This window comes from Kitasatospora sp. NPDC006697, assembly GCF_042869935.1.
Lineage (GTDB): Bacteria > Actinomycetota > Actinomycetes > Streptomycetales > Streptomycetaceae > Kitasatospora.
In genome coordinates this window covers 1-110,529 of the sequence record NZ_JBIAGU010000011.1, presented here as the reverse complement: position 1 = coordinate 110,529, position 110,529 = coordinate 1, and the positions used below count along the sequence as shown (strand labels likewise).

At 73.4% G+C, this 110,529-nt stretch carries 110 protein-coding genes, 1 pseudogene and 1 riboswitch; of the genes and pseudogenes, 56 read left to right on the top strand and 55 right to left on the bottom strand.

The genetic code is table 11. The features are described from left to right. Positions 1 to 154: 154 nt before the first annotated feature. The 4 genes from ACFYNO_RS17430 (at position 155) to ACFYNO_RS17415 (ending at position 3,126) form a co-directional block, all read left to right on the top strand. A complete protein-coding gene (locus ACFYNO_RS17430; protein WP_388012166.1) occupies positions 155 to 559 on the top strand; it encodes a BlaI/MecI/CopY family transcriptional regulator in 405 nt (134 codons plus the stop codon). 4 nt (positions 560 to 563) lie between these two features. After that, positions 564 to 1,553, top strand: a complete 990-nt coding sequence (locus tag ACFYNO_RS17425; protein WP_388012163.1) for a M56 family metallopeptidase — start codon at positions 564 to 566, stop codon at positions 1,551 to 1,553. 127 nt (positions 1,554 to 1,680) lie between these two features. Next, entirely contained in the window at positions 1,681 to 2,493 is an 813-nt protein-coding gene (locus ACFYNO_RS17420; protein ID WP_388012160.1) for a phosphatase PAP2 family protein, read from the top strand. A gap of 135 nt (positions 2,494 to 2,628) precedes the next feature. Beyond that, positions 2,629 to 3,126: a peptidylprolyl isomerase gene (locus tag ACFYNO_RS17415; protein WP_388012157.1), complete on the top strand. Its 498-nt coding sequence runs from the start codon at positions 2,629 to 2,631 to the stop codon at positions 3,124 to 3,126. Between the two features lie 69 nt (positions 3,127 to 3,195). On the opposite strand, the gene ACFYNO_RS17410 is transcribed toward ACFYNO_RS17415, so the two are convergent. The 6 genes from ACFYNO_RS17410 to ACFYNO_RS17385 form a co-directional block, all read right to left on the bottom strand. Next, entirely contained in the window at positions 3,196 to 3,570 is a 375-nt protein-coding gene (locus ACFYNO_RS17410; RefSeq protein ID WP_388012154.1) for a hypothetical protein, read from the bottom strand. Positions 3,571 to 3,604: 34 nt separating this feature from the next. After that, entirely contained in the window at positions 3,605 to 4,018 is a 414-nt protein-coding gene (locus tag ACFYNO_RS17405) for a roadblock/LC7 domain-containing protein (protein ID WP_388012151.1), read from the bottom strand. A 79-nt stretch (positions 4,019 to 4,097) separates the two neighbouring features. Then, a complete protein-coding gene (locus tag ACFYNO_RS17400) occupies positions 4,098 to 4,790 on the bottom strand; it encodes a transcriptional regulator (RefSeq protein WP_388012148.1) in 693 nt (230 codons plus the stop codon). Further along, a complete protein-coding gene (locus ACFYNO_RS17395) occupies positions 4,787 to 5,137 on the bottom strand; it encodes a hypothetical protein (protein ID WP_388012145.1) in 351 nt (116 codons plus the stop codon). The genes ACFYNO_RS17400 and ACFYNO_RS17395 overlap by 4 nt, the downstream gene beginning before the upstream one ends. A gap of 348 nt (positions 5,138 to 5,485) precedes the next feature. Continuing rightward, entirely contained in the window at positions 5,486 to 7,636 is a 2,151-nt protein-coding gene (locus tag ACFYNO_RS17390; protein WP_388012142.1) for an MMPL family transporter, read from the bottom strand. Positions 7,637 to 7,734: 98 nt separating this feature from the next. After that, complete coding sequence (locus ACFYNO_RS17385) at positions 7,735 to 7,884, bottom strand: hypothetical protein (protein ID WP_388012139.1); 150 nt, start codon at positions 7,882 to 7,884, stop codon at positions 7,735 to 7,737. A 30-nt stretch (positions 7,885 to 7,914) separates the two neighbouring features. On the opposite strand from ACFYNO_RS17385, the gene ACFYNO_RS17380 reads away from it, so the two are divergent. Together ACFYNO_RS17380 and ACFYNO_RS17375 are read left to right on the top strand one after the other, a co-directional pair. Beyond that, a complete protein-coding gene (locus tag ACFYNO_RS17380) occupies positions 7,915 to 8,112 on the top strand; it encodes a hypothetical protein (protein ID WP_388012136.1) in 198 nt (65 codons plus the stop codon). Between the two features lie 43 nt (positions 8,113 to 8,155). Beyond that, positions 8,156 to 8,412, top strand: a riboswitch (cobalamin riboswitch). Positions 8,413 to 8,443: 31 nt separating this feature from the next. After that, positions 8,444 to 9,541 (top strand): HoxN/HupN/NixA family nickel/cobalt transporter, encoded by a 1,098-nt coding sequence (locus tag ACFYNO_RS17375; RefSeq protein ID WP_388012133.1) that lies wholly within the window; start codon positions 8,444 to 8,446, stop codon positions 9,539 to 9,541. A gap of 7 nt (positions 9,542 to 9,548) precedes the next feature. On the opposite strand, the gene ACFYNO_RS17370 is transcribed toward ACFYNO_RS17375, so the two are convergent. Further along, entirely contained in the window at positions 9,549 to 9,698 is a 150-nt protein-coding gene (locus tag ACFYNO_RS17370; protein WP_388012131.1) for a hypothetical protein, read from the bottom strand. Positions 9,699 to 9,952: 254 nt separating this feature from the next. On the opposite strand from ACFYNO_RS17370, the gene ACFYNO_RS17365 reads away from it, so the two are divergent. Next, positions 9,953 to 10,360, top strand: coding sequence for a PPOX class F420-dependent oxidoreductase (locus ACFYNO_RS17365; protein ID WP_388012129.1), 408 nt, complete (start codon positions 9,953 to 9,955; stop codon positions 10,358 to 10,360). A gap of 7 nt (positions 10,361 to 10,367) precedes the next feature. Here the strand turns inward: ACFYNO_RS17365 and ACFYNO_RS17360 are convergent, their stop codons facing one another. Both ACFYNO_RS17360 and ACFYNO_RS17355 read right to left on the bottom strand, forming a co-directional pair. After that, positions 10,368 to 11,129 carry a PIG-L deacetylase family protein gene (locus tag ACFYNO_RS17360; RefSeq protein WP_388012127.1) on the bottom strand — a complete coding sequence of 254 codons (762 nt, stop codon included), beginning with the start codon at positions 11,127 to 11,129 and terminating at the stop codon, positions 10,368 to 10,370. An 87-nt stretch (positions 11,130 to 11,216) separates the two neighbouring features. After that, on the bottom strand, positions 11,217 to 11,681 hold the full coding sequence (locus tag ACFYNO_RS17355) for a hypothetical protein (protein WP_388012125.1): 465 nt from the start codon (positions 11,679 to 11,681) through the stop codon (positions 11,217 to 11,219). Positions 11,682 to 11,786: 105 nt separating this feature from the next. Between ACFYNO_RS17355 and ACFYNO_RS17350 the strand changes: the two genes are divergently transcribed. Beyond that, a complete protein-coding gene (locus tag ACFYNO_RS17350; RefSeq protein ID WP_388012123.1) occupies positions 11,787 to 12,761 on the top strand; it encodes a TIGR01777 family oxidoreductase in 975 nt (324 codons plus the stop codon). A 6-nt stretch (positions 12,762 to 12,767) separates the two neighbouring features. On the opposite strand, the gene ACFYNO_RS17345 is transcribed toward ACFYNO_RS17350, so the two are convergent. Together ACFYNO_RS17345 and ACFYNO_RS17340 are read right to left on the bottom strand one after the other, a co-directional pair. After that, positions 12,768 to 12,968, bottom strand: a complete 201-nt coding sequence (locus ACFYNO_RS17345) for a hypothetical protein (protein ID WP_388012121.1) — start codon at positions 12,966 to 12,968, stop codon at positions 12,768 to 12,770. After that, positions 12,965 to 13,486 (bottom strand): carboxymuconolactone decarboxylase family protein, encoded by a 522-nt coding sequence (locus ACFYNO_RS17340; protein ID WP_388012119.1) that lies wholly within the window; start codon positions 13,484 to 13,486, stop codon positions 12,965 to 12,967. Before ACFYNO_RS17340 ends, ACFYNO_RS17345 begins: the two co-directional genes overlap by 4 nt. 96 nt (positions 13,487 to 13,582) lie before the next feature. On the opposite strand from ACFYNO_RS17340, the gene ACFYNO_RS17335 reads away from it, so the two are divergent. From ACFYNO_RS17335 to ACFYNO_RS17325, 3 genes are all read left to right on the top strand, one after another. Further along, positions 13,583 to 14,131, top strand: a complete 549-nt coding sequence (locus ACFYNO_RS17335; protein ID WP_388012117.1) for a TetR/AcrR family transcriptional regulator — start codon at positions 13,583 to 13,585, stop codon at positions 14,129 to 14,131. Between the two features lie 159 nt (positions 14,132 to 14,290). Further along, entirely contained in the window at positions 14,291 to 15,679 is a 1,389-nt protein-coding gene (locus ACFYNO_RS17330) for a S1C family serine protease (RefSeq protein ID WP_388012115.1), read from the top strand. Between the two features lie 60 nt (positions 15,680 to 15,739). Then, positions 15,740 to 16,738, top strand: coding sequence for a Gfo/Idh/MocA family protein (locus ACFYNO_RS17325; protein WP_388012113.1), 999 nt, complete (start codon positions 15,740 to 15,742; stop codon positions 16,736 to 16,738). 271 nt (positions 16,739 to 17,009) lie between these two features. Here the strand turns inward: ACFYNO_RS17325 and ACFYNO_RS17320 are convergent, their stop codons facing one another. After that, the gene (locus ACFYNO_RS17320; RefSeq protein WP_388012111.1) at positions 17,010 to 19,316 is read right to left on the bottom strand and encodes an LPXTG cell wall anchor domain-containing protein; all 2,307 of its coding nucleotides are present in this window, start codon (positions 19,314 to 19,316) and stop codon (positions 17,010 to 17,012) included. Positions 19,317 to 19,550: 234 nt separating this feature from the next. Here ACFYNO_RS17320 and ACFYNO_RS17315 point away from each other — a divergent pair, with 234 nt between their 5' ends. Beyond that, on the top strand, positions 19,551 to 20,258 hold the full coding sequence (locus tag ACFYNO_RS17315; protein WP_388012109.1) for a sigma 54 modulation/S30EA ribosomal C-terminal domain-containing protein: 708 nt from the start codon (positions 19,551 to 19,553) through the stop codon (positions 20,256 to 20,258). 55 nt (positions 20,259 to 20,313) lie between these two features. Continuing rightward, the gene (locus ACFYNO_RS17310; protein WP_388012107.1) at positions 20,314 to 21,093 is read left to right on the top strand and encodes a phosphotransferase; all 780 of its coding nucleotides are present in this window, start codon (positions 20,314 to 20,316) and stop codon (positions 21,091 to 21,093) included. 25 nt (positions 21,094 to 21,118) lie between these two features. Here ACFYNO_RS17310 and ACFYNO_RS17305 read toward each other — a convergent pair whose 3' ends face one another. The 4 genes from ACFYNO_RS17305 to ACFYNO_RS17290 form a co-directional block, all read right to left on the bottom strand. Then, positions 21,119 to 21,667: a hypothetical protein gene (locus tag ACFYNO_RS17305; RefSeq protein WP_388012105.1), complete on the bottom strand. Its 549-nt coding sequence runs from the start codon at positions 21,665 to 21,667 to the stop codon at positions 21,119 to 21,121. 152 nt (positions 21,668 to 21,819) lie between these two features. Continuing rightward, positions 21,820 to 22,617 (bottom strand): MOSC domain-containing protein, encoded by a 798-nt coding sequence (locus ACFYNO_RS17300; RefSeq protein ID WP_388012103.1) that lies wholly within the window; start codon positions 22,615 to 22,617, stop codon positions 21,820 to 21,822. An 84-nt stretch (positions 22,618 to 22,701) separates the two neighbouring features. Then, positions 22,702 to 27,042 carry a discoidin domain-containing protein gene (locus ACFYNO_RS17295; RefSeq protein ID WP_388012101.1) on the bottom strand — a complete coding sequence of 1,447 codons (4,341 nt, stop codon included), beginning with the start codon at positions 27,040 to 27,042 and terminating at the stop codon, positions 22,702 to 22,704. Positions 27,043 to 27,279: 237 nt separating this feature from the next. Then, positions 27,280 to 28,293, bottom strand: a complete 1,014-nt coding sequence (locus ACFYNO_RS17290) for a LacI family DNA-binding transcriptional regulator (RefSeq protein ID WP_388012099.1) — start codon at positions 28,291 to 28,293, stop codon at positions 27,280 to 27,282. Between the two features lie 249 nt (positions 28,294 to 28,542). Between ACFYNO_RS17290 and ACFYNO_RS17285 the strand changes: the two genes are divergently transcribed. The 5 genes from ACFYNO_RS17285 to ACFYNO_RS17265 all read left to right on the top strand — a co-directional run bounded on the left by ACFYNO_RS17285 (position 28,543) and on the right by ACFYNO_RS17265 (position 36,114). Then, on the top strand, positions 28,543 to 29,976 hold the full coding sequence (locus tag ACFYNO_RS17285) for an ABC transporter substrate-binding protein (RefSeq protein WP_388012097.1): 1,434 nt from the start codon (positions 28,543 to 28,545) through the stop codon (positions 29,974 to 29,976). A gap of 73 nt (positions 29,977 to 30,049) precedes the next feature. Next, positions 30,050 to 30,988 (top strand): carbohydrate ABC transporter permease, encoded by a 939-nt coding sequence (locus ACFYNO_RS17280; protein WP_388012095.1) that lies wholly within the window; start codon positions 30,050 to 30,052, stop codon positions 30,986 to 30,988. A gap of 35 nt (positions 30,989 to 31,023) precedes the next feature. Continuing rightward, positions 31,024 to 31,899 carry a carbohydrate ABC transporter permease gene (locus ACFYNO_RS17275; protein WP_388012093.1) on the top strand — a complete coding sequence of 292 codons (876 nt, stop codon included), beginning with the start codon at positions 31,024 to 31,026 and terminating at the stop codon, positions 31,897 to 31,899. A 139-nt stretch (positions 31,900 to 32,038) separates the two neighbouring features. Beyond that, a complete protein-coding gene (locus ACFYNO_RS17270) occupies positions 32,039 to 33,679 on the top strand; it encodes an alpha-amylase family glycosyl hydrolase (RefSeq protein WP_388012091.1) in 1,641 nt (546 codons plus the stop codon). 317 nt (positions 33,680 to 33,996) lie between these two features. Beyond that, entirely contained in the window at positions 33,997 to 36,114 is a 2,118-nt protein-coding gene (locus ACFYNO_RS17265; protein ID WP_388012089.1) for an alpha-galactosidase, read from the top strand. Between the two features lie 69 nt (positions 36,115 to 36,183). Here the strand turns inward: ACFYNO_RS17265 and ACFYNO_RS17260 are convergent, their stop codons facing one another. Then, a complete protein-coding gene (locus tag ACFYNO_RS17260) occupies positions 36,184 to 38,382 on the bottom strand; it encodes an alpha-galactosidase (protein ID WP_388012087.1) in 2,199 nt (732 codons plus the stop codon). A 220-nt stretch (positions 38,383 to 38,602) separates the two neighbouring features. On the opposite strand from ACFYNO_RS17260, the gene ACFYNO_RS17255 reads away from it, so the two are divergent. Next, entirely contained in the window at positions 38,603 to 40,090 is a 1,488-nt protein-coding gene (locus ACFYNO_RS17255; protein ID WP_388012085.1) for a hypothetical protein, read from the top strand. Positions 40,091 to 40,139: 49 nt separating this feature from the next. On the opposite strand, the gene infA is transcribed toward ACFYNO_RS17255, so the two are convergent. After that, positions 40,140 to 40,361 carry a translation initiation factor IF-1 gene (gene infA, locus ACFYNO_RS17250; protein WP_388012083.1) on the bottom strand — a complete coding sequence of 74 codons (222 nt, stop codon included), beginning with the start codon at positions 40,359 to 40,361 and terminating at the stop codon, positions 40,140 to 40,142. A 49-nt stretch (positions 40,362 to 40,410) separates the two neighbouring features. Further along, on the bottom strand, positions 40,411 to 41,199 hold the full coding sequence (locus ACFYNO_RS17245; protein ID WP_388012081.1) for a GNAT family N-acetyltransferase: 789 nt from the start codon (positions 41,197 to 41,199) through the stop codon (positions 40,411 to 40,413). A gap of 360 nt (positions 41,200 to 41,559) precedes the next feature. Between ACFYNO_RS17245 and ACFYNO_RS17240 the strand changes: the two genes are divergently transcribed. From ACFYNO_RS17240 to ACFYNO_RS17215, 6 genes are all read left to right on the top strand, one after another. Then, positions 41,560 to 43,296, top strand: coding sequence for an LCP family protein (locus ACFYNO_RS17240; protein WP_388012079.1), 1,737 nt, complete (start codon positions 41,560 to 41,562; stop codon positions 43,294 to 43,296). 186 nt (positions 43,297 to 43,482) lie between these two features. Next, a complete protein-coding gene (locus tag ACFYNO_RS17235) occupies positions 43,483 to 43,776 on the top strand; it encodes a hypothetical protein (protein ID WP_388012077.1) in 294 nt (97 codons plus the stop codon). A 126-nt stretch (positions 43,777 to 43,902) separates the two neighbouring features. Beyond that, complete coding sequence (locus ACFYNO_RS17230) at positions 43,903 to 44,925, top strand: alcohol dehydrogenase catalytic domain-containing protein (RefSeq protein WP_388012075.1); 1,023 nt, start codon at positions 43,903 to 43,905, stop codon at positions 44,923 to 44,925. A gap of 63 nt (positions 44,926 to 44,988) precedes the next feature. Continuing rightward, positions 44,989 to 45,966, top strand: a complete 978-nt coding sequence (locus ACFYNO_RS17225; protein ID WP_388012073.1) for a S16 family serine protease — start codon at positions 44,989 to 44,991, stop codon at positions 45,964 to 45,966. Between the two features lie 161 nt (positions 45,967 to 46,127). Then, a complete protein-coding gene (locus tag ACFYNO_RS17220; protein WP_388012071.1) occupies positions 46,128 to 47,009 on the top strand; it encodes a patatin-like phospholipase family protein in 882 nt (293 codons plus the stop codon). Positions 47,010 to 47,021: 12 nt separating this feature from the next. After that, positions 47,022 to 48,026, top strand: a complete 1,005-nt coding sequence (locus tag ACFYNO_RS17215) for a hypothetical protein (protein ID WP_388012069.1) — start codon at positions 47,022 to 47,024, stop codon at positions 48,024 to 48,026. 14 nt (positions 48,027 to 48,040) lie between these two features. Here the strand turns inward: ACFYNO_RS17215 and ACFYNO_RS17210 are convergent, their stop codons facing one another. The 8 genes from ACFYNO_RS17210 to ACFYNO_RS17175 all read right to left on the bottom strand — a co-directional run bounded on the left by ACFYNO_RS17210 (position 48,041) and on the right by ACFYNO_RS17175 (position 51,774). Beyond that, positions 48,041 to 48,415 carry a gas vesicle protein K gene (locus ACFYNO_RS17210; RefSeq protein ID WP_388012067.1) on the bottom strand — a complete coding sequence of 125 codons (375 nt, stop codon included), beginning with the start codon at positions 48,413 to 48,415 and terminating at the stop codon, positions 48,041 to 48,043. Further along, positions 48,412 to 48,657, bottom strand: a complete 246-nt coding sequence (locus ACFYNO_RS17205; RefSeq protein WP_388012065.1) for a gas vesicle protein — start codon at positions 48,655 to 48,657, stop codon at positions 48,412 to 48,414. The genes ACFYNO_RS17210 and ACFYNO_RS17205 overlap by 4 nt, the downstream gene beginning before the upstream one ends. Further along, positions 48,654 to 49,469: a GvpL/GvpF family gas vesicle protein gene (locus ACFYNO_RS17200; RefSeq protein WP_388012063.1), complete on the bottom strand. Its 816-nt coding sequence runs from the start codon at positions 49,467 to 49,469 to the stop codon at positions 48,654 to 48,656. Before ACFYNO_RS17200 ends, ACFYNO_RS17205 begins: the two co-directional genes overlap by 4 nt. Further along, a complete protein-coding gene (locus tag ACFYNO_RS17195; protein ID WP_388012061.1) occupies positions 49,466 to 49,828 on the bottom strand; it encodes a gas vesicle protein in 363 nt (120 codons plus the stop codon). Before ACFYNO_RS17195 ends, ACFYNO_RS17200 begins: the two co-directional genes overlap by 4 nt. A 58-nt stretch (positions 49,829 to 49,886) precedes the next feature. Then, positions 49,887 to 50,138: a gas vesicle protein GvpG gene (locus tag ACFYNO_RS17190; RefSeq protein WP_388012059.1), complete on the bottom strand. Its 252-nt coding sequence runs from the start codon at positions 50,136 to 50,138 to the stop codon at positions 49,887 to 49,889. A gap of 17 nt (positions 50,139 to 50,155) precedes the next feature. Further along, positions 50,156 to 50,869 (bottom strand): GvpL/GvpF family gas vesicle protein, encoded by a 714-nt coding sequence (locus ACFYNO_RS17185; protein ID WP_388012057.1) that lies wholly within the window; start codon positions 50,867 to 50,869, stop codon positions 50,156 to 50,158. A gap of 1 nt (position 50,870) precedes the next feature. Further along, the gene (locus tag ACFYNO_RS17180; RefSeq protein ID WP_388012055.1) at positions 50,871 to 51,350 is read right to left on the bottom strand and encodes a gas vesicle structural protein GvpA; all 480 of its coding nucleotides are present in this window, start codon (positions 51,348 to 51,350) and stop codon (positions 50,871 to 50,873) included. A gap of 67 nt (positions 51,351 to 51,417) precedes the next feature. Beyond that, a complete protein-coding gene (locus ACFYNO_RS17175) occupies positions 51,418 to 51,774 on the bottom strand; it encodes a gas vesicle protein (protein WP_388012053.1) in 357 nt (118 codons plus the stop codon). 210 nt (positions 51,775 to 51,984) lie between these two features. On the opposite strand from ACFYNO_RS17175, the gene ACFYNO_RS17170 reads away from it, so the two are divergent. Together ACFYNO_RS17170 and ACFYNO_RS17165 are read left to right on the top strand one after the other, a co-directional pair. Next, entirely contained in the window at positions 51,985 to 52,668 is a 684-nt protein-coding gene (locus ACFYNO_RS17170; RefSeq protein WP_388012051.1) for a histone protein, read from the top strand. A 3-nt stretch (positions 52,669 to 52,671) separates the two neighbouring features. Then, positions 52,672 to 53,664 carry an SRPBCC family protein gene (locus ACFYNO_RS17165; protein WP_388012049.1) on the top strand — a complete coding sequence of 331 codons (993 nt, stop codon included), beginning with the start codon at positions 52,672 to 52,674 and terminating at the stop codon, positions 53,662 to 53,664. A 43-nt stretch (positions 53,665 to 53,707) separates the two neighbouring features. Here the strand turns inward: ACFYNO_RS17165 and ACFYNO_RS17160 are convergent, their stop codons facing one another. Then, positions 53,708 to 55,594: a S9 family peptidase gene (locus tag ACFYNO_RS17160; RefSeq protein WP_388012047.1), complete on the bottom strand. Its 1,887-nt coding sequence runs from the start codon at positions 55,592 to 55,594 to the stop codon at positions 53,708 to 53,710. Positions 55,595 to 55,815: 221 nt separating this feature from the next. On the opposite strand from ACFYNO_RS17160, the gene ACFYNO_RS17155 reads away from it, so the two are divergent. The 7 genes from ACFYNO_RS17155 to ACFYNO_RS17125 all read left to right on the top strand — a co-directional run bounded on the left by ACFYNO_RS17155 (position 55,816) and on the right by ACFYNO_RS17125 (position 65,756). After that, positions 55,816 to 57,999, top strand: coding sequence for a putative Ig domain-containing protein (locus ACFYNO_RS17155; RefSeq protein ID WP_388012045.1), 2,184 nt, complete (start codon positions 55,816 to 55,818; stop codon positions 57,997 to 57,999). A gap of 214 nt (positions 58,000 to 58,213) precedes the next feature. Continuing rightward, positions 58,214 to 58,600, top strand: coding sequence for a hypothetical protein (locus tag ACFYNO_RS17150; RefSeq protein ID WP_388012043.1), 387 nt, complete (start codon positions 58,214 to 58,216; stop codon positions 58,598 to 58,600). 253 nt (positions 58,601 to 58,853) lie between these two features. Next, entirely contained in the window at positions 58,854 to 59,825 is a 972-nt protein-coding gene (locus ACFYNO_RS17145; protein WP_388012041.1) for a hypothetical protein, read from the top strand. A 95-nt stretch (positions 59,826 to 59,920) separates the two neighbouring features. Next, the gene (locus ACFYNO_RS17140; protein WP_388012039.1) at positions 59,921 to 60,748 is read left to right on the top strand and encodes a 3-hydroxybutyrate dehydrogenase; all 828 of its coding nucleotides are present in this window, start codon (positions 59,921 to 59,923) and stop codon (positions 60,746 to 60,748) included. A gap of 46 nt (positions 60,749 to 60,794) precedes the next feature. Continuing rightward, complete coding sequence (locus tag ACFYNO_RS17135; RefSeq protein ID WP_388012037.1) at positions 60,795 to 62,165, top strand: MFS transporter; 1,371 nt, start codon at positions 60,795 to 60,797, stop codon at positions 62,163 to 62,165. A 71-nt stretch (positions 62,166 to 62,236) separates the two neighbouring features. After that, on the top strand, positions 62,237 to 64,174 hold the full coding sequence (locus ACFYNO_RS17130; RefSeq protein ID WP_388012035.1) for a helix-turn-helix domain-containing protein: 1,938 nt from the start codon (positions 62,237 to 62,239) through the stop codon (positions 64,172 to 64,174). A 124-nt stretch (positions 64,175 to 64,298) separates the two neighbouring features. Beyond that, positions 64,299 to 65,756 carry an alpha/beta hydrolase family esterase gene (locus ACFYNO_RS17125; protein ID WP_388012033.1) on the top strand — a complete coding sequence of 486 codons (1,458 nt, stop codon included), beginning with the start codon at positions 64,299 to 64,301 and terminating at the stop codon, positions 65,754 to 65,756. Here ACFYNO_RS17125 and ACFYNO_RS17120 read toward each other — a convergent pair. From ACFYNO_RS17120 to ACFYNO_RS17080, 9 genes are all read right to left on the bottom strand, one after another. Continuing rightward, positions 65,723 to 67,018: a tannase/feruloyl esterase family alpha/beta hydrolase gene (locus ACFYNO_RS17120; RefSeq protein WP_388012031.1), complete on the bottom strand. Its 1,296-nt coding sequence runs from the start codon at positions 67,016 to 67,018 to the stop codon at positions 65,723 to 65,725. The genes ACFYNO_RS17125 and ACFYNO_RS17120 overlap by 34 nt on opposite strands. Then, entirely contained in the window at positions 67,015 to 67,656 is a 642-nt protein-coding gene (locus tag ACFYNO_RS17115; RefSeq protein WP_388012029.1) for a 3-oxoacid CoA-transferase subunit B, read from the bottom strand. Before ACFYNO_RS17115 ends, ACFYNO_RS17120 begins: the two co-directional genes overlap by 4 nt. A gap of 2 nt (positions 67,657 to 67,658) precedes the next feature. Then, a complete protein-coding gene (locus ACFYNO_RS17110; protein WP_388012027.1) occupies positions 67,659 to 68,420 on the bottom strand; it encodes a CoA transferase subunit A in 762 nt (253 codons plus the stop codon). Positions 68,421 to 68,443: 23 nt separating this feature from the next. After that, positions 68,444 to 69,472: a branched-chain amino acid ABC transporter permease gene (locus ACFYNO_RS17105; RefSeq protein ID WP_388012025.1), complete on the bottom strand. Its 1,029-nt coding sequence runs from the start codon at positions 69,470 to 69,472 to the stop codon at positions 68,444 to 68,446. Next, entirely contained in the window at positions 69,469 to 70,335 is an 867-nt protein-coding gene (locus ACFYNO_RS17100) for a branched-chain amino acid ABC transporter permease (protein WP_388012023.1), read from the bottom strand. Before ACFYNO_RS17100 ends, ACFYNO_RS17105 begins: the two co-directional genes overlap by 4 nt. Further along, positions 70,335 to 71,051 carry an ABC transporter ATP-binding protein gene (locus ACFYNO_RS17095; protein WP_388012021.1) on the bottom strand — a complete coding sequence of 239 codons (717 nt, stop codon included), beginning with the start codon at positions 71,049 to 71,051 and terminating at the stop codon, positions 70,335 to 70,337. Before ACFYNO_RS17095 ends, ACFYNO_RS17100 begins: the two co-directional genes overlap by 1 nt. Next, positions 71,048 to 71,812 carry an ABC transporter ATP-binding protein gene (locus ACFYNO_RS17090; protein ID WP_388012019.1) on the bottom strand — a complete coding sequence of 255 codons (765 nt, stop codon included), beginning with the start codon at positions 71,810 to 71,812 and terminating at the stop codon, positions 71,048 to 71,050. Before ACFYNO_RS17090 ends, ACFYNO_RS17095 begins: the two co-directional genes overlap by 4 nt. Before the next feature lie 5 nt (positions 71,813 to 71,817). Continuing rightward, positions 71,818 to 73,068 (bottom strand): substrate-binding domain-containing protein, encoded by a 1,251-nt coding sequence (locus tag ACFYNO_RS17085; protein WP_388012017.1) that lies wholly within the window; start codon positions 73,066 to 73,068, stop codon positions 71,818 to 71,820. Between the two features lie 131 nt (positions 73,069 to 73,199). Next, positions 73,200 to 73,595, bottom strand: a complete 396-nt coding sequence (locus ACFYNO_RS17080) for a GNAT family N-acetyltransferase (RefSeq protein ID WP_388012015.1) — start codon at positions 73,593 to 73,595, stop codon at positions 73,200 to 73,202. A 140-nt stretch (positions 73,596 to 73,735) separates the two neighbouring features. Between ACFYNO_RS17080 and ACFYNO_RS17075 the strand changes: the two genes are divergently transcribed. Next, a complete protein-coding gene (locus ACFYNO_RS17075) occupies positions 73,736 to 74,368 on the top strand; it encodes a TetR/AcrR family transcriptional regulator (protein WP_388012013.1) in 633 nt (210 codons plus the stop codon). A gap of 29 nt (positions 74,369 to 74,397) precedes the next feature. Further along, the gene (locus ACFYNO_RS17070; protein ID WP_388012011.1) at positions 74,398 to 75,933 is read left to right on the top strand and encodes an MFS transporter; all 1,536 of its coding nucleotides are present in this window, start codon (positions 74,398 to 74,400) and stop codon (positions 75,931 to 75,933) included. Between the two features lies 1 nt (position 75,934). Here the strand turns inward: ACFYNO_RS17070 and ACFYNO_RS17065 are convergent, their stop codons facing one another. Together ACFYNO_RS17065 and ACFYNO_RS17060 are read right to left on the bottom strand one after the other, a co-directional pair. Further along, on the bottom strand, positions 75,935 to 76,666 hold the full coding sequence (locus tag ACFYNO_RS17065) for a hypothetical protein (RefSeq protein WP_388012009.1): 732 nt from the start codon (positions 76,664 to 76,666) through the stop codon (positions 75,935 to 75,937). A gap of 379 nt (positions 76,667 to 77,045) precedes the next feature. Further along, entirely contained in the window at positions 77,046 to 77,879 is an 834-nt protein-coding gene (locus ACFYNO_RS17060) for an SAM-dependent methyltransferase (protein WP_388012007.1), read from the bottom strand. A gap of 373 nt (positions 77,880 to 78,252) precedes the next feature. Between ACFYNO_RS17060 and ACFYNO_RS17055 the strand changes: the two genes are divergently transcribed. Genes ACFYNO_RS17055 through ACFYNO_RS17040 form a run of 4 tightly spaced genes read left to right on the top strand, consistent with a single transcriptional unit; the run spans position 78,253 to position 81,290 of the window. After that, positions 78,253 to 78,828, top strand: coding sequence for a sigma factor-like helix-turn-helix DNA-binding protein (locus ACFYNO_RS17055; protein ID WP_388012005.1), 576 nt, complete (start codon positions 78,253 to 78,255; stop codon positions 78,826 to 78,828). Beyond that, positions 78,825 to 79,547: a hypothetical protein gene (locus tag ACFYNO_RS17050; RefSeq protein WP_388012003.1), complete on the top strand. Its 723-nt coding sequence runs from the start codon at positions 78,825 to 78,827 to the stop codon at positions 79,545 to 79,547. Before ACFYNO_RS17055 ends, ACFYNO_RS17050 begins: the two co-directional genes overlap by 4 nt. Positions 79,548 to 79,603: 56 nt before the next feature. Beyond that, positions 79,604 to 80,377: a maleylpyruvate isomerase family mycothiol-dependent enzyme gene (locus ACFYNO_RS17045; RefSeq protein WP_388012001.1), complete on the top strand. Its 774-nt coding sequence runs from the start codon at positions 79,604 to 79,606 to the stop codon at positions 80,375 to 80,377. A gap of 13 nt (positions 80,378 to 80,390) precedes the next feature. After that, positions 80,391 to 81,290 (top strand): aminoglycoside phosphotransferase family protein, encoded by a 900-nt coding sequence (locus tag ACFYNO_RS17040; RefSeq protein WP_388011999.1) that lies wholly within the window; start codon positions 80,391 to 80,393, stop codon positions 81,288 to 81,290. 7 nt (positions 81,291 to 81,297) lie between these two features. Here the strand turns inward: ACFYNO_RS17040 and ACFYNO_RS17035 are convergent, their stop codons facing one another. The 3 genes from ACFYNO_RS17035 to ACFYNO_RS17025 all read right to left on the bottom strand — a co-directional run bounded on the left by ACFYNO_RS17035 (position 81,298) and on the right by ACFYNO_RS17025 (position 83,808). After that, complete coding sequence (locus ACFYNO_RS17035; protein ID WP_388011997.1) at positions 81,298 to 82,509, bottom strand: MFS transporter; 1,212 nt, start codon at positions 82,507 to 82,509, stop codon at positions 81,298 to 81,300. After that, positions 82,506 to 83,030, bottom strand: coding sequence for a hypothetical protein (locus ACFYNO_RS17030; RefSeq protein WP_388011995.1), 525 nt, complete (start codon positions 83,028 to 83,030; stop codon positions 82,506 to 82,508). The genes ACFYNO_RS17035 and ACFYNO_RS17030 overlap by 4 nt, the downstream gene beginning before the upstream one ends. Positions 83,031 to 83,190: 160 nt before the next feature. Beyond that, a complete protein-coding gene (locus ACFYNO_RS17025; RefSeq protein ID WP_388011993.1) occupies positions 83,191 to 83,808 on the bottom strand; it encodes a TetR/AcrR family transcriptional regulator in 618 nt (205 codons plus the stop codon). 125 nt (positions 83,809 to 83,933) lie between these two features. Here ACFYNO_RS17025 and ACFYNO_RS17020 point away from each other — a divergent pair, with 125 nt between their 5' ends. Then, complete coding sequence (locus ACFYNO_RS17020) at positions 83,934 to 84,914, top strand: alpha/beta hydrolase family protein (protein WP_388012578.1); 981 nt, start codon at positions 83,934 to 83,936, stop codon at positions 84,912 to 84,914. A gap of 70 nt (positions 84,915 to 84,984) precedes the next feature. Here ACFYNO_RS17020 and ACFYNO_RS17015 read toward each other — a convergent pair whose 3' ends face one another. The 6 genes from ACFYNO_RS17015 to ACFYNO_RS16990 form a co-directional block, all read right to left on the bottom strand. Then, the gene (locus ACFYNO_RS17015) at positions 84,985 to 85,644 is read right to left on the bottom strand and encodes a nucleotidyltransferase domain-containing protein (protein ID WP_388011991.1); all 660 of its coding nucleotides are present in this window, start codon (positions 85,642 to 85,644) and stop codon (positions 84,985 to 84,987) included. A gap of 85 nt (positions 85,645 to 85,729) precedes the next feature. Further along, a complete protein-coding gene (locus tag ACFYNO_RS17010) occupies positions 85,730 to 86,623 on the bottom strand; it encodes a DUF2797 domain-containing protein (protein ID WP_388011989.1) in 894 nt (297 codons plus the stop codon). 9 nt (positions 86,624 to 86,632) lie between these two features. Continuing rightward, complete coding sequence (locus tag ACFYNO_RS17005; protein WP_388011987.1) at positions 86,633 to 87,316, bottom strand: response regulator; 684 nt, start codon at positions 87,314 to 87,316, stop codon at positions 86,633 to 86,635. 44 nt (positions 87,317 to 87,360) lie between these two features. Then, positions 87,361 to 88,614 carry a sensor histidine kinase gene (locus tag ACFYNO_RS17000; protein WP_388011985.1) on the bottom strand — a complete coding sequence of 418 codons (1,254 nt, stop codon included), beginning with the start codon at positions 88,612 to 88,614 and terminating at the stop codon, positions 87,361 to 87,363. A 249-nt stretch (positions 88,615 to 88,863) separates the two neighbouring features. Continuing rightward, on the bottom strand, positions 88,864 to 89,778 hold the full coding sequence (gene bla / locus ACFYNO_RS16995) for a class A beta-lactamase (RefSeq protein ID WP_388011983.1): 915 nt from the start codon (positions 89,776 to 89,778) through the stop codon (positions 88,864 to 88,866). Between the two features lie 14 nt (positions 89,779 to 89,792). Beyond that, the gene (locus ACFYNO_RS16990) at positions 89,793 to 90,185 is read right to left on the bottom strand and encodes a hypothetical protein (RefSeq protein WP_388011981.1); all 393 of its coding nucleotides are present in this window, start codon (positions 90,183 to 90,185) and stop codon (positions 89,793 to 89,795) included. Between the two features lie 97 nt (positions 90,186 to 90,282). Here ACFYNO_RS16990 and ACFYNO_RS16985 point away from each other — a divergent pair, with 97 nt between their 5' ends. From ACFYNO_RS16985 to ACFYNO_RS16960, 6 genes are all read left to right on the top strand, one after another. Beyond that, the gene (locus ACFYNO_RS16985; protein WP_388011979.1) at positions 90,283 to 91,233 is read left to right on the top strand and encodes a hypothetical protein; all 951 of its coding nucleotides are present in this window, start codon (positions 90,283 to 90,285) and stop codon (positions 91,231 to 91,233) included. Positions 91,234 to 91,423: 190 nt separating this feature from the next. Next, the gene (locus ACFYNO_RS16980; RefSeq protein ID WP_388011977.1) at positions 91,424 to 92,356 is read left to right on the top strand and encodes an ABC transporter ATP-binding protein; all 933 of its coding nucleotides are present in this window, start codon (positions 91,424 to 91,426) and stop codon (positions 92,354 to 92,356) included. Then, entirely contained in the window at positions 92,353 to 93,714 is a 1,362-nt protein-coding gene (locus ACFYNO_RS16975; RefSeq protein ID WP_388011975.1) for an ABC transporter permease, read from the top strand. Before ACFYNO_RS16980 ends, ACFYNO_RS16975 begins: the two co-directional genes overlap by 4 nt. A 53-nt stretch (positions 93,715 to 93,767) precedes the next feature. Continuing rightward, a complete protein-coding gene (locus tag ACFYNO_RS16970) occupies positions 93,768 to 96,524 on the top strand; it encodes a bifunctional YncE family protein/alkaline phosphatase family protein (RefSeq protein ID WP_388011973.1) in 2,757 nt (918 codons plus the stop codon). A gap of 275 nt (positions 96,525 to 96,799) precedes the next feature. Beyond that, on the top strand, positions 96,800 to 97,195 hold the full coding sequence (locus tag ACFYNO_RS16965) for an SHOCT domain-containing protein (protein WP_388011971.1): 396 nt from the start codon (positions 96,800 to 96,802) through the stop codon (positions 97,193 to 97,195). Positions 97,196 to 97,265: 70 nt separating this feature from the next. Further along, on the top strand, positions 97,266 to 98,048 hold the full coding sequence (locus ACFYNO_RS16960; protein ID WP_388011969.1) for an isoprenyl transferase: 783 nt from the start codon (positions 97,266 to 97,268) through the stop codon (positions 98,046 to 98,048). 321 nt (positions 98,049 to 98,369) lie between these two features. On the opposite strand, the gene ACFYNO_RS16955 is transcribed toward ACFYNO_RS16960, so the two are convergent. Further along, the gene (locus ACFYNO_RS16955; protein ID WP_388011967.1) at positions 98,370 to 99,422 is read right to left on the bottom strand and encodes a HEAT repeat domain-containing protein; all 1,053 of its coding nucleotides are present in this window, start codon (positions 99,420 to 99,422) and stop codon (positions 98,370 to 98,372) included. Positions 99,423 to 99,532: 110 nt separating this feature from the next. On the opposite strand from ACFYNO_RS16955, the gene ACFYNO_RS16950 reads away from it, so the two are divergent. Then, complete coding sequence (locus ACFYNO_RS16950) at positions 99,533 to 100,015, top strand: GNAT family N-acetyltransferase (RefSeq protein ID WP_388011965.1); 483 nt, start codon at positions 99,533 to 99,535, stop codon at positions 100,013 to 100,015. A gap of 24 nt (positions 100,016 to 100,039) precedes the next feature. Here ACFYNO_RS16950 and ACFYNO_RS16945 read toward each other — a convergent pair whose 3' ends face one another. Both ACFYNO_RS16945 and ACFYNO_RS16940 read right to left on the bottom strand, forming a co-directional pair. Then, the gene (locus tag ACFYNO_RS16945; RefSeq protein WP_388011963.1) at positions 100,040 to 100,618 is read right to left on the bottom strand and encodes a dihydrofolate reductase family protein; all 579 of its coding nucleotides are present in this window, start codon (positions 100,616 to 100,618) and stop codon (positions 100,040 to 100,042) included. Between the two features lie 51 nt (positions 100,619 to 100,669). Further along, positions 100,670 to 101,263 (bottom strand): dihydrofolate reductase family protein, encoded by a 594-nt coding sequence (locus tag ACFYNO_RS16940; protein WP_388011961.1) that lies wholly within the window; start codon positions 101,261 to 101,263, stop codon positions 100,670 to 100,672. A 154-nt stretch (positions 101,264 to 101,417) separates the two neighbouring features. On the opposite strand from ACFYNO_RS16940, the gene ACFYNO_RS16935 reads away from it, so the two are divergent. After that, a complete protein-coding gene (locus ACFYNO_RS16935; RefSeq protein ID WP_388011959.1) occupies positions 101,418 to 102,434 on the top strand; it encodes a sigma-70 family RNA polymerase sigma factor in 1,017 nt (338 codons plus the stop codon). Between the two features lie 33 nt (positions 102,435 to 102,467). Here the strand turns inward: ACFYNO_RS16935 and ACFYNO_RS16930 are convergent, their stop codons facing one another. Continuing rightward, complete coding sequence (locus ACFYNO_RS16930) at positions 102,468 to 102,884, bottom strand: ASCH domain-containing protein (protein ID WP_388011957.1); 417 nt, start codon at positions 102,882 to 102,884, stop codon at positions 102,468 to 102,470. 108 nt (positions 102,885 to 102,992) lie between these two features. On the opposite strand from ACFYNO_RS16930, the gene ACFYNO_RS16925 reads away from it, so the two are divergent. The 4 genes from ACFYNO_RS16925 (at position 102,993) to ACFYNO_RS16910 (ending at position 105,738) form a co-directional block, all read left to right on the top strand. Then, the gene (locus ACFYNO_RS16925) at positions 102,993 to 103,352 is read left to right on the top strand and encodes a hypothetical protein (protein WP_388011955.1); all 360 of its coding nucleotides are present in this window, start codon (positions 102,993 to 102,995) and stop codon (positions 103,350 to 103,352) included. 95 nt (positions 103,353 to 103,447) lie between these two features. Beyond that, positions 103,448 to 104,620 carry a sensor histidine kinase gene (locus tag ACFYNO_RS16920; protein ID WP_388011953.1) on the top strand — a complete coding sequence of 391 codons (1,173 nt, stop codon included), beginning with the start codon at positions 103,448 to 103,450 and terminating at the stop codon, positions 104,618 to 104,620. Beyond that, the gene (locus tag ACFYNO_RS16915) at positions 104,617 to 105,276 is read left to right on the top strand and encodes a response regulator (protein ID WP_388011951.1); all 660 of its coding nucleotides are present in this window, start codon (positions 104,617 to 104,619) and stop codon (positions 105,274 to 105,276) included. The genes ACFYNO_RS16920 and ACFYNO_RS16915 overlap by 4 nt, the downstream gene beginning before the upstream one ends. A gap of 225 nt (positions 105,277 to 105,501) precedes the next feature. After that, positions 105,502 to 105,738 (top strand): hypothetical protein, encoded by a 237-nt coding sequence (locus ACFYNO_RS16910; RefSeq protein ID WP_388011949.1) that lies wholly within the window; start codon positions 105,502 to 105,504, stop codon positions 105,736 to 105,738. Between the two features lie 23 nt (positions 105,739 to 105,761). On the opposite strand, the gene ACFYNO_RS16905 is transcribed toward ACFYNO_RS16910, so the two are convergent. Then, positions 105,762 to 106,895 carry an FAD-dependent oxidoreductase gene (locus ACFYNO_RS16905; protein WP_388011947.1) on the bottom strand — a complete coding sequence of 378 codons (1,134 nt, stop codon included), beginning with the start codon at positions 106,893 to 106,895 and terminating at the stop codon, positions 105,762 to 105,764. 125 nt (positions 106,896 to 107,020) lie between these two features. Here ACFYNO_RS16905 and ACFYNO_RS16900 point away from each other — a divergent pair, with 125 nt between their 5' ends. Beyond that, positions 107,021 to 107,614 (top strand): TetR/AcrR family transcriptional regulator, encoded by a 594-nt coding sequence (locus ACFYNO_RS16900; protein ID WP_388011945.1) that lies wholly within the window; start codon positions 107,021 to 107,023, stop codon positions 107,612 to 107,614. A gap of 114 nt (positions 107,615 to 107,728) precedes the next feature. Beyond that, positions 107,729 to 108,561, top strand: a pseudogene (locus ACFYNO_RS16895) (transcriptional regulator); the annotation flags it as partial. A gap of 55 nt (positions 108,562 to 108,616) precedes the next feature. On the opposite strand, the gene ACFYNO_RS16890 reads toward ACFYNO_RS16895, so the two are convergent. Together ACFYNO_RS16890 and ACFYNO_RS16885 are read right to left on the bottom strand one after the other, a co-directional pair. Then, a complete protein-coding gene (locus ACFYNO_RS16890; protein ID WP_388011943.1) occupies positions 108,617 to 108,817 on the bottom strand; it encodes a DUF397 domain-containing protein in 201 nt (66 codons plus the stop codon). Beyond that, positions 108,810 to 109,691: a helix-turn-helix domain-containing protein gene (locus ACFYNO_RS16885; RefSeq protein ID WP_388011941.1), complete on the bottom strand. Its 882-nt coding sequence runs from the start codon at positions 109,689 to 109,691 to the stop codon at positions 108,810 to 108,812. Before ACFYNO_RS16885 ends, ACFYNO_RS16890 begins: the two co-directional genes overlap by 8 nt. 546 nt (positions 109,692 to 110,237) lie before the next feature. On the opposite strand from ACFYNO_RS16885, the gene ACFYNO_RS16880 reads away from it, so the two are divergent. Beyond that, positions 110,238 to 110,432 (top strand): hypothetical protein, encoded by a 195-nt coding sequence (locus ACFYNO_RS16880; protein WP_388011939.1) that lies wholly within the window; start codon positions 110,238 to 110,240, stop codon positions 110,430 to 110,432. Positions 110,433 to 110,529: the final 97 nt, after the last annotated feature.

Genomic DNA, 110,529 nt, shown 5'->3' with positions numbered 1-110,529 from the left:
TACGGGTGCTCGAACGGAGTCCGGCTTCCCGACCAGGATCGCTCGCGGGGTGCCGGACCCGCCCGCCCCGACCGGCCGGGCGCGGGTCATACTGTCGGCTGTGCCCGCCGGTGTACGGCCGGTCTCGGCGGGCGAACGGGAAGAAGGCGGGGAGATGGCGGAGCGGCAGCGCCCGAGCGGGCGCCGGGCGGCCGGGGAGCTGGAGGGCAGCGTCCTGGCAGTGCTCTGGTCCGCCCCGGGGCCGCTGACGGCCGCTCAGGTCAACGAGCGCCTGCCCGGGCGGCTCGCCCACACCACCGTCGTCACCATCATGTCCCGGCTGCACGAGAAGGGCATGCTGCGCCGCGAGCGGATCGGCCGCTCCTACGCGTACGCCCCGGTGCGGGACGAGGCCGAGCACACGGCACGCCAGATGCACTCGCTGCTGGGCCGGGGCTCGGACCGCGAGGCGGTGCTGGCCCGGTTCGTCTCGGACCTGACCGACGAGGACGAGGAACTGGTGCAGCGCCTGCTGGCCGGCCACCCCGCGCCGACACCTCCCGAGCGAGAGGGCCGCTGACTCCGTGGGCCCTAGCTTCCTGGCACCCCTGGTGGTGAGCGGCGCGCTGGCGCTGGCCGCGCCGCGGACGGCCCGGTCGATGCCGCCGGCCGCGGCCGCCCGGCTGCTGGCTGCGAGCGCCCTGGTGGCGGCCACCTCCTGGCTGGGCGGGCTCTGTCTGCTCGCCTTCACCGGCCTCGGGCAGCTGCGCGCGGTGGCGAAGGCCGGGCCGTGGTCGGTCTGGTACCTGCACTCCCAGGAGCCGTTCGGCCTGCTGCTCTCGGCGCTCTGCGGGCTGGCGCTGGCCGGCGGGCTGGGGCCGGCGGTGCTGCTCGGCTGGCGGCGCGGCCGGGTGCTGCTGCGGGCCTGGCGCCGCTGCCGGGCGCTGCCGCGCTCCGGCGGGGACCTGACGGTGGTGGCGGACCGGGTGCCGGAGGCGTTCGCGCTGCCGGGACTGCCCGGGACGCCGGGGCGGGTGGTGGTCTCCACCGGGATGCTGCGGACCGTCTCCGGCACCGAGCTGGCCGCGCTGCTCGCCCACGAGCGCGCCCACCTGCGCCACCGGCACCACCTCTACCTGCTGCTGATGCAGTTCTCGGCCGCCGTCTGCCCGTTGCTGCGCCCGCTCGCCCACGAGGGCGGGTACGCGGTGGAGCGGTGGGCGGACGAGGAGGGCGCGCGCGAGGTCGGGGACCGGACCGCGATGGCCCGGGCGCTCGGCCGGGCCGCGCTGGCCCGCAAGGCCGCCGGGCCGGGAGCCGAGCCGCCGGCCGCCGGGCCGCCGCGCGGGCGCCCGCAGCCGCTGCTGCCGGCCACCGGGGGGCCGGTGCCGCGCCGGATCCGGGCGCTGCTCGGTCCGGCGCCGGCCGTCCGGCGGGCGCCGCTGGCCGCCGTCCTGCTGCTGGCGGCGGCCTGCTGGGCGAGCCTCGGCATCGCGGCCGGCTCCACCCACGACCTGTTCCACACCGCGGGCCAGGTCTACGTCCAGCGCCACCCCACCGCCCGGCACGGCTGACCGGACCGGGGCACCGCCGCTCCCCACCGACCCGGGGCCGAACTTCTACACGCTGTAGATTGTTCCTCTGCTCCGGCCAGCGCACCATGCGATCCCGCCACCGACCGCCCGACCCCAGGACCTGCCCATGACGCTGACACCCACCCAACGACCAGCCGCCGGCGCGGCCGACCAGGCCGGCCGGTCCGGCCGGCGCGGGCTGATCCCGGCGGCCTGGCAGCGGGTCGGCCGGCCCGCCTGGTGGGCCGAGCTGCTGCTGATCGGCGCGGGCTGGATGCTCTACAACGCGACCCGCAACGCGGTGCCGACCCACCGGGACGCAGCGCTGCGCCGGGCCGCCGACGTGCTGCGCCTGGAGCGGGAGCTGCACCTGAGCTTCGAGCTGACGGCCAATCACGCGGTCAACAAGATCACCTGGCTGATCGTCGGGATGAACTACTACTACGCCACGCTCTACATGGTCGGGCTGGTCGGCGTACTGCTCTGGCTCTACGTGCGCCGCCCGGAGGAGTACCGGGCCGCCCGCACCGCGCTCTGCGTGGCCTCGGCCTCGGCGCTGGTCGGCTTCTACTGCTTCGCGCTGGCGCCGCCGCGCTTCCTCGCCTCCGAGGGCTTCATCGACACCGTGGTGCAGCACCACACCTGGGGCTCCTGGGCGTCCAGCTCGGTCTCCAGCGTCTCCAACCAGTACGCCGCGATGCCCTCGATCCACATCGCCTGGTCCACCTGGTGCGGCGTGGTGATGTTCCGGCTGGCCAAGAGCCGGATCATGCGCGCGCTCGGGGTGCTCTTCCCGTTCGCCACCTTCACGGTGATCATCTGCACCGGGAACCACTACGAGGCCGACGCGGTGGCCGGCGCGCTGATCGTCTGCGTCGGCTTCCTGACCCAGCGCCTGCTCACCGGCCGTCCCGCCTTCCCGCCGCGCGACCGGCTCTGAGCGGTCCCGCGACCGGCTCCGAGCGGCCTTCACCGGCCCGGACGACACGGCCCACCCGCCCCGGCGGGTGGGCCGTCCGCGTCTCCCGATCCGTGGCAAGCTGGGCCTGTTCCATCGACCCACCAAGGAGCACCAGTGACCTCGGTCCTGCTGAACACCAACTTCGGCGACATCACCCTCGACCTGGACGACCTGAAGGCGCCGCAGACCGTCGAGAACTTCCTGGCCTACGTGCGCGACGGCCACTACGACGGCACGGTCTTCCACCGGGTGATCAACGGCTTCATGATCCAGGGCGGCGGCTTCACCCCCGAGATGCGGCAGAAGCCCACCGGAGCCCCGGTGCAGAACGAGGCGAACAACGGCCTGCGCAACACCGCCTACACGGTGGCGATGGCCCGCACCAGCGACCCGCACTCGGCCACCGCCCAGTTCTTCATCAACGTCGCGGACAACGGGTTCCTGGACCACACCGCCCCCAACCCCTCCGGCTGGGGCTACACCGTCTTCGGCAGGGTCAGCGCCGGCCAGGAGGTGGTGGACCGGATCAAGGCCGTGCCCACCTCCTCGGCCGGCGGCCACCAGGACGTCCCGAAGGACGCGGTGGTGATCGAGAAGGCCACCGTCGTCTGACCGCGCGCCGGAGCCGGCCGCCTCGGTGAGACGGCCGGCTCCGGCGTGCCCGGTTCCGCGCGGTGCGGGTCAGACCTCCAGGTCGGCCTCGATCCGGCGCAGCTGGTGGCGGGCCATCGCCAGGTTGGCGCGGTTGCGGTCGAGGGCCAGGTAGAGGAAGAGGCCCTTGCCGCCGCGGGAGGTGAGCGGGCGGATCAGGTGGTACTGGTCGGTGAGGGTGATCAGGATGTCGTCGATCGCCGACTTGAGGTTCAGCAGCTCGATCGCGCGCACCTTGGCCCGGACCACGTCGGTGTTGGCGGCCGCCGCGACGTTGAGGTCGAGGTCGGCGCCGCCGCCGAGGGTGCCGAGCGCCATACCGCTGTTGTAGTCGACCAGGGCGACGCCGATCACCCCCTCGATGCTGCTCGTGATGTCCTTCAGCGCGAGTTCGGTGGAGCTCATGGAACGTCCTTCCGGGTGTGGGTGATGGGGCGGGTCAGGCGCCGGCGCTGCGGCGCAGCGCGGCGTCGGTGAACTGGGCGATCCGCGGGCCGGAGCGGCGGGCCTCGAACTGCAGCAGGCCGACGTTGACCTCCGGTCCGGCGAACAGGGTGAGCACGGTGGAGGCGCCGGCCGCGTAGGTGGCGATGTAGCCGTGCTCGCCACGGGTCAGCAGCTCCAGGAAGGTGCCCTGGCCGGTGGCCTCGGCGAGCCGGGCACCGACGCCGAGGGCGGCGGCGGTGAGCGCCGCCACCCCGTCGGGTTCGACGCCGTCGGTGTCGTGCGCCACCACCAGCCCGTCCACGGTGGCCACCAGGCCGCCGGTCAACTGCGGGATTCTGGAGCGCAGTTCCATGAGCTCGCCGAGGATGTCGGGCACGGCGGCCAACTCGCTGCTGGGGGGCGGCACGGGGGGTTTCCTTCCGGAGAGTGAGCGCAGGACTCGTTTCATGACGGACCACCGCTGGGGTCGGCGGCGGGCGTGGGCCTCACAGGCGGGCCTCCAGTGCGGATCGGATCCGGAGCAGCAGGGCCACCTCCGGATCTGCCGGGTCGAGGGCACTGCGCACAGCGGCCTCCCCGGCGCCGGGCGGCAGGTGGAGCAGGCCGGCCGCTGCGAGCAGCCGGACGTCTAGCAGCACGCCGAAGGTGGAGCGGCGCAGGCGGCAAGCGAGTTGATGGGGCGTCAGGGCGCCGTCCACGGCCGCCAGCAGCTCGGCGAGGCGGCGGGCCGGGGCGGGCAGTGCGGACCCGGTCGGGGCGGTGGCCACCGCCGCGGTGTCCAGTTCGGGGTGCGGGCAGACCTGGTCGAGCAGCGCGCGGCGGCAGCGGATCGCCTGGCCGAGCCGTTCGAAGGGCAGGGCGCGCAGCCCGCCGTCCTCGGGCGGCGGTCCGGGGTGGAAGCCGAGCGAGCCGCAGTCCTGGCCGAAGGCGAAGTAGGCGGCGTCCAGCAGCATTCCGTGCCAGGCCAGTTCCCGCTCGGCGCAGGGCGGCGGGGCGTCGGCGGTGTAGGGGCTGTGGACGCCGACCACGGCGCCGTCGGCGAGCCAGGCGGTGCCGGCCGTGCCGTGCAGGGCGCCGGTGGCGCGCTGGGCGGCGAGTTCGCCGAGTGCGCTCTCGAAGGCGCTGCCGCGGCGGGATTTGGCGTGCCGGCGCGGCAGGGCTTCGGTGCGGGTGCTCATGCGGCGCCCAGCTTCCCGGTGAGCGCGGCGAGTTGGTGTCGGGCCAGGGCGAGGTTGGCGGTGCGGCGGTCGAGCCGCAGGTGGAGCAGCAGGCTGGCGTCGAGTGGGGCGGGCAGGAAGGCGATCAGGTGGTAGCAGCCGGGGGTGGTGACGATCACGTCCTGGGTGGCGGTGTCCGTGCCGACCGGATCGGTGAATGACCTTCGCAGCATCACCACCCGTGCCAGCTCGGCGACTTCGAAGGCCGCGGTGTCGTGGTCGCCGGACGGCCCGAGGCCGGCGGTGCCGACCGCGAGCCCGCTGGTCCAGTCCACCAGGGCCGCCCCCAGGGCCCCCGGAGCTGACATGACCTCGACAAGTAGGTCGTCAATGCCCGACACCGCACATCCTTCCGGTGGACGGCGCGCGACAGCGCCACGGGTCACCGCCTCGCCCGGTAACCTCTTCGAGCGGACAAGGTACCCCTCTCCCGGCCTGCCGTGGTGACGATTCGACATATTGTTCTGGCATATGCCATAACGGGTCGTCGGCAGTCCTGCACGAGTGCCGACGAGCCCGCCCCGCACGCTTGGCCAGCCGTGCGGGGCGGGTGGGCCGGGCCTCTTGACGTCACGTCAGTTCTGCCTCGGCCGTGCTCGGCGATGCTCGACCCTGCTCACCGATGCTCGGCCGTGCTCACCGATGCTCGGCCGTGCTCAGCCGTGGGAGAAGGTGATCGTCGGCAGGACCTTCCGCAGCCAGGCCGGGGTGTGCCAGGCGGCGTGCCCGGTCAGTCGCAGCATCACCGGCAGCAGCACCAGCCGGATCAGCGCGGCGTCCAGCAGCACCGCGACGCCCAGCACGATGCCCATCTCCTTGGGCGGCAGCGGGCCGGAGATCGCGAAGGTGAGGAAGACCGCCACCATCACCGCGGCCGCCGCGAAGACCACCCGGCCGGAGTTGGCCAGCGCGCCGACCATCGCCTTGCGCGGGTCGCCGGTGCGCTCGTAGTGCTCCTTGGCCGAGGCGAGCAGGAAGACGGTGTAGTCCATCGCGATCGCGAAGATCATCGCGAAGAAGAAGACCGGTGCCCAGCCGTCCAGGAAGCCCTGGGGGTGGAAGCCGAGCAGCCTGGCGCCGTGGCCGTCCTGGAAGACCAGCCGGGCGGTGCCGAAGGCGGCGCCGGTGGAGAGCAGGCTGGCGACCGTGCCGAGCGCGGAGATCAGCGGGGCCTGCAGCGCGACCAGCAGCAGGAGGAACCCGAGGGCCATCACCACGCCGATCACCAGCGGGGTCTTCTCGGTCAGCACGTGCTGCAGGTCCAGGTTCTCCACCGCGGCGCCGCCGACCAGCGAGCCGCGCGGCAGCTCCGCGCGCAGGGTGTGCACGGTGTGGCCGAGCTGCGGGTCGGAGGGGTCGACGGTCGGCACGGCCTGGATCATCGCCCAGCCGGTGCCGTCGGCGGCCGGCTGGGCGGGCAGCACACCGGCGATGCCGGGGGTGGCCGCCACCTCGGCGGCGGCCTCGGCGGCCTGCCCGGCCGGGGCGAGGATCTGCAGGGTACCGGGAGCGCCGGCGCCGAAGGACTGCTGGACGGCGGTGTAGCCGGCCCGGGCGCTGGCCTCGCCGGGCAGCACGGCGATCGAGGGCATCGCGGTGCGCAGCCCGATCACCGGCGCGGCCAGCGCGAGCAGCGCGACCAGGGCCAGCGCCCCGTACCGCACCGGCCTGCGCCAGAGCCGCTCACCCCAGGCGGCGAACCGCGGCGAGTGGTGCTCGCTCTTCTTCGCCCAGGGCAGCGAGAGCTTGTCGATCCGGCGGCCCAGCCTGCCGAGCACGGCGGGCAGCAGGGTCAGGGTGGCGCCGAGCACGAAGAGCACGGCGAGCATGATCCCGCCGGCCATGGAGCGGAAGGCGGGGGACGGCACCAGCAGCACGGCGGAGAGGCTGACCAGCACGGTCCCGCCGGAGAGCAGCACCGCCTTGCCCGCGGTGTCCATGGTCTCGGCGACGGCCTGCGCGGTCGACTTCCCGTGCCCCATCCGGGCGCTGCGGAACCTGACCACCAGGAAGAGCGCGTAGTCGATGCCGAGCGCCAGGGCGAACATCATGGCGAAGTTCATCGCCCAGACCGAGACCGGGAAGAGGTGGCTGATCAGCACCAGCGAGCCGGCCGAGGCGGCCAGCCCGGCCATGGTGAGCAGCAGCGGCAGGCCGGCGGCGACCAGCGAGCCGAAGGCCAGCACCAGGATGCCGAGGGTGACCGGCCAGGACATGAACTCGGACTTCATCATGGCGTCGTGGTTGGCGGTGTTGAAGTCGCTCCAGAGCACCGAGGCCCCCGTGGCGTGCACCTCGATGCCGTGGCCGGAGAGCGCCTGCAGCGGCCCCTTGAGGTCGTCGGCGGCGCGCACCATCTCGTCCGGGCTGGCCTTGGCTCCGGCCAGCAGCACGGCGGTGCGGCCGTCCTGGCTGATGGTGGCGCCGGGCTGCGGCGCGAGGACGCCCGAGATCCGGGAGTCGGCGGCGGCCAGCCGGCCGGCTTCGCCGATCACCTGCTGCACGGGCTGGTCGGTGATCGGCCGGTCGGCGGCGATCACGATCTGCAGCGCCGAGGAGGCGTTCCCGGCGAAGTGCTGCTCCGCGAGCTGGCGGACCTTGACCGAGTCGGAGCCGTTGGCCTGCCAGCCGGCGCCGGAGAGCGCGGTGGTGACCTCGGGCGCGAAGGCGCCGAGGCCGACCACGATCAGCAGCCAGCCGATCAGCACGGTCTTGGTGTGGTGCACGGCCCACAGGCCCAGGCGGCCGAGCGGCCCGGGGCGGGCCTGGCCCTGCGCGGACGCGGGGTGGGGGGCGAGGGTGGTCACGGTGGAACTCCTGATTCGATACCGAGGGGGGTATGTTCTCGGGCAGGCGAAAGTCCAACGCCCGGCCGCCCGGCAGGAGGAGCCGGGGCCCTCCTCCTTCAGCACCTCGCCCCGTCGGCCCGCTCGCCGCCGGTGCGCGCGTCGGGCACCAGCGGCGCGTCCGCCCGCCCGAGCAGCGAGGCGAGCGCGTCCACGGTGAACCGGGCGGGCACGGCAGAGGCAGTCCAGGTAGTACCGGGCGAGTACATGCGGTGATCTCCTGATACCGGTGGGGGTATATGCCGGATGTCACCCACGATACCCCCACCGGTATCCAAAGGCGTCATCCGCCGCCCGCGCCCGCCGCCGCGATCCTCGGCGCCGGGGACGGCAGGCGGCCGGCCGACCGGTTCGGCGGACGCACCCTGCAGCGCGTCTTCGCCGTGGCCCCGCTCACCGTCGCCGCCCTGATGGGCGTGCACGCCCTGCTCCCCTGACCCGGGCGTGGCGGACCGCCCCCAGGTGGCGGGCTTGTCGGTGACCGCATGTCACCTTTACGGTGGCTCTTGCCGTGGTGTTCGGGAAGACCGGTGCACTGTGCTCGCGCACAGGAGTCCGGAGCGGCCCTCGCCACTGTGATCGGGTAGTCCCCGCACCGTTCCCGCCGGTCCGCCGACGGGTGGTCACTGGACGCGCAGCGTCCGGGAAGGCCGGGTGCGGGAGCGTCCGCACGCCTCGAGCCGGGGCGGGCGGGCACCCCGTCAGCCAGGAGACCGGCCACGGCACCGCGAGTGAACTGTCCACGAGGTGTTGGAGAGGCTGCCTGGTATGGCCGTGCCCGAAACCGTTGTCCGCCCGTCCCCGTCCGACTCCCTGCGCTGGGAGCGCCGGGACTGGATCCGCACCGGCGGCCTGATGGCGGTGATCGCCGGAATGCACGTGGCGGCCTTCGGCATCCTGCTCGCCCTGGTCGTCCCGCACCACTACTCGGCCGGCACCCAGGTCTTCGGCCTGGGTCTGGGCATCACCGCCTACACCCTCGGCATGCGGCACGCCTTCGACGCGGACCACATCGCGGCGATCGACAACACCACCCGCAAGCTGATGGCCGACGGCAAGCGGCCGGTCTCGGTCGGCTTCTGGTTCGCGCTGGGCCACTCCAGCATCGTGGTGGTGCTGGCCACCCTGGTCGCCGCGGGCGCCAAGGTGGTCGGCACCCTGACCGACGACAACTCGGGCACCCACCGAGTGCTCGGGGTGGTCAGCACCAGCGTCTCCGGCGGCTTCCTCTACCTGATCGCCGCGCTCAACCTGGTCGCGCTGACCGGCATCTACCGGGTCTTCCGGGCGATGCGGGCCGGGCAGTTCGACGAGCACGAGCTGGAGAAGCACCTGGACGGCCGGGGCTTCATGAACCGGATCCTGGGCCGGCTGACCAAGTCGATCACCCGCCCCGGCCAGATGTACCTGGTCGGCCTGCTCTTCGGCATCGGCTTCGACACCGCCACCGAGGTCTCGCTGATGGTGATGGCCGGCTCCGGCGCGGCGGCCGGCCTGCCCTGGTACGCGATCCTCTGCCTGCCGCTGCTCTTCGCCTCCGGCATGAGCCTCTTCGACACCCTCGACGGCACCTTCATGAACTTCGCCTACCACTGGGCCTTCGCCAACCCGGTCCGCAAGGTCTACTACAACCTCACCATCACCGGGCTGTCGATAGCCGTCGCCTTCCTGATCGGCACCATCGAGCTGGTCGGGGTGCTGCACGAGCAGCTGGACCTGGCGGATCCGGTCACCGGCTGGATCTCCGGGATCGACCTGAACAACGTGGGCTTCGTGATCGTCGGCCTCTTCGTGGTGGTCTGGGCGGGCGCGCTGGCCTACTGGCGGCTCGGCAAGGTGGAGAGCCGCTGGCCGGCCAAGGGCTGACGGCCGCTCAGCCCGCGCCGAGCACGCTCGCCCGGTGCGCGGCGTCGCCCGGGCGGGCGGGGGCCTCCACGCTGGGCAGCGGACGGCCGGTCACCGCCTCGAAGGCGCCGACCAGTTCGCGCACCGGGGTACCGGTGCCGCTGCCGAGGTCGATCACCCGGTGGCCCTGCGGCCGTCGGCGAACCCGCGGCGCCCGGTGACCAGGCTGTCCAGGATGACGGGCTGGTCGCCGTGGTCGGCGAGGCGGGAAGCGACGGTGCTGCCAAACAAAAACAAACCACCCTCGCCCGGCCCCCGAAGTCCCCGCCCCTCCGCGCCCGGTGCGGCAGACTGGGCCCGTGGCAGTCCGTCCCCCCGGCTCCGCCCCGGCGCCCGCGGGCTGCTGACGCCGTGACCGAAGGGACCCCACCCGTGTCCGCCCAGCTCTCCGACGCCCTGAAGCAGCTCATCGACACCACCCCGGTCTTCGCCACCGTGGCCACCATCCAGCCCGACGGCAGCCCGCAGCTCTCCGTCGTCTGGATCACCCGGGACGGCGACGACCTGCTGATCTCCACCACCATCGGCCGCCGCAAGGAGCTCAACCTGCGCCGCGACCCGCGGATCACCGTGATGGTCAACCCGGCCAACGCGCCGTACACCTACGCCGAGGTCCGCGGCACCGCCACCCTCACCACCGAGGGCGGCCAGGAGCTGATCGACGCGCTCTCCGTCAAGTACACCGGCAAGCACTACGCCGACTTCAACCCCGGCTCCGCCGACGACGCCCCGCGCGTGGTGGTCCGGGTGACGCCGCGCAAGGTGGTGGGGCGGATCTGACCCGGTCTCAGGCCAGGTCGGCGGCCGGGATCTCCACGTACCACTCCCGGCCGAGCAGCGCCGCGAAGACCGGGGCCGGCAGCCGGGTGAGCAGCTGGAAGAGGCCGGCCGAGCGGCCGCTGCCCGACAGCTGCGAGCGGTGCGCGGCGAGCGCCGCCTGCTTCTGGCGGGCGTAGGCGCGCACGTCGATCCGGTGGGTGATCGCGGCGCGCGGGCTGTAGGCGCGGGCAAGCTCCTCGCGGTCGTAGCGCACCGGGACCCGCAGTGCCCGGGCCGTCCGCACCAGCAGCCTGACCCGCTCCCGCGGCAGGGTCGCCTCCAGCAGCCGCACCCCCGGCACCTGGGCGGCCGCCCGCCGGGCCACCTGGTGCGCCTTGCGGTGGTCCCGGTGCCCGTAGCCGCCGTTGGCGTCGTAGCCGAGCAGCAGGTCGGCCCGCTCCTCGGTGATCAGCGCGGCCAGCCGCCCGGCCGCCTCCGCGGTGTCCGCCCGGACGAACCGGGTGGCGCCCGGCGGGTCCGGGTAGAGCTCGGCCCCGTGCCCGCTGTCCGCGTACCCCAGGTGCACCACCCGGCCGACGCCGAGCACCGCCGCGCTGGCCCGCAGTTCGGCCAGCCGGGGCGGCTCCTCGCCCTCCGCCACGGTGTCCATCCCGGCGGTGGCCACCACGATCACCACCCGGTGCCCCTCGGCGGCGGCACGGGCCAGCGTGCCGCCGGTCAGCAGCGCCTCGTCGTCGGGGTGGGCGTGGAACGCCAGCAGGGTCGCCATGCGGTCATGGTAGGCGATCGGACCGGGCGGCCGACGTCAGCTCAGGACCCGGGCGCGGCATCGCCGGACCTGCCGCCGGACGCGCCCTCAGACGTGTCGGCGGGCGGTGGCGACGAAGGCGTCGACCAGGTCCCGGGTGGCGTCCCGCCGGGCGACGATGTCCCGGCGGTCGGGGGCCCGGTCCATCTTCCCGATCACCGTGAAGGCCTCCGTCGCGGTGGTGACCAGCTCGGGCTCGCCGACCACCAGGTGGAGGCGGAAGAGCGCGTGCTGGGTGGCGGAACGCAGCTCGAAGGTGCGCCGGCGGATGGCGATCTCGTCCTCCTCGTCCTCGCCCTCGTGCAGGCAGAACCAGTGGTGCAGCATCGCCTGCCGGAACTCGACCAGCAGCCCGGCGTACCTGCCGCAGGCGTCCAGCCGCTCCTGCCGCAGCCGCTCCTCGCGGCTGCTGCGCTCCGAGCGCTGGGCGGAGCGCTGCTGGAAGACGTGCGTCACCGTCGAGCCCAGCAGAGTGCCGAGGACCGCGATCAGGCTCGTGACTATGGCGTTCATGGCGCACCATGCAACCAGAGCGGCCTGCCGCGCCGGGAGAATTGAACACGTTCAAGAATGTGGGTTACGCTCGTCCCGCAGTTCTCGGCGATTAAGGGGGGCCTGATGAAGATCGTGATACCCGGGGGCACCGGGCAGCTCGGCGCGGTGCTGAACCGGGCGTTCAGCGCGGCGGGGCACGAGGTGGTGGTCCTCACCAGGACGCCGCGGCGGCCGGGCGAAGTCCGCTGGGACGGCGCGCGACTGGGCGCCTGGGCAGCGGAGGTCGACGGGGCCGACGTTGTCATCAACCTGGCCGGACGCAGCGTCAGCTGCCGCTACACCCCTGCCAACCTGCGCGCGATGATGGACTCCCGGGTCGACTCGGCCCGGGTGGTGGGCCGGGCGATCGCGGCCGCCGACCGGCCGCCGGCGCTCTGGCTGCAGATGAGCACCGCCACCTACTACGCCCACCGGTACGACGCCCCCAACGACGAGGCGACCGGCGAGCGCGGGGGCGGCGAGCCCGGCGTGCCCGCCTACTGGGGCTACAGCATCGCCATCGCCGAGGCCTGGGAGGCCGAGCTCGACCGGGCCGACACCCCGGCCACCCGGAAGGTGGCACTGCGAACGGCGATGGTGATGTCCCCGGACCGCCACGGCACCTTCGACGTGCTCTCCGGCCTGGCCCGCTTCGGGCTCGGCGGCCCGGTCGCGGGCGGGGCGCAGTACGTCTCCTGGATCCACGACCGGGACTTCGTCCGCGCCCTGCGGTTCCTGATCGACCGCCCGGACCTGTCGGGCCCGGTCAACCTCGCCGCGCCCGAGCCGCTGCCGCACGCCGCCTTCATGCGGCAGCTGCGCGCGGCCTGGCACGTGCCGGTCGGCCTGCCGGCCACCCGGTGGATGGCCGAGCTGGGCGCGTTCGCGCTGCGGACCGACACCGAACTGCTGCTGAAGAGCCGGCGGGTGGTCCCCGGCCGGCTCCTCGGCGCCGGGTTCTCCTTCGACTACCCGCGCTGGGCGCCGGCCGCCGCCGACCTGGCCCGGCGGGCCCGGGCCGGGCACGCCGGCCGGCTCCCCCTCACCGCCGGCCGGTGACCGGCCTCACTCCGGGCAGGTGATCAGCCGCACGGCCGGGGCCGAGACCAGCTGGGTGTGCGGCACGCCCGGGATCCGGACGTTGACGTAACCGCCCTCGATCGCGAACTCCACCTCCTCGGCCCGCTCGACCTCCTGCCCGTCGGCACCGACCAGGGCGTAGCCGGCCAGCAGCTCGACCGTGCCCTTGCGCCACTCGCGGTTCATGCGGTCACCTCCGGGAAGTCCAGCTCGGGCCGGGCCAGGTGGTTGAAGTAGTTGGAGAGGGTGTTGAGCGCGATGTGCGCGACGATCTCGGCCAGTTCGGCATCGGTCACACCGGCCGCGCGGGCCTCGGCCAGCGCCTCGTCGGAGACCCGGCCCTTGTGCCGGATGATCTCGCGGGCGATCCGCAGCACCGCGTCGGCGTGCGGGTCGGTGTCGTCGGCCGCCTCACGGGTGCGCAGCAGCTGCTCCTCCGTCAGGCCGACCTTCTGCCCGCGGAAGGTGTGGGCGCTGACGCAGTAGGTGCACTCGTTCTCCTGCGCCACCAGCAGCGCCAGCTGCTCGCGCAGCCGGACCCGCAGCACGCCGTGCGCGAGCTTGTCGTGCATGGCCAGGTAGCCGGCCAGCGCCGACGGGCCGTTGGCCATGGCCGCGTAGAGGTTGGGCACCCGGCCGAGCTGGCGCCGGGTCTGCTCGAGCAGTCCGGACGGGTCTTCGGTGAGCTGTGGCAGGCGTGACATCGTTCCCCCAGTTGGTACCGATCGGTTCCGTTTCCCGATGGGCAAGACGGTACCGATCGGTTCCATCTCCGTCAAGACCGGGCTACTGTTGCGCCCATGGCCACCAACGCACGCATCCGCCTCCTCGACGCGGCCGAGGAGCTCTTCTACGCCGAGGGCATCCGGGCCGTCGGCGTGGAGCGCATCCTCGCCGAGTCGGGCGTCGGGCGGGCCTCCTTCTACCGGCACTTCGCCACCAAGGACGACCTGGTGGTGGCGGTCCTGGAACGCCGCGACGAAGCCTGGCGCAGCTGGCTCGCGGACCGCGTCACGGCCCTGGGCGGCAAGCCGCTGGCGGTCTTCGACGCCCTGGCGGAGCGCTTCGCCCGCGCCGACTTCCGCGGCTGCGCCTTCATCAACACCATGGCGGAGACGGCCGACACGGGCAGCTCCGCCTACCGGGTCGCCGCCGCCCACAAGGAGCGCGTCACGGCGTACGTCGCCGATCTGCTCGCCGCCCACGGCCAGGACCCGGCCCTGGCCCGGCGCTTCGTCCTGCTGATGGACGGCGCCATCGTCACCGCGCTGCGCGAGCGCACCACCGCGCCGGCGGGCGAGGCGCGCGCGGTCGCGGCGGCCGTGCTGGGCGGTGGCGCAGGGGGGTGATCCGGCGCCCTCAGGCCGTTGAGGAAGAACTCATCAAGGACTTACGCGGACGGTACCGCCCGCTGCGCATCATGGAGTTGAAGGCCGCCGGAGCTGGGCGAACCCGGGTCGCGGCGGTGTGGGGTCAGCTTCTCGACACGCACCGGAAGCGGGACTGCGATGAACGCACACGAGGAACCCGGGGCACCGTTCCCGGCCGACAGGCCGACCGGCGGCGAGCCGTTCGGCGGGCAGCCCGGCGAGCGGCCCGATCCGTACGGGCCGCCGCCGTCGCCGCCCCATCCGCACCACGTCCACCAGGCATACCAGACCTACCAGCCGTACCAGGGCCCGGTGCCGCCGTACCCGGGCTACCCGCCGCACGTGGGCTTCGCACCCGCGCCACGCCGCCGCCGGGGGCGCAGCCTGCTGGTCACGGTGGCGGTCGCGGCCGTGGCCCTGGCGACGGGCATCGGCATCAGCCGGGCGTACTGGCAGCCGCAGGCCTCCCCGCTTCCGGCCGCCACCGGCTCGGGGAGCACCGGCTACTCGAACGGCTCCGGTGGTTCCGGCAGCTCCGGTAGCGGCTCCGGCGGCGTCACCGACGTCTCCAGCGCGGTCGACCCGAGCCTGGTGGTGATCAACACCGTCCTCGGCTACCAGGGCGGCCGCGCGGCCGGCACCGGCATCGTGCTCAGCTCGAACGGCGAGATCATCACCAACAACCACGTGATCGACGGCGCCACCGCGATCACCGCGACCGACCTCGGCAACGGGCGCACCTACACCGCGAGCGTGGTCGGCTACGACAGCGGCGCCGACCTGGCCGTGCTCAAGCTGACCGGCGCCTCCGGCCTGACCACGGCCAGGACCGCCGACTCCTCGAAGGTGCGGATCGGCGACCAGGTGACGGCGATCGGCAACGCCGGCGGCACCGGCCGCGCGACCCCCGCCAGCGGCACGGTGACCGCCCTCGACCAGTCGATCACCGCGAGCGACCCCGGCGCGGGCACCTCCGAGCAGCTCAGCGGCATGATCCAGGTGAACGCGGACGTGCAGTCCGGCGACTCCGGCGGCTCCCTGGTGGACGCCGGCGGCGCGGTGATCGGCATCGACACCGCCGGCTCCGACTCCGGCTCGGGCGCCGGGTCCGGCGGCATCGGTTCCCAGGGCGCGCAGGGCTCACCGGGCGCACAGGCTTCGCAGGGCTACGCGATACCGATCAACACCGCCCTGTCGGTGGCCAAGCAGATCATGGCGGGCCAGTCCGGCCAGGGCATCCACCTCGGCCAGACCGCCTTCCTGGGCGTCCAGGTCGCCACCGGCTCGGGCGCGGGCGGCGGCGCGGCGCTCGCGGGCGTCGTCAGCGGCTCCCCCGCCGCCCGGTCCGGCCTCACCGCGGGCGACGTGATCACCGCCGTCGACGGCCGGCCCGTCACCGACCCGGCCTCGCTGACCGCCGTCATGGGCACCAGCACCGTCGGCCACCCCCTCTCCGTCCAGTGGACCGACACCGCCGGCACCAGCCACACCACCACCATCACCCCGGTCAGCGGCCCGGCGGGCTGACCCGCCCACGGTAGGTTCGGAGCAGTCCGCTTCCCTCCCGAACCGACCACAGGAGCCACCGTGCCGCCGATCACCGACCGCCCGGTCCGCTGGGGCATCCTCGCCACCGGCTGGATAGCGTCCGCCTTCACCGAGGACCTCGCCGCCGTGGACGGTGCGGAGGTGGTGGCGGTGGCCTCGCGCTCCGAGGCCTCCGCCACCGCCTTCCCCGCCCGCCACGGCATCTCCCGCGCCTACGGCAGCCGCGAGGAGCTGGCCGCCGACCCCGAGGTCGACGTGGTCTACGTCGCCAGCCCGCACAGCGACCACCACTCCTCCACCGCCCTGCTGCTGGCAGCCGGAAAGGCGGTGCTCTGCGAGAAGCCGTTCACCCTGAACTCCGCGCAGGCCGCCGAGCTGGTGTCGGACGCCCGCAAGCGCGGGGTCTTCCTGATGGAGGCGATGTGGACCTTCCTCGACCCGGCCGTCCGCCGGATCACCGAACTGGTCGCGGACGGCGCGATCGGTCGAATCCGCAACGTCCAGGCCGAGTTCGGCTTCGTCGCCCCGCCCGACCCGCAACACCGCCTCTGGAACCCGGCGGTGGGCGGCGGCGCCCTGCTCGACCTCGGGGTCTACCCGGTCTCCTTCGCCCACCTCCTGCTCGGCGAGCCGGACTCCGTCCAGGCGCTGTCCCGCCTCACCGACGACGGCGTGGACGCCAACACCGCCATCCTCCTCGGCCACCCGGACGGTGCCAGTGCCCTGCTCAACTGCTCCCTGGACGCCCACTGCGGCCAGCGCGCCGCCATCCAGGGCACGACGGGCCGGATCGAGCTCGACCGCGACTTCTTCCACCCCACCGGCTTCACCCTCCACCGCGACGGCCGGGACCCCGAGCCCTTCACCGCCCCCGCCCGGGTCGGCAACGGCTACGGCCTGGAGGCCGCCGAGGTCATCCGCTGCCTGCGCGCCGGCCTGACGGAATCGCCCCTGGTCCCGCTCGACGGCACGCTCGCGGTCATGCGGACCCTGGACGCCGTGCGGGAGCGGATCGGCGTGCGGTACCCCGGCGAGTGACGGACCGTGAGCCTCCTCCCCGGCGGTCGAGGACTGCGCGGCCCACGCGGAGCAGCTTCGGCTGGTGGTCGCTGCGGGAGGTCGCCGCTCACCGTGGTGCCGCGGTGTTCTCGCCCCGCGACCTCGCGACGCCGCCGGCGGCCCTGCTCGCCCGCGGGGTGCCCGACCGGCCGGTGCGGCTCGGCCTCCGACCCGGCGGGGAGCCGCCCGGAGCACCGCCGGCCCGCGCGATTCCCCGCGCGGGCCGGCGGTCTGCGTGCCCGTCAGCCGGTCAGCGGCGGCGGTTCAGGAGCAGGATCGTCCCACCCGCTGCGCCGGCCAGGGCGGCCAGGGCGAGCAGCGGCAGGGCCGCGGAGCTGCCGGTGTTCGGCAGGTGGCCGCCGTTGCCCCCGCTCGCGCTGGCGGTGGGTGACGGGGTCGGGCCCGCGGTGGGCGTGGGCGTGGGAGCAGGCGTCGGCGAGCCGGTCGGGGTGGGCGTGGGCGTGGGTGTTGGAGTCGGGGTCGGGGTCGGCACCGTCACCGTCACCTCCGCCCGGCACCGCGCGTCCGGCGAGCCCGGCTCGCAGGTGTTCTCGTAGGTCGACGACTGCACCCCGTTCCGCAGCTCCACGTCCGCCGTCAGCCCCGCGTCCACCGTCACCGAGTACGTGATGGTCGCCACCGCGCCCACCGCCAGATCGCCGCTCCAGTGCAGCGCGTCGCCCGTCACGGTCGCGGCGCCCTCGTCGGCCGCCACGTCGTGGTTGTACGCCGCGTGCGCCAGCACGCCCGTCAGGTCGTCGGTCAGCGTCACCCCGTCAGCCGGGACCCGTCCGGTGTTCGCCACCTGCACGCGGTAGTGCACGGTCCCGCCGGGCGCCGTCGCCGTCGGGTCGGCGGTCTTGGTGATGGTGTACGCGGGCGTGTCGTAGACCGTGTTGCGCACCGTGTTGCTGGTGCGGCTCTGCGAGCGCTGCGTCTGCACGCCCTTGAAGTCGAGCGTCGCGGTGTCGTCCAGCTTGCCGCCGATCGCCGTGCCCGCGTCCACCGTGGCCTCGAACGAGACGGTACTGCTCGCGCCCGGTGCCAGGTCGGCCACCCGGCAGGTGACGGTCTGTCCGCTCGCCGAGCAGTCCGGGTTGGAGCCGGCCTTGAAGGTGGTGCCGGCCGGCAGCTGGTCGGTCACCGTGATGCCGGTGGCCGTGTCCAGCTCGGTGGTCCCGCCGTTCGGGTGCCGGTTGCCGACGGTGAAGTCGTAGCGGATCGTGCCGCCCGGCTTGACCAGCCCCGGCGGGTTGTCGTCGGTGCTGCCCGGCGGCGTGTTGGCCTTGGTGATCTGCAGGTCGGGCTCGAGCGCGTCCAGCGCCAGCCAGACGGCCTGCGGCTCCAGCGCGTCGCCGGCGCCGTTGATCTGCAGCACCGCCTGGGTGGCGCTCTTCGGGATCTTGCCGGTGACGTCGATGATCCGCGCGTCGTAGCCGTAGTTGTTGACCGGGTCCGGGTCGCGGGTGGTGATGTTGCTGCCGGTGCCGTCGGTGGCGACGTGGTCGATCCGGCTGGTGAAGGCGTTGTCGGTGCCGACGCCGGTCGGGCCGGGCATCGGCAGCAGGGTGAGGTCGGCGGTGCTGGAGCCGACCGACAGCCGGTCGCCGGAGATCGGCGCGTCGCCGTCGCCGACCGTCACGCCCATGGTCGCGTGCGGGGCGCTGGCAGCGGGGGTGCGCACGCCGCCCAGGGTGATGGTGGCGAGGTTGTTCGGATCGCGCAGCAGCTGGAAGCCGTCCCAGACCTGGAGGTAGCGCAGCGGCTCGGCGTCGTCCTGGTAGGCCACCACCAGCGACCATCCGCCCCAGCAGCCGACGTTGTTGCCGCCGAAGTTCTGCGCGGAGGAGCGGCCGTCGCAGGCCTGGAGGTCCGCGACGGTGTAGCTGCCCGCGCCGGCCGCCTTCACCTCGGCCGTGACGTCCTTGACGCCCGCACCGGCCAGCAGCGGCGCGGGCGGGGTGCCGCCGACCATCTGGTCGAACCAGTCGTAGGTGTCGGCGGTGAGCTGCTGGTAGCCGGTGCCGCCGGGGACCTTCCAGGAGACCTGGTCGCCCCGGTCGATGTCGCCGGAGTGCCCGCCGCTGTTGCTGGTTCCGGTCGGGTTGAACTGCCAGTACAGCCGGGCCGACAGCACCTGGGCGCCGGCCGGGATGACCAGCTCGGCGGCGGAGGCGTTCAGTCCGGGCGCCGCCGGGTCGGTCTTGACGTACTTGGTGCGGCCGTTGTTGGAGCCCTCGGTGTCCGAGCAGACGGTGCCGTCGCTGGGGTCGCAGGTGAGCACCGAGTTGGAGGCCATCGTCATGTTGCCGTGCGCCAGCAGCTCGACCACCGGGTCGGGGCCGATCGGCCGCTGGGTGCCGAGGCCGCGCGGTGCCGGGCGGGCGGGCGCCACGGCCGCGGCGGACACGGCTGGTCGCGGGTGCGCCGAGGTCGCCGGGCGCTGCTCGGCGGCGGCGGAGCCGGTCAGGGCTGCCGCCCCGAGGCCGGTCGCCAGTGCGAGCGAGGCGCAGAGCGTCCGGAGCGGCCGCGGACGTGGGCGGCGGTGAGTGGCCACGGGAGGTACCTCGAAACGGGAGGGCGTGTTCGAACATCCGTCAGACTCACTCGCCGTCAATCGGACGGATCGTCAGCCACGCGGACGCTTCATCCGTCCGGCGCAACCCGCTCCGGACTCCGTCACCTACCGTGTCCAGGTCAATCGGCCCTTGTCACCCGCCGCCGTTCGGGTAAGGGTGGGATCCGGCGGTGGTGAATCCGCCTGATGGGACGACCGGGGAGGGGCGTGGACGTGGGAGAGGCAATCAGCGTGCGGGCGGGCGGCGGCGTTCCGGGCGAGGCGGTGGCCGAGCTGCGGGGGCGGATCGCGGCCGCGGCACAGGGCACCAACGCGCTGGTCGAAGCGGTGCGGGTGCGGCTGGTCGCCACCGCGGGGACGGCGCTGGCGCAGGTGAACGCCGAGGTGGACGGCCGCCGGATCCGGGTGCAGGAGGCGGCCCGCAGCCTCGGCGAGGCCGCGGAACGGATCGCCGAGGGGCTGCGCCAGCGGATCGGCACGGTCTCCGCCGGCTGGTCCCCGCGCCCCTGGCCACAGTCCGCACCCCCCGTGCCGGCGGGCGCGGTGCGGCGGATCGCCCGGACCAAGACCCCGTCGCTGGTCTGGTGCTCCCCGGAGGCGGCGGTGCGGACCATGGACGCGATGGACTACGACATCCACCTCTTCACCGACCCGGCGACGGAGACGGATGCCGTGGTCTACCGCGTCGGCCCCACCGGCTACCGCCTGGCCCGCACGGCTGTCGCCGCTCCCCCGCCCGCCTCGGCCGTTCCGCTGACGCTCAGCCCGTACGCGGCACCGGTGCTGACGCAGGAGCAGGCGGTGGAGCGGCTGGCGAGCGCGGAACTGCCGTTCCTCTTCTTCACCGAGCCGGGGAACGGGCGGGGGCGGGTGCTGTACCGGCGGTTCGACGGGGAGCTGGGGTTGATCGCGGGGGTGTGAGGAGGCTGCGGCGGCCCGGGCAGGAGGCCCGTGGAGCCGACCGTATGCTGACCGGATGATCGAGGACGGGGCGACGGACCAGGGCAGCGTGACGACGGTACGACGGGTCGGCGAGACCATCCGCCGGCCCGTCGGTCCCTGGACGCCCGCCGTGCACGCGCTGCTGGAGCACCTGGCGGCAGCCGGCTTCGGCCGGGCGCCGCGGGTGGTGGGTGTCGACGGCGGCGAGGAGGTGCTGTCGCTGCTGCGCGGCGAGCCCGCGTTCTCGCCCTGGCCGGCGGTACTGCGGTCGGTCGACGGGATCGCCGGGTTGGGTTGCTGGCTGCGCGACTACCACCGCGCCGTGCTGGACTTCCGCCCGCCTGGCGGGGCGTGCTGGCAGGGGCAGGAGGACGGGTGGCAGCCGGGGATGGTGATCCGGCACGGCGACCTCGGGCCGTGGAACTCCATCTGGGACGGCGAGCGGCTGGTCGGGTTCATCGACTGGGACTTCGCCGCACCCGGGCATCCGCTCGACGATCTGGCGCAACTCGCCTGGTATGCGGTGCCGTTGCGGCCGGCTGACCAGCAGGCGCGGGCCGGGATCGAGGGCCCCGATGCGCTGCGGGCGCGGCTCGATGCGCTCTGTGCCGCCTACGGGGCAGAGCCCCCGGCGGTGTTGGACGCGCTCGACGCGCTGCAGGAGCGGGAGGCCGCGCGGATCGAGGAGTGGGGCGGCCGGGGCGAGCAGCCCTGGGCGGCGTTCCTGGCGCGCGGCGACGCGGCGGAGATGCGGGCCGAGCAGGCTTGGCTGCGGGCGCAGCGGGCGGACCTGTTGGCGCCGCACCAGGCATGACCGCCACGGCCGAACTCCCTGCTGATCACAGGCCGGCCGGGTGGCTGGAGAGCCACCCGGCGTGCCGGTCGCGCATCCGGTCCCGTTCCTCGGGCGTGGTGAGGAAGACGTCGGCACCGCCGTCGTAAGGGTGGTGGATGCGCTGCAGCTGGGTGTCGGTGATGAGGACGTCCGCCACCTTGTCGTCGGCGACGTCACGCAGCAGGCCGTCGACGCACCCGCGCCGCCAGGGTCGGCGGTCGGCGAAGAGGTGGTAGTAGGTGCGATACTCCGGGTCGGGGTCGTCGTTCACCAGCAGGCTCTGCCAGTAGCCGGCATCCCGCTGGTGCGGCGGGAGATCGGGCTCGGCCGACCAGGCGGCCGTGATCACGTACACCTCCCCGCCTGCGAACAGTTCGTCGAGGACGGCGTTGTAGCGCTCCAGGATGACGGCGTACTCGCCCTCGTCCTCCGCGTACCGCTTCGACTCCGGGAGGCTGTGGAAGCGTACCCAGACGTCCCGGTAGGGGCCCCGGAGCCGGTGGCCGACGGGAGGACAGCCGGCCCACCGCTCGTTCCACAGCTCACTCAGCATCGCATTCCCATGTCCGGGCACCTGCGGCACCGGTCCTCTCACGTACGGCCACGACCAGCGACTATCATCCCCAACCGGTCTTGACGGAGACGAACTGCGGCCGGGAGAACGCGGTGCGGCCCGTGGCGGAGGCCCGCTCCGCCACGGGTGGGTCAGACCGCGGCCGGCTGCACCACCACCCGGTCCCCGGGGCTGATCCGGCCCGGGTGCAGGACCTTGGCGTAGACGCCGGCGCAGGGCATGGCGGGGTAGTCGGCGATCGGGATGACGCGGTTCTCCCGGTTGACCACCCGCAGCGCCTCGGGCTCGGGCGGGAGCTGGCCGTGGGCCTGGCCGGGGATGGCGCAGCGCGGGGTGCGGGCGATGATCCGCAGGTGCAGGTCGGGCCCGATCCGCAGGTCCTGGCCCAGCCAGTCGTTCTCCGGGTAGCGCTCGCCGCTGTCGGTGCGGATCACCAGGTTGGGGCGGTAGCGCTGCCGGGCCATGCCGGTGCTGTGCAGGGTGGCGGTGGTGATCAGGTGCAGCGGGGCGAAGTCGAAGAAGGTGCCGGGCGCGGCGGCGGCGAGCCGGTTGCCGACCCGGGGGACCTCGACCTCGCCCTCCGTGGTGATCCGGTCGAGCTGGGCGTCCTCGGGCGGCTCGGTGGTCAACTCGACTTCGCGGCCGAGCAGTCGGGAGAGCACCGCGGAGCTGTCGGCGGCCTTGGCGGCGGCCAGGTGGAGGCCGTCCGGGCCGGTGATCTCGATGCCGTCGGAGGTGGTGGCCGCCTGCATCCGCAGCAGCCGCCCCCAGCGGGTGGGGTGCTTGGCGCTGACGACCTTTCCGGTCTCCACGTCCACCAGGGCCAGCTCACGGTCGCCGGGCAGCCCGCGCTCGGTCACCTCGGCGGCCGTCATCTCCTCGCCCTGCATGGATTTGACGGGGTATCGGCATATCGATTCGATCTCCATGCCGCCATTGTGCATGCTCCGGTCACGGCCGGTCGGCCCGACGGGGAAATCGCCGGGCCGACGCGGTTGTGAGCGGGCGTCAGCCTACGGGTTGACGGTGATCGCGAGGGTGGAGGTGGTGTTCTGGATGTTCACGTCGTTGTTGCTCTCCACCAGGTGGTTGAAGGTGACGGAGCCGATGGCCGGCCCCTGGCCGGGCTCCGGCAGCGGGTTGGCCCAGATGCCGTAGCCGGACTTGCCGGTGCCGTAGGCGTCGTTGAGGGCGTGGGCGCCGGAGATGGTGGTGTTGGTGAAGACCGTGTCGGTGATCGGGTTGAGCGCGGTGCCGCCCGAGTAGTCGGTCTGGAACATGATGCCGCTGTAGGTCGGGTCGGTGATGCTGGCGCCGTTCACCCGGATGCCCTGGAAGGGCTGGGTGGCGGAGAAGACCCAGATCGCGCCGAAGACCTGGCTGCCCCAGAAGTGGCCGCCGTCCCTGGCCAGGCTGAAGTTGCTGATGGTGGTCTGCGGGGTGGACTCGAATCCCTCGAAGGCGTAGCCGAAGTTGAGCGAGGAGAGGGTCAGGCCCGAGTAGCAGAGGGTGTCGGAGACGGTGAAGTTCTGCACGGTGTTGCCGCCGCCGCCGTAGACCGCGACGCCGGCCGCCCGCCAGGGGGTCATCGCCGTGACGTTCTGGATGGTGTTGTTGGTCAGCTTGGCGCCGGCGTTCTGGTCCTGGGCGGCGAACAGCGCGAAGCTGTCGTCACCGGTGGACCGGGCCTCGTCGTTGGAGATCAGGTTGCCCTGGCTGCCGTTGGTGAGGTTGATGCCGTCGGCGAAGGTGTCGCGGATGCGCAGGTTGGTGAAGGTGGAGTTCTGCACGTTGGAGGCGCCCCAGATGCCGACCACGTTGTGCTCGATCCACACGTTGTCGATGGTGATGTTGGACTGGTTGCGCAGGTCCCAGGTGTGGCCGGGGCCGTCCTGGCGGGTGTTGTAGTTGCCGAACCAGGCGAAGCCGGTGAAGGTCGAGCCGCTGGCGCCGGACTGCAGGTCCCAGCCGGTGTCGGTGTTGCTCTGGTTCTGCGGGGCGGTGAACTGGCTGTACCAGACGCCGGCGCCGACCACCTTGACCGGCTTGCCGTAGACGGTCAGCCGGCCGGTGACGGCGTACTGGCCGGCGGGCAGGTAGATGCCGGTCCAGGTGCCGGTGGTGTCCATCCGCACCTTGTCGAGGGCGTTCTGGACGTCCTGCTGGGTGAAGCCGCCGGGCACCACCAGGTGGGCGGGGTCCGGGTTGGCGGTCTGGGCGGCCTGCTCCAGGTTCATGAAGTCGATGGCGTACTGGGAGGTGTTGGCGGCGTCCTTCTTCAACGTGAAGACGGTGCCGGTCGGGTAGGACTGGGTGAGCAGGAAGCTCGACTCGTCGTAGATGTGCCGGGGCGAGCCGGCGCCGGGGGTCTTGCCGGGGCTGGTCTCGGCGCCGTAGAGCCAGGCGTAGTGCGAGCTGAGGCTGAGCGGCTGCACCAACTGGCCGTTGGCGTAGAGGTCGAGGGTGGCACTGATGCCGCCGCCCCCGGGCGCGTCCGGGATCGAGTACCGCAGCACGAAGGTGTTGGTGGACTCGCGGGAGGTCCAGCTGACCGAGTCGCCGGTGTTGTTCAGGGTGACGGCGGTGCGCTGGGTGGCCTCCCCGGCGATGTCGCCGATGGTGCGGTTGGGGCCGACCTTGGCGGCCGAGCCGCCGAGCACGCCGTCGGTGGACTTGTAGGCGTCGTAGGGCATGTTGGCGCCCTGGCCGACGAAGAGCGCGGTGTCGCTGGTGAGGTGCGGCTGCTTGACGGGCAGTTCGTTGGCGTCGGCGGCGAGCACCAGGTGCGCGGTGTACTTGCCGTTGGCGGCGGTCCAGCTGCCCAGGGTGACCGGGGCGGCGGTGGCGCCGGCGGCGATGGTGCCGTTGACCGCGCCGGTGAGGGTGGTGACGGTGCTGCCGTTGCCGTCCAGCAGGGTCAGGGTGATCGCGTGGCTGCCGGCGGTGGTGGCGATGGTGCCCTGGTTCTTCACCGTGGCGGTGAAGGTGACGGTGTTGCCGGCGGCCGGGGTGCTGGGCGTCCAGTTGACGGTGCCGACCAGGTCGGCGGACTGCACCGGGGCGACCACCAGGGCGGTCGGGTTGGTGACGCTCTGGTCGGCGGTCAGGTTGAAGTTCTTCTTGGACTCGTCGACCTTGGTGGTGAGTTGGTAGCTGCCGGCGGTCTGGGTCCCGATCGGGGCGGTCACCGTCTGGGTGGCGCCGGGGGCCAGCGCGCCGACGGTGGTGGAGCCGACCTTGGTGCTGCCGAGGTAGAAGTTGACGTCGGTGGCGACCGAGGGGGCGGTGCCACCGTTCTTCACCACGGCGGAGGCGGTGATCGCGTCGGTCTCCACCGGCGCGGTCGGGGTCCAGGAGCTGCCGGCCACGGTGAGGTCGGGGTTGGGCGCGGGGGTGCCGTAGACCTCGAACTCGGCGACCTGCCCGCCGGGGGCGCCGCTGTTGGCGGTGATCGAGAGCTGCACGTCGGCGACCCGGCCGCTGACCGGGATGGTGACGGTGTTCTGGTTGGCGCTCGGGTCGAAGCTGTAGCTCCTGGCGGCGGCCAGGGTGGTGAAGCCGGTGGCGCTCTGCTCGCGGCCGAGCACCGTGATGGTCTGGGTGCGGGCGCCCCAGGCGGCGGCCGGGTTGAGCTTGACGACGATCGAGCTGAGGTCGGCGTCGGCGCCCAGGTGCTCGGTCAGCTGCGAGGGGTAGGAGGCGCCTTCGAAGTAGGTGGTGGTGTCGCCGTCGTTGGCGTTGGCGGGGGCGTAGACGTAGGTGTTGGCGGTGCCGTCGATCGGCTTGTGCAGCCCCAGGTTGGTGGTGCTGCCGCCGGAGCCGGTGCGGGTGACGGTGTTGGAGGCGGGGGACTCCAGGCCGGCGGCGTCGGTCGCCGTGACGTAGTAGGAGACGGTGAGCGCGTCGGCCACCGAGTCGGTGTACGTCAGGGTGCTGCCGCTGACCGAGGCGGTCCTGCTGCCGCCGCGGTAGACGTTGTAGCCGGTGACGCCGACCGCGTCGGAGGCGGCGGACCAGGTCAGCTTGACCTGGCCGGAGGCCGGCTGGGTGTAGGCGAGGTTGCTGGGCGCGGTGGGCGCGGTGGCGGTGGCGCCGGTGCGGGTGACGCTGTTGCTGTTCGCCGACTGGTTGCCGGCCGCGTCCCGGGCCCGGACGAAGTAGGTGACGGTGGCGGTGGTGGCCGGGTTGTCGGTGTAGCCGGTCGCGGTGGCCGGGACGGAGCTGAGCAGCGCGTTGTTGGCGTAGACGTCGTAGCCTGCGACGCCGGTGCTGCTGGAGGCGGTCCAGCTGAGGTTGACCGCGCCGCTGCTGCTCTGGGTGTAGGCCAGGTTGGTCGGCGGATTCGGCGGCTGGGCGGCGCCGGCCGGGCCGTAGACCTCGAACTCGCCGATCTGGGCGGCCGGCCAGGCGGTGTTGGCGGTGACGTTCAGCCGCAGGTAGCGGACGGTGGCCTGGCCGAAGGAGATGGTGACGGTGTTTCCGGTGGCCGGGTCGAAGGTGTAGCCGGCCGAGGGCACCAGGTTGGTGAAGGAGCTGCCGTCGGTGCTGCTCTGCACGGCCAGGGTCTGGGTGCGGGCGCTCCAGGAGGTGGCCGGCGGGAGCTTCAGCACCACCTGGTTGACCGCGACGGAGGCGCCGAGGTCGACCTGCAGCCACTGCGGGAGGGCGTTGTCGGTGCTCTCCCAGTAGGTGGTGGCGTTGCCGTCGTTCGCGTTGGCGGGCAGGTAGCTCTGGGTGGAGCCGCTGGCGCTCATGGTCTTGCCGAGCGCCAGGTCGGTGGTGGCGACGGCGGCGCCGTAGATCTCGAACGCGGAGAGCTGGGCGGCGCCCCAGCCGGTGTTGGCGGTGATGCTGACCCGGACGTAGCGGGTGCTGGTGGCGCCGAAGTTGATCGACACCGTGTTGCCGGAGGCCGGGTCGAAGCTGTAGGCGCTGGAGGCGGTGATCGTGGCGAAGGTGCTGCCGTCGGTGCTGCCCTGCAGGGCCAGGGTCTGCGAGCGGGCGCCCCAGCCGCTCGGCAGCTTCAGCACCACCTGGCTGATCGAGGCGGCGGCGCCCAGGTCGATCTGCGCCCACTGCGGGAAGCTGCCGTTGGCGCTCTCCCAGTAGCTGTTCTGGTCACCGTCGTTCAGGTTCCCGGCGGTGTACTGGCCGTTCGCGCTGGAGGCGGTGGCGGTCCTGCCGAGCGCCAGATCGGTCGCGGCCGCGCCGGCCGGCGCGGCCACCGTGCCCAGCAGTGAGACGCAGAGCGCCAGCACGGCGACGACCGCGGCGAGCAGTCGGTGGGCGGGGTGCGCGCCGAGTGACGCGCGTCCCGGCGTCCTCGGTGATCGCGCTGACAGCAGTGATCTCATCGTTCCTCGGTTCTCGTGATGTCACGGATGCCGAGGCGAGCCGCCCCTGACCCGGGCTCCCTCGCTGACGGCTGTCGGCCTTCCAGCGCCAGTACGGCTCTTCTCTGACGGGAATTTCCACAGCTTTGCGAGGAAGTTACAGAGCGACTGACAGCGCGTCAATGGGTTGCGCGGACATGACGGTGCCCCGCCACCACCCCTCGGATTCGAGCGGTGGTGGCGGGGCCGGGGACGGCGTCAGGCGACGGGTTGCGCGGGCCCGGTGGAGCCGCGCACCACCAGCTCGGGCTCGAACAGCAGCTCCTCGGCGGTGACGTCCGCGCCCTCGATCTGACGGACCAGCAGCGCCACGGCGGCCCGGCCGAGCGCCTCGATCGGCTGGCGGACCGTGGTCAGCGGCGGCTCGGTGCAGTTCATGAAGGCGGAGTCGTCGAAGCCGACCACCGAGACGTCGCCCGGCACCGAGAGGTCGGCCCGCCGGGCGGCCCGGATCGCGCCGAGCGCCAGCGGGTCGCTGCCGCAGATGATGCCGGTGACGCCGGCCCGCAGCATCCGGGCCGCGGCGGCCCGGCCGCCCTCCAGCGCGAACAGCGCGTGGGCGATCCAGCCGGGCTCCGGCTGCCGGCCCAGCCGCCGGTACTGCTGGGCGAAGGCGGCCAGCTTGCGGCGCGAGGGGATGTGGTCGGCGGGGCCGACGATCATGCCGATCTTCTCGTGGCCGAGCGCGGCCAGGTGGCCGAAGGCCTGCTCCACCGCCACCGCGTCGTCGGTCGCCACCTGCGGGAAGCCGAGGTCGCCGACGGCCGCGTTGAGCACCACCGCCGGCACCCCGCGCTCGCGCAGCTGCTCGTAGTGCTCGTGCGGGGCGTCCGCCTCGGCGAAGTGGCCGCCCGCGAAGACCACGCCGGAGACCTGCTGCTCCAGGAGCATGGTGACGTAGTCCTCCTCGGAGAGGCCGCCGGCCGTGCGGGTGCAGAGCACCGGGGTGAAGCCGCGCTGCACCAGCGCCCCGCCGACCACCTCGGCCAGCGCCGGGAAGATCGGGTTCTGCAGCTCCGGCAGCACCAGGCCGATCAGCCGGGCGCGCTCGCCGCGCAGCTGGGTCGGCCGTTCGTACCCGAGCACGTCGAGTGCGGTGAGCACGGCGTTGCGGGTGCTCTCGGAGACCCCGGGGCGCCCGTTGAGCACCCGGCTCACGGTGGCCTCGCTGACCCCGACCTTCTGCGCGACCTCGGCGAGTCTGCTCTTCATGGCGCAAGAGTAGAGCAGATCTCCGCAAGCCGTTGAAAGCGTAACCAGCTGCCGGACCGGGCTCGCTCCCCGCCCACCCGGAGATCACCGTGACAAAGTTGTGTCTTTTCATAGATCTGTCATTCTCTTGCAATCAGTCATCCGGACGCCTACGTTCTCAACACGCCGGGAACCGGCCCCCCGCACGGCAGCGGCAGCGGCTGACTCCCGTGCCACCCACCTCGCGACACCGACCTTGGGGTTACTCGCATGACAAAGAACAGATCGCGGAGAATCGCAGCCCTCGCCCTGGCCGCGGGGGTGCTGCTCGGGACCGCCGCCTGCGGCAGCAGCTCCTCGCCCGCCAAGGGCTCGGGCAACCCGGCCGACGGCGTCGCGGACGGCAAGCCGCTCGACCCCAACGCGGTGGTCACCATCTCCATCGACTGCGCGCCCGGCGCGGACCAGGCCGCCGGCAAGGCCAACTACGCCGACGACCTCGCGATGTTCAAGGTGAAGTACCCCAACGTCACGGTCAACGCCAAGCCCTACGTGGGCCAGTGCGAGGTCCCCGCCCAGCAGACCGCGCAGTACAAGGCGCACGACGAGACCGGCGCCTTCCACGCCTACTTCACCGACCGCGACTCCACCCTCAACTCGGGTGACGCGACGGACATCAGCGCCTACGTCAACGACCAGACGGTGCCCGGCTACTCGTCGATGCTGCAGAGCGTCACGCAGAACATGGCCGCCGACGGCAAGACCTACGCGCTGCCGATCAACTACTACAGCACCGGCCTGATCTACAACCGCGACCTGTTCAAGCAGGCCGGCCTCGACCCCGACAAGCCGCCGACCAGCTGGGACGAGCTGCAGGCGGACGCCAAGAAGATCGCCGCCCTGGGCAACGGCATCACCGGCTACGAGGACTACAGCGGCGGCAACACCGGCGGCTGGCACTTCACCTCCGAGCTCTACAGCCTCGGCGGCAAGATGGTGAACGACAAGGGCGACAAGGCCGCCTTCAACTCCCCGCAGGGCAAGCAGGTGCTGCAGCGCCTGCACGACATGCGGTTCGCCGACCAGAGCATCGCGGCCGCCCCGATCACCCAGTGGGCGGACGCCTTCCCGCCGCTGGCCACCGGCAAGGTCGGCATGTTCATCGGCGCCCCCGACGTGGTCAAGCACCTGATCGAGGTGCTCGGCGCCAACAAGGCCTCGTTCGGCCTCGGCCCGATGCCCGGCGCCTCCGGCCCCGGCTCCAGCCTCGGCGGCGGCGACCTCTACTACTTCAAGAAGGGCCAGACCCCGAACCAGCTCAAGGCCGAGATCGCCTGGATCGACTTCGAGTACCTGACCCCGGACGCCGGCCAGTTCAACTTCACCCGGTCGGCCGCGCTGGCCGGCCAGAGCAAGGACCCGGTCGCCATCTCGGTGCCGCAGCCCTACTTCTGGTCCGCCACCTCCCCGCAGATCACCGCCATCACCACCTCGCTGAAGGCCAACGGCAACCTGCCCCTGGCCAACTACGACCCCTACGTGAAGAACCCGACCAGCTCGGTCAACGAGCCGCCGGCCGCCCAGCAGCTCTACAAGGTGCTCGACTCCGCGATGTCGGGGGCCATGACCGACCCCAACGCCAACATCGACAGCCTGCTCTCCACCGCCGAGACCCAGGCGAACCAGATCCTGGCCAACCAGTGATCACCGCCCGGCCGGGCCGGTCCAGGAGTCGGCCCGGCCGGACGGCCCGCACCAACCCCCGAGGAGTCACCCCATGGCAGCCACGCTGACGCGCGAGCGGATCCGCTCCGGCTCGGCCCGCCGCGCGCGCTCCGGCTCGGCCTGGCGCCGCGCCCTGACCCGGAACCTGCGCGCGCACGGCTTCCTGGCCGGAGCGCTGCTCTGCTTCGTGCTGTTCACCTGGTACCCGATGGTCCGCGAGATCGTCATGTCGTTCCAGCGCGTCCACCACGGCGCCACCACCTGGGTGGGACTGGCCAACTACCGCCAGATCACCGCCGATCCGGGGTTCTGGTCGGCCTGGCGCAACACCCTGCTGTTCACCGCGGTGGCGCTGGTCTTCGGTTTCGTGATGCCGTTCGGCTCGGCCATCGTGATCAACGAACTGCGGCACGCCCAGGGCTATCTGCGCATCCTGGTCTACCTGCCGGTGATGCTGCCGCCGGTGGCCGGCATCCTGCTCTTCAAGTACTTCATGGACCCGGGCTACGGCCTCTTCAACCAGATCCTGCACGCGGTCCATCTGCCCACCTCCAGCTGGCTGGCGTCCAAGGACACCGCGATGCCCTCGCTGGTGCTGGTCTCCACCTGGGGCAACATGGGCAGCGCCACCCTGGTCTACCTGGCCGCGCTGCAGGGCATCCCCGGCGAGCTCTACGAGGCCGCCGAGCTGGACGGCGCCAACCTCTGGCAGCGGATCCGGCACGTCACCGTGCCGCAGACCCGGCTGATCCTCTCGCTGATGCTGATGCTGCAGGTGGTCGCCACCATGCAGATGTTCACCGAGTCCTTCGTGCTCACCGGCGGCGGTCCGGAGGGCTCCACCACCACCGTGGTCTACCTGCTGTACGACTACGCCTTCAACTACGACAAGTTCAACACCGCGGCGGCCCTCGGCGTGATCATGCTGCTCGTGCTGGGCTTCTTCTCCGCGCTCTACCTCTGGCTCGAGCGCCGCGGCCGGGAGGACTGAGATGCCGGGAGGACTGAGATGCCAGGAGGTCTGAGATGACTGCCACCACCCGTACCCTGATCTCCCCGGTGGCCCTCAACCGGCCGCGCGGCCGGCTGGTCTACCGGATCGTCCTCGGCCTGGTGCTGCTGGTCTCCACCGTGCTCTTCATCGGGCCGCTCTACTGGATGGCCACCGGCGGGTTCAAGTCCTCGCAGGAGCTGGTCAAGACGCCGCCCACGCTCTTCCCGAGCCACCCGGGCACGCACGCCTTCAGCGAGGCCTGGTCCCGGCTCGGCATGGGGCAGCTGCTGCTCAACACCGTGGTCTACGCGGGCGGGGCGCTCCTCTTCCAGCTGGTCTTCTGCGTGGCGGCGGCCTACTCGCTCTCCAAGCTGCGGCCGATCCTGGGCAACCTCATCCTCGGCATGATGCTGGCCTCGATGATGATCCCGGCCGCCGCGCTGGTGATCCCGCAGTACCTGACCATCCTGGACCTGCCGCTGGTGCACCTGAACCTGCAGAACACCCCGTGGGTGATCTGGCTGCCCACCGTGGCCAACGCGTTCAACATCTTCCTGCTGAAGCGGTTCTTCGACTCCATCCCGGACGAACTGCTGGACGCCGCCGCGATCGACGGGGCCGGGCCGCTGCGGATCCTCTGGTCCATCGTGCTGCCGATCTCCCGGCCGATCCTCGGCGTGGTCTCGATCTTCGGCCTGGTCGCGGTCTGGAAGGACTTCCTCTGGCCGCTGATCACCGTGCCGGCCCACGAGACGCTGAACGTGGGGGTGAACACCGCGGCCACCTCGATGCCGCAGAACACCCTGATCGGCGGGCTCTTCCTGGCCTCGATCCCGACCATCGCACTCTTCCTGCTCTTCCAGCGGAACATCATGTCCGGCCTCACCGCGGGCAGCCTCAAGGGCTGAGCCTCCGTCAGAATCCCTTTGCCGGAAGATCCCCGCCGGAAGGCCCCCTGTCCCCGCCGTCCCGACCCTGCCGCCCTGACCGGTGCGGGCCGGGACGGCGGTTCCACCCCCCATGCCCCGACCAGAAAGCAGGTCCCCCGTGTCCGTCCCCGGAGCGCACGAGCCCGAGTGGTGGCGTTGCGCCGCCATCTACCAGATCTACCCCCGCAGCTTCGCCGACGGCGACGGCGACGGCGTGGGCGACCTGGCCGGGGTCCTCGCGCGCCTGCCCTACCTTGCCGAACTCGGCATCGACGCCATCTGGTTCAACCCCTGGTACGCCTCCCCGCAGGCCGACGCCGGCTACGACGTGGCGGACTACCGCCGGATCGACCCGCTGTTCGGCACCCTGGAGCAGGCCGAGGAGCTGATCCGGCGGGCGCACGAGCTGGGCATCCGGATCATCGTGGACATCGTGCCCAACCACACCTCGGACCAGAACCCCTGGTTCCAGGCCGCGTTGGCCGCCGGCCCCGGCTCCGCCGAGCGCGAGCGGTTCTGGTTCCGGCCCGGTCGCGGCCCGGCCGGCGAGCTGCCGCCGACCGCCTGGGAGGGCTTCTTCGGCGGCCCGGCCTGGACCCGGGTGACCGAGCCGGACGGCACCCCGGGCGACTGGTACCTGCACCTGTTCGCGCCCGAGCAGCCCGACTTCAACTGGGAACACCCGGACGTCCGGGCCGACTTCGAGGAGGTGCTGCGGTTCTGGTTCGACCGCGGCGCCGACGGCTTCCGGGTCGACTCGGCCGCGCTGCTGGTCAAGGACGCCGCGCTGCCGGTCGAGGACCCCACCCAGCAGGCCTTCACCGACCGCGAGGAGGTGCACGCGATCTACCGCCGCTGGCGCGAGGTCGCCGACTCCTACCCCGGCAGCCGGGTCCTCATCGGCGAGGTCTGGCTCCCCGATGCCCAGCGGCTGGCCCGCTACCTGCGCCCGGGCGAGATGCAGACCGTCTTCAACTTCCCCTACCTGGAGTGCGCCTGGGAGGCCCCGGCGCTGCGCACGGTGATCGACGACACGCTGCGGTTCCACCGCGACGCGCAGGCGCCGGCCACCTGGGTGCTCTCCAACCACGACGTGGACCGGGTGGTCACCCGCTACGGCCGCGAGGACACCTCCTTCGCCATCTACGCCCGCCACCACGGCCGCCCGGTGGACCTGGCGCTCGGCACCCGCCGGGCCCGGGCCGCCGCGCTGCTCACCCAGGCGCTGCCGGGCTCGGTCTACCTCTACCAGGGCGAGGAGCTCGGGCTCTGGGAGGTCGAGTCGATCCCGGACGAGCTGCGCCAGGACCCGATGTGGGAGCGCAAGGGCCGCAACCCCGCCGACCCGGGCCGGGACGGCTGCCGGGTGCCGCTGCCCTGGTCCGGCGCCACCGCGCCGTTCGGCTTCAGCCCGCCGGACTCGGCCGCCGAGCCCTGGCTGCCGCAGCCGGACTCCTGGAAGGAGTACACCGTCGAGGCGCAGGAGGCCGACTCCGCCTCGATGCTCTCGCTCTACCGCGCCGCCCTGCACCTGCGCCGCGGCCTGCCGGCGCTGCGCACCGACACCGCCGGGCTGAGCTGGCTGGACGCCCAGGAGCAGGTGCTGGCCTTCCGCCGCGGCGACTCCTTCGCCTGCGTGGTCAACCTCTCCCCCGCCGCCGTCCCGCTCCCGCTGCCCGGCACCCCGCTGCTGGCCAGCGGGCCGCTCGGCGCGGACGGCGAGCTGCCCGCGGACACGGCCGTGTGGCTGGCACTCTGAATCCTGGCAGTACTGAATCCTGGCAGTACTGACTACTCATCGTGGCAGGCCGGAAGGGCCGGAGGCGAGCGCGCCTCCGGCCCTTCCGGCCGTTGCGTTGCGCACACGAGCGAACAGCCTGCGTAGCCGTAGACGTTTGATTGCGTTGACTCTTGTCGGCTTCCAGACAGTGCAATATCGTATGGCACCGCCACCGCATCCCGGCGGCGCACCCCCACCTCCCGCGCCCCGCCACGCCCCGGTCCTCGGGCCCCCTCCTGACGACCAGGCAGCTGACCCGGCGCCATCCCCCACTGCCTCCACCCTGGAGCCCCCACATGCCTTCCCCCCTCCGCCGGCTCGCCGGCGGCCTGGCAGCCGCCACGCTGGCCGCCTCCGGCCTCGGTGCCGTCTCGCTCGGCGCCGCCACCCCGGCCCTCGCCCTGGGCAACGGCAACGCCCTCACTCCGCCGATGGGCTGGAACTCCTGGAACAGCCTGGGCACCCAGGTCAACGAGACCCAGGTCAAGCAGACCATCGACTTCATGGCCGCCAACGGCCTGGTGCAGGCCGGCTACAACACCGTCACCATCGATGACGGCTGGTCGCTGCGCCACCGCGACGGCCAGAGCACGGACTTCGCGAAGACCGCCGACAACGCGATGCAGCTGTACGACAACAACGGCAATCCGGTATCCGGCACCGACGGCACCGGCAACGACACCACCAGCGGCCACCTGGTGCCGGACCCGGCCGACTTCCCGTCCCAGACCGTCAACGGCCAGACCGTGAACGGCATCCAGTACCTGGCCTGGTACGCGCACAGCAAGGGCATGAAGTTCGGCCTCTACGCCACCGACACCTACACCACCTGCCAGGGCCACCCCGGCAGCCTGGGCCACGAGACCACCGACGCCAACGACTTCGTCGGCTGGGGCGTCGACTTCGTCAAGTACGACGACTGCCCGTACGGCCCGACCATCTACGGCCCGGACGGCTACGCGTACTACCCGCAGGGCGAGGGCAGGGAGCTCACCCAGTCCATCTACGCCCGCACCCAGGCCTTCCAGCGCGCGCTGGACGCCGCCACCGCCGCCCAGGGCAAGCCGAAGGCGACCCTCAGCCTGTCCGCCCAGCCCGCCCACACCGGCATCCCGTACCTGCTGGCCGCCAACGACCCGGCCCGCACCGACCCGCTGATCGCCGCCGCCGGCACCCCGGCGCACCAGGCCCCCGGCTACTCGCCGACCGGCGTCTGGTGCGGCCAGGTCGCCAACATGTGCCGGATCGGCGGCGACCGCGACAGCGAGCTCAGCGGCGTGCTCTACAACGGCCAGCTGGGCACCGCGCTGCAGTACCCGGGCAACGTGCACCCGGGCAGCTGGAACGACCTGGACATGCTGTTCACCGGCTGGCAGGACGTGAACGGCGTCTGGGGCGTCACCGACACCTACCAGGGCAACAAGCCGTTCACCGACGACGAGTCGCGCACCGAGATGTCCGTGCTCTCGATGATGGCCGCGCCGCTGATCTCCGGCGCCGACCTGCGCAACGCCGCCGACGCGCAGCACACCGCCAACGGCTACACCTGGTCCACCGGCATCAACTCCTCGGCGCTGGCGATCCTGAAGAACCCCGACATGATCGCCATCGACCAGGACAGCGCGGCCAAGCCCGCCACCCTGGTCGGCACCATGCCGAACTACCCGGCCTCGGCCACCGCGCCGGTGATCCTCAAGCGCACCCTGGCCAACGGCGACCTCGCCGTCGCGCTGGTCAACCAGGACCCGAACAACTGGGCGATGCCCAGCGTGACGCTGAGCCAGCTCGGGCTGACCGGCTCCAGCTACTCCTACAAGGACGTCTGGACCGGCGCCACCGGCACCACCACCGGCACGATCGGCGGCAACTGGATCCCGGCCCACGGCACCACCCTGCTGCGGATCAGCGCCGGCTCCACCGGCAACAGCGGCTCCACGGGCGGTGGCACCGGCGGCGGTTCGAAGCCGGGCATCGTCGGCGACGGCAGGTATCACAGCCTCGCGGCGGGCGGCACCACCGGTCAGGTCCTGGAGGTGCAGGGCACCTGCGGCGCGGCCGTGGGCGCCAACGCGGACATCAACGCCTACGACAGCTCCCACACCTCGGAGCAGTGGCTCTTCACCCCGAACGCCGACGGCACCGTGCAGATCAGCGACAACTGCAGCACCGCCGGCCAGAGCCACACCGTGCTGGCGGCCGGCGGCGGGGTGGGCAGCGCCTACCTGCTCAACCCCTCGGCGAACAACCCGTGGCAGGAGTGGAAGGTCAGCCAGAACGCCAACGGCACCCTGACCATCACCAACGTCGGCAACGGCCTCACCTTGGACGCCAACGGCACCGCCGCGGGCACCACGGTGATGACCAAACCGGCCAACTCCTCGGCGGCCGGACAGAGCTGGACCGTCAACTCTTGACCGGGAGCTGATCCGCCGGCAGCGGCCGGGCCCTCGGGAGGGGTCCGGCCGCTGCCGGCCTGCGGCGGGTCAGGGGGTGGCGACCAGGCTCCAGACCTGGTTGTCGCCGCCGTCGGCCGGCCACTGCAGCACGGTCGCGCCGTTGCTGACCGAGCTGTTGGCGAGGTCGACCAGCTGACTGTCCGAGACGCTGCGCAGCTGTACCCGGTTCGGGCCGGCGTCCACCAGGGTCCAGCGGGAGTTGGCGGCGCCGTCGTCGTGGTACTGGATCAGGCCGGTGCCGGAACTGCCGCTCCCGCCGGGGATGTTGAGCAGCAGGCCGCTGTTGGCGTTAGCGATGGTGTAGGCGCCGCCGGCCGCCGGGCCGAAGGTCCACTGCTGGTCGGCCGCGCCGTTGTCCTGCCACTGCACGATCGCCGCGCCGTCGGCGGTGGAGTCGTTGCGCACGTCCATCCGGCCGCCGCTGGCTCCATTGACCAGCTTGTAGCGGGTGCCGGCGACCGGGACGGGGACCAGCCGCCACTGCTGGCCGGTGCTGCCGGCCGCCGCCGGGTTCTGCACCACGCTGCTGCCGGAGACGTCGAGCAGCTGGCCGTCCGAGCGGGCGGCCACCGTGTAGCCGCCGGTGCCGGCGGGGGTGAGCGTCCACTGCGAGTTGGCGGCGTGGTCGTCGTGGTACTGGATCAGCTGGGTGCCGGCAGCGGTGCTGCTGCCGGGGACGTTGACCAGGTCGCCGCTGGCGGCGTTGACGATCTTGTAGGAGCCGTCGCCGGTGGGCACCAGCTGCCACTGCTGGCTGGTGGCGCCGCTCGCGGCCTGCTGCACCAGGCCGGCGCCGTCGGTGCCGGCCGAGCCGGCCACGTCCAGGTACTGGCCGGTGGCCGCGTTGACCAGGTTGTAGCGGAGCAGGTCGGAGCGGGCGCCGGCGGCCGGGGTGATCCGCAGCAGGCGGCTGGCATGCGGGTTGAGGGTGGCGGTGAAGCTGCCGGTGCTGCTGCCGAGGTCGCTGTGGGTCCAGAGGTCGCGGACCGCCGCCGAGCCGGTGAAGCCGAGGTCGGCGAAGGAGGCGGTGACGGTCTGCGCCGTGCCGGCCAGGTTGAACAGGGCCACCGTGTAGGAGCCGTCGGGTCCGGCCGCCGACCAGACCTGACTGTTCGTCAGCTGGTCGACGGGGTGGGCGGCCCGGCCGGCCTGGTCGACGCCGATGACCTCGCTGTTGGTGAGCAGCGCCTTGTCGGCGGCGTCCAGGTTGGTCAGGTCGGTGCCGAGCAGCAGCGGTGCGGCGTTGACGGCCCAGAGGGTCTCGGCGGTCTGCCGCTCGTCGGGGGTGAGCCCGTCGGCGCTGCCGTTGCCGACCTCCAGCGAGTCGAGGTCGTTCCAGCCGCCCGGTCCGGCGTAGCTGGTCCAGGCCGGAGCATCGGTGAAGCGGCGTGCGACGTTGGTCCAACTGGTCAGCGGGGTGGGGCCGGTGGAGCAGTAGCATTCGACGTCGCCATCGATCCGCCAGCCGTTGGCGTACTGCCGCCAGAACGCGGCGTCCCCGTGGCTGAGCGAGTTGGAGAGCTCCAGGTGGATCGGTCGGCCGGCGGCGGCCAGCGCCTTGGACCAGCCGGACACGTCGCCGCTGTCCCAGCTCCCGACCCCGTCGATCTTCAGGTAGTCGACGCCCCAGCTCGCCAACTCCCGGGCCCAGGAGTCCAAGTAGGCCTGGGCGGCGGCCGGGTTCTTGGTCCAGTCGAGGTAGTACATCGCGCCGTTGCCGAAGTTGTAGTTGGCCTCGTACTTGCTCGTGTCGGAGACGATGTCCCGGGCGTGGTACGAGGTGCCCTCGATCGGGGTGTTCTGGTTGTAGGCGGCGACCGGGATCCCCGGGGTGAGGTACATGCCGAACTTCTCGTGCAGGCCGTGGAGGTAGCCGCCAAGGCCGGCCATGCCGGACGGGAACTTGGCCGTGTCGGTCACCCAGCGGCCGTAGGAGTCCACGGTGGTACCGGGGTTGAGGTACCAGAAGTCGTCCAGGTTGACGTACTGGTAGCCGGCGGCGACCAGTCCGCTGTCGGACATGGCCTTGGCCTGGGCCTCCACCGAGCTCTCGGTGGGGCCCTTGCGCAGGAAGCTCCAGGTGCTCCACCCCATCGGCGGGGTGAGCGCGAGACCGTTGGCCTCGGCCGCCGCGGGGGTGGCGGGGCCGAGAACGAGGGGGGCGGCCGCGGCGAGCAGGGCGAGGGCGGTGGGGAGGCTGAGCGGGAGGAGGCGCTTGCGAACCATGGGTCGTCTCCATGATCGGGGTGGGGGATGCACCGGGGGATGCACCGGCCCGAGTGAATATGGAGCAGAACTGCTCGCCAGTCAACACAATGAATCAAAATCAATCAAACAGCCCCATCGCGCCCGAGCGCGAGGGCGCCGCGCCGGCCTGAGAACGGGCGTGGGAGGACACTGCGCACGCCTACTGGTTGAGTCAGCCGGTTCATGCCACCATCCTGGGATGGCTGCACTCGACCCGTCCGTGCCCTGGCGCCAGAGCCGGGGACGGCGTCCGTCAGCGCTGGCCGTGTTCGCCGCCCTGGCGGACCGGTCGGTCGCCCGGATCTCCGAAGGCTGCGCCGACGCGCGCACGTTCGACCGCGCGGCGATCGAGGCGACGGCGGATGCCTGGGACGGCGCCACCGTCGCCTTCGTCCGCGCCGCCACCGCCCGCACCGGGTGGCAGCGCGAGCGGCTGGCCCTGCGGGCGCTGGAGTGGATGGCCGACTCCGGTGCCGCGCGGCGCCGTTGGATGAGCGAGCTGGCGGCGGCGGGCGGGCAGCCGCTGGACGGGCTGTTCCGCGCGGTGCCGCCGGAGCCGGTGGAGCGGGACGCCCGAGGCCGGGTGAAGCCGCCGGCCGGCCGGACCGTCACCCGCGAGACGGCGGCCGAACTGGCCCAGGACTACCGGCCGGAGAGCGCAGAGCTGACCGGCCTGCGGTTCGAGCGGCAGCGCGGACGGCTGGACTGCGTCCTGGAGTTGGGCCTGGCCCGGCGCTACCGGCAGTCCGACCAGGCGGTCCGGGCGCAGGTCGCGCTGCACGATGTCACGGCGGCCCGGTTCGACTCCGCCGACACCACCGGGATCGCCTTCCACCCTGCGGCGCAGGGCATTTCGGCGGTGCTCGGCACGCGCGGGGAGATCCGGGCGGCCTCCGCCACCCTCTCCCTGCTGGACTTCGACTGGCACCTCTCGGCGGCCGGCCTGCGCGCCACCGCACTCGCCCCGCAGGCCGGCAGCGGCCCCCGCCCGGTCCGCGAGCCACGGCCCGGAAAGCTGATGGGCCATCACACCGAGCTGGCCGCCAAGCTGTTCCGCCGGGCGATGCTGGACGCCCGCCGGGTCGGCCACCCGGGCAGCGCGCACCGGGTGCCGCTGGCCGACCTGTGCCGCACCTTCGCGGGGGCGGGCAGCGGCATCGTCGCCGCCGGGGCGCACTCCGGCGGGCGGGAGCGGGAGGCGGCGTTCCTGCGGCTGATCGAGGGCTGGATGCGGTGCGGCGGACCGGCCATGGCGGACTGGTTCACGACCAACATCCGCCGTGACCCGGCACTCACCCGGATCCTGGCCTCGCTGCCCGACGGCCCGCCGCCCTCGCCGCCCGCCACCCCGCCCGCTCGTGCCCAGGTGCAACTGGCCCGCTTCACACCCGCCGGGGACTACCGCGCCGACTCCGCCGAGGAGCCCGACCCGTACCCCGCCACGGCCGTCCTGCTGCTCGCCGTGCCGCCCGGCTCAACCGCCGAACTCCCGTGGCGCCTGCACCGGGTGGAGTGCGCGGCCGTCACCGGCTTCCGCCTGGACACCGGCGCCTTCACCGGCACCGCCCGCCCCGCCGTGGCCGACACCCCGGACGGCGCCCGCCGGTTCACCCTGGACGACGGCGCCCTGACGCTGGTCGGCCCGGCGGACTGGGACCCGCACGACCAGTCGGCGACCCGCTGGTGAGGAACGCCGAAGGGCGGGACCTCGCGGCCCCGCCCTTCGTGCTTAGCTGCTATGACCGGTATCGGTAGCGGATCCGCCCCCGGGTCAGGTCATAGGGGCTGAGCTCCACCAGGACCCGGTCCTCGGGGAGGATCTTGATGTGGTTCTTGCGGACCTTCCCGCTGATGTGAGCGAGCACTTCGTGCCCGTTCTGGAGCTTCACCGTGAAGGTGGCGTCGCGCATGCACTCCACGACGGTGCCTTCGACTTCGATGCTTCCGGCTTTCGACAAGTTGTCCCTTTCCAAGGGTGGATGACGGTCCGTCGGAGCGGGCTGCTCCTCAGGTGCGGACCAGTTCGAGGTTGCCGCCCGCGCGGCGGGCGCCGGCGGACTCGAGCAGGGTGATGGCGGGCTGGTTGGACTCGTCCAGCTCGGTCCAGGCCGCGGGCGTGCCGGCCCGGTGCAGCTCGCCAAGGGTGTGGGCGAGCAGGGCGCGGGCGATGCCGCGGCGCTGGTGGTCGGCGCGGACGGCGAGCAGGCCGATCCGCGGCTGGCGGGTGAGCGGGCCGAGGCGGAGCAGGCCGACGTACTCGCCGCCGGCCACCGCCACGGCGAACCGGTCCGGGTGCGGGACCGGGGCACCGACCGGCCGGTGCAGCACCTGCACCGGGACGGCCTGCCAGCCCACGGTGGCCTCGACCTGGGCGCGGATGACGGTGTCGAGCGCGCTGAGCGGGCCGGCGTCGACCTGCCCGGCGGGCAGGATGGTGACGTCCTCGGGCGGGCGGACGGCCCCGAGGCCGGTGACCGCCGGGTCGGTGGGCAGCCGATAGCCGCGCTCGCGGCGGTGCGGCGTGAAGCCGGCCCGCTGCCAGCGGGCAACCTGCTGCTCGTCGGCCTCGTCGACCACCGTGTAGAGCGGGCCGGGGAGCCCGGCCGCGACCGCGGCGGCGAGCCGGTCGACGACCGCGCTGTCCCAGGCGTCGACACTGACGAAGAGGCGGCCGTCGGGCCGTCGGCAGGCGTCGGCCCGGCCGACTTCCTGCTCGGCCGCATGTGCCTGCCACTGGTGCTCACCGAGGCGGGACACCTGGACAGGGGCGGACGCCGGTGAAGATGGGGATTCCATGAGTTCTGCCTTTCGCGGGATGCCGTGTGATCCAGGCGCTCCCGGCGGCGGCTCTCTCAGTCGCCCGTCGTGACGGTACGGGGGAACACCCTGGTGGGTACAGCGTTCACGGGTGTCTCACCCCCTCTCGAGCGGTCACGATTCGACTGAACGCTACCAACTCGGGGCGCCCGAGCCAACCGGTTTTCCGCTTGAGGATGATTTGCGCGTTCATGAACGATCGGGAATGAACGCCGAATGTCCGAGAACGGACGACTATGCTGCGCCACGGGGGGAACCGGCACACGTCATGTCGGCGTCGCTCTGCGCAGGGACCCGGACCGGACCGGGTACGGACGAGCAGCAACGGAGACGGCCAAGGTGAGCGAATCGCACGCGGACAGCAGCGGCACGGCACGGCGTGCCCGCTCGGCGCAGCCGGCGGCGGCTGCCGGGGGCCGCGCGGCGGCGCGCAAGGGCCGGAAGAAGCCGAAGCGCAAGGGCCTGCGGATCCTGGCCTTCAGCACGGCGGGCGTGGTGCTGCTCGGCGCCGGCGGTGTGGCGTTCGTCTACGAGTGGCTGAACGGCAACATCAAGCACTCCCCGCTCTACTCCGGTGTCGGCGGCGACGCGGGCAAGGAGAAGCCGGACGCCTTCGGCCGCACTCCGATCAACATCCTGGTGATCGGCTCGGACACCCGCGACGACCCGACCGACTGCAGCATCGGCGGCGACTGCGGCTCGGGCGCCAACGCGGACGTGGAGATGGTGCTGCACGTCTCGGCCGACCGCAGCAACGCGACGGTGATGAGCATCCCGCGCGACACCGTGACCCAGCTGCCCGGCTGTGTGGACACCCAGAACCACACCACCATGAAGCCGCACCGGGACATGATCAACAGCACCCTGGACTACGGCCCCGGCTGCACGGTGGCCGCCGTGCACCAGCTGACCGGCATACCCATCGACCACTTCATGATGGTCGACTTCAAAGGCGTGGTGCAGATGTCGGACGCGATCGGCGGCGTGCCGGTCTGCGTCGACAACAACGTCTACGACCCGGATTCGCATCTGAAGCTGAAGAAGGGCACGCACACCCTCCAGGGCATGGCGGCGCTGCAGTTCGTTCGAACGCGGCATGGCTTCGGCGACGGCTCGGACCTGGGCCGCACGGTCTCCCAGCACATGTTCCTCAGCTCGATGGTCCGCCAGCTGAAGAGCGCGGGCACCCTGACCGACCCGACCGCCGTGCTCTCGCTGGCGAACGCCGCGACCAAGGCGCTGACGGTGGACGACGGGCTCGGCGGCATCACCAACCTGGTGAACCTGGCCGACGACCTGAACAAGGTGCCGACCAACCGGATCACCATGACCACCATGCAGAACGATCCCGACCCCAGCAACGACGCGCGCGTGGTCGTCGCGCCGGGCGCCCACAACCTCTTCAGCGCGATCATCAACGACGTCTCGCTGACCCAGGGCGACGGCTCCAAGTCCTCCGCGGCCGCCTCGGCGAATTCCACCACCGACCCGAACGCGAGCTCCGCCCCGGCCGCGCCCTCCTCCGCGCCGGCGCCCGCTCCCGCCAGCAGCAGCGCGGCCGCGGGTGCGCCGAAGGCCGACATCACCGTGCACGTGAAGAACGCCAGCGGGGTCGGCAACCGCGCCACCGAACTGTCCGACGCGCTCAAGTCCGCCGGCTTCGGCCCCGGCACCGGTCCGGCCAACGCGGCCGAGCCCCAGGAGACCAGTGAGGTGACCTACACGGCCGGCCGCGAGGCCGACGCCCAGGAGGTCGCCGCCTCGGTCGGCCTGCCGGCCTCGGCGGTCAAGCCGGGCGAGGGCCCGGGCATCTCGCTGGTGATCGGCAAGGACTGGCCGAGCGGCACCACCTTCGGCGCCGCGGCCTCCGGCTCGGCGGGCGGTGCTGGCGGCTCGGCCACCCCCGCGCCGGTCAACACCCAGCAGGCGCTCTCCGAGTCCAACGCCCAGACCGCCGACGACGGCAGCAAGTGCGCCCCGGTCTCCACCGACGCGACGGTGAAGCTCAACGGCGTGGGAATGAACCCGACCAAGGCCTACGCCCTCAGCCCCAAGGTGCCGGACTCCGCCAACTGACGCCGCGTCGGCTGACACGGCATCATGCCGCCTACGCGAGGGGAGAAGAACGCGCAGACAATGAGGGCATCCCTTGTTCGCACCGCAGCGCCACGACAAGAATCTCGATCTGCACCGAGGTTTCACAGATCCTCGAAGTCGTGGCTTCTCGGAACGAGGGGCCACCCTCCCCAGAAGGGCCTCATCATGACCGTCCTCAAGCGCGCGCTGGGAACCACTCTGGCCGCCGGCGCCCTCCTGCTGACCGTCGGCGCACTGCCGGCCGGCGCCCAGACCGCCGTCACCGGCCAGGCCTCCTTCGTCGGCGTCGCGTTCGCCAGCACCCCGTTCGTCGCGGACCTCGGCGCCTACAACAGCGCCTTCGCCAAGGCCAAGGCGGCGGGCTACACCACCGCCCAGTGCACGCTGGCCCACCCTGTGGTCGCCACCCCGCTCGGGACCCTCTGGCACGCCAGCGCGCTGGTCACCTGCAACGCCTGACGGACGGCTGAGGGCCGCTTCCCCTGCTGGAAACGGGGGGAAGCGGCCCCACCTACGTGAAAACCGCCCTCCGACGCACCAAGCTGGGAGGGTCAGCGTGCCGGCCCCGACCCGAAGGGCTCCCCCATGACCACCACCGTCCGCGCCGTCCACGTCACCGCTCCCAGCGGCCCGCCCGAGCTCGTCGAGGTGCCGCTGCGCGCGCCCGCTCCCGGCACCGTCCGGATCACCGTCGAGGCCTGCGGCGTCTGCCACTCCGACCTGCTGGTCAGCGCCGGCCTGATGCCCGGCACCACCTTCCCGGTCACCCCCGGCCATGAGATCGCCGGCCGGATCGACGCCCTCGGTGACGGGGTGTCGGGCTGGCAGGTCGGCGACCGGGTCGCCGTCGGCTGGTTCGGCGGCAGCTGCGGACGCTGCGATGCCTGCCGCTCCGGCGACGCCATCCACTGCCCCGAGATGCAGATCCCGGGCGCCGCCTACCCGGGCGGCTACGCGGACTCGGTGATCGTTCCCGTCGAGGCCCTGGCCGCCGTCCCCGACGGACTCACCGCGGCCGAGGCCGCGCCCCTCGCCTGCGCCGGCGTGACCGTCTTCAACGCCCTGCGCCACACCTCCGCCCGCCCCGGGGACACCGTCGCCATCCTCGGCCTCGGCGGCCTGGGCCACCTCGGCGTGCAGTTCGCCCATGCGATGGGCTTCCGTACCGTCGCCATCGCCCGCGGTGCCGAGAAGGAGCCGCTCGCCCACCAGCTCGGCGCCGACCACTACATCGACAGCACCGCCACCGACGTCGCCAAAGCCCTGCAGGCACTCGGCGGCGCCAAGGTCGTGCTCGCCACCATCACCCAGGCCGACGCCATGTCGGCCACCATCGACGGCCTCGGCCGCCGCGGTGAACTCGTCATCGTCGGCGTCTCCCCCGACCCCCTCACCGTCAACCCGCTGCAGCTCCTCAACGGCGACCGCACCGTTCGCGCGCACTCCTCCGGCACCGCCGTCGACACCCAGGACACCCTCCGCTTCGCCGCCCAGTCCGGCGTCCGCGCCTGGATCGAGGAGGTCCCGCTGGAGCAGACCCCGGCCGCCGTCGAGAAGATGGCCTCCGGCAAGGCCCGCTTCCGGATGGTGGTCACCACCGGGCGCTGAGCCCGGAGTGCTCCCCTATGCTGGGCCGACCGTCCGCCGGGGGCGGTCCACAAAGGGGCGTCGATGCTCTTCAAACACCAGCACCTGTTGAACGAGCTGCGCAGGACGGGCGTCCAGGCGACCGCCGAGATCCTCTCGGTCACCACCCTCGGCGGCGGCAGCGGCATCCGCGCCCTCTTGGCACCGGACGAGGACCTGGGCTCCCGCTGGCTGGACCTGCGGCTGAAGCTGCGGGTGGTGCCGCCGAACGCGATGGACCTGCCGTTCGAGGCCACCGTGCTGACCCGGATGCACACCCTCAAGGTCCAGGGCGGCAAGGTCCCGGTCTGGTTCGACCCGGCCGACCACTCCCGGCTGGTCGTCGACTACGAGGCCGACCTGGCGAACCATCAGCACTACCAGGCCGAGGCCGCCTACTACCGGGCCGAGTCCGACCTGCTCTCCCACCGCTACGACCAGCAGCCCGGCCTGGCCTGGACCCCGGTGGGCGGCCGGCTGCTGCCGGTCCAGGCCGCCCTCGGCCCGGGCCACGGCCGCCTCCTCACCACCGGCCCGCTCGGCGACCTCCTGCACGCCCCGGCCGAGGCCGCCGTCACCGCCGTCCGCACCCAGGCCGCCGCCCTGCTGCCCCACCTGGCCGCCGACTGGTTCACCCGCCACGACCTGCGCTTCGACCAGCCCTACGGCAACCTGCCGGAGGGCGCGGGCCCCGCGGAGGCGGCCGGCACCGCGCTGGCCGTCGCCGTCGCGCTGGTCTCACTGATCAGCGGCCGGATCGTCCGCCCGGAGTCCGCGGTGACCGGAGCACTGGCCCCGACCGGCGACCTGCTGGCGATCGCCGACCTGAAGAGCGCGGCCGCCGGCGCCAAGCACGGCCACGCCACTCGCCTGATCACCCCGGCCGCCAACGAGCCCGAGCGGCAGCACCTCACGGCCAAGCAGTCACAGGGCCTGGAGTTCGTCCTCGCCGCCACCCTCCCCGAGGCTGTCCGGGCCGCCCTCGCCAGGCACCCGGTGAAGGGGCACGCCGTACCGGCCTGAGGCCGGGGCATCGGCCGGTGTGCGGAGCGGGCCGGGGTTCTGCCGAGACCGTGTCGGTCGGGTTCCCGGGGAGGGCCCGGGCGTTTGCCGACGCTGCCGTACCGGGAACCGTCGCGGGAGCCGGCCCGCATGGACCCGCCTCGAGCGGGCAGACGCCCGGCATGACGAGTTCCTCCGCCGTGCCATCGGACGCGGGGTCCGCCGACGGGTTGCGGCGGGCCTTCGTGCTGGGTGGCGGCGGTTACCTGGGGGCGCACGAGGTGGGGATGCTGCAGGCCCTGCTGGCTGCGGGCATCCGTCCGGACCTGGTGGTCGGCACCTCGGTCGGTGCCATCAACGGCGCGCTGATCGCCGCCGATCCGAGCAGCGCGGCCGTCCGGCGACTGGCCGATGTCTGGGTCGGGCTGACCGGCTCGGCGGTCTTCTCCGGCTCCCTGCTCCAGCGGACCCGGACCGCCGTACGCAGCCGCACCCATCTGCACGCGGACGGGCCGCTGCGGGCTCTGCTGGAGCGCCACTTCGACGGGCGGCGGATCGAGGACCTGGCCGTGCCGTTCCAGTGCGTGGCGGCGGAGGTCGAGTCGGCCGCCGAGCACTGGTTCACCGACGGCCCGGTGGTCGAGGCGCTGCTCGCCTCCTGCGCGGTGCCCGGCCTGCTCCCGGCGGCGCAGGTCGGCGGGCGGCACTACCTGGACGGCGGGCTGGTGAACAGCATCCCGGTGGGGCGGGCGGTCCAGCTGGGTGCCCGGGAGGTCTACGTGCTCCAGGTGGGCCGGGTCGAGCAGCCGCTGCGGCCGGCGCGGCTTCCCTGGGAGGTCCCGCTGGTCGCCTTCGAGATCGCCCGCCGCCACCGCTTCGCGCACGACATGGGCGACCTGCCGCCGGATGCGGTGGTGCACGTGCTGCCCTCCGGCGCCGCCGACGAGCCGCCGCCCGGCCCGGTGGCCCAGCTGCGCTACCGGGACGCCCGCCGGGTGGCGGAGCGGATCGACCGGGCCCACCGCGCCACCGCCCGCTACCTGGCGGGCGAGGCGCGCACCTGACGGGCGCCGGCCGTGCACTGGCCCCGGCGCCTGCTCCGGCGCCTGCTGACCGTCCCGGCGCTGATCGCCGCGATCCCGGTCGCCGTGCTGCTGCTGGGCGCGACGGCCCTGGTCCAGCTTCCGTTGCTGCTGCTCGGCGACCGACGGGCCCGGGCGGTGCGGCTGGCCGCCTTCCTGCTGCTCTACCTGCTGGTCGACGCCTGTGGTCTGGTGGCCGCCTGCGTCATCGGACTGCGGCGCCCGCCGGTGCGCGCCGAGCTGGACCAGCGCCTGCTGGTCCGGCTGCTCGGCGTGCTGCACCGCGGCGGTGCCCGGCTGTTCCGCCTGCGCCTGCGGGTCGATCCCGATCCCGCGACCCGGTGCGGCGGCGGCACCGGCCGGCCGCTGCTCGTGCTCGCCCGGCACGCCGGCCTCGGCGACTCCTTCCTGCTGGTGGAGCAACTGGCCGGGCAGGCCGGCTACCGCCCGCGGATCGTGCTGAAGCGGTTGCTGCGTCTGGACCCCTGCCTGGATGTGCTGCTCGGCCGGTCGCCCGCCTGCTTCGTCCCGCCCGAGCATGCGGACCGGACCCTGACGGCGCAGCGGATCGGCGAACTCGCCGCCGGGCTGGGAGCCGGCGAGGCGCTGGTGCTCTTCCCCGAGGGCGGCAAGTTCACCGAGCGGCGGCGTGCCCGGGCGATCCGCAGCCTGCGCCGCAACGGCGAACGGGAGCGGGCCGAACGGGCCGGCCGCCACCCGCACGTGCTCCCGCCGCGGACCGCCGGGGCCCTGGCCGCCCTCGCCGCCGCGCCCGGGGCGGACGTGGTGTTCGCCGCGCACACCGGCCTGGACGCCATGGACTCGGTGCGCGCCACGTGGCGGGCGCTGCCGCTGGCCCGGCCGGTCCGCGCCCGCTGGTGGCGGGTGCCGGCGCACCGCGTGCCCGCGGAACCGGCGGCCCGCGAGGCGTGGCTGCTCGCGCAGTGGGACCGGGTGGACGCGTGGATCGCTGCCGAACGACAGGCGGAAGGCACCTGACGGAGCCGGGCGGCTCAGCCTCCCGGCTCCCCCTCCCCCTCCTCCTCCGCCGCCGGCGGCAGCAGCGGGCCCAGCGGGCCCAGGTCAAGGTTGAGATCCCGCATGGTCAGCCCGTACCGGGCGCAGAGTTCGGTCATCCGGTCGTGCAGGGCCATCAGGGTCGCTCCCAGCTCCTCCTCCTGCTGCTCCGTCAGGTCCCCGCCCTCCACCCGGTGGAGCGCCTGGCGTTCCATCAGCTGCCGGAGCAGCTCGACCACGGTGAGCACCAGCTTCATGAGGTCCCGCTCCACGCTCTCGGAGTCGGTGCTGATCCGGTGCGGGAGCCGCCGCCCCTGCTCCGGGCCGTCCTCCTGGTACCGCCGGGGCCCGCCGGGCCGGCCCGTGGTCACGGTGTCCCCGCCGGTCCGGGGGTGTCGGGGCGTTGCCACGGCACCGGGGCGCGTTCGCTGACCGACACGACCAGGGCGCGCAGCGAGACCCGCACGAGGTCGATGTCGGCGATGGACAGGACGAGGTCGCCGGTGATCACCACCCCGCCGCTGAGCAGCCGGTCCAGCAGGTCGACCAGGGCGACCTGGCGTTGCGGCAGACGCGTGCCGTCACCGCCCGGACGGCTCTCGACGGTGTTCATGGCGGGCCGTCCGGTTCGGGCAGACCGGCGAAGGAGTACGGCGCCCACGGTCCGGTGACCTCGACGCGCACGCCCGTGAGGCCGTCCGTGCACCGGAGCAGGTCCGCGCGGAAGGCTCCGGCCTGCTCGGCGGGCACCAGGTAGGCGTCGTTGCTGACGTTCTGTCCCGGTCCGGCCGCCAACTCGCCCTGCTGGACGCGGTGCCGGGCCCGCTCCACGGCCTGGGCGCGGGCGGCCGCCGCGATCCGCTCCGCCGCCCGCTCGGCCGCCCGGTGCGCGTCCTCGCGGGCGTGCTGCTCACCGCGGCGCCGGTGCAGGTAGGCGCGTCCCGGGCCGAGCGCGGGATCGGGAGCAGCCGGGGCGGGGGCGCCGGGGGCGGTGTCGACGTAGAGCTTGACGCCCAGTTCGACCCGGCCGTCCAACTCGCCGAGCCGGCCCAGGAGGAGCGCCTTCCGCTCGCCGAGCATGGCGAGGATCCGGTCCTCGTCCAGGTAGACCGTCGCCAGCCGCAGGGGCAGGACGGTGCCGTGGGCCGCCAGTGCCTCGATCACGCCGTCGTGCGCGCGGGCGAGGGCTTCGAGCCATCCGAGGTCTTCCAGGTGCTCCCGCAGCGCCGTCTCGCGGAACTCGTCCGCGGGGACGGGGCTGACGACCGCCAGCAGCGCGGCGTCCGCGTCGGCCTCCAGGTCGGAGCCGGTCGGTACGGTGTGCACCGGTGCGCCGAGCACGCCGCGGACGGCGTCCAGCCCGCCGGCCGGTCCGGGGGGTCCCCGGACCACGGCGTAGACATAGCTGAGCCGGTCGGCGTTCACGGGTCGTCCCGGGTGCCGGCGCGCAGTTCCTCGATCTGCCGGCGCAGCCGACGGTTCTCCGCCTCGAGAGCGGACGGGCCGGCACCCGCGTCACCGGCACCGGAGGAGAGCGCGGGATCGTGTTCCCACCAGTCGATGCCCATCTCCTTGGCCTTGTCCACCGAGGCCACCAGCAGGCGCAGTTTGACGGTGAGCAGTTCGATGTCCAGCAGGTTGATCTGGATGTCGCCGGCGATGACGATGCCCTTGTCCAGCACGCGTTCCAGGATGTCCGCGAGATTGGCGGAAGAGGGCTCGGCCGGCGGCGGCCCCGCCCGGGCGGGGAAGGAGCCGAGGCGGTTGACCACGGAGTCACTCATGCTGTGCTGCCCTCCTCTCGTCTGCCAATCGGTTCCGGCCGGTTCCGGTCGGATGCGGTCACCGGCCGCGGCTCTGGCGGTACGCCCTGATCTCGTCGAGACGGTCCAGGAGTTCGTCCTCGCGCCGGTCGAAGTCCCGTTGGCCGATCCGCCCGGCCACCAGCTCGCGCTCCAGCGCGGCGAGCTCGCGTTCGACGGGCTCGGGGTCGTAGTACTCGTCCTCGGCGGCCTCGATGACCCGCCCGATCACCCAGGCCGTGCCGCGCACGGGTGCGAGCGGGAGGGTGAGGATCTGACCGATCAGGCCCATGGCCGGCTCCTGGTCCTTCAGACGAAGCTGTAGGCCGGAAGGGGCCCGTGCAGCCGGAGGTCGACGTCGGTGCCGAGGTCGTCGGCGACGCCCTGCCGGGCGGCGAGGAACGACCTCCGGTGGTCGTTGTCCACCAGGAAGGACACGTTCAGGAAGTCCTCACCGGTGGGCGCGGACTCGCGTTGCCCGCGGGTGTGCGGGGCCAGCCGGGCGGTGATGCCGGCGGCCAGTGCCTGCTGGCGTGACCGGACCTCCTGGGCCACCAGCTCGCCGAGCGCGAGCGGCAGGTCGGGGCTTCCGGTGCCGGCCTTGATCTCGTCGTTGAGCTGCCTGGCCCGGGGTGAGTCCCGCAGGATCTCGCGCAGCAGCGCCTCCTCGGCGACGGCTGCCTTGAGGTGGTACTCGGCACAGCCGTCGAGCTCGGTGAGCCGTCGGGTGTACTGGTCGCGCCCCATCTCCAGGGCCGCCCGGACCACGTGGTCATCGGGAGCGGTGAAGCCGAACCGCAGCGGCAGCACGGTGCCCTCGGCCATCAGCTGCTCCTGGATGGCCTGATGGGCCATCAGGTCGCGCCGCTTCGGCCGCAGCCCTGGGGGCGAGTCGCTGACGACGGCGCGCAGCGGCCCGGCCTCCACAGTGCGCAGGGCCGCGGGGGTGGGACCGACGCCGCTCAGACCCTTCAGGTCGAGCGGGTGGTCGGCGGCGGTGATGGAGTAGACGTAGACGGACATCTCACTCCTCCTCCTGCCGCCGCACGGACCGGCGGGCCGGCCGCTTCCGCCTCGGCGCGGGCGCTTCCTCGGCTTCGGGCTCACGCTCGTCCTCGTCCTGGCGCTCGTCCTCGTCCTCGTCGTTGCCGCGGCCGCGCAGGGAGTCGCTGACGGCCTCGACCGCGCCGCTCAGCGCGCCCTTGCTCTTGCCGCGCGCGCCCTTCTCGGTGGTCTCTCCGACGATGTCGGTGAGCTGGGCGGGGGCGTTGCGCCCGGACTCCAGGTTGAGGCGGTTGCAGGCCTCGGCGAAGCGCAGGTAGGTGTCGACGCTGGCGACCACGATCCGCACGTCGATCTTCAGGAGCTCGATGCCGACCAGCGAGACCCGAATGAAGACATCGATGACCAGGCCGCGGTCGAGGATCAGCTCGACGATGTCGTAGAGGTTTGCGGTGGTCCCGCTGCGGGAGGCACCGGTTGCGCCTTGCGGCACCACAGTCACGGGTGCCTCCTTTCGCCCCGGTCGCGGAACACGCCCACGGCGTCGGTTCGGTGCGACGGGGAATCCGTCAGGTCGGTCGGTCGACCTGTCCACGGGTGTAGCGGCGGGTCCGCTCGTAGGACAGCAGTTCGCCCTGCCCGTCGAGGGTGACCCGGTAGCTGGCCAGCACACTGGTCGTCTCGGGCACGCGCTCCAGCTCCATCACCTCCACGTCGGCCTCCCAGCCGTCCTCGGCGGGCCGCAGTGCCGACACCGACTCGGGGATCCGGCCGAGCAGCTCCGCCAGTTGTTCGGAGGCCTTGCGCATCGCGGCCGGCGCCGACATCCGTGGGCGGCGCGGCGCCTCGGCGTCCGCGTCGCGGGCAGCGGCCGGACGCGTACGGGCCTTGCGCGGCCTCGCACTCGCATCCTTGTCCGCAACCATGTCCGTTTCCCGGTTCAGAGCCGTCCTTGCGGTCTTGCCACCGTCGCGGCTACCCCGTTTGCCGTCGAACTATCCCGTCGACTGGGGGTTTACATGAGCTCATCCCTGATCATGCGCTACGCACGGGAGGGCCCGAACGACGTCACGGGCACACCCCTTCACTGGTGCCGATCCTCCTGGAAGGGATGAGTGCCCGGAAAGGGGACGATCATGAAGGACGGCACCAAGGTGGCCCTGGCAGCCGCTGTCGCCGGCGGGTACGTGCTCGGCCGCGCGAAGAAGGGGCGCCTGGCGTTCGCCGCCGCCACCTACCTCGCGGGCCGCCGGTTCGGCCTGGACCCGCGGCAGCTCGCGACGCAGGGCCTGCGCAAGCTCAACGAGGTCCCGCAGGTCGCCGAGCTGAACGAACAGGTCCGCGGCGAGCTGCTCGAAGCCGGCAAGAAGGCGCTCGCCTCGGCTGCGGACCGCCGCATCGGCGAGTTCGCCGACTCGCTGCGCGAACGCACCCGCAGCATCGGCGAGCCCGGGTCGCAGGAGGACGAGGAAGCGGAGGAGGAAGAAGAGGAACCGTACGACGAGGAGGAGCCCGAGGACGAGGAGGAAGAGGAAGAGCCGGAGGAGGAAGAGGAGGAGGAGGAAGAGGCTCCGAAGGCCGCCGCCAAGCCCGCCAGGAAGACCGCCTCCCGGGCCCGGAAGTCGGCACCGGCGGCGAAGAAGCCCAGGAGCGGCTCCACCGCGAAGCGGTCGACCGCACGCTCCTCCGCCACCAAGTCCTCCACTGCCAAGCCGGCGGCCCGGAAGAGCACCGCACCGGCGAAGAAGACAGCCGCGAAGAAGACAGCCGCGACCAAGCGGACGGCTGCCAAGCCGGCGAGCCGCACCCGACGGAGTTGAGTCATGGCTGCCACCGAACAGAAGTCAGCGGACAAGTCGGGAGTGGAACGACTGCGCGAGGAAGCCGGCAACTATCTCGGGGCACAGCTGGAGAACCTGATCGGGAAGGCCGGCGACAAGATCACCGACCTGACCGAGGGCCTCGGCGACGTCGCCGACAACGGCGGCACCCTCTCCGCGGTCGGCAGCCGGGTGCTCCAGGGCGACTCGCCCGTCAAGGCCTTCGTCGGGGAGAAGGCCAAGCACCTCAAGGACACCGTCGTGGACAAGGCCAAGGACGTCCTCCCCGGCGGCAAGGGCAGCGGCAAAGCCGGCCGCAAGGCCGGCAAGAAGACCATGAACATCGTCGAGACGCTGGACGTCGGAGTGCCGGTGCGGACCGCCTACGACCACTGGACCCAGTACGAGGACTTCAGCGGCTTCGCCAAGGGCGTCCAGAACGTCTCCCAGGGCGACGAGACGACCACGGACTGGCAGGTCAAGGTCGGACCCTCGAAGCGCAGTTTCAAGGCGACCGTCCAGGAGCAGATCCCGGACGACCGCATCGTGTGGAGCTCGGAAGGGGCCAAGGGCAGCACCCGAGGGGCTGTCAGCTTCCACGAGCTCGCGCCGAACCTGACCCGCATCGTCCTCGTGGTGGAGTACTACCCCAGCGGGTTCTTCGAGAAGACCGGCAACCTGTGGCGTGCCCAGGGCCGACGGCTCCGCCTGGACTTCAAGAACTTCCAGCGGCACGTCTCCCTCAGCAACGACGAGGCCGAGGGCTGGCGCGGCGAGATCCGCGACGGCGAGGTCGTCCGCTCCCACGACGAAGCCATGGAGGAGGAAGAGGCTGCCGAGGACCAGTCGGCAGAGGCCGAGGAGGACGAAGAGGAGCCCGAGGACGGCGAGGACTACGAGGACGAGGAGGAAGAGCCTGAGGACGAGGAGTACGAGGACGAGGAAGACGAGGAGGAGCCCGAGGACGAGGAGGACGAGGAGGAGGAGGAGGAGTAGCGGAACCCGGCCAGCCCGCTGCTCCCGGACTCGCTCCCCCGCCTCAGGCCTTCAGCCACCGGTCGAACCAGTCGCGGGTTCGCCGGAGCGCGTCGAGCTGGTGGGCGCGCTCCTGGAGCCCGTGCCCCTCGCGCGGGTAGACGACGAGCTCGTGCTCGGCGCCGAAGTGGCGTAGCGCGCGGTGGAAGTGGATCGCCTGGCCGAGCGGGACGTTGGTGTCCTCCTCGCCGTGCAGAATGAGCACCGGGGTGCGGATGTCGGCGGCGTAGGAGATCGGACTGTTCCGGTCGTGGACGTGGGGTCCGGGGCCTTCCCATCCGGTGCTGCCGCCGAGCTCGGCGTCGAGGAGGCCCCAGTCGCCGGTGCCCGCCTGCATGCCCCAGTCGCTGATGCCCGCGCCCGTCACCGCCGCCTTGAAGCGGTCCGAACGTGCTACCGCCCAGGCCGCCATGAAGCCGCCGTGGCTCCAGCCGGCGATCCCCAGGCGTTCGGGGTCGGCGACGCCCTGCGCCACCAGCAGGTCGATCCCGCCGAGGATGTCGGTCCATTCGTCACCGCCGACCGCACCGGCCGCCGCGACGGCGAACTCGTGGCCGTGCCCCGAGCCGCCTCGGGGGTTGGCCAGGAAGACCGCGTACCCGGCAGCCGCCAGCCACTGGCCGCAGTCGACCGGGGTGAGGGCGAACTCGTCGGCGTAGCGGAAGTAGGGGCCGCCGTGGACCAGGGTGACGAGCGGGAACGGACCGTCCTCGCGGGTCCGACCCGCCGGCAGGATCAGCAGGCCGTCCAGTTGGAGCCCGTCGGCGGCCTGGTAGGCGAGGCGCTGCTGGACTCCCCAGCGGATGCCGCGCAGTTCGGGCGCGGTGTCGCTGAGCCGGCGCAGGGGTCCGCCGGTGGGTCCCGCGTGGACGTTCCTGGGCTCGTACGCCGTGCTCGCCAGCAGGGCGACGGTCTCGCCGGTCCGGCTGGCGGTGAGTCCGGCGAGCGTGCCGGGGGCGGCGGTCACCCGCTGGAACCGCCGGGACTCGGGGTCGAGCCGGTACAGCGCGGTGTCCAGGCCGTCGGCGAAGAGCGCCAGTGGCGGTCCGTCGGCGACCTGCACCAGTTCGGTCGGGCAGACCGGCAGGCCGGCGGTGAGGTTCTGCTGCCCGGAGATCACGGCGAGCCCGCCGACCAGGTGGCCGGGGGTGACGGCCAGGTGGGCGAGGTGCCAGTCACCGTCCTGGCGCCACCAGACCGGGGAGTGGGCCTCGAACCCGACCGGGCCGAGGTCCTGGACGGCGCCCGTCCCCGGGTCGACCAGGTGGAGTTCGGCCGTCCGGACGCCGGGGTCGAGTTCGGGGGTGGACCAGCTGAGCACCGCCAGCGGGCCGCCGTCCGGACGCTGGGTCAGCTCGACCACGTGCCGGTCGCCGAGGCCGTCCACGGTGCGCAGCGCGCCGGTCTCGAGGTCGAGCAGGCGCAGCCGGGTGACGGGCAGGTGCCGGCCCCAGACCCTGGCGTCGTCGAGCCCGGTGTCCCGGGGCTCGTCCTCGGCGAGCAGGGCGACGGTGCGGTTGTCGAGCAGCGGGTGGTGGTCGCGGACCCCGCCGCGCCAGGAGGTCAGGGCCTCGGCCGCACCGCTGGCCAGGTGGAGCCGCTGGAGCTGGGCGGTGCCCGGCTCCGCGCGGTCGGAGGTGAAGAGCAGGGCGGCCGAGTCCGGCGACCACTTCGGGGCGAACTCGCGGGCCGTCCCGTCGGTCAGCCGGCGCGGAGGTGTGCCGCCGTCGGCGGCGGTGAGCCAGATCGACCCGTGCGGACGCCCGTTGGCGAGCACCGCATAGGCGACCAGGCGGCCGTCCGGTGAGAGGGCCGGCGCCGCGGCGGTGGCTGCGTCCACCACCAGCTCGGCGGTGAGCGGGCCGGTCGGTTCGGGGGTCGGCTGCACCATCCTGACTGCCTCTCACTCGACGGGGCTCACTTCAGCAGCCTAGACGCCTTGGCTGCCAAGGGCGTTGTAGAGTCGGCGGGCGGCAAACACCGCCACCCCAAGTCGGCGCGAACACGCCATGTCATGTTCCAGGCACCGTTGCCGCCTACCCTTGGCCCACTGCTGCCACCAGCATTCCGCCTATCCCTCCCTCCGGTACCACTCCGCATGTCAGGAGAGACATGTCCGTACTGGCACTGGCACGTAAAGGTCCCCACTTGCTCGCAGGCGTCCTCGCCGCGGCGCTCGCCTTCGCCGCCCCGGCGTACGCCTCCCCCGCCCAGCACGCCGGTCACGCCACCGCGCCCGCGCTCACCGAGGTCAGCACCGACCCCTACACCGACGCGCAGGCCCAGCACGCCACCGAGGTCGAGCCGGACACCTTCAGCTCCGGCAGCACCGTCGTCTCCGCCTTCCAGGTCGGCCGGGTCAGCGGCGGCGGCGCCTCCAACATCGGCTGGGCGACCTCCACCGACGGCGGCCAGACCTGGACCCACGGCTTCATGCCCGCCGCGACCACCAACACCGGCGGACCGTACACGGCCGCCAGCGACGCCTCGGTCGCCTACGACGCCAAGGACGGCGTCTGGATGGTCTCCTGGCTGGGCATCACCTCCGGCAGTGTGGTCGACGTGGAGCTCAGCCGCTCCACCGACGGCGGCCACACCTGGGGCAGCCCGGTCACCATTTCCACCGGCACCTTCGACGACAAGAACTGGACGGTCTGCGACGACCACCCGGCCAGTCCCTACTACGGCCACTGCTACACCGAGTACGACGACGCCAACGCCGGCGACGCCGAGCACATGCGCACCTCCACCGACGGCGGCGCGACCTGGGGCGCCGAGCGCAGCCCGGCCGACAGCCCGAGCGGGCTCGGCGGCCAGCCGGTCGTGCAGCCCAACGGGACGGTCGTGGTGCCGTTCTCCTCGGGCAGCGCCAGTGCCGAGGACGCCTTCACCTCCACCAACGGCGGCACCAGTTGGACCGCCAGCGTGCAGATCGCCACGGTCTCGCACCACACCGTCTCCGGCCTGGAGAGCGACGCGGCCGCCGACATCGCCAAGCTGCCGCGCGACACCTTGCGCGAGAGCTCGCTGCCCTCCGCCGAGATCGACGCCGCCGGCCGGGTCTACGCGGTCTGGTCCGACTGCCGCTTCCGCAGCGGCTGCACCAGCAACGACATCATCATGTCGACCTCCACCAACGGCACCACCTGGAGCACGCCGACCCGGGTGCCGATCGACGCGGCCACCAGCGCGGCCGACCACTTCACGCCGGGCATCGGCGTGGACCCGAGCAGCTCGGGCAGCACGGCCCGCCTCGGCCTGACGTACTACTACTACCCGAACGCCGCCTGCACGGACACCACCTGCCAGCTCGACGCGGGCTACGTCTCCTCCGCGGACGGCGGCAGCACCTGGACCCCGGCCGTGCAGCTGGCCGGGCCGATGACCCTGGCCTGGCTGCCGAACACCAGCCAGGGCCGGATGTTCGGCGACTACATCTCCACCTCCGTGCTGGCCGGCGGCAACGCCGTCCCGGTCATCCCGATCGCCCACGCGCCGAACGGCAGCACCTTCGACGTGGCGATGTACGCGCCGACCGGCGGCCTGCCGGTGGGCCAGGCCTCGGGCACCGAGACCGTCACCGTGGCCAACCCGGGCAGCCAGACCGGCACCGTCGGCACGGCGGCCTCGCTGCAGCTCTCCGGCTCGGACTCGGCGGGCAAGGCGCTCAGCTACTCGGCGACGGGGCTGCCGGCCGGCCTGTCGATCAATGCGAGCAGCGGCCTGGTCTCCGGCACCCCGACCACCGCGGGCACCTCCAGCGTGACCGTCACCGCGACCTCCGGCACCGCCACCGGGTCCACCACCTTCAGCTGGACGGTCAACCCGGCGGGCGGCGGCTGCACCGGCGGCGGCCAGCTGCTCGGCAACCCCGGCTTCGAGACCGGCTCCGCCTCCCCGTGGACCGCCTCCTCCGGCGTGGTCGACAACTCCACCGGCGAAGCCGCCCACAGCGGCTCCTGGAAGGCCTGGCTGGACGGCTACGGCAGCGCCCACACCGACACCCTCTCCCAGACGGTGACCATCCCGGCCGGCTGCAAGGCGAGCTTCAGCTTCTGGCTGCACGTCGACACCGCCGAGACCGGCACCACCGCCTACGACAAGCTGACCGTCCAGGCCAACTCCACCACCCTGGCCACCTACAGCAACGTCAACGCCGCCACCGGCTACGTGCAGAAGAGCTTCGACCTCTCCAGCTTCGCCGGCCAGTCCGTCACCCTGAAGTTCACCGGCACCGAGGACTCCTCGCTGCAGACCAGCTTCGTGATCGACGACACCGCCCTGAACGCCTCCTGATCCACCGTCGCACCGGGCCCTGCCGCTCTCCGCGCCCCGGCGCGGGGAGCGGTGGGGCCGCTGCCCGGCCCGGCCACCGTTCGGGCCGGGCAGCGGCCTGTCCGGACCCGGTGTCCAGGTGTCCCGGTGTCCCGGCATCCCTGCGGAACCGCTGGGGAGGCGGTAGCGTCCAAGCCTCGGCCGAACCGGAAGCCCGCTGCACTGAAGGGTGCTGATGAACCGCAAGCTCGCCGTCCTGACGGTGACCGCCACCGCGCTGACCGGCGCCTTGACCGCCTGCGGCTCCGGTCCCGGCCGCCCGCACGGGAGCCCCGGGCCGACCGTCAGCGCCTCCGCCTCCGCGCCGCCCGTGACCGCGCCCAGTGCCTCGCCGAGCGCCGTGCCCACCCTGCCGGAGCAGCCGACGCCCACCCCGACGCGCACACCCACCCCCATGCCCACGCCGGCACCGACCCAGACCCAGACCCCGCGGCACCCGATCCCCGGCACGACGCCGAGCCCGGTGGGTAGCACGCCCGTCGCCACCCCCACGCCCGCGACCGCGACCGCCGCTCCCGAGAACCCGGGCGACCCGCTGCACCCCACCCTCCGGCCGCGGTAGCCGCCCGCCTCAACTCCCCGACAACGCAGGGTGCTCGGGTCGATCCGGTGGACGGCCGGCGGAGCGCCCGCACAGCCGCGGCGGCGATCTCGGGCTCCCGCTCACCGCGCGGGGTGGACCGGGCTCCGCGCCGGTACGGTCGGCGGGCCCTGTCAGATCCATCGGACTGAGTACGAGAGCGGATACCCCACCACACCGCCACCCGACATGCTGACGGCAGGACAGGTTTCGCAGCGTCAGGGAGTGACCGGATATGCAGCAGCGCCCGTTGGTCGGTTGGTTCACCGCCGTGCTCGCCCTCGCGGCGACGACGGCGGGGTGCGGCGGCTCGTCCGCCCCGGCGAGGAGCCAGTCCGGTGATGCCGTCGTGCCGGCCTCGCTCCCGGCGGCCCTGAGCCAGGCCCACGCCGACAGCACCGCCCGCCACTTCCAGCTGCTGTACGGCACGGGCGGCCAGGCCGCCAACGGCGAGCCCGCCCTCGCCGCGGCGGCCTCGCAGTTGCCGCAGCTCACCGGCATCGACCCTGCGAGCGCCGCCACCGCGCTCTCGGTCGGCGCCCCGCCCACCGCGGTCGGCTTCCTCTACGGCTCCTTCGACACCGCCGCGATCGGCACCAAGCTCACCGCCCTCGGCTACCACCGCCAGGACCTGGGCCACGGCGAAGCCCTCTGGACGATCCGCGACGACCACCAGCTCGACGCCGGCAGCCCGCTGACCGAGCTGGGCATCGCCGGTGAGCTGAACGTCATCCGGCTCTCCCCCGCCCGCCTGGTCTACGGCGGTGCCCACAGCGACCTGGACCGGGCGCTCGCCACCAGCGGCCCCGCCCTGGCCGACGACCGGCTGATCGGCGGCCTCGCCTCCTGCCTCGGCGACACCGCCAGGGCCGCGCAGATCGGCCAGGACCCCACCGTCGGCGCCGCCCCCTTCGGGCTGGGCATCTCCCAGGCCGGCGGCGAGGTGGTCTGCCTCTCCGCCCCCTCGGCCGACGCCGCGCAGGCGATGGCCACCGCCTGGCCGCAGCGGGCCGCGACGGCGAACTCCGCCAAGACCGACCAGCCCTGGTCGACCCGGCTCGCCGACCCCGCCGCCACCGTGGTCGGCGGCCCGGCCCACCTGGTGCGGCTGACGGCCCGTCCCACCGACTCGGACCAGGTGCTCTTCCAGGCCTCGATGAACCAGGACCTCGGCGAGCTGCTGGGCGGCCTCGGCACCCGCCCCTGAGCACCCGTCAGCTGGTTCCCGCCACCATAGGACCGGCGGGGATTGTGGTGTCCCATCACATGTGACCGCCGCCGCCCGGCTCCTACCTTGTGCGCATGGACAGCAGGATCTTCCCAGGTGGCACAGGTAGCACAGGTGCCACAAGCGCCACAGGCGCCACAGCCGCGCGCAGCCCCGCAGCGGACCTGGCCGGCCGCAAGGCGCTGGTGACCGGCGCCGCCAGCGGGATCGGACGCGCGTGCGCCCGGGCCTTCGCCGAGGCCGGGGCGCACGTCTACGTGGTGGACCTGGCCGGCGAGGCGGCCGAGCGGGTGGCCGCGGAGGTCGGCGGCACGGCGCTGGTGGTCGACCTCTCGGTCGCCGAGGCGGTCGAGGGGCTGCCCGCCGACGCCGACATCGTGGTCAACAACGCCGGCCTGCAGCACGTCGCGCCGATCCACGACTTCCCCCCGGAGCGCTTCACCCTGATCCAGCGGGTGATGGTGGAGGCCCCGTTCCGGATCGTCCGGCGCACCCTCCCCGCGATGTACGAGCGCGGCTGGGGCCGGATCGTCAACATCTCCTCCGTGCACGGCCTGCGCGCCAGCCCGTTCAAGTCGGCGTACGTGACGGCCAAGCACGCCCTGGAGGGGTTCAGCAAGGTCACCGCGCTGGAGGGCGCCGCCCACGGGGTGACCAGCAACTGCGTGAACCCGGGCTACGTGCGCACGCCGCTGGTGGAGAACCAGATCGCCGCCCAGGCCCTCGCGCACGGCATCTCCGCGGCGGACGTGGTCGAGGACATCATGCTCGACCGCACCGCGATCAAGCGCCTGATCGAGCCGGAGGAGGTGGCGGCCGCGGCGCTCTGGCTCTGCGGCCCCGCCTCGGGCTACGTCACCGGCGCCTCCCTCCCCCTGGACGGCGGCTGGACCGCCCACTGAGCCCGCCCCACCACCCCTCCCCCGCTCCCGCAGAACGGTGTCCCCCATGGCCAGTACTTCCCGCCCAGCGAGCAGCAGCCCGTCCGGCCTCGTCCGCGTGGTCGGCGCGAGCCTGATCGGCACCACCATCGAGTGGTACGACTACTTCCTCTACGGTTCCTCCGCCGCCCTGGTCTTCGGCCACGTCTTCTTCCCCAAGTCCGACCCGCTGACCGGCACCCTGCTCTCCTTCCTCACCTATGCGATCGGCTTCGCCGCCCGGCCGATCGGCGCCCTGGTCTTCGGCCACTACGGCGACCGGCTCGGCCGCAAGAGACTGCTGGTGGTCAGCCTGCTGATGATGGGCGGCGCCACCGCGCTGATCGGCTGCGTGCCCGACTACAACAGCATCGGCGTGGCCGCGCCGGTGCTGCTGACCACGCTGCGCCTGGTCCAGGGCTTCGCGCTCGGCGGCGAGTGGGGCGGCGCGGTGCTGCTGGTCTCCGAGCACGGCGACGCCCGGCGCCGCGGGTTCTGGGCCTCCTGGCCGCAGGGCGGCGCCCCGGCCGGGAACCTGCTGGCGGTCGGCGTGCTCGATCTGATGACCAGTCTGCAGAGCGACAAGGAGTTCCTGGCCTGGGGCTGGCGGATCCCGTTCCTGCTCTCGGCGGTGCTGGTGGCGGTCGGGCTCTGGATCCGGCTCTCGGTGGACGAGTCGCCGCTGTTCAAGCAGGCGCTGGCCAGGGCGGAGCAGCGCGAGCGGGCCGAGCAGCCGCCGATGGTCGCCGTGCTGCGCCACCACTGGCGGGACATCCTGGTCGCGATGGGCGCCCGGATGGCGGAGAACATCTCGTACTACGTGATCACCACCTTCGTGCTGGCCTACTGCGTGGAGCACCTGAAGCTGCCCAAGGACACGGCGCTCAACGCGGTGCTGATCGCCTCGGCGATCCAGTTCGCGCTGATCCCGCTCTTCGGCGCGCTCTCCGACCGGGTCGGGCGCAAGCCGGTCTACCTGGCCGGCGCGGTCGGCACCGGCGCCTGGGCCTGGGCGTTCTTCGGGCTGCTGGACACCAGGTCGTTCCCGGCGGTGCTGCTCGCGGTCACGGTCGGCCTGGTCTTCCACAGCGCGATGTACGCGCCGCAGGCGGCGTTCTTCTCCGAGCTGTTCGCGACCCGGGTGCGCTACTCGGGCGCCTCGATCGGCGCGCAGTTCGCCTCGGTCGCGGCGGGCGCGCCGGCCCCGCTGATCGCCACCGCGCTGCTGAAGGACTACGGCAGCGCCACCCCGATCTCCCTCTACGTCAGCCTGGCGGCCGTGCTCACCGTGCTCGCGCTGCTCGCCGCCCGGGAGACCCGGGGCCGCGACCTGGTCGAGATCGACGGCCGGGTCCCGGCGCAGGCCCGGCCCCAGGGGTCTGCCACCACCTCCGCCTGACGCCCTAGAGTGCGGGGGCCGGTCCGCCGGCCCCCGCACCGACCCATCCACCGGACCACTGGACCCCGCCCATGGCCTCACCCGCCCCCGGCCCCGTCGCCGGGCACCTTCGCCGCCTGCTGGAACTCCTCACCGGAGACGCCTCGATCGAGGAGATCGACGCCATCGCCACCGAGGCCCGCGGCGCGGCCGGGCCGGCCGAGCGGGAGGAGGTCGACCGGGCCACCGGCGCCGCGCTGCGGATCCGCGGCACCCTGCGCCAGCACCGCCGCCGCGAGCGCGAGCTGGCCGCGCTCTTCGACACGGCGGGCGACCTGGCGGCGCTGCGCGACCTGGACAGCGTGCTGCGGGCCATCGTGCACCGCGCCCGGCTGCTGCTCGGCACCGACACGGCCTACCTGACGCTCCCGGACGAGGAGGCCGGCGACACCTACATGCGGGTGACGGCCGGCTCCATCTCGCCGCTCTTCCAGAGCCTGCGGCTGGGCCTGGGCGACGGCCTGGGCGGCCTGGTCGCGCAGACCTCCCGCCCGTACGTCACCCCGGACTACCGCACCGACCGCCGGTTCCACCACACCGGCGGGATCGACGCGGGGGTGCTGGACGAGGGGCTGGTGGCCATCCTCGGCGTCCCGCTGCTGCTCGGGGCCAGCCGCGGCGGCTCGGGCAAGGTGATCGGGGTGCTCTTCGCCGCCGACCGCAGCCCGCGCTCGTTCTCCAGCGACGAGATCGCCCTGCTCTCCTCGCTCGCCGCGCACGCGGCGATCGCCATCGACACGGCCAAGGCGCTCGCCGACACCAATGCGGCGCTGGCCGGCCTGGCCGAGGCCAACGCGGTGATCCGGGCGCACGCGGCCGCGATCCAGCACGCCGAGCGCGCCCACGAGCAGCTGACCGACCTGGTGCTGCGCGGCGGCGACCTCGGCGAACTCGCCACCCAGGTCGGCGGCCTGGTCGGCGGCCCGGTCACGGTGCACGATCCGGACGGGCGCCACCTGACCGCCCCGGACGCCGGCTGCGCACCGGAGGACCTGGCGCCGGCCGTGGAGGAGTCCCGCGCCGGCGGCCGGGCGCTGCGGATGGGCGGGGTCTGGGTCTGCGCCGTGCTGGCCGGCCACGAGTTGCTGGGCAGCCTGGTGCTGCACCGCGACGAGGACCTGGACGACGCCAACCGCCGCCTCTTCGAACGGGCCTCGGTGGTCGCCGGGCTGCTGCTGCTGATGCGGCGCACCGTGGCCGAGACCGAGAACCGGGTCAGCGGCGAACTCCTCACCGACCTGCTGACCGCCCCGCACCGCGACCCGGCGGGCCTGGCCGAGCGGGCCAGCCGCCTCGGCATCGACCTGGGCAGCCCGCACATCGTGCTGGTCACCCAGCCGGCCGGCCAGTCGCTGGAGCGGCTGCTCACCGACGCCCGGCGGCAGGTCTTCAGCCCGCGCGGGCTGGCGGCCCAGCACCAGGGCACGGTGGTCCTGCTGGTCCCCGCCGACGGTGCCGATCCGGCGACGGTCGGCGCGGCGGCGGCCGCCCAGCTCGGCGGGCCGGGCGCGGCCTCCGCCGTCACCGTCGCCGCGGCGGGGCCCGCCGCCGGGCCGCAGCCGATCGCCGCCGCGCACGCCGAGGCGGTGCGCTGCCTGCGCGCGATGAAGGTGCTCGGGCGGACCGGCGGCAGCGCCTGCGCCGCCGACCTGGGCTTCCTCGGCGTGCTGCTGGCCGACTCGCACGACGTGGACGGCTTCGTCACCGAGGCGCTGCGCCCGCTGCTGGAGTACGACGCCCGCCGGGGCACCGACCTGGTGCGGACCCTGCGCACCTACTTCGAGTGCGGTGGCAGCCTCAACCGGGCCAAGGAGTGCCTGCACATCCACGTCAACACCGTGGTGCAGCGGCTGGAGCGGATCCAGGCGCTGCTCGGGCCGGACTGGAACAGCCCGGCGCGGGCGCTGGAGCTCCAACTGGCACTCAAGCTGCAACTGCTGGCGGATGGTGACGCTCCGTCACCGCACTGAGCGGTGGTGGCGCGGCACATCCGGCGGGGCTCCGGGGTGGGTGCCCGGACCGTTTCGCGCACGGTCCGGGGGCCGCATGCTTCAGGCCACAGTCATCCGCCCCCACCCCACCCAGGGAGCCCCGATGCCCGTCCGCCCCCGCAGACCGCTCGCCGTCCTCACCGCCGCCCTCGCGCTGGCCGCCGGCCTCGGCACCGCCGCCACCTCGCCGGCGGCGGCCGCCACCGGCACCTTCCAGCAGGTCAGCGGCTTCGGCTCGAACCCCGGCAACCTCGCGATGTACTCCTACGTCCCGGCCGGCCTGCCCGCCGGGGCGCCGGTGGTGGTCGCGCTGCACGGCTGCACCCAGACCGCGGCCGACTACGACAACGGCTCGGGCTGGCCGAAGTTCGCCGACCTCGACAAGTTCGCCGTGGTCTTCCCGCAGACCAGCTCCGCCAACAACTCGCTGGAGTGCTTCAGCTGGTTCGACGCCGGCAAGGACACCCGGGGCAGGGGCGAGGCCGCCTCGGTGGTCCAGATGGTGGCCAAGGCCGAGTCGCTGTACGGCTCGGACCCGCACCGGGTCTTCGTCACCGGCCTGTCGGCGGGCGGCGGCCTGACCGCCGACCTGCTGGCCGACTACCCGGACGTCTTCGCGGGCGGCGCCGTCGACTCGGGCCTGCCCGCCCAGTGCGCCACCAGCCAGTCGGCCGCCTCCGGCTGCCAGGGCGGCAGCCAGAACCTCACCCCGGCCCAGTGGGGCGACAAGGTCCGCGGCTCCGACCCGGGCTACGGCGGCCCGTGGCCGCGGGTGGCGGTCTTCCAGGGCACCGGCGACCACACCGTCCAGCCGGTCAACGGCACCGAGCTGCGCGACCAGTGGACCGACGTCTGGGGCATCGGCCAGACCCCGTCCAGCACCCGGAGCCTGCCCGGCAGCACCACCCTGACCACCTACGACGACTCCGCCGGCAACCCGGCGGTCGAGCTGTACTCGATCTCCGGCATGGGCCACGGACTCGCCGTCGACCCGGGCTCCGGCCCGGACCAGTGCGGCAGCACCGGCGCCTACTTCCTGGCGAGCATCTGCTCCAGCTACTACACCGCGCAGTTCTGGGGCCTCGCCTCCGGCGGCGGCGGAACGGGCGGCGGGCTCCCGGCGCCGACCGGACTGACCGTCACCGGCACCACCGGCAGCACGGTCTCGCTCTCCTGGTCGGCCGTCGGCGGCGCCGCCTCGTACGACGTCTTCCGCGACGGCAGCAGGGTCGGCGGCGGCACGGGCACCGGCTACACCGACACCGGGCTGACGGCGGGCACGGCGTACAGCTACACCGTGGCCGCCGCGGACTCCGCGGGCACCGACGGCGCCCGGTCGGCCGCCGTCGGCGCCACCACCGCCGGCGGCTACCAGCCGACCTGCTACACCACCGACAACTACGACCAGACGGTGGCCGGCCGGGCCTTCCAGAGCGGCGGCTTCACCTACGCCGCCGGCTCCGGCCGGAACATGGGCCTGTGGAACGTCTTCACCGTGCACACCCTGGAGGAGACGGCCGCCGGCTACTACGTGCTCGCCGACTCGGGCTGCCCCGCCTGAGCCCAGCCCGAAACGTCGGCATCGTCGACGTCCCGTGCCACCGTGCAGCTCTGCGGCGGCTGCGTCCCCCGCTCCACCCACTCCTCCAGGGCCGCGAAAGCGGCCCGGTAGGCGGGCAGCAGGGGGCGCAGCCGTCCGGGGAAGAGGTCGCAGAAGCCGTCCACGTGGTTGGCCCCCTCGATCCGGTACTGCCGGTGCAGCCCACCGCGGCCCGCCGCCGCGACCAGCTCGGCGTACCGGTCGGAGTGCAGGGTGATCGGCAGCAGCGCGTCCAGCGTGCCGTGCAGCGAGAGCAGCGGCTTCCCGATGGCGCCGGTGAGCGCCACCCGGGCGACCGCCTCGCGCACGGCGGCCGGGCGGGCGGCGTAGTCGTAGTCCGCGTCCGCACCCGGCGCACCGGCGGCGGCGAACGGGACGCCCTCCGGCGGCAGGCCCGGGCCGGGGTAGCCGGGGTCGAAGACGGCCCGGTAGGTACGCTGGGTGAAGTCCCAGTACGTCCGGTGGTGGGCCTCCCAGAGGAACTCCGACCCCGCGGGCAGTCCGGCGGCGAGCAGCCGGGCGTGCGCCTGCTCGTCACCGGTGTCCCGGTAGCGGGGGTAGTCGGCGAGCCAGGCCGGCAGGTGGGTGAGGAGATTGGGCCCCTCGGCCAGCCAGAGCGGCCCCTCGCAGTCCACGCCGCCGTCGAACAGCTCGGGGTGGCGTTCCAGGCCGAGCCTGGTGAGGTAGCCGCCGTTGGAGATGCCGGTGAGGTAGCAGCGCCGCGGCTCGGCGCCGTAGTGCCGGCGGACCGTCTCCCGGGCGGCGACCGCGAGTTGCCGCACCCGCTCGCCCCACTCGGCGAGCGCGTCGCCCGGTGCCCGCCCGGCGGTGTGGAACTCCGGGCCCGAGTTGCCCTTGTCGGTGGCGGCGTAGGCGTAGCCGCGGGCCAGCGCCCAGTCGCCGGTCATCCGGTCGCCCGCGTACTGCCGGCGGATGCCGGGCGCGGCCGTGACCACCAGGGAGCCGTTCCACTCCTCGGGCAGCCGGATCACGAACTGGGCGTCGTGCTGCCAGCCGTGGTGCGGGTTGAGGACGGTGGCGGACGGGAAGCAGCCGTCGAGCTGCAGGCCGGGGACGGGGGCGGGCAGCGGGGTCGCGGAGGCGTGCAGGTACTCCCAGTCCTCGGGCACGGTGTGGCCGCCGGGCGCCGTCCCCCGGGTGGTCAGGTCGGCGAGCCGGGTACTGCGCTGCCGCTCGGCGCCGGGGACCCGGACGGTGCTCATCGCGCGACTGCCGTGAGCAGCCGGGCGCCGGTGGCCGCGCGGACCTGATCGGCCGTCACACCGGGGGCGGTCTCGACCAGCAGCAGGCCCTGCGGGGTGAGGTCGATGACGGCCAGGTCGGTGATCACCCGGTCGACCACGGCGCGCCCGGTCGCGGGGAGGGTGAGCTCCTCGACCAGCTTGGGGCTGCCGTCCCTGGCCTGGTGCTCCATCACCACCAGCACCCGGCGGGCGCCGTGCACCAGGTCCATGGCGCCGCCCATGCCCTTGACCGTCCTGCCCGGCACCGTCCAGTTCGCCAGGTCGCCGCGCGCGGAGACCTGCATCCCGCCGAGCACCGAGACGTCGATCCGGCCGGAGCGGACCATGCCGAAGGAGGCGGCGGAGTCGAAGTAGCTGGCGCCGTCCCGGACGGTGACGGTCTCCTTGCCGGCGTTGATCAGGTCGGGGTGCTCGCCGCCGTCGGGCGGGTAGGGGCCGACGCCGAGGATGCCGTTCTCGGAGTGCAGCACCACGTGGACGCCGGCCGGCAGGTGGTCGGGTATCAGGGTCGGCAGGCCGATGCCGAGGTTGACGTACTGTCCGTCGCGCAGTTCACGGGCGGCGCGGGCGGCGAGCTGGTCGCGGGTCAGGGCCATCGTCAGTTCTCCCGGGGGGCGGTGCGGACGGTCCGGCGTTCGATGCGCTTGTCAGTCGGGTCGGCGGCGACGATCCGGTCCACGTGGATGCCGGGCAGGTGGATCGCGTCGGGGGCGAGTTCGCCGGGTTCGACGATCCGCTCCGCCTCGACCAGGGTGGTCCGCCCGGCCACCGCGCACAACGGGTTGAAGTTCCGCGCGGCGGCGTGGAAGGCGCAGTTGCCGTGCCGGTCGGCGACGGCCGCCCGGACCAGCGCGAAGTCGGCGGTGATCGCCTCCTCCAGCAGGTAGCGGCGGCCGCCGAACTCGCGGACCTCCTTGGGCGGGGAGGCGAGCGCCACCGATCCGTCGGCGGCGTAGCGCCAGGGCAGGCCGCCCTCCTCGACCTGGGTGCCGACGCCGGCCGGGGTGAAGAAGGCGGGGATGCCCGCGCCGCCGGCCCGCAGCCGCTCGGCCAGGGTCCCCTGCGGGGTGAGTTCCAGTTCGAGTTCGCCGCCGAGGTACTGACGGGCGAACTCCTTGTTCTCGCCGACGTAGGAGGAGGTCATCCGGGCGATCCGGCCGGCCCGCAGCAGCAGGCCCAGGCCCCAGTCGTCCAGTCCGCAGTTGTTGGAGACCACGTGCAGGCCGGTGGTCCCGGCCCGCTCCAGGGCGCCGATCAGCGTCGAGGGGATGCCGCAGACCCCGAAGCCGCCGACGGCCAGCAGCGCGCCGTCGGGCAGGTCGGCGACGGCCGCGTCGGGAGAGTCGAGCACCTTGTCCATTGATGTGCCTTTCCGATGAGTCGTCACGTTCGTTTGCCGAGCCGGGCGGGCAGCCGGGCCAGTCCGCCGGGCAGCAGGTACACCACGGCCACGAAGAGCGCGCCGAGCAGGAAGAGCGGCTGCGAGAGCGGCACCCGCAGCACCCCGGGCAGACCGGCCACGGAGGAGGAGTTGGCCAGGTCGCCGAGCCGGTGCGCGGCCCAGGTGTAGAGCACGCCGCCGAGCAGCGGCCCCCACCGGGTGCCCGAGCCGCCGAGCACCACCATGACCAGCAGCGCCAGCGTGGCGTCCGAGCTCGCCGCCTGCGGGGTGGCGCCGCCGGTGAGCAGCAGGTAGACCACTCCCCCGGCGCCGGCCAGCCCGCCGGCCAGCACGAAGGAGAGCAGCTTGAAGCCGTACGGGCGCAGCCCCAGCACCTCCACCCGGCGTTCGTTCTCCCGGATGCCCGCCCAGACCCGCCCGGCGGGCGAGCCGACGGCCCGGCGCACCACGGCGACGGTGAGCACCAGGTAGGCGAGGGCGAGCCAGTAGAGGTTGGCGGTGTTGCCGATACCGACCAGGGCGCCGGGCAGCCGGTCGGCGGGCACGGCCCGGCCCTCCTCGCCGCCGGTCAGGCCGCCGGGGTCGCGCTGCACCAGGATCGCGCCGGCCTGGGCGAAGGCGAGGGTGACCATGGCGAAGCCGATGCCGGTGACCCGCAGGCTGGCGGCGCCGAGCAGCAGCGCCAGCAGCACCGAGGCGCCGGTGCCGGCCAGGGCCGCGAGGGCGAACGGCAGGTGGAGGTCGAGCATCGCCAGGTCGGTGGCGTACAGGCCGGTGGCGAAGTAGAGGGCGTGGCCGAAGGAGAGCAGTCCGGTGTGGCCGAGCAGCAGGTCGTAGCCGGTGGCGAGGCCGCCGTAGACCAGGCAGAGCGCGAGCAGTTGGAGGCTGCCGGGGCTGCCGAGCGGGCCGTCGAGCAGTCCGGGGACGGGCAGGGCGCTGTAGGGCGCGGCAGCCAGCAGGAGCAGCGGCAGCACCGGCCACCAGCGGCGCAGGGTGGCGGGGACGGTCATGCGAGCCTCCCGGTGAGTCCGCCGGGCCGCGCGAGCAGCAGCAGGGCGAGCAGGGCGACCACGGAGAGGTCGCCGAGGCCGCCGGCGGCGTAGTAGTTGGCGAACTGCTGGACGAGGCCGACCACCACGGCCGCGGCGGCGGCGCCGGTGACGGAGCCGAGGCCGCCCATCACCACCACGACGAAGGCGAAGATCAGCAGGCCCGGCCCCTGTCCGGGGTTGACGGAGCCGAAGTAGAGGCCGGCCAGCGCCCCGCCGAGCGCGGCGGCGGCGCCGCCGATGGCGAAGACCAGGGTGAAGGCCTTGCGGACGTCGATGCCGAGCGCGGTGACCATGGCCCGGTCCTCCACCCCGGCCCGGACGATCAGCCCGTAGCGGGTGCGGGCGAGGAAGAGCCGCAGCGCCAGCAGCACCAGCACGGCGGCGGCGATCAGCACGAACCGGTTGCGGGGCACGGCCGCGCCGAGCAGGTGCACGGTGCCGGCCAGGCCGGCGGGCTGCGGGAAGCCGCGGGCGTCGGAGCCCCAGGTGCCGGCCAGCAGCGCGGGCACGGCCAGGCCGACGCCGACGGTGGCCAGCACCTGGTCCCGGGGCCGCCGGTAGAGCGGGCGGATCAGGGCGAGTTCGAGCAGCACGGCGGCGAGCGTGCCGGCGGCGGTGCCGAAGGCCAGGGCGGGCCAGAAGCCCAGGCCGCCGCTGGTGGCTCCCCACCAGGCGGCGTAGGCGCCGATGGAGAGCAGCGCGCCGTGCGCGAGGTTGAGCACGTCCATCAGGCCGAAGATCAGCGAGAGGCCGGCGGCGACCAGGAAGTAGAGGGCGCCCAGGCCCAGGCCGGTGCAGGTGAGCAGCACCACGGTGCCCATCAGGAGGCCTCCTTCGGCGGTCGGTGGATGCCGACGCCGAGCAGCCGCCGGGCGGCCTCCTCGTCGGCGAGCAGGTCGGCGGTGGGGCCCTGGTGGGCGGTGCGGCCGTCGGCGAGCACGGCGCAGGGGCCGGCGATCCGGCGGACCAGGGCGAGGTTCTGTTCGACCAGCAGCACGGGGACGCGTTCGGCGACCCGGGCCAGCGCCTCGGCGACCTCGGCGACGATCTTCGGGGCGAGGCCCTTGGTGGGTTCGTCGGCGATGATCAGGCGGTTGCCGTTGAGCAGGGTGCGGCCGATCGCCACCATCTGCTGCTGGCCGCCGGAGAGCGTGCCGGCCAGCTGCCTGCGGCGCTGCTTCAGTTCGGGGAAGAGCTCGTGGACCAGCTGGTAGGCGGGTTCGGCGTCGCGTTCGGCCAGCCGGAGGTTCTCGGCGACGGTGAGTCCGGCGAAGACGCCGCGGTCCTCGGGGGCGTAGCCGATGCCCTGGCGGGCGATCAGGTGGGTGGGCATGGCGCTCAGTTCGGTCCCGGCCAGGCGGACGCTGCCGGTGCGCGGGACCAGGCCGAGCAGCGCCTTGGCGGTGGTGGTCTTGCCGGCGCCGTTGCGCCCGAGCAGGGCGGTGACGCCGGTGGCGGCCACGTCGAGGTCGACGCCGTGCAGGATGTGCAGGCCGTCGATGACGACCCGCAGGCCGCGGACGCTCAGGAGCGTCACAGCGCCTCCCCGAGGTAGGCCTGCTGCACGGTGGCGTCGGCCATCACGGCCTCGGGCGTGTCCAGGGCGAGCAGGGTGCCGTGGTGCATCACGGCGAGCCGGTCGGCGAGGCCGAGCAGCACGTCCATGTGGTGTTCCACCATCAGCACGGTGCGGCCGTGGTCGCGGTGGACGGAGCGGATCAGCTCGACCAGGGCGGGGACCTCCTCGGCGCTGACCCCGGCCATCGGTTCGTCGAGCAGGATCAGCCGGGGGTCGCCGACCAGCAGCACGGCGAGTTCGAGCTTGCGCTTCTCGCCGTGCGAGAGCGCGCCGGCCGGGGTCTCGGCGCGGTGGCCGAGGCCGGTGCGGGCCAGCGTCTCGTCGACCTGCCCGCCGTACCGCCCGGCCCGCCGCCAGAGCCGGTAGCCAGCGCCGGGCCCGGCGGCGGCCTGGGCGGCGAGCCGGAGGTGCTCGGCGACGGTGAGGCCGGGCCAGAGCGAGGAGGTCTGGAAGGTGCGGCCGAGCCCGCGCCGGGCCCGGGCGTGCACGGGCGCGGTGGTGAGGTCGGTGCCGTCGAGGGCGATGCTGCCGCGGGTGGCCGGGTGGATGCCGGTGATCAGGTTGAAGAGCGAGGTCTTGCCGGCGCCGTTGGGGCCGATGAAGGCCAGGAACTCGCCCTCGGCGACGCTGAAGCTGACGTCCTCGACGATCGGCACGCCGCGCACCGACCAGCCGAGGCCGCGCACCCCGAGGACGGGTGCTGTGCTGCTCCCCTGCATGCCGGTCAGCCGGCGAACGGGGTGACGGGCGGGGCCACCTGCTCGGCAGGGAGGGTCTTCACCACGCTGGGCCGGGCGGCGTCGCCGGTGCCGGTGAGCTGGACCTGGAACATCGGCTGCAGCAGCGCGTGGTCGGCGGCCCGGATGGTCAGCCGGCCCTTGACGCCGTCGAAGCTCCAGCCCTCCAGTGCCTTGACCAGCGCCGAGGTGTCGTCCGCGGAGCCGTGGTCCGCCTCCACCGCGTGGACGATCATCTGGGCGGCGGTGAAGCCGTCGGGGGTGAAGATGTCGGGCTTGCCGCCGTCCTTGGCGAGGGCGGCGGTCATCGCCTTCTCCACCTCGGTGCCGGCGGCGCCGCCGAAGTAGTGGTCGAGGAAGGAGATCTTCTCGCCGGCCGGGCCGAACAGCGGGTAGGAGGCGGCCAGGTCGAGGCCGGTGACCACCTTGGTCGCGGCGAAGACGTCCTGCTGGGTGAGCGAGGTCCACAGCGCGGAGGCGGTGTCGCCGGCCCAGGCGACGAAGAGCAGGTCGGGCCTGGCGGCCTTGGCCTGGGTGGCGAACGGGGTCAGGTCGGTGGCGCTGGGCGGGGCGAGCACCGAGTCCACGGTGGCGCCCTGCGCGCCGAGCACGGCCTTGACGGCGGCGACGTTGGCCTGGCCGAAGGCGTTGTCCTGGGCCAGCACGGTGACCTTCTTGCCGGCGGCGTCGCCGAGGAAGGAGGAGGAGGCCAGGATGTCCTGGTAGGACTGCCGGCCGGACCGGAAGGTGTAGGTGTTCAGGCCGGTGACCTTGTCGGCGGCGGCCGGGCCGCTGATGAAGAGCACCCGGTTCTGCGCGGCGATCGGGGCGACCTGGAGGGCGACGCCGGAGGCGGTGGAGCCGGCCAGGATCTTGTAGCCCTTCCCGATCAGGTCCTTGGCGGCGGAGACGGCCTTGGCCGGGTCGCCGGCGTCGTCCTGCTCGGTGAACTCGATCCGGTGCCCGCCGACGGTGCCGCTGCCGTGGGTGGCGTAGTCCAGTCCGGCCTTGAAGCCGTCCAGGTACTGCTTGCCGTAGGCGGCCAGCAGGCCGGTCCTGGAGTAGACCAGCCCGACCTTGACGGGGTCCTTGGCGCCGCCCGTCCCGGCGGCCGGGGTCCCGGCGGTGCCGGCCTTGGCGCAGGCGGTGGCGGTGGCGGTGACGAGCAGGCCGACGGCCGCGAGGACGGCCAGCCGCCGGCCGGCGGCGGCTCTGGTGGGGAGGGCGGGAGAGGGCATGGTCGGCTCCTGACGTGCTGGTCCGCAGCGGTGGGATGCCGGAACCGTAGAACCGCCGCGCCGGGCGCGACATATGGTGAGTCACCGCACCGACCGTGCCCGGCATGTGACGGGCCACCATGCCGGTGCGCTCAGCCGGCCGGGGTCAGCCGCATCAGCCGGTCCTGCTGGACGGCGAAGCCCAGCGACTCGTAGAACGGCACCGCGCCGGCCTCGGCGGCCAGCAGGGTGTGCCGCACTCCTTGGGCGCGGGCCCAGTCGGTGAGCGCGCCGACCATCCGGCGGCCGAGCCCGGCGCCCTGGTGCTCGGGGTGCACGGCGACGTCGACCACCATCAGGTAGAGGCCGCGGTCGCCGATCAGCCGGGCCATCCCGACGGCCCGGTCGCGGTGCCGGGCGACCACGCCGTAGACCGTGGTGCGCAGCGCCGTGCGGCAGGCCTCGGGCTCGGGAGCGGTCCAGCCGACGGCGCGGCGCAGCTCCCGGAACTCCTCGGCGCTCGGGAGTGCTTCGTCAATCCGGTACATGATCACCGAGGCTAGCCAGCCGCCGCGCTGCCACGTGCCGCGGGCGAGTGGTGTGTCGCGGGGCCGCCGGCCCCCACTGTTCAAGTGGACGTCGCGCGTCGGGCTTTGACGTCCTGACAGGGTGAGCTCAGACTGTCAGCATGTCAGGGGTTCCCCTCGCCGGCGGCAGACCGGCCAAGCCCGGGCGGCACGCCCAGGTCGTCGCGGCGGCGGCCAAGGTGTTCGGCCGCTACGGCTACAAGCGCAGCTCGATGGCGCTGATCGCCGAGGCCGCCGGGCTCTCCCGTCCCGCCCTCTACCAGGACTTCAACGGCAAGGAGGACGTCTTCCGGGCCATGGGCGCCCAGCTGCTGGAGGACGTGCTGCGCACCGCCGAGGCCGCCGCCCGCTCGGCGGAGGGCACCGCCGAGCGGCTGTACGCCGTGCTCGCGGTCAGGCTGGAGATGGCGCTCGACCCGGTGGACGCCGAGTTCCGCGCCGAGCTGCTGACCGAGGCGGGCGTGGTCGCCGCCGACCTGTTCGCGGCCTTCAAGGAGCGCTTCGCCGCCCTGGTCGAGGAGCTGCTGACGGCGGCCGCCGGGGAGCTGGAACTGCTCGGCGAGCTGCTGCCGGCCCGGGACTGCGCCCTGCTGCTGCTGGACGCCGTCAGCGGCATCAGCCAGGAGCGGACCGACCCGGAGTCCGCCCGCCGCCGGCTGCGCCAGCTCGTCGAGCTGACGGTCCGCAGCCTGGCCGGCGCCCGCCCCGCCGTGGCCGCGAGCCGCCCGTCATGACCCGCCCGCCCCCTGAGGAGCTGCCTTCCGTGTCTGCCGCTTCCGCGCACCTCGCGGCGTTGGACGCCGCGGCCGCCTACCGGCGCCGGTGGGCGATCCTGGCCGTGCTCAGCCTCTGCCTGGTGATCAGCGGGCTGGACGCGCTGGTCATCGCCATGGCCGTGCCCAGCGTGCAGGCCGACCTGAACGCCTCGGCCGGCCAGATGCAGTGGACGGTGGACGCCTACACGCTCGGCTTCGGCGGCCTGCTGCTGATCGCCGGCGGCCTGGGCGACCGTTTCGGCCACAAGCTGGTGCTGCTGGTGGGCCTGGCCGTGCTGCTGGGCTTCTCGCTCGGCGCCGCCTTCTCCCACACGGTGGCCGAACTGATCGCCAGCCGGGCCGGCATGGGCCTGGGAGCGGCGCTGGTCATGCCGGCCACCCTGGCCATCGTCAAACAGGTCTTCCCGCCCGAGGAGCAGGCCCGGGCGGTCAGCGTCTGGTCGGGCGCGGCCGGGCTCGGCATCCCGCTCGGCCCGCTGGTCGGCGGCTTCCTGCTGGACCACTACTGGTGGGGCGCGATCTTCCTGGTCAACGTGCCGGTGGTGTGGATCGCGCTGCTCGCCGGCGCGCTGCTGATCCCGGGCCGGGAGCGCGCGGCGCGGATGCCGCTGGACCTGGTCGGCGCGGTGCTCTCCGGGGTCGGCCTGGTCGCCGTGGTGTACGGCCTGATCGAGGTGCCGGTCTACGGCTGGGACACCACCGGCACCGCCCTGCCGCTGGCCGGCGGCGCGCTGCTGATCGGCGCCTTCGTGCTCTGGGAGCGCCGGGCCGTGCACGCGATGCTGCCGATGGAGCTGTTCCGGGACCGCCGGTTCAGCGGGTCCGCGGCCGCGCTGACCTGCCAGGCGTTCGCGCTCTCCGGCAGCCTCTTCGTGCTCACCCAGTACTTCCAGCTGGCCCGGCACCACAACCCGCTGCCGGCCGGCTTCCGGCTGCTGGCCGTCTGCACGCTGATCCTCTCCGCGCCGCTGGCGCCGAAGGTGGTGCAGGCGATCGGGGACCGGCTCACCGTGGTCGCCGGCCTGCTGATCATCGCGGCCGGCGCCTTCCTGCTGGCCACCGCGGCCGTGACCGACGAGCACACCGTGCAGGCCGGCCTCGCCGTGATGGGCGTGGGCATCGGCCTGGCGGTCCCGCCCTCGGTGGACGGCATCCTGGCCGGCGCGCCCCAGCGGCAGGCCGGCACCGCCTCGGCGGTGAACGACACGGCGCTGCAGGTCGGCGGCGCGATCGGGGTGGCCGTGCTCGGCAGCGTGCTGACCACCTCCTACCGCCAGGCGCTGACCGGCACCGCCCAGCTCTCGGCCGACCAGCAGCACGCCGCCCGCGACTCGATCGGCGCCGCGCTGGGCGTGGCCGAGCAGCTGGGCCACTACGGGCACGGCGGGGCGCAGCTGGTGGGCAGCGCCACCCACGCCTTCGGCGCCGGTCTCGGCGCGACCTCGGTGACCAGCGGCTGCGTGGCGCTGCTGGGCGCGCTGGCGGCGGCGGTGATCATGCCGCGGCGCAGCTCGCCCCGCTGACTCAGTACACCCGGGCCCCGCATCCGGCGGGCATCAGCACCGCGCCGTCCAGGCCCGCCCCGCGCGCCGAGCCGACCCGCAGGCAGGCCTCGGTGCCGCCGGCCCAGGCCGGGTACTCGACCTCCACCCCGATCACGCTCAGCCCCCCGGCGGGCGTGTGCAGCTCGGCCCGCACCGGCCCGGCGGGCAGCTCGCCCGTCAGGTCGCCGACCGCGAACAGGCCTTGCGGGCCCGTCCCCACCGCCTCCGTCACCTCGAACCGCCAGTGCTGCTCGGCCGCCCGCAGCAGCCCGGCGCTCTCCCGCCCCCGCGCCGCCAGCTCGGCCCGCCCGGCGGCCACCTGGTGCGCCACCGCGCAGCAGAGCGGCACGGCGGTGGCGTGCTCGGTGTCCACCCGGGTGAACCCCTCGAACGGCAGGAACTCCAGCATCGCCCCCAGCAGGCTGCCCGCCCCCGCCCGCGCCCACGGGTGCCCGTGCGCGGCGATCCCCACCAGCACGGGCGCGGCGGCGGCCGCGGCCGGCATCACCACGGCGAGCTGACGGTCCACCAGCACGCTGTCGAACAGGTAGCCGGTCGCACCGACCGCCTCCGCCTGGTCCCCGGCGAGTGCCAGCGCCCGCAGTCCCCGGCTGGCCGACCGCCGGACGAAGGCCGGTGGATCGGGGCTGCGGACCGACTCCCAGTCGATCCGGTCGATCGCCTCGGCCACCGCCTGTATGCCGCTCGCCATGCCCCGGGTGACCTCGCTGTTCCTGTGTGCGCTCTCAGGAAACTCATCCTGGTCCACAGGGAAGGCGGGGGACAACAGCGGGCGGGGTGCTGGGACAGACCTGTCACATAGCGTTCAGCGGGTGTCGGTGCCGGCCGGGCAGCCGTCGCCGCCTCGGGCCGTCACCACCGCGGGCGCCGGGGCCGGCAGAGCGGCCCGCCGCGGGCACTCCCCCGGCCGTGGTCGCACTCCGGCCGGTCGCCGCAGCGCGGCATCCCCCGGCGCAGACCCTGACATGCCTGGGCGGATCGCCGGCACGACCTCCGCCATCGCCCACCACCACGGCTCCCACCCGGTTCCACGAGGGCAGGCTACCGTCCGGCCCGGCCCCCGCACCGGCTCAGGGCCGGATCGCCACCCCGCCCAGGCAGGAGGCCTCCGCGTCGGTGATCGGCGGCTCGGCGGAGGGCTGCGGGCGCCAGCGCGGGGTGGCCACGATGCCGGGGGCGAGCAGGTCCCAGCCGGTGAAGAACCGGGTCACCTCCGGGCGGCTGCGGGCCAGGCCGGGAGTGCCGGAGGTGCGGTAGACCTGCTCCAGCCGCTCGGTCTCCCGGGGCGCGTAGTCGGGGGTGAAGTGACTGATCACCAGGGCGGAGCCGGTGGCCGGCAGGGCCGCCTTGAGGGCCTCGGTGATCTCGTGGGCGTGCTCGGGCACGAAGTGCAGCAGGGCGACCATGCTCAGCGCGATCGGCCGGGTGAAGTCGAGCACGCCGGTCTCCCGGGCGGCCGCCAGCACCGCCTCCGGGTCGCGGACGTCGGCCTGCACGTAGGCGGTGCGGCCCTGCGGGGTGCTGTGCAGCAGGGCCTTGGCGTGGGTGAGCACGATCGGGTCGTTGTCGGCGTAGACCACCCGGGCGTGCGGGGAGACGCGCTGGGCGATCTCGTGCAGGTTGGGCGAGGTGGGGATGCCGGTGCCGATGTCCAGGAACTGGGTGATGCCGGACTGGGCGAGCGCGTCGGTGGCCCGGTGCATGAAGGCGCGGTTGGCGCGGGCGGCGCTGCGGACCCAGGGGAAGGCCGCCAGGGCGTGCGCGGCGGCCTCGCGGTCGGCGGGGAAGTTGGTGGTGCCGCCCAAGTAGTAGTCGTACATCCGCGCCGAGTGCGGGCGGTGGATGGCGAGGTTGACCTCGACGTCCGGCGCCGGCTGCTGCTCGGCGTACCCCTGGTCGGCCATCTGTCCCCCTGCGTCGTGAACCCGAGTGGCGCGGCGTGGTGCGTGCGGTCTGGCGTGGTGTGGCGTGGTGGTGCGCGGCCCTGGCGCGGCCCGCCTTCATCCATTCCCCCACCCGGTCGCGGCAACCGAACCCCTCCCCGCACGGGGATCGCGAGATCGGCAGAAGTTGATCATATCTGACGTCTCATCATCTCTTGGATCGTCAGATCACGCACGGGTTGGTCATATTGCGATCGTCTTCGCATATGGGGCCTCAGTGCGATTGGATGTCCGCGTGGAGGACAGCAGTTCTCCGACAGCTACCACCGCCGTCATCCGGGGCCCGGGGCGGCGGTCGACCGCCGCACCCGCCGGGGTCCGGTGAGGAGGTCCCTTGACCAGTGACGACGGGTGGGCAGATGTCCGGCCCGCCCACCGACTCTCCTACCAGGCGTACTGCGAGGGCCAGGACCGGACCTGGCGCGCGCTGGCCTGCTCCCGCCTGGACGGGCCGGACCTCGTCGACCAGGCCGTGCGGAACATCCGCGCCGACCTGAAGCGGCTCTGGGCCGCCGCGCTGCGCGAGCCCGACACCGACGCCTACGCCTGGCTGATCGCCAAGGAGCAGGTCTCCGCGCTCGCCCTGGGCACCGGCGGTACCCCGCCGCCCGCCGTGGTGGCGGACTGGCTGCTCATCCTCCGCAGTGCCGGGATCCCCTGGGAGCGTCCCGCCGCCGACCACGACCTGCTGTACCAGGCCGTGCTGCGGCTGCCCGAACGGCAGTACGACATGATCGTGCTGCACCACCTGCTCGGTCTGGAACTCGCCGAGGTCGCCCGCTACTTCGGCGCCCCCGAGGCGCAGACCCGGACCGCCGTCGGCCAGGGCCTGGCCAAGCTGCGCCGGCTCCTGCGCGCGGACCCCTCCCCGAGCAGCACTCCCGACAGCGGCATGGAGGACGTGAAGTGACGGGTCGCGACCGCCGCTCGGCCACTCCCGCCGGCTTCGGGGCGGGGTTCGGCTACCTGTCCACGCCCCGGCCCGCTGCGGCGCCCGCGGCCGCGCCCGACCCGGCGCCCGGGCTCCCCGGCGGCGCCCTGCCCGACCTCAAGCGCCTCTACCGCGCCCCCGCGCCCTACGGTGCCGAGCACGCCCAGGCCTGCCACGAGCTGGACCTGGCCGCCACCCTGGTGCTCGCCCAGCCCGAGGCCGCGACCAGCCTGACCCTGCTGACCGACAGCCCGGCGCGGATCCACCCCGGCGGCGCCCTGGTGCTGGCCGCCCTGCTGCACCTCACCGGCTACGCCGACGCCTGCCAGTTCTGGCTGCAGTTCGCGGCCGGCGGCGGCAACCCGACGGCGGCCAGCCTGCTCTCGCTGCAGCACGCCAGCCGGGGCGAGCACCGGGACGCGCACTTCTGGCGCGGCCGCGCCGAGCAGTTGGCCGCCGAGCCGCCGGCCCCCGCTCAGACATCCTGCCGGCTGCGCGAGCCGCTGCCCGCCGCGCTCTGGACCGCCACCCTGGCCGCCTGCCACGACGGCCTGACGCTCAATCTGCCGCCCCGGGTGGCCGCGGTCGTCCACCAGCTCCCGGTGGACCGGGACGACGAGGACCACGGCGAGATCCCGCAGCCCTCGCGCACCCTGGTCGACGACCTCGCCCGCGCGGCCGGGGCGGACCGCGCCTGACGGGCGCTCGAAATAACCGGTGTCCGAGCTCCTGACCCGGGTGATAGACATCCGGCGTGCAAGAGACTCTTGAGTACACCGACCTGCTGCGGCTGATCGACGAGCGGGCCACCGCCTTCCGCACCGCGATAGCCGCCGCGCCCGGCCTGGACGCGCAGGTACCCTCCTGCCCCGACTGGACGCTGCTCGACCTGGCCGAGCACATCGGCGTGGGCCGCCGCCGCTGGGCCGCCACCGTCGCCGCCGGCCCCGGGGCCACCGCCAGGGCCGAGCCGCTGGGCGACACCACCGCCCCGCGCGAGCTCGAGGCGCTGCTGGCCTGGCTGGCCGAGTCGACCGAGCTGCTGCTGGACGCGCTGCGCGCGGCCGAGCCGGACCGCGCCTGCTTCACCGGCTGGGGCGCCAGCCAGTCCCCGCACACCTGCGCCGGCGTGGCCCGCCGCCAGTTGCACGAGTACGCGGTGCACACCTACGACGCCCAGCTCACCGCGGGCGCCCCGGAGCCGCTGCCGACCGAGGTGGCGCTCGACGGTGTCGAGGAGTTCCTGCACACCTGCAACGCGACCACCAGCCCCTGGCCGGGCGAGCCCACCACCCTCGACTACCGCGCCGCCGAGGGCCGGTCCTGGCGCCTCACCCTCGACGGCGCCGGTGCCCGCGCGGCCCGGCTCCCCGCGGGCGGCGCGGCGCAGGCCCCCGGCGTCTGCGCCGACGCCGCGGCGAGCGACCTGGTCCTGGTGATGTACGGCCGCCTCCCGCTGGAGACCCTGGTCATCGGCGGCGACCGGGCGGTGCTGGACCAGCTGGTCGAGTGGGACCCGGAGGAGTAGGCCGGGCCCTGCGATGACACTCCACCAGAACGAGGTGCGGGTGGACGAGTCCGCCGTCCGGTCGCTGCTGCTCGAGCAGCGGCCGGACTGGGCCCGCCTCCCGCTGGCCCGCGCCGGCGCGGGCACCGAGAACACCATGTACCGCCTCGGCGACGACCTGTTGCTGCGCCTGCCGCGCACGCCGTCGGCCGCGGGCGACCTGGCCAAGGAGCGCCCCTGGCTGCCCCGGCTGGCCCCGCGCCTGCCGTTCCGGGTGCCGGAGCCGGTGCACGAGGGCGGGCCGGGCGCCGCGTACCCGCTGCCCTGGGCGGCGTACCGGTGGATCGAGGGCGCCGAGCCCGGTCCCGGCTCGGTCGACGACTGGCCGGCCTTCGGCACCGACCTGGCCGCGTTCGTCGGCGCCCTGCACGCCGTACCGCTGCTGGGCGCCGTCCGCGCGGGCGGGCTCAGCTGGTACCGGGGCGGCAGCCTGCGGGACTGCGCCGAGTGGGTGGGCAAGGCCTTCGACGGCTGCGCCGCGCTGGACGGGCTCGATCTCGACACCGGGAAGCTGCGCGCGCTCTGGGAGTCCGCCCTGGCGCTGCCCGAGCCGTCCGGGCGGCAGGTCTGGCTGCACGGCGACCTCAAGCCCACCAACCTGCTGGTCCGGGAGGGCCGGCTGCACGCGGTGATCGACTTCGGCTCGCTCTCGGTCGGCCACCCCGACGCCGAGCACGCCGCCGTCTGGGACCTGCCGGCACCGGCGCGCGAGGCGTACTGGGCGGCGCTCGACCTGGACGGACAGACCTGGCTGCGCGCCCGCGCCTGGGCGATCGCCGTCGGGGTGAGCGGGGTGGAGTACTACTGGCACAGCTACCCGGCCTTCGTCGCCGAGTGCCTGGCCCGGCTGCGCGCGATCCTGGCCGCCGCCTGACCTCCCGTCAGCCGGCCGGCACCGGGTGCTCCAGGGTCCGGGTGCTGCGCGAGAGCAGCGGTGACAGCACCGCCGCCCCGAACAGCACTCCGCCGACCACGGCCACCTCCGGCCCGCCGACCAGCGCGGCGGCGGGCCCGGCGGCCACCTGTCCGACGGGGACGGCGAGGTAGGAGCCCAGGTCGTCGTAGGAGGAGACCCGGGAGAGCACCTCGTTGGGCACGTGCTCCTGGACGGTGGTGTCCCAGGCGACGGCCAGCAGCCCGGTGCCCAGGCCCGCGAGGAAGGCGGCCGCGGCCAGCGGGGCGGTGCCGGCGTGCAGGCCCAGCATGATCATCGGCACGGCGAAGAAGGCGTAGCCGAGCTGACCCGCCATCAGGAACCGGCGGATGGTGATCCGGTACATCAGCAGGTTCATCACCAGCAGACCGGCCGCTCGGGCGCTCAGCACCAGCCCCCAGCCGGTCGCCCCGATGGTGCCCTTGGCGAGCGCCGGACCCAGCGTCACCCAGATGCCCACGTAGAAGCAGTTGCTCACGGCGAACGCCGCCACGCTGGCGAAGACCCAGGTGCGGGCGCGGAACTCCGCCCAGCCCTCGCGCAGTTGGGCCGGCAGCCCGGCCCGGCCGCCGCTGGCGGGCAGTTCGGGCACCCGCAGCCGCGCCAGGCAGAGCGCCGCCAGCGCGTAGCTCGCGGCATCGGCGGCGATCGCCCACCCGCCGCCGACCGTGGCCACCGCGATGCCGGCCACCGTCGGCCCGAAGATCGAGATCGCGTTCTTGGTCGACCCCAGCGCCGCGTTCGCCCGCTGCCTCTGCTCCGCCCCGACCAGCTGCGGCACGATCCCGCGCAGGGCCGGATTGGTGAACGCGGCGAGCATCCCGTTGCCGAACTGCAGGGCGGCCATCGTCCCGAGCTGGTAATGGTGCGTCACCAGCAGCGCGGCCGCGCCCCCTTGGGTGAGCGCCGCGCCGAGGTTCGACACCACCAGCACCGTGCTGCGCTTGATCCGGTCCGCGACCGCCCCGCCCAGCAGCAGGAAGACCAGCATCGGCACGCTCCGCGCGGCCAGCACGATCCCCAGGTCCCCGGCGCTGCGCGCGTACTGCAGCACCGCGAACGCCAGCGCCACCGGCGCCATCGAACTGCCGAGCATCGACACCAGCCGCCCGGCGAAGAACCAGCGGAAGGCGGCGGACTGGAACGGGCCCGGAGTCACGGTGTCACCGCGGGAGGAGCCGCGGGCACCCTCGTCAGGCTCGCGCTCACCGCTTCGCTCTCCCCGATCCCGATTCCGCGCAGGCGGGCCCAGCCGTCGAGGTGGTGGCAGGCCCAGGCCGGGTCGTAGGCGGCGGTGGGGAGCGCGGGGATGCGCTTGCGGCCGGTCTCGTCCAGGCGGTACGGCTCCTCGAAGGCCGTGTGCCAGGCCCGGACGGCCGGCCCGAACCGCTGTTCCGCCTCCTCGGCATCGATCCCGAGGTAGGCGGCGATCTCCTCCCAACTGCTGCCGCGTTCGCGCTCGTAGACCACGGCGGAGGCCAGCGCGCGCTCGGCCAGCTCGACCAGCTGCCGCGCCTGACTGGCCCGCCCGCCGAGCCCGGTGGCGGTGTCGTACCGGGTGCCCACCAGCCCGGCGGCGCTGTCGGAGAGCTCCACCGCCTGCTCGGAGAGCACCAGCCGGGCCAGCGCCTCACGGGTGTACCCGGCCCGGTCCCGGTCGTAGGGGGTCGTTTCGGTCATGCGGGCCAGGCTCCCACACGTCCTGCGACCTCAGTCCGCCCGGCGGGTCGGGCCCAGGTCCAGCACGCCGGGGTAGGTGTCCAGCGCGACGCAGTGGTCCGCCCTTGCCCGGCCGCATGCCCGCCGAGCAGGGGACCCGACCCGGCCGGAGCTGACAGCCTCACCCCTCGGCGCCCGCCCGGAGCCCGTGCAGCAGCACCCGCACCAGTCGGCGGGCGTCGTAGTGGGGGTCGCTGCCCCCGCCGATGCAGAGGTTGCCGATGCCGCGCATCAGCTCGAGGGCCGGCACCTCCCCGCCGATCTCGCCGATCTCGCCGGTCCGGACGCAGGCCTCGAGCAGGTCGGCGCAGACCGGGACCAGGCGGTCGAGGAAGTAGGCGTGCAGGGCCTCGAATCCGCTGTCGGCCTGGAGGGCGTTGGCGAGCCCGTGCTTCGTGACCAGGAAGTCGACGAAGAGGTCCACCCACGCGCGCAGCGCCGCGAACGGGCTCTCGCTCGCGGCCAGCAGATCGGGACCGGCCTCGGCGCAGGCCTCCACCTGGTGGCGGTAGACGGCGACGACCAGGTCGGCCCGGGTCGGGAAGTGGCGGTAGATGGTGCCGACGCCGACCCCGGCGCGGGCGGCGATCTCCCGGATCGGCACGTCGATGCCGGAGGCGACGAACGCCTCGGCCGCGGCGGCGAGCAGCGCCTGTTGGTTGCGCACGGCGTCGGCCCGCTTGCTCCGTGCGGGCACCCCGGCGGACTGGCCTGCTGCGGACACCGTGTTCTCCTTCATTCGCCTTCGGTCACTCCACGGAACGACGAGCCGGGCCGAGCCCGGTCACATCCTCTGGGCCAGGATGGCATTGACCAAACGGAACATGGTTCCGTATCGTTAACGGAACAACGTTCCGCTTCATTCTGCCGCCCACCACGGGAAGGGCCTCCCTCGTGCACACCTCCACCGCCGTCCTCTCGCTCGCCCCCGTCCGACTCCCCGCGCCCGGGCGCGCCGCCGAGCTCCAGGTGCGCGTCTCCGTCCCCGCGAACGACGACGGCCGCGACCTGCCGATCGTCCTGCTCTCGCACGGCGCCGGCCCCTCGCGCCACCTGCCCTCGCTGTACGGCTACGCCCCGCTGGCCGACCACTGGGCGGCGCAGGGCTTCGCCGTGATCCAGCCGACCCACCTCAACTCGCCCACCCTGCAACCCGATCCCGCCGTCTCCGCGGCCCCCGACGCACCGCTGCACTGGCGCTCCCGCACCGAGGACATGAAGCGCGTCCTGGACGGGCTCGACGTGATCGAGGCCGCCGTCCCCGGCCTGCGCGGCCGCCTGGACCGCAAAGCGGTGGCCGTGGCCGGCCACTCGCTCGGCGGCCACACCGCGAGCCTGCTGCTCGGCGCCCGGCTGACCGACCCACGCGACGGGCGGCTGCTGGACCTCGCCGACCCGCGGATCACGGCGGGCGTGCTGCTCGCCGCGCCCGGCCGCGGCGGCGACGCGCTGACCGCGGACGCGGCCACCCACCACCCCGTCCTGCTCGGCATCGACTTCTCCACCATGGCCGCGCCCGCCCTGGTGGTCGCCGGCGACCGGGACGACTCCCCGCACCTGACGCCGCGGGGCCCGGACTGGCACGCCGACCCGTACCATCTCTCCCCCGGCCCCAAGTCGCTGCTCACGCTCTTCGGCGCCGAGCACGGTCTCGGCGGCATCGCCGGCTACGACGCCGCCGAGACCACCGCAGCCGACACCGCCCCCGAACTCCTCGCCGCCGTCCGCCGCCTCACCACGGCCTACCTGCGCAGCGCGCTGCGCCCCGGCGACCCGGCCTGGGAGCGGGCCCGCGAGACGCTGGCCGCCGAGCCCCGGCCGGCCGGGCGGATCGACGCCAAGTAGCCCGCCGATCCGACGCCGATCCGACGTGGGCCCTCGGCTCCCCGGCTGACGCGCCGTCCGCCCCCGCGTCTCACTCCCCCGATTCGGCCGGCTCGGCCAGCTCGGCCAGCCACCGGTGTCCGGGATGCACCCGCTCCAGCCAGCCGCGAAGCCTCGCGCGCCGGGCCGGACCGAGCAGCGGCAGCGCCCCCTCGAAGTCCGCGCGGTCCTTGGGCCGTGCGGCCTTGGCCTTGAAGAGCAGCGCCACCTCCGGCACCAGGTACGGAATCCCCTCCGCCGTATGCGCGATGACCGCTTCATACGGCAATCGGATCGCCGGGTCGCGACGGCAGATCCACAGCTCGCCGTCGTGCGGTTCGCGGAAGACGTCGAGCCGGTAGTCGCCGTCCGCCGGCTCGCGCAGCCAGGTCTGGTGGTGCGCGGCGAGCGCGTCGGCCGGTGCGTCCGCCCAGATCCGGCCGTCGCCGACCACGTCGAACGCGTACCCGGCGAAGTGCTCGCGCAGCTGCGGAAAGCGCGCGGCCGGGATGGCGATCTCCAGATCCTCGTGCGGTCGAGTCGGGCCCTCGCCCCGGAACAGGTCCACCGCCCAGCCACCGGCGACGCACCACCGCACGCCGCAGCCGCGCAGCCGTTCGGCCGCCTCCTCCGGGGTCCACGCATGCGCCCAGCGGGCTTCCAGCTCAGCGGTCTCGGCCACGACGCCGCCGGGCGGCAGGGAATCCGTCACCCCTCGACGCTACCCCCGAGCGCCGGCGGACGAGGGCCGTTCGCCCCCCGTTCAGCCCCCCCCGGGGGGCGGATCGGTACGCGGATCAGAACAGCGCATCCTGCGGCTCCTCGTGCACGATCGGCGCCAGGTCCGCCGAGAGCCCGGCGCCCGCCCCGGCCCGGGTCAGCGCCCAGCCCGCCAGCAGCCGGGAGTCCAGCAGCACCAGCCCGTCGGCCGCCCCCGTCCTGAGGTAGAGGTCCGGCCCGATCCGGCAGACGACCTGACCGGCGATCACCTGACCCGGCGTCAGCGGCAGCACCAGCGCGACCGGCCGCAGGCCGGCGGCCGGCAGCCCGTACGTCTCCGCGTGGTCCAGCAGGTCCCCGCCGGCCAGGGCGCCCTCCACCGGCGGCGCCAGGCCGGCCGCCTCCCGCAGCTCCGCCGCCCGCTGCTGCGCGCTCGCGGGCCGCAGCCGGGCCCGCCGCTTGGCCGGCGTCGGGATCCGCTCCGGCACCCGCAGCACCCGGCTGACCAGTGTCTCGGTCCGCCGCGCGCCGGGCAGCCGGGAGCGGGCCAGCAGCAGCGAGGCCAGCGCGCCCTGCTCCAGCAGCCGGGCGGTGCCGCGCTGGGCGGCGGTGATCCCGACCTTCAGTCCGGCGCTGCCGTGGTGGGCCAGGTAGACCACGAACTCGCGCGGGTCGTCCATCGCGGTGTCGGTCGCCACCGAGTGCGAGCGCGCGGCCCGTTCGCAGACCTCGCAGCGGGCCGAGGTCGCGCCGGGCGCCACCTCGGCGTCGAAGGGGCACGGCACCGGGCGGCTGGAGCGCCGCAGTCCGGTGCAGCGGCGGTCCGGTCCGACCAGCAGCGCCGGCTCGGCGCCGACCGGCAGCGGGCTGCGGTGCGCCTGGCCGCCCGGTCCGGCCCACTCCAGCCGGGCCTGGCCGGATCCCCAGCTGAGCCCGGTGGTGCGCCAGGGGGGCGCGGCGGCGCTGCTCATCCGGGGCCCCTACCGCGCCTCGTCGTCCAGCAGCCCGGCGTCGTGCGCGAGCAGGGCGATCTGCACCCGGTTGTTCAGCCGCAGCTTGGCGAGGATGCCGGAGACGTGCGACTTGACGGTGGCGAGGCTCATGAAGAGCTCGGTGGCGATCTGGGCGTTGGCCATGCCGCGGCCGACCCGGACGGCCACCTCGCGCTCGCGCTCGTTGAGCCCGGCCAGCCGCTGCCGGGCGCGGGCCTGCCGGTCGTCGGCCCCACCGGGACCGCCCCCGCCGGCCGCGTGCCGGATCAGCTGGCGGGTGACGGCCGGCGAGAGCACCGGATCACCGGCGGCCACCCGGCGCACCGCCGCCACGATCTCCTGCGGCGGGGTGTCCTTGAGCACGAAGCCGGCCGCGCCCGCGCGCAGCGCCCGCAGCACCAGCTCGTCGGCGTGGAAGGTGGTGAGCAGCACCACCTGGGGCGCGTCCGGCCGGGTGCGCAGCCGCTCGGTGGCGGTCAGGCCGTCCACGCCCGGCATCCGCACGTCCATGAGGACCACATCGGGGCGGGTCCGCTCGACCAGCTCCGCGACCTCGCTGCCGTCGGCCGCCTCGCCGACGATCTCGATGTCGTCGGCCCCGCCCATCATCAGGGCGAGCCCGGCGCGCACCAGCGGATCGTCGTCGACCAGCAGCAGTCGGATCGGTGTCATGGGGCCCAGCCAACCACACCGGACGGACGGCGCCGGGCCGGCCGTCAGGTCCACGGCAGCCTGGCCAGGACCTCGAAGCCACCGTCGGGGGTCGGGCCGGAGTCGAGCGTGCCGCCGGCCAGCAGGGCCCGCTCGCCCAGGCCGATCAGGCCCTGGCCGGAGCCGGGGACGTGCGGCACCTCGCCGGTCGGGGCGGGGTTGCGGACGGCCAGGGTGAGCCGGCCGCCCGGCGCGCCGCTGAGCGTGACGGTGACCGGGGCGCCGGGGGCGTGCTTGCGGGCATTGGTGAGCGCCTCCTGGGTGATCCGGTAGGCGGTGCGGCCCAGCGAGGCGGGCGCACCGGCGGGATCGACGACCTCCTGGTCCAGCTCGACGGCCATGCCGGCCTCGCAGGACTCGGCGACCAGCTCCTTCAGCGCGGCCAGCGTCGGTTGCGGGCGGCCGGCCTCGTCACCGTCGCCGGTGCGGAGCACGCCGATGATCTCCCGCAGGTCCTGCAGCGCCTCGTGGGCGCTGGCCCGGATCACGCCGGCCGCCCGCGCCACGTCCTCCCGGGGTGCGTCGGGGCGGAGCTCCAGGGCGCCCGCGTGCACGCTCAGCAGGCTGAGCCGGTGGGCGAGCACGTCGTGCATCTCGCGGGCGATCTCGGCCCGGGCGGCGCGCTGGGCCTGCTCGGCGCGCAGCCGGGCCTCGGTCTCGGCGCGCCGGGCGCGGTCCCGCAGGCTGACCATCAGCTGGCGTTTGGCGCGGACGAACATGCCCCAGCCGATCACCAGCAGCGTGAGCACCACGGAGAACACGATCACGCCGGCGTAGGAGAGGTCGGAATCGGGCCGCAGCCAGTAGTAGACGGGTATGAACGAGAGCTGGGCGGCGCCGACCCAGGCCACGTACTTGAACGGCCGGTGCACGGCCAGGCTGAACAGGCCGACCAGCACCGCGCCGCCCGCGGTGTTCGACAGCAGCCCGGTGGCGACCAGCCCGACGGCCAGCCCGAGCGGCCACCGCCGGCGCAGCCACACGGCGCAGCAGGCGAGCGCGCCGAGCGCCATGTCCAACCCGGCGTAGCCGTGCGGGAGGCCGTGCTCCTTGCGCACGGAGTCGGCTCCGGCCAGGGCGACCAGCACGACCAGGAGGAAGCAGGAGACATCGACGATCCAGTCCCGGGTGGTGCGGCGGGAGCGCCCGCGGCCGGTCCGTTCGCGGTCGGGGTCGAGCTCGTCGGCGACGGCGGAGGGCAGCCACCAGCGCCACTTCGGGAAGAGCGGCGGGGTCCGGGTGGTCTGGTCGTCGATCACGGGCACCAATGTACGGAGCCGCCGACCACCCGACCCGCCCGCACGGGCGCAACCAGCACTTCGGCAGGGCAGTTCCCTACTTTCGGCTAGGGGAGCGGCTCCTTGGGCCGGCCTTTCGGCCGACCGGGTTCCAGCCGGACGGCCGATGGTTGCGCGGGCCGGCGCCGGCAGGCTTCCGGGCATGAGGAACACGCTGAACACCCCGGTCGCCCTGCCCCGCTCCACCGCGCCGACCGCCCGCCCGGCCCCTCAGCCGAGCCCGGCGATGGCAACCCCGGTCGCGTTGGCCAGCAGGTCGTCGTCCGAGCGCGCGTCCTTGGTGCCCCGCTCGGAGAGCAGGGCGACGACCAGCGGTGCCCGGTCGCCCGCGGGCCAGACCACCGCGATGTCGTTGCGGGTGCCGTAGCCGGCGTTGCCGGTCTTGTCGCCGACCCGCCAGCCGCCCGGCACCCCGGCGCGGATGTAGGGGTCGCCGGTGGTGTTGGCCGCCAGCAGGTCGGTCAGCATCCGCCGCCGGGCCTCGGGCAGGGCCGTCCCGAGGGCGAACTGCCGCAGGTCGGTGGCCAGCTGGCGGGCCGTGCTGGTGTCCCGGGCATCGCCGGGCGTGGCCTCGTTGAGCGTCGGCTCGGTGCGCACCACGTTCGTGGTGGCGTCCCCGAGGGCGCGCAACGCCTGTTGGACGGCGTCGGGGCCGCCCAGCTCCGCGGTGATCAGGTTGGCGGCGGTGTTGTCGCTGTGGTCCAGCTCGGCGGCGAGCAGGTCGTGGACGGTCATGCCGTCGGCCACGTGCTGCGAGGTGACGGGTGCCCAGGAGAGCACGTCCTCCTGGCGGTAGGTCACGCGCTTCGCCAGCTCCGCGTCCGAGGCCTTCCCCAGCAGCACCCCCGCCGCCAGCGCCTTCCCGGTGGAGGCGAAGGCGAACCGCTCGTCGGCCCGGTAGGCCAGCTCCCGCCCGTTGCCGGTGTCGAAGGCGTAGACCCCGAGCCGGGCGCCGTAGCGCTGCTCGAGCTGCCCGAAGGCCCGGTCCGAGGAGCCGGCCGGGCTCGCGCCGGCCGGGCTCGGCGCCGGCGGTGCGGCGGCCCTGCCCGGGCTGCTCCCGCCGCACCCGCTCAACAGGGCGGCCGCCAGCACTCCGCCGGCGGCGAGCGCGGCACGGATTCGCATCACGGGTTCTCTCCTCACGCTTGGGTCGTGCCCGGTCCAACCGCCTCCCAGCCAAGCAGCCCGCCGGTGCTGTTGGCACGCACCGCCGGTGGCCTGTCGCGGACGGGCACACCGGCGGCGGCCCGCCGGCCCTCCTGACGGGCCGCCGGGAAATGCCGTTGCGCCGTCAGCCGCCCCGGTGGCCGGATCGCCGCATGACCTCTCCCACCACCGGCTACCCGGGCCTGGACGCGCGGATCGCCGCCAACGGCGCCGCCTCCGTGTGGATCGGCGACCGGATCCAGCTCCGCGCCCACGAGCCGCAGGACGCCGAGTCGATGGAGCTCTTCGCCGACTCGGCCGACCAGCGCAGCGGGTGGATGATCAAGCCGCCCCGCCTCGCCCAACGGCGGCAGCAGCTTCGGCACCGCGCTCACCCTGCCCGGCAGCACGGGCCAGAAGGGCGGCCGCAGCTGGGACCCGGCGGTCGCCGTCGCACCCGACGGCACGGTCTACGCCGCCTTCATGACCTCCCGGGCCGGCCTGAGCTACCCGGTCGTCGACGTCAGCAGGGACCACGGCGCGAGCTTCAGCACCGCCGGCGCCGCTCTCCCGCCGGACCAGAACAACTGGGGCGACCGGGACTTCCTCGCGGTCGGCCCGGACGGCACGCTCTACCTGACCTGGGACTACGGGCCGAGCGCGGCGGCCGTGACCACCATCTGCCCGCCCAGCGGCAGTTGCGCCTTCGCCACCGGCGACGTCAACGCCGTGCTGCAGAAGTCGACCGACGGCGGCCGGACCTGGAGCGCGATGTCGCACCTCAGCCCCGGCTACCCGAACAGCGGGGGCGACAGCGCGCCGGTGCTGGTCGAGCCGGACGGCTCGATCGACGTGGTCTACCAGGGCTACCAGGTCACCGACATCCCCACCGACAACCTGACGGTGGCCTACACCTACGCCACCCGCTCCACCGACGGCGGTGCGAGCTGGTCGCCGCCGGTGCGGATCGGCCCGGACGCCGGGACGATGGACACCACCGAGTGGTGGATCGACGGCAGCGAGGCGCTCGGCCCGGACGGCACGCTCTACGCCACCTGGGACACCCAGGAGGCGACCACCGACACCGGCTGGCTCTCCTACTCGACGGACCACGGCGCCAGTTGGTCCGCCCCGGTGCAGGTGCCCGGGGACCGGCTGAACGTGCCGCACATCGTCCAGGTGGCGGCCGGCCCACCCGGCACCGCCTACGTGGCCTGGCTCTCGGACAGCGACCCGCGCGGCTACGCCCTCTACCTGCGCGCCTTCTCCACCACCCGGGGCTGGCTCTCCGCCCCGGTGCAGGTCTCCCAGGCCTTCGGCGCCCCCTCGGTCTGGCCCGGGGACACCTTCGGCCTCTCCGCCCTCTCGCCGACCCGCCTGGCCCTCGCCTTGGGCAGCGCGGTCGCGCCCGCGGCCGCCACGGACGAGATCTGAGCCGCCACGGCGGACCTGACGCTGCCCTAGGCAGACCCCGTCGGCCCGGCCGCCGCCCAGCACGGCGGCCGGACCGGCGCGGAAACGCATGAACGACGGGCCGGCTGATGTTCCCCCAGCGTTCAACCGTGCGACTCCGTACCTGCCCCGCGCCCCCCTACGGTCCCTGGGGGAATGCTGAGAAGGGGTTATGAGCAAGACACAACTTGCCGTACGGGCACACGGCTTGACGAAGTGCTTCGGTGACGTCGTGGCGCTCGACGGTGTCGGCCTCGAGCTGGCGGCCGGGCGGATCCACGGGCTGGCCGGGCCGAACGGCGCCGGCAAGTCGACCCTGCTCGGGCTGCTGCTGGGCCTGGCCGTCGCCGACGGCGGCGAGCTGGAGGTGCTGGGCCGCCCGGCCGGCCGCGGACCCGCCGGAGCCGGGCGGGTGTCCGGGTTCGTCGACGGGCCCGGCCTCTACCCCTCGCTCACCGCGCGGAAGAACCTGGCCGCCCTCGCCGCCCTCCAGGGCCGGGACGCCCGCTCGGGGCGGATAGCCGAGGTGCTGGCCGAGGTCGGGCTCACCGACGTCGCCGACGACCGGGTCCGGGGGTTCTCGCTCGGCATGCGGCAGCGGCTGGGCCTGGCCGCCGCACTGCTCACCGAGCCCCGCCTGCTGGTGCTGGACGAGCCGTCCAACGGCCTCGACCCGGCCGGCAAGCAGCACGTCCACGGCGCCCTGCGGCGCCTCGCCGACCAGGGCGTGACGGTGCTGCTCTCCAGCCACCGGATGGACGACCTGGAGGCGCTCTGCTCCGAGGCCACCATCCTGGCCGCCGGCCGGGTCCGCTTCTCCGGCCCGCTGGAGAAGCTGGTCGCCGACAGCCCCGCACTCGACTACCGCCTGCTCACCTCCGACGCGCAGGCCGCGCGGACGGTCGCCGACGCCACCGCGGGTGTGCGGGTCGTGGCGGAGCGCGGCGCCGGGACGCTGGTCGTCCGCGCCGGCGCCGCCACCGTCGAGGACCTGGTCGGCGCGCTGGTGCACGCGGGCCTTCGGGTGCGCGAGGTCGCCCCGGTCGTATCGCCCTTGGAGGCCGCCTTCATGGCCCTGACCGAGCAGCAGGAGGACGGGCGATGAGCACGACGGTCGCGCAGACCCGCACGGCGGAGCCCGAGGCGTCCCCCGTGCCGGTGGGCCGGGTGTACCGGTTCGAGCTGGTCAAGCTCGTCTCGCAGTGGCGGGTCCGGCTGCTGATGGCGGGCTGCTGGATCACGCCCGGCCTCTTCGTGGCGGCGGTGACCCAGCAGGGCACGCTGCCCTCCGACACGCTCTTCGGCCGCTGGATGCACGCCAGCGGCTGGGCCGGCCCGCTGGTGATCCTGGGCGCCGCGGGCACCTGGGTGCTGCCGCTGCTGACCTGTGTGGTCGCGGGCGACGTGTTCGCCGCCGAGGACCGGCTCGGCACCTGGCGGCACCTGCTGGTGGCGGTCCGCTCGCCGCGGCGGCTCTTCGCGGGCAAGGCGCTGGCCAGCGGCACCGTGCTGGTGCTGATGGTGGTCGGGACGGCGGCCTCGAGCACGGTGGGCGGGCTGGCGGCGGTCGGCAGCCGGCCGCTGGTCGGCGTGGACGGCCACCTGCTCGCCCCGTCCGACGCGGCCACCGGCGTGCTGCTGGCCTGGCTCTGCGCGCTGGCGCCCACCCTTGCGCTGGCCGGGCTCGGGCTGCTCGGCTCGGTACTGCTCGGGCGCTCGCCGATCGGCCTGCTGGTCCCCGCGGTGGCGGCCATGGCGATGCAGGTCGCCCAGATGCTGCCGCTGCCGGTCGCGCTGCGGCTCTCGCTGCCCGGTTACGCCTTCATCTCCTGGAACGGCCTGTTCGCCGCCCCCGCCCGGACGGCGGAGCTGCTGATCTCCGTCGCGGTCGGCCTGGCCTGGGCCGCGGTGGCCACCGGCGCGGCCTACCTGCTCTTCGTGCGGCGGGACTTCACCAACGGCAGCGAGGACGGCGTGGAGCGCCGCGCACTGACCTACGGCGTGCTGCCGCTGGCCGGACTGCTCGCGGTGAGCGTCGGGGCGGTCGCGCTGGCCGAGCCGGCCGAGGGCGCGGACATCACCCAGGACAAGGTGCAGCACTCCGTCGCCACCGTCTTCGCGCACCTCTACCGGCTGCAGACCGAGCAGCTGCACCGCCCGGCCGTCACCGAGGAGCAGTTGCACGTCACGGCGGCCTGCGACCGCGGGGACGGCCACGTCGACCCGCACGGCCCGGGCAACGACTGGCGCTGCGTCGTCACCTGGCACCTGCCCGGGGTCTCCGCGCCGGGGACCGCGATCTACCAGCTCGACGTCCAGCCGAACGGCCGGCTGATGGCCGACGGTGACGGTCCCAAGGAAGTCAACGGCTACTTCCTGGTGCAGACCCCCAACGGCGACGCGCCGAACCCGCTGTGGCAGTTCGACGGCGAGATCGCCCTGCTCTCGGCCGGCCCGAACTGACGGACCGACCGGTTCCACCCGAGTCCCACTCACTCGACGAAAGGGTTGACGCCATGCAGGTGACGCGTCGCCGCCGGGCCTCCGAGCCCCGCCCCGCACTCCTCGGCCGCCTGACGACCCGCCGGGCGACCCTCGCCACGGCGTGCATCACCGCGATGGCCGTGGCCACCGGCACCGCCTTCGCGTCCACCAGCCAGTTCGGCACCCAGCAGGTCGGCCAGACCTACGCCGACGGCCAGGTCGTCGCCGCCGACCAGTACATCGCGCCGTACGGCAGCCGGCTGGTCCTCAACGACGGCAAGATCATGGCCTCCCGGGTCAGCCCGGACGGCACCCACCTGGTCGCCACCGTCGCCGACGGCGACGCGGCGCTGGTCGTGGTGGACCTGAAGAGCGGCAAGGTGCAGCAGCGCATCGGCACCAACAAGGCCGACGACCTGCGGATCGCCACCGGCCAGGTAGGCCAGGAGGCCCCGGCCTTCTCGCCGGACGGCAAGCAGCTGTGGCTGGGCCAGCTCGACGGCTACACCCGGTTCACCGTCAACGCCGACGGCTCGCTGGCCAACCCGGTCGCGGTCGCGATCCCGGCCGACGGCGCCAAGCACGCCCTGGCCTCGGGCGCGGTCTTCTCCGCCGACGGCTCGACGGTGTACGCGGCGGTCAACGGCCAGAACCGGGTGGTCGCGATCAACGCGTCCACCGGCGCCGTCACCCAGAGCTGGACCGTGGGCAACGCGCCGCGCGGCGTGGCCCTGGTCGGCGGGAAGCTGTACGTCAGCAACGAGGGCGGCCGTGCCGCGACCTCGGACGACGAGACGCTCAACTCCTACGGCACCCAGGTCCCGGCCGACCCGGAGAGCGGCGCCACCACCACGGGCACCGTGAGCGTGATCGACCTCGGGAAGAGCGGCGCGCCGGTCGGGTCGATCGACGTCGGCCTGCACCCGACCTCGCTGTACGTCAAGGACAACGTGCTGTTCGTCGCCGACACCGGCACCGACGAGGTGTCGGTGATCGACACCAAGCGGGACGAGGTCGTGCAGACCATCTCCACCAAGCCGTGGCCGGAGGCCTCGGTGGGCTACGAGCCCACGGCGGTGACCCTCACCGGTGACGGCCGCCTGCTGGTCACCCTGGGACGCGCCAACGCGGTGGCGGTGTACCGCTTCACCAGCGCGCAGGAGCCGGTCGGCTACGTCGGCCTGCTGCCCACCGACTACTTCCCGAGCGAGATCGCCACCGTCGGCTCGACCGTGGTCGTCTCCAACACCCGCGGCATCGACGCCCTGCGCCCGGACACCACCGTCCCGGGCATGCACAACACCCACGACACCACCTCCAGCGTCACGCAGTTCACGCTGCCCAGTGACAAGGAGATCCGCAAGCAGACCGCCAAGGTGTTCCAGCAGAACGGCTGGACCAAGAACTCGGTGAAGACCTCCGAGGGCAACCGCTCCAAGGCGGTGCCGGTGCCGACCCGGATCGGCGACCCGTCGACGATCAAGCACGTCTTCCTGATCGTCAAGGAGAACCGCACCTACGACCAGGTGTTCGGCGACATCGCCAAGGGCAACGGCAACCCGGCACTGGCGCAGTTCGGCACGGCCGTGACGCCCAACCAGCACGCGCTGGCCAACCAGTTCGGGCTCTACGACAACACCTACGACATCGGCACCAACTCCGCCGAGGGCCACAACTGGCTGATGCAGGCCGACGACCCGGAGTACACCGAGTCCTCGGCGGGCGAGTACCAGCGCAGCTACGACACCGAGGACGACGCGCTGGGCCACCAGCGCTCGGGCTTCCTGTGGACCGGCGCCCAGACGGCCGGCAAGGACGTGCGCGACTTCGGCGAGTTCCACCAGTTCCTCACCAAGCCCGACGGGGCGAACTGGCAGAACCTGTACTGCGACGCGAAGACCATGGACGCGACCGGCAACGGCAGCGCCTACCAGCTGAACTCCTCCTCGCCGATCCCCTCGCTCAACGACGTGTCGGTGCCGGGCTTCCCCAAGTTCGACCTCGACGTGCCGGACCAGTACCGCTACCAGGTCTGGAAGCAGGACTTCGAGCAGCACGGCCCGGCCGCGCTCAACATGCTCTGGCTGTCCAGCGACCACACCGGCGGCCCGGCGAGCCCGGCCGCCCAGGTCGCCGACAACGACCTGGCGACCGGCAAGATCGTGGACGAGATCTCGCACAGCCCGTACTGGAAGGACTCGGCGATCTTCGTCGTCGAGGACGACTCCCAGGCCGGCCTCGACCACGTGGACGGCCACCGCGCGCCGATCCAGGTGATCAGCCCCTGGGCGCAGCACGGCACGGTCGACAGCCACTACTACTCGCAGATCACCATGGTCCGCACCATCGAGCAGATCCTCGGCATCCAGCCGATGAACCAGAAGGACAGCGCGGCCACCCCGATGGCCACGGCCTTCACCGACAAGCCGGACTTCACCCCGTTCAACGCGGTCCCCAACCAGACCTCGCTGACCGACGGCCTGAAGACCCAGCCCTCCTGCGGCCCGGACGTCCCGGCCCCCGCCGCTCCGGCCGCGGCCCCGGCCGCGACCACCGTCGCACCCCCGGCGGCCCAGCAGGGAGTGGCGGCCGAGTGGGACGCCTGGAAGGCCAAGCAGCACCTGACCGGCCCCGACGCCAGGCCGGACTCCGCCAACCCGGCCCAGATGGACCACCTGACCTGGTACGAGACCCACAACTGGACCCTGCCGTACCCGGGCGAGGACGTGATCCACGCCCCGAACGACGTGCCGGGCGCCTACATCCCGTCGGCCGAGAACGACGGCTGACGGGCTGTCCGGCTGAGTGACTGACGACTGTGGCGGCACCCGGTCCCGGGTGCCGCCACAGTCCGTCTGTCCTGCGGTCGTCGGCGCCGGCGTGGGCGGCGCGGCCGCCTGGCGCGGTGACGCACCTCGCGCAACGGCTCGCGGCCCCCTCGCCTGACCCCGGCTCACCCGCTCGGGGCAGTGGCGGACCGATCGGGTGGCCGGGGGTGGCGGGGGCGGGTCGGATGAAGGGGACAACCACCCCCTGGGCATCCCCCGAGCGACGGGAGCGCGCCGTGCACGGCTATCCGCTGTTGGACATCTTCTGGACCATGCTCTGGTTCTTCCTCTGGATCCTCTGGCTCTTCCTGCTGGTGCGGATCTTCATGGACGTCTTCCGCAGTGACGACCTGAGCGGCTGGGGCAAGGCCGGCTGGAGCGTCTTCCTGGTCCTCCTCCCCTTCCTCGGGGTGCTGGTCTACCTGATCGCCCGTGGCGGGGCGATGTCCGGCCGGGAGCGGCAGCAGGCGCAGCGCAGTCAGGAGTCGTTCAAGGCCTACGTGCGCGAGACCGCCGGCAGCGGCGGGGCGGGCGGGACCGCCGATCAGTTGGCGAAGCTGTCCGAGCTCAAGACGAGCGGGGCGATCAGCGAGGAGGAGTACCAGAGGGCGAAGCAGAAGCTGCTGGTCTGACCGCCCGGCCGGGAGCGCCTGCTAGGGTGTCCGTCCAACTGATCCGGATTCGTCCGCAGATGGAGGGGCGATGCGACTCCCTGGCTGGGCACGCAGGCTGATCCTGCCGGTCTACGAGCGGCGCGTGGTCCGGGGTCTGGAGGGGCTGCCCCGGCCGCGGAACGTCGGGATCATGCTCGACGGCAACCGCCGGTGGGCGCGGGCCGCCGGGCATGCCGATGTGGTGGAGGGCTACCGGGTCGGCGGTGCGAAGGTCGAGGAGTTCCTGACCTGGTGCCGGGACGCGGGCGTGGAGCACGTCACGCTCTTCATGCTGTCCGACGACAACATGGCCCGGCCCGAGCACCAGCTCCTCCCCCTGCTGCGGATCATCGAGGAAACCGTCACCGGTCTTGCCGCCCCTGAGCGGGCCTGGCGCGTCCGGGTCATCGGCGCCCTCGACCTGCTGCCCGCCGACCACGCGATCGCACTCAAGGAGGCCGCCGCCGCGACCGCGGACCGCACCGGTCTGCGGGTCGACGTCGCCGTCGGCTACGGCGGGCGCCGGGAGATCGTCGACGCGGTGCGCGGCGCCTACCGCCAGTACCTCGCCGAGGGCGGCGATCCGGCGGACTTCGCCGACCGGCTGGACGTCGAGCACATCAGCGCGAACCTGTACTCGCGGGGCGAGGCGGACAAGACCGATCTGATCATCCGCACCAGCGGGGAGCAGCGGCTCTCGGGCTTCATGCTCTGGCAGTCGGCGTACGCGGAGATGTACTTCGTCGATGTCTTCTGGCCCGCGTTCCGGCGGGTGGACCTGCTGCGGGCGCTGCGCTCGTACGCCGACCGGGAGCGGCGGTTCGGGCGGTAGCCGAGCCGGGGAGCGCCCGGCGGGCGCGCCCCCGCCGGGGTGAGGCCAGGCTGTCGCGCCGCCCCCGCAGCGTGGCGGCCGCCTCCGGACGCGAGGCGGCGTCGGCCTCCTCGGCGGCCCGGTCGAGTCGGGCGCGGGCCGCGTCCGGGCGGTCCAGGCCCCGGGCCTCCACCAGGGCCGCCAGCCGGACCGCCTCCGGCGCCAGGTACGACAGGTTGGACACGGATTCCCCTCCAGCGGCCGCATCGGCGCAAGATCACGCGGCGGACAGGCGGCAGGTTAGCCGACCGGACTGACGGTATGACAGCGCCTTTCCCGGCGTCAGCCGAGGTCGGCCGCCACCAGCTCGGCCGCCCGCACCGGATCCCCGCCGGCCCGCCTGAGCAGGGCGGCCACGTGGTAGGAGGCGTCGTCCTCCGGCCGGCCGGTCAGCCGCAGGGAGTGCACGGACTCGTAGCGCGGCGAGCTGAGCGCCGCTCCGAGCCCGGGGCTCAGCCGCTCGAGCTCCAGGACCACCGCCCAGGCCTCCTGCTCGATCCCGGCCCGCCGCACCGGGTCGCAGGCGGCGATGGCCTGGTCGGCGTCGGCGTCGGCCTGGTCGGGGTCGAGGGCCTTGAGCGCGTGGAGGGCGGGCAGGAGCTCGGGCACGCCCAGGGTCTCGGCCGCCTCCAGGGTGAAGTTCTGCAGCCCGTCGTCGGCCTGGCCGAGCAGTTGGGCGATCAGCGGGACGGCCCGGAGGTCGTGCCGCCGGGCCAGGCCCCGCGCACCCTCCGCCCGGACCTCGGGATCCTCGTCGCTGGCGCAGGTCCAGAGCGCGGCCCGGATGGCCGGGGTGTCCTGCTCCAGCTGGAAGCCGAGGGTGAAGGCCGCCCAGTTGCGGACGTCGGCGTCCTGGTCCCGGGTGAGCCGGATCAGCGCCCGGACGTCGGGACCGTCGGGCAGCCCGCTGTTGATGCCGGTGAACGCCGAGGCGACCACCCGCCGGATGTCGGCGTCCTCGTGCTCGGCGAGCCTCAGCAGCACGGGCAGGGCGCGCGCGTCCTCAGCCCGCTCCAGGGCGCAGGCGAGGGAGTGCAGCACGCTTCCGTCCGTCTCGGCCTCGGCCAGTGCGAGCAGGGCGGTGGCCGCGTCGGCGTGCAGCGCGGGCTGCCCGTCGGCCGCGTATCCGATCAGGTCGCAGCCCGCCTCCCGCTCCAGGGCGTCGGCCGAGGCCAGCAGCTCCGCGCCGCACCGCAGCGCGGTCTGCGCGCTCCCGTCCCGCGTCGCCTCGGTGATCAGTGCCCAGTAGGCGTGCTCGTGTTCGTCCTCGTCCGAGGTGCGGGCCAGCGACAGTGCGGTTGTCAGGCGGGCGACCAGGGCCGCGGTGTTGTCCATGCGGGCATTCTGACGCGGCGCCAGGGCGCGGGTCACCAGGTTTCCGGGCTGCCGACGGGCCCCGAGGGCCGCTGACGGGCTGCTGGCGAGCCTCGGGTAGCCTGCGAACGGTGAACTCCGCGCAGGTACGACTCGACCCGATGACCGAGGCCGAATTCCAGGCCTACTTCGACCACATCGTGGCCAAGCACGCCGCCAGCAACGTGACCTCCGGCAACTGGACGGCCGCGGAGGCCGCCGCCAAGTCCGCGGAGAAGCTGGCCGCGATGCTGCCCGACGGCCTCGCCACCGAGCACAACCGGCTCTACCTGGCCCGGGACGCGGCGAGCGGCGACCGGATCGGCATCTTCTGGCTCCAGCTGCGCCCGCACGGCACGGAGACCGCCGCCTTCGTCCACGACATCGAGGTGGACGCCGCGCTGCGCGGCCGCGGCTACGGCCGGGCGACCATGCTGGCCGGCGCCGACCTCGCCCGCGAACTCGGCGCGGTGCGGCTCGGCTTGCACGTCTTCGCGTACAACGAGCCCGCGATCGCGCTCTACACCTCGCTCGGCTTCGCCACCACCGATCTGGTGATGTCCCTGCCGCTGTGACGGAGGCGGCGGCCCGGCCGCCGGTCAGACCTCCCGGGCGCGCTGGTAGCTGAGGTGGGCGAGGCCGCTGCCCAGCGTCTTCGAGTGGACCAGGCGCAGCGGCCGCTTGTCGCTCGTCTCGCCGAACAGCCGCTCCCCCGCGCCGAGCACCACCGGGAAGACGGTCAGGCGCAGTTCGTCGACCAGGTCGTGCTCCAGCAGCGTGCGCACCAGCGGGCGGCTGGCGTACACGACGATCTCGCCCGCGATCCGCTCCTTCAACTCCTTGACCTCCCCGACCACTTCACCCGACAGTACGGTGGCGTTGGTCCACTTGGGCTCCTTGAGGGTGCTGGAGACGACGTACTTGGGCAGGCGGTTCAGCCGGTCCACCCACTCGCCGGCCATGACGGCCGACCGGGCGCCGAAGTACTCGTCGCTGCGCCGGCCCAGCAGCAGCGCCTCGGCGGCTCGCGCCTCGGCCAGTTCGAGCTCCGCCCAGGCCTCCCAGTCCTGGCCCATGTACTCGGCGAACCAGCCGCCGTGCCGGAACCCGCCCTCGCCGCTGGGGTCTTCGACCACGCCGTCCAGCGTGACGTTCTGGCTGACCACGATCGTGCCCATGGTGTCCCTCTCCTCCGCTACGGGCGCGCCCCTGGCCGGGACCGCCTCCGATCAGGCAGACACCGGCCCGGCCGGGAACTGGGCGCGGTAGACGAGGTGGGTCAGGCTCTCCCCGACGGTGCGGGCGCCGGCCAGGCGCAGGGGCTTGGGGCTGCCGGCCGGGTCGAAGAGCCGGGTGCCCGCGCCCATCAGCAGCGGGAAGACGGCCAGCCGCAGCTCGTCGACGAGGTCGTGCTCGATCAGCGTGTGCACGAGCCGGGAGCTGGCGTAGACGCGGATCTCGCCCTCGGTGCGCTCCTTCAGCCGCGCGGCCGCGGCCGGGAGGTCGCCGTGGAGCACGGTGGAGTTGTGCCAGCCGGGATCGGCGAGGGTGCGGGAGACGACGTACTTGGGCAGGCCGTTCATCCGCTCCGCCAGCGGGCCGGTGCGGCCCGGGTACCGTGCGGCGAAGAACTCGTAGCTGCGCCGCCCCAGCAGCAGCGCCTGCGCGCCCAGCGCGTCCTGGAGGATGAGCCGGTCCCAGGCCGCGCGGTCGGCCGGGGCGAGCCCGGCGCGCCAGTCGGTGCGGCTGAAACCCTCGTCCCCGGTCGGGTCCTGGGTGACAAGGTCGAGCGAGACGTTCTCGAAGACGACGATCGTGCCCATGTCGGTGCTCCCCATGGTCGGGTGGTCGGGTTACCACTGGGACAGACACCGCGCGATCGGCGGAACCGGTCGCGTCCCGGCCGCCCAGTCCGCGGTCCGGCCGGTGTCGGTACCGGTGGGACGTGCGATCTGCTGACGGAGAGGGTGGACGAGGATGGCGACCGGCGATCTGCTGACGAGGGCCCGGGCGGGCGACGGCGAGGCGTTCCGCGCCCTGGTGCAGCCGTACCAGGCGGAACTGCAGGTGCACTGCTACCGCATGCTCGGCTCCTTCCAGGACGCCGAGGACGCCTTGCAGGACACGCTGCTGGCCGCCTGGCAGGGCATCGACGGCTTCGAGCAGCGCGCCTCGCTGCGCACCTGGCTCTACCGGATCGCCACCAACCGCTGCCTCAACGCCCGCCGCTCGGCGAGCCGGCGCCGGGCGAAGGAGTGGAACGTGCCCCAGGTCGAGCCGCCCGAGCCGACCCGGCTCGGCGAGGCCGTCTGGCTGCAGCCGTACCCCGACTCCCTGCTCCAGGCCGCGCTCGACGCCCCGCTCGGGCCGGAGGCCCGCTACGAGCGGGCCGAGTCGGTGTCGCTGGCGTTCGTCACCGCGCTGCAGCTGCTGCCGCCCCGTCAGCTCGCCGTGCTGGTGCTGCGCGACGTGCTGGGCTTCCACGCCGCCGAGGTGGCCGACATGCTGGACGCGACCGTGGACTCGGTCACCAGCGCCCTCAAGCGCGCCCGCGCCGCCCTGCAACGCCGCTCGCCGGCCGCGGGGCAGCGGCCCCCTGCACCGGGGTCGGCCGCCGAGGAGGCGATCGTGGCGAGGTTCGTCCGCGCCTGGGAGTCCGCGGACGTCGACGCGCTGGTGGACCTGCTCACGGACGAGGTCTTCGTCTCGATGCCGCCGGTCCCCTTCGAGTACGAGGGCCGGGAGCTCGCCGCCCGCTTCTGCGCCGCCGTCCTCCACGCCGGCCGCCGCTTCGAGCTGGTTCCCACCCGCGCCAACGGCCAGCCCGCCTTCGGCGCCTATCTGCGCGGTCCCGACGGCCTCAGCCACGGAACCGGGCTGTTCGTCCTCACCCTGGCCGGCCGCCGGATCAGCGCGCTGACGCGGTTCGAGAGCGGTGTGCTGCCCTGGTTCGGGCTGCCGCGCTCGCTGCCGAGCCGGGGAGGAGCGTCGTGACCCGTGCGGTCGTCCCGGGTCACGGCCCTGCGGTCAGCCGGACTCGACCTTCCGGAAGCGCTCGGCGACGACGAGGGTCCGGCCGTCGATGGCGGGCGGGCGCCCCAGGAACTCGACCACGCCCTCGCTGCGGAAGAACGCCTCGTGCGCCGCGCGCCACTGCGCCGCGTCGGCGTAGCCGCGCCCCTCGGCGCGCGCGAACTCGTCGTCGACCTCCGCCATGGGAACCACCCGCACCTCGGTGACCTCGATGGTGACGGCCGGACGGCCATCGGAATCGAGCACCGAGAACCGCTGCCCCGGCTGCGGCAGCGCCTCTCCGGCGTGCTGGTAGATCTCCAGCAGACCGGTCAGCGCCGTCTTCTCACCGCTGCGGATCGCCGCCACGCCGCGGTCGCGTTCCGGTCCGGGGAAGGCGAGTTCGAGGGTCGGAAGGTCATCGTGGTCCATCGGGCGAGGGTACGGAGCCCGGCGCCGATCCGTCCAGCGCCCGACCGGCCGGGAGCGGCGGCGCGTAAACCGCTTGCCCCGCGGCGGGTTCCCCGTCACGGTTTCCTGGTGACCACACCGGACTTCGGCCGGGTCGAGCGCGTCGGCGACACCGTGCACCGGCCGGTCGGGCCGTGGACCCCGGCGGTCCACGGCCTGCTGCGCCACCTGGAGGCCGTCGGCTACGACCTCGCGCCCCGCGTGCTCGGCTTCGACGGGCAGGGCCGCGAGGTGCTGAGCTGGATCGGCGGCGAGTCGGGTCCGGACGGCTGGGCCAAGGTGGTCGACGACCGGGGCCTGGCCACCTTCGCCCGCCTGCTGCGCGACTACCACGACGCCGTGGCCGGGTACCGTCCCCCGGACGCGACCTGCTGGTCCACCACCACCGCCGGACCCGTCGGCGACGAGGTGGTCTGCCACGGCGATTAGCGGTCCGCGGACCGCACCGGGCGCTGCCCCCTCCGCCTCGGGGATGAGTCCTCCAGGCCAATTCCGTCTGCCCACCACCCGGTTAGCATCGCAGCGTGACCCGAGCCCCGAAGTTCCCCGCACTGCCGCGCCGGCTGCCTGACGCCCTGTCGGTCCTGAGCTGGTGCAGCGTGCCCGCGTTCGCGATCGTGCTGCTCGGCAGCACGGTCGCCGGGGACGGGCGGTCGCTCTACCTGAGGCACGATCACATCGCCGTCCCCCTGCTCATGGTGGCGGCGGCCCTGGTACTGGCGCTGCCGCTCGGCTGGGCCGGCCGGCGACCGCTGCCGGTGCTGGGAGCCGTGCTGGCCGAGTCGATCGGGGCGCGGGTCTGCGAGGTGAGGACCTGGCCGCTGCTGACGGTGTCGGTCCTCCTGGTCCTCTACATCACCCTCACCCAGCCCCGGCGCACCGCGGCCGCCGCCGGGGGCGGCATCCTGATCACCTGGGGCATCCTCAACCTGGCCAGCCGGCCCGGCCCGGAGCTGCTGAACGCCTTCAAGCCTCCGGCGGCCGAATGGCTGGTGGCCACCTTCATCGCCTGGATACTCGGCAGTTGGCTCCGGCTGGGGCAGAACCACGCCCAGACCCTGCGCACCCAGGCCATGACCCAGGCCGTCCAGGCCGAACGGCTGCGGATCGCCCGCGAGCTGCACGACATGGTGGCGCACACCGTGGGCGTCATCGCGATCCAGGCCGGTGCGGCGGCCCGGGTCATCGAGACCCAGCCGGCCGGTGCCCGCGAGGCGTTGAAGGCCATCGAGCTGACCAGCCGCGACACGCTCGCCGGGATGCGGCGCATGCTGACCGCGCTGCGCGAGGCGGACGCGGACGCGGCGCAGACGGCCCCGGCCTCGGGCCTGGCGGACATCGGGAAGCTGGTCGCGGTGGCGAGCGAGGCCGGAGTACACGTCGACCTCCGCTGGCGCGGCGAGAAGCGCCAGTTGCCGGCCGAGATCGACCTGTCCGCCTTCCGCATCGTCCAGGAGTCCCTGACCAACGTGCTGCGCCACGCGGGCGCCAGCAGATGCCGGATCAGCGTCGACTACGTGCCGGACGGGCTCGCCATCGAGGTGGTCGACGACGGGCGCGGCGGCACGGGCACCGGCGCGGGGAGCGGCTACGGCATCGTCGGGATGCGCGAGCGCGTCGGGCTGCTGCACGGCCAGTTCAGCGCCGGTCCGGCGCCGGAGGGCGGGTTCCGGGTGATGGCTAGGCTGCCGGTATGACAATCAGCGTCGTACTCGCCGATGACCAGCCGCTGGTCCGGGCCGGCCTGCGCATGGTCATCTCCGATGCCCCGGACATCGAGATCGCCGGCGAGGCCGGCACCGGAGCCGAGGCGGTGCAGCTGGCCCGGGACCTCGAGCCCGACGTCGTGGTGATGGACATCCGGATGCCCGTGATGGACGGCATCGAGGCCACCCGGCGGATCAAGACGGGGGCCGGACAGGTCGGGGTGGTCATGCTCACCACCTTCGACGAGGACGAGAACGTCTACGCCGCGCTGCGCGCCGGCGCCAGCGGGTTCCTGGTCAAGGACACGGCGTTGGAGGAGATCCTCGCGGCGATCCGGGTGGTCGCCGCCGGTGACGCCCTGCTCGCCCCGGGCGTCACCCGACGCCTCATCGCGCAGTTCACCAGCCGGGAGACGGCCCCCGAACCGCCCCGCTGGAAGGTCGAGGGCATCACCGACCGCGAGCTCGAGGTCCTGATCCTGATCGGGCGCGGCATGTCCAACAGCGAGATCGCGGCCCACCTGTACATCAGCATGGCCACCACCAAGAGCCACGTGGCACGTCTGCTCACCAAGCTCAACGCCCGCGACCGGGTGCAACTCGCCATCGCCGCCCACGAGGCGAGGATCGTCCCGCCGTCGGCGTGACGGCGTGACGGCGTGACGGCGTGATCGGCCGACTGCTGGAACCCAGAGCTGGAACGGCACCTGCCAGACCTTCCGGCTCGGCCTGAACGACGGCACCACCCACACCGCGCTCTTCCAGCTCCGCTGACCTCGGCCAGGCAGCGGGAGGCCGCCACCGGAGCCCCGGTGGCGGCCTCCCGCACGAATTCGGACGACAGCCGCTCGCCCCGCCGGTAGCCTCCGCGGGTGCCCCTGACTCAGTACGTCTATTTCGCCATCTCCAGCGAGCACACCACCGCCCACGAGATCACCGCGCTCCTCGGCATCGAGCCCGACGAGACCTCGGTCCGCGCACTGTTCACCCCGCGCCCGCGGCGACCCACCCAGCCCGTGCACCTGATCGGCTGCGAACCCGCCGCACCGCTGCTGGCCCTGCTGTGCCGTCCGCTTCCGCAGCAGGGCGAGCGGATCGCGCTCCGGTAAGGGAAACCGCGGGTGGCCCCTGGTCAGTGGCGGCGCGGCAGCGCCAGTTCGGAGGCCGTCGCGGGCACGAGGTGGTCGAGTCCCTGCGCACTGCCCGTCGCGGCCTCGATCGAGCGCGGCAGCATGGTGCTCTCGTAGGCGCGGACGGCGTCGCCGAGGTCGGATGCGGCCACCAGGGCATGCGCCAGGTCGGCGCCGTCGAGCATGGCGAGATTGGCCCCCAGCCCGACCGGGGGCATCAGGTGCGCGGCGTCGCCGAGCAGCGTGACGCCGGGAACGTGCTCCCAGGTGTGCGGGGCGGGCAGGACGAACAGCGGCCGGTTGGTGAACCCGGTGTCGCTGTTCCGCAGGAGGTAGCGCAGCCGCTCGTCCCAGTCGTCGAACACCTCCAGCAGGTGTGTCCGGACGGCCTGTTGGTCCCCGAGGTCGACACCGGCGGCCACCTGCCAGTCCTGCGGCGCCCGGAGCGCGACGTAGGCACGGATGTGGCCGTTGCTGTTGCGCTGGGCGACCAGGGTCCGGCCGGCGCCCTTCACCAGCATCGACCCGTTGCCGACCAGCCGGGCGAGCTCGGGGTGGCGGGTGTCGCAGTGGTCGAATCCGGTCTCCAGGAAGGTCACCCCGGTGTAGCCGGGCACGGCCTGCGACAGGGCCGGGCGGACGCGTGACCAGGCGCCGTCCGCACCGATCACCAGGTCGAAGTCCTCGGCGGTGCCGTCGCCCAGCAGCAGCCGGCAGGTGCCGTCCGCCAGCGGGATGACCCCGCTGACCGCGTGGTCCCACCGCACCGTGCCCCTGGTGAGCGAGTCCAGGAGCAGACCGCGCAGTTGGCCCCGGTCGATCTCCGGCCGGCCGCCGTCGGGGGTCGGCCCGTGCTGTGCCAGGAGGGCGGCGGTGGCGAAGTCGAGCACCCGCCACTCATCGCCCTCGGGACGGGCGAGGGCGTGGAACCGGTCCAGGAGCCCCGCCGCACGCAGCGCGGCCTGACCGGTGTCGGGATGCATGTCGAGGCTGCCGCCCTGCGGGCGGGCGTCGGCGGCGGCCTCGCGTTCGAAGACGGTGACGGCGCGGCCGTGTTGCTGGAGGACCCGGGCGCAGACGAGACCGCCGAGGCCGGCGCCGACGATCGCGATGCGGGGATCACGAGCAGAGTTCACGGGAGTGCTCCTCGGGAGGTGGGTGGGCTGCCGGGAGGGTCCGGCACCACCAAGAAAGCACACTCGATACATAAGTGCAACGACTACACTTTTGCAGTGGATGCACTTCGGGATACAGTGAGCGGGTGACCGCACCGACCGGGCGCCGCGAGCGCAAGAAGGCCCAGACCCGCCAGGCCCTGGCCGACGCCGCACTCGAGCTCTTCCTCGAGCGCGGCTACGACCAGGTCGGCGTCAAGGATGTCGCCGACCGCGCCGACGTCTCGGTGACCACCCTGTTCAAGCACTTCTCCGGCAAGGAGGCCCTGGTCTTCGACCAGGACGACGACCTCGAAGCGCGCCTCGTCGCCGCCGTGCGCGAGCGCCCGCCGGGCCGGTCGATTCCGCAGGCACTGCGCGAACACATCTCGCTGGGGCAGACCCAGTTCGCCGTCCATACCGCCGACCCGCGATTCGCCGACTTCACACGCATGGTCCGGGAGACTCCCGCACTGAGCGACTACGCCCACCGCATGTGGTTGCGCCATGAAGCCGCCCTGGCCGGCGCCATCGCCGAGGCCGTGGGCGCACCCGAGGACGACGCCAGCTGCGCCGCCCTGGCCCGCTTCGCCCTTGAGGCCCGCAGTCTGATCCAGCGTCACCCAGAGCCAGAACGAGCAGCCGAGGCGGCGTTCGCGCTACTCGAACACGGCTGGGCGGCTTCCCACCCGGGCAGCTGACACGGTCCGTCGCCCGGGCTGGGCACCACAACCGCAGCGAATCCCCGACGCCAAGCCGCCGTCAGATCGGCAATTCCCAACTCGGACCGTCCTCCGTCCCCAGCCACACCCGTTGGCCGCCGGCCGAGACCGTCATCCCGAACCCCTTCGGCCTACCTGGTCAACACGGTTGGCATCTACCTCAAGACCGACGCCCCCGCCGAAGTTCGGCGCGCGATGATGTCCGCCGCCTCCGACCTCTGCTACCTCACGGGGTACATGGCCGTTGATGAAGGCCTGCACGGGCTCGCTCAGCGGTACTACCTGCGCGCCCTCGAACTCGCAGGCCTCGCGGACGATCACCTGACCTACTGCACAACCCTCCGGGGCATGTCCGTCCAGGCCGTGGACCTCGGGCACGGCCGCCGAGCACGACAGCTCGCCGATGCCGCTGCGGCTGCCTCGTCGAGTGCCGGCCCTCGGATGCGGGCCTTCCTGGCCGGACAGCAGCTCATGCCGCCGCCTTGACTGGTGACCGCCCGGCAGCGCTTCACCACCTCGGTGAGGCTGAGCGCGCGATGGATGCCGCCGAGAGTGCCTCCACAGCGTTCGGGTCCTACGATCCGTCGTCGCTTGCGTACCACATCGGCCAAGTTCGTTACGAACTCAAGGACTTGCCCGGGTCAGTCGAATCGCTGGAGTTGTCGGGGAGACTGCGGCAGAGCGTCTATCGGCGTACCGGGGTCCGGTACGGTGCACTACTTGCCGAACGCCACCTGGAGGCCGGACACCTCGAGCAGGCCTGCGCCACCTGGCATGCCGTCTTGGACGGGTACCCCCTGGTTCAGTCCGGTCGAGCCGACGACAAGGTCGACAACATGATGCGGCTGCTGAGCAGTCACCCCAGCAGCCCGGCAGCGCGCGAGCTGTACGAGCGCGCACTCGGGCTTGTCCGCGAGCGCGCTTGACGACCTGAGGATCCCGCCCCGACGGTGGGTTCACCGTCGGGGCGGTGATTGCCCGTCAGGGGCGCAGCGCCGCGTCGGACTTGATGCCGTCGATGAAGGTGGACCAAGCCGACGGCGGGAAGACCAGCGCCGGGCCGGCGGGGTCCTTGCTGTCGCGGACCGGCACGGTGCACGGCGCGAGGGCGACCTCCACGCAGTCCCGTTGAGCGTCGCTGTAGGTGGACTTGCGCCACTCGATCGCCGACAGGTCAGGCATCCTCGTAACTCCTTGCCGATTCGAAAAGCACGTTCCTTGATTCCTCCGGGGTCAGCGCAGCGTCCCAGATGTTCCGGAAAGTCTTCTCATACATACGGACCTCCCGGAAGTTGTCAAGGTAGAGGGCCCCGGCATGGCTCTCACAGTAGACGGTCGGCGGCTCCGTCTCATCTCCATCCGGCGTGAGCGGGAAGTGAAAGATGGTGAATGGCCCGCTGAGCATTCCCTCATGGAGCCCTGCCCCGAACGGAACAATGCGCAGCGCGACGCGCTCGATCCCTCCAGCCAGGGACCTGAGCTGTTCGGCCATCACCTCGCCCGAGCCGACTGGGCACTTGAGCACCGCCTCACTCAGGGCGACCTTCAACTCCGGCGCTCCGACGGCTCGGTCGAGGATGCTCCGCCGGGTCGTCCGCAGCCGCACTCGGCGCTCGAACTCGCGCGGCTCCGCGTCCGGCAGACCTGCCTGGAAAATGGCGCGCGCATATCCGGCAGTCTGAAGCAAACCGGGGACGAGTGAGGACTGAAACGTCTTGATCTCCGATGCCGCTTGCTCCAGGCCAATGAAGAGATTGAATTCGTCCGGAATCACATCATTGAAGGCGTACCACCAGTCCTTCTTCTTCGTCTCTCCGGCAAGGCCGACAAGGGCCTCCTTGAGCGACGGACTGGCCCCATACTCCTCGCACATCGCCTCGACTTCCGACGCGCGCACCGAGGTCCGGCCGGTCTCGATTCTCCACAGCTTCACCTCGGAAATCCCGAAAAGCACCGCTGCACGCTTCACCGTGTACCCCTTGAGCATCCGCAGGCTCTGGAGCTGCCTGCCCAGCTGACGTCGGGGAACGGTGGATCCGACCGGCCGCTGTTCCATGAGTCACCCCTCCTAGCCCGCCCCTGGAAGCCTTCCTACAGAGCGAGTGAAATGGCCCTTGCACGATTTCTGCAAGGTCGCCGACTGTTCGATATCACGGGAAATGAAAGCCACACGGATGGCTTGCAATTCTCTTCCGAGTGGGAGCAGACTACTCGCCGTGAGACGGTTTCGACACACCGTCATCACGACGATACGTCAGTCGCTCCCGCCGTACTCGGCTTTCGCGGGAGCCGACCTTTCACCAAATCTGAAAGAGAGAACTCCGTGAACGCACGAGTCACCATCCGCGGCTGGCCCTTCCGGCGCTCCCGCTGTCGCCTCAACTGGCCGAGCTGTCCCATCTGCCAGACGAGGTGACCGCTCGATGCCCGACCCCCGCCCCAGCCTCATGACCCTCGTCGTCTACCGCCGCACCCCCGCCGGGGAGCGCTTTCTCCTCCGCTCCGTCCTCGTCCGGCGCTCGACCCTCGGACGCATGACGATCCCGGAGTGGCCCGACTGCCGCTGCCCCCGCTGCCTCAACACCCACCCCAGGAGCCGACCGTGACCACCATCCCGCCTTCCCGGCCCCTCCCGCCTTCCCCGCCCCTCCCGGCCGGCCGCCCCAACCGCGGCTCCCCCGTCCTCGCCGCGCTCGACCGCAGGCGCGCGCCCTGGGCCGGGGTGGCCGCCCGCGTCGCCGCCCGGCTGCTGGCCGAGGGGCAGGCACCACTCGCGCAGAAGGAGGACCCCGCATGAAGCTAGGGCGCGTATTTGGTTGTGATCAATGGATGGCGTTGGTGAGGTCCTTGATCCAGATCATCGCGCCGCGAAGGTGGAGGCCGGCAAGGTAGCT

Bases quoted from the DNA above. Each gene is read 5' to 3' on its own strand.
- ACFYNO_RS17430 (WP_388012166.1), top strand. From the start codon at position 155: ATGGCGGAGCGGCAGCGCCCGAGCGGGCGCCGGGCGGCCGGGGAGCTG.
- ACFYNO_RS17420 (WP_388012160.1), top strand. From the start codon at position 1,681: ATGACGCTGACACCCACCCAACGACCAGCCGCCGGCGCGGCCGACCAG.
- ACFYNO_RS17410 (WP_388012154.1), bottom strand. From the start codon at position 3,570: ATGAGCTCCACCGAACTCGCGCTGAAGGACATCACGAGCAGCATCGAG.
- ACFYNO_RS17400 (WP_388012148.1), bottom strand. From the start codon at position 4,790: ATGAGCACCCGCACCGAAGCCCTGCCGCGCCGGCACGCCAAATCCCGC.
- ACFYNO_RS17395 (WP_388012145.1), bottom strand. From the start codon at position 5,137: ATGTCAGCTCCGGGGGCCCTGGGGGCGGCCCTGGTGGACTGGACCAGC.
- ACFYNO_RS17385 (WP_388012139.1), bottom strand. From the start codon at position 7,884: ATGTACTCGCCCGGTACTACCTGGACTGCCTCTGCCGTGCCCGCCCGG.
- ACFYNO_RS17380 (WP_388012136.1), top strand. From the start codon at position 7,915: ATGCCGGATGTCACCCACGATACCCCCACCGGTATCCAAAGGCGTCAT.
- ACFYNO_RS17375 (WP_388012133.1), top strand. From the start codon at position 8,444: ATGGCCGTGCCCGAAACCGTTGTCCGCCCGTCCCCGTCCGACTCCCTG.
- ACFYNO_RS17360 (WP_388012127.1), bottom strand. From the start codon at position 11,129: ATGGCGACCCTGCTGGCGTTCCACGCCCACCCCGACGACGAGGCGCTG.
- ACFYNO_RS17355 (WP_388012125.1), bottom strand. From the start codon at position 11,681: ATGAACGCCATAGTCACGAGCCTGATCGCGGTCCTCGGCACTCTGCTG.
- ACFYNO_RS17350 (WP_388012123.1), top strand. From the start codon at position 11,787: ATGAAGATCGTGATACCCGGGGGCACCGGGCAGCTCGGCGCGGTGCTG.
- ACFYNO_RS17345 (WP_388012121.1), bottom strand. From the start codon at position 12,968: ATGAACCGCGAGTGGCGCAAGGGCACGGTCGAGCTGCTGGCCGGCTAC.
- ACFYNO_RS17340 (WP_388012119.1), bottom strand. From the start codon at position 13,486: ATGTCACGCCTGCCACAGCTCACCGAAGACCCGTCCGGACTGCTCGAG.
- ACFYNO_RS17335 (WP_388012117.1), top strand. From the start codon at position 13,583: ATGGCCACCAACGCACGCATCCGCCTCCTCGACGCGGCCGAGGAGCTC.
- ACFYNO_RS17330 (WP_388012115.1), top strand. From the start codon at position 14,291: ATGAACGCACACGAGGAACCCGGGGCACCGTTCCCGGCCGACAGGCCG.
- ACFYNO_RS17310 (WP_388012107.1), top strand. From the start codon at position 20,314: ATGATCGAGGACGGGGCGACGGACCAGGGCAGCGTGACGACGGTACGA.
- ACFYNO_RS17305 (WP_388012105.1), bottom strand. From the start codon at position 21,667: ATGCTGAGTGAGCTGTGGAACGAGCGGTGGGCCGGCTGTCCTCCCGTC.
- ACFYNO_RS17300 (WP_388012103.1), bottom strand. From the start codon at position 22,617: ATGGAGATCGAATCGATATGCCGATACCCCGTCAAATCCATGCAGGGC.
- ACFYNO_RS17295 (WP_388012101.1), bottom strand. From the start codon at position 27,042: ATGAGATCACTGCTGTCAGCGCGATCACCGAGGACGCCGGGACGCGCG.
- ACFYNO_RS17290 (WP_388012099.1), bottom strand. From the start codon at position 28,293: ATGAAGAGCAGACTCGCCGAGGTCGCGCAGAAGGTCGGGGTCAGCGAG.
- ACFYNO_RS17285 (WP_388012097.1), top strand. From the start codon at position 28,543: ATGACAAAGAACAGATCGCGGAGAATCGCAGCCCTCGCCCTGGCCGCG.
- ACFYNO_RS17280 (WP_388012095.1), top strand. From the start codon at position 30,050: ATGGCAGCCACGCTGACGCGCGAGCGGATCCGCTCCGGCTCGGCCCGC.
- ACFYNO_RS17275 (WP_388012093.1), top strand. From the start codon at position 31,024: ATGACTGCCACCACCCGTACCCTGATCTCCCCGGTGGCCCTCAACCGG.
- ACFYNO_RS17265 (WP_388012089.1), top strand. From the start codon at position 33,997: ATGCCTTCCCCCCTCCGCCGGCTCGCCGGCGGCCTGGCAGCCGCCACG.
- ACFYNO_RS17260 (WP_388012087.1), bottom strand. From the start codon at position 38,382: ATGGTTCGCAAGCGCCTCCTCCCGCTCAGCCTCCCCACCGCCCTCGCC.
- ACFYNO_RS17255 (WP_388012085.1), top strand. From the start codon at position 38,603: ATGGCTGCACTCGACCCGTCCGTGCCCTGGCGCCAGAGCCGGGGACGG.
- ACFYNO_RS17245 (WP_388012081.1), bottom strand. From the start codon at position 41,199: ATGGAATCCCCATCTTCACCGGCGTCCGCCCCTGTCCAGGTGTCCCGC.
- ACFYNO_RS17235 (WP_388012077.1), top strand. From the start codon at position 43,483: ATGACCGTCCTCAAGCGCGCGCTGGGAACCACTCTGGCCGCCGGCGCC.
- ACFYNO_RS17230 (WP_388012075.1), top strand. From the start codon at position 43,903: ATGACCACCACCGTCCGCGCCGTCCACGTCACCGCTCCCAGCGGCCCG.
- ACFYNO_RS17225 (WP_388012073.1), top strand. From the start codon at position 44,989: ATGCTCTTCAAACACCAGCACCTGTTGAACGAGCTGCGCAGGACGGGC.
- ACFYNO_RS17220 (WP_388012071.1), top strand. From the start codon at position 46,128: ATGACGAGTTCCTCCGCCGTGCCATCGGACGCGGGGTCCGCCGACGGG.
- ACFYNO_RS17205 (WP_388012065.1), bottom strand. From the start codon at position 48,657: ATGAACACCGTCGAGAGCCGTCCGGGCGGTGACGGCACGCGTCTGCCG.
- ACFYNO_RS17195 (WP_388012061.1), bottom strand. From the start codon at position 49,828: ATGAGTGACTCCGTGGTCAACCGCCTCGGCTCCTTCCCCGCCCGGGCG.
- ACFYNO_RS17190 (WP_388012059.1), bottom strand. From the start codon at position 50,138: ATGGGCCTGATCGGTCAGATCCTCACCCTCCCGCTCGCACCCGTGCGC.
- ACFYNO_RS17185 (WP_388012057.1), bottom strand. From the start codon at position 50,869: ATGTCCGTCTACGTCTACTCCATCACCGCCGCCGACCACCCGCTCGAC.
- ACFYNO_RS17175 (WP_388012053.1), bottom strand. From the start codon at position 51,774: ATGGTTGCGGACAAGGATGCGAGTGCGAGGCCGCGCAAGGCCCGTACG.
- ACFYNO_RS17170 (WP_388012051.1), top strand. From the start codon at position 51,985: ATGAAGGACGGCACCAAGGTGGCCCTGGCAGCCGCTGTCGCCGGCGGG.
- ACFYNO_RS17165 (WP_388012049.1), top strand. From the start codon at position 52,672: ATGGCTGCCACCGAACAGAAGTCAGCGGACAAGTCGGGAGTGGAACGA.
- ACFYNO_RS17160 (WP_388012047.1), bottom strand. From the start codon at position 55,594: ATGGTGCAGCCGACCCCCGAACCGACCGGCCCGCTCACCGCCGAGCTG.
- ACFYNO_RS17155 (WP_388012045.1), top strand. From the start codon at position 55,816: ATGTCCGTACTGGCACTGGCACGTAAAGGTCCCCACTTGCTCGCAGGC.
- ACFYNO_RS17150 (WP_388012043.1), top strand. From the start codon at position 58,214: ATGAACCGCAAGCTCGCCGTCCTGACGGTGACCGCCACCGCGCTGACC.
- ACFYNO_RS17145 (WP_388012041.1), top strand. From the start codon at position 58,854: ATGCAGCAGCGCCCGTTGGTCGGTTGGTTCACCGCCGTGCTCGCCCTC.
- ACFYNO_RS17140 (WP_388012039.1), top strand. From the start codon at position 59,921: ATGGACAGCAGGATCTTCCCAGGTGGCACAGGTAGCACAGGTGCCACA.
- ACFYNO_RS17135 (WP_388012037.1), top strand. From the start codon at position 60,795: ATGGCCAGTACTTCCCGCCCAGCGAGCAGCAGCCCGTCCGGCCTCGTC.
- ACFYNO_RS17130 (WP_388012035.1), top strand. From the start codon at position 62,237: ATGGCCTCACCCGCCCCCGGCCCCGTCGCCGGGCACCTTCGCCGCCTG.
- ACFYNO_RS17125 (WP_388012033.1), top strand. From the start codon at position 64,299: ATGCCCGTCCGCCCCCGCAGACCGCTCGCCGTCCTCACCGCCGCCCTC.
- ACFYNO_RS17120 (WP_388012031.1), bottom strand. From the start codon at position 67,018: ATGAGCACCGTCCGGGTCCCCGGCGCCGAGCGGCAGCGCAGTACCCGG.
- ACFYNO_RS17115 (WP_388012029.1), bottom strand. From the start codon at position 67,656: ATGGCCCTGACCCGCGACCAGCTCGCCGCCCGCGCCGCCCGTGAACTG.
- ACFYNO_RS17110 (WP_388012027.1), bottom strand. From the start codon at position 68,420: ATGGACAAGGTGCTCGACTCTCCCGACGCGGCCGTCGCCGACCTGCCC.
- ACFYNO_RS17105 (WP_388012025.1), bottom strand. From the start codon at position 69,472: ATGACCGTCCCCGCCACCCTGCGCCGCTGGTGGCCGGTGCTGCCGCTG.
- ACFYNO_RS17100 (WP_388012023.1), bottom strand. From the start codon at position 70,335: ATGGGCACCGTGGTGCTGCTCACCTGCACCGGCCTGGGCCTGGGCGCC.
- ACFYNO_RS17090 (WP_388012019.1), bottom strand. From the start codon at position 71,812: ATGCAGGGGAGCAGCACAGCACCCGTCCTCGGGGTGCGCGGCCTCGGC.
- ACFYNO_RS17085 (WP_388012017.1), bottom strand. From the start codon at position 73,068: ATGCCCTCTCCCGCCCTCCCCACCAGAGCCGCCGCCGGCCGGCGGCTG.
- ACFYNO_RS17080 (WP_388012015.1), bottom strand. From the start codon at position 73,595: ATGTACCGGATTGACGAAGCACTCCCGAGCGCCGAGGAGTTCCGGGAG.
- ACFYNO_RS17075 (WP_388012013.1), top strand. From the start codon at position 73,736: ATGTCAGGGGTTCCCCTCGCCGGCGGCAGACCGGCCAAGCCCGGGCGG.
- ACFYNO_RS17065 (WP_388012009.1), bottom strand. From the start codon at position 76,666: ATGGCGAGCGGCATACAGGCGGTGGCCGAGGCGATCGACCGGATCGAC.
- ACFYNO_RS17060 (WP_388012007.1), bottom strand. From the start codon at position 77,879: ATGGCCGACCAGGGGTACGCCGAGCAGCAGCCGGCGCCGGACGTCGAG.
- ACFYNO_RS17040 (WP_388011999.1), top strand. From the start codon at position 80,391: ATGACACTCCACCAGAACGAGGTGCGGGTGGACGAGTCCGCCGTCCGG.
- ACFYNO_RS17030 (WP_388011995.1), bottom strand. From the start codon at position 83,030: ATGACCGAAACGACCCCCTACGACCGGGACCGGGCCGGGTACACCCGT.
- ACFYNO_RS17025 (WP_388011993.1), bottom strand. From the start codon at position 83,808: ATGAAGGAGAACACGGTGTCCGCAGCAGGCCAGTCCGCCGGGGTGCCC.
- ACFYNO_RS17010 (WP_388011989.1), bottom strand. From the start codon at position 86,623: ATGAGCAGCGCCGCCGCGCCCCCCTGGCGCACCACCGGGCTCAGCTGG.
- ACFYNO_RS17005 (WP_388011987.1), bottom strand. From the start codon at position 87,316: ATGACACCGATCCGACTGCTGCTGGTCGACGACGATCCGCTGGTGCGC.
- bla (WP_388011983.1), bottom strand. From the start codon at position 89,778: ATGCGAATCCGTGCCGCGCTCGCCGCCGGCGGAGTGCTGGCGGCCGCC.
- ACFYNO_RS16985 (WP_388011979.1), top strand. From the start codon at position 90,283: ATGACCTCCCGGGCCGGCCTGAGCTACCCGGTCGTCGACGTCAGCAGG.
- ACFYNO_RS16980 (WP_388011977.1), top strand. From the start codon at position 91,424: ATGAGCAAGACACAACTTGCCGTACGGGCACACGGCTTGACGAAGTGC.
- ACFYNO_RS16975 (WP_388011975.1), top strand. From the start codon at position 92,353: ATGAGCACGACGGTCGCGCAGACCCGCACGGCGGAGCCCGAGGCGTCC.
- ACFYNO_RS16970 (WP_388011973.1), top strand. From the start codon at position 93,768: ATGCAGGTGACGCGTCGCCGCCGGGCCTCCGAGCCCCGCCCCGCACTC.
- ACFYNO_RS16960 (WP_388011969.1), top strand. From the start codon at position 97,266: ATGCGACTCCCTGGCTGGGCACGCAGGCTGATCCTGCCGGTCTACGAG.
- ACFYNO_RS16955 (WP_388011967.1), bottom strand. From the start codon at position 99,422: ATGGACAACACCGCGGCCCTGGTCGCCCGCCTGACAACCGCACTGTCG.
- ACFYNO_RS16945 (WP_388011963.1), bottom strand. From the start codon at position 100,618: ATGGGCACGATCGTGGTCAGCCAGAACGTCACGCTGGACGGCGTGGTC.
- ACFYNO_RS16940 (WP_388011961.1), bottom strand. From the start codon at position 101,263: ATGGGCACGATCGTCGTCTTCGAGAACGTCTCGCTCGACCTTGTCACC.
- ACFYNO_RS16935 (WP_388011959.1), top strand. From the start codon at position 101,418: ATGGCGACCGGCGATCTGCTGACGAGGGCCCGGGCGGGCGACGGCGAG.
- ACFYNO_RS16930 (WP_388011957.1), bottom strand. From the start codon at position 102,884: ATGGACCACGATGACCTTCCGACCCTCGAACTCGCCTTCCCCGGACCG.
- ACFYNO_RS16915 (WP_388011951.1), top strand. From the start codon at position 104,617: ATGACAATCAGCGTCGTACTCGCCGATGACCAGCCGCTGGTCCGGGCC.
- ACFYNO_RS16890 (WP_388011943.1), bottom strand. From the start codon at position 108,817: ATGCCTGACCTGTCGGCGATCGAGTGGCGCAAGTCCACCTACAGCGAC.
- ACFYNO_RS16885 (WP_388011941.1), bottom strand. From the start codon at position 109,691: ATGGAACAGCGGCCGGTCGGATCCACCGTTCCCCGACGTCAGCTGGGC.